Source organism: Bradyrhizobium sp. CCGE-LA001 (assembly GCF_000296215.2).
Taxonomy (GTDB): domain Bacteria; phylum Pseudomonadota; class Alphaproteobacteria; order Rhizobiales; family Xanthobacteraceae; genus Bradyrhizobium.
Genome location: NZ_CP013949.1, coordinates 1,380,512 through 1,489,117, shown reverse-complemented (window position 1 = coordinate 1,489,117; position 108,606 = coordinate 1,380,512). Strand labels below are relative to the sequence as shown.

General features: G+C 64.7%; 114 protein-coding genes, 2 tRNA genes and 1 riboswitch (2 of these 117 only partly in view). Of the genes, 55 read left to right on the top strand and 61 right to left on the bottom strand.

Translation table 11 applies throughout. From position 1 onward, the window contains the following. Together BCCGELA001_RS07185 and BCCGELA001_RS07180 are read right to left on the bottom strand one after the other, a co-directional pair. Positions 1–110, bottom strand: the 5' end (the start) of a protein-coding gene (locus tag BCCGELA001_RS07185) for a DUF2846 domain-containing protein (RefSeq protein WP_008544928.1). Its footprint begins 481 nt before the window's first position; 110 of the gene's 591 nt are visible here — the first part of the coding sequence; it begins with the start codon at positions 108–110; the stop codon falls past the left edge of the window. Between the two features lie 96 nt (positions 111–206). Then, entirely contained in the window at positions 207–551 is a 345-nt protein-coding gene (locus tag BCCGELA001_RS07180) for a hypothetical protein (RefSeq protein WP_060734936.1), read from the bottom strand. Between BCCGELA001_RS07180 and BCCGELA001_RS07175 the strand changes: the two genes are divergently transcribed. The 3 genes from BCCGELA001_RS07175 (at position 550) to BCCGELA001_RS07165 (ending at position 3,215) form a co-directional block, all read left to right on the top strand. Continuing rightward, complete coding sequence (locus tag BCCGELA001_RS07175; protein WP_060734935.1) at positions 550–1,557, top strand: RluA family pseudouridine synthase; 1,008 nt, start codon at positions 550–552, stop codon at positions 1,555–1,557. The genes BCCGELA001_RS07180 and BCCGELA001_RS07175 overlap by 2 nt on opposite strands. A gap of 217 nt (positions 1,558–1,774) precedes the next feature. Then, the gene (gene rpoH, locus BCCGELA001_RS07170; RefSeq protein ID WP_008544924.1) at positions 1,775–2,674 is read left to right on the top strand and encodes an RNA polymerase sigma factor RpoH; all 900 of its coding nucleotides are present in this window, start codon (positions 1,775–1,777) and stop codon (positions 2,672–2,674) included. Positions 2,675–2,873: 199 nt separating this feature from the next. Further along, complete coding sequence (locus BCCGELA001_RS07165; RefSeq protein ID WP_060737531.1) at positions 2,874–3,215, top strand: hypothetical protein; 342 nt, start codon at positions 2,874–2,876, stop codon at positions 3,213–3,215. 108 nt (positions 3,216–3,323) lie between these two features. Here BCCGELA001_RS07165 and BCCGELA001_RS07160 read toward each other — a convergent pair whose 3' ends face one another. From BCCGELA001_RS07160 to BCCGELA001_RS07145, 4 genes are all read right to left on the bottom strand, one after another. Further along, positions 3,324–3,947 (bottom strand): peptidoglycan recognition protein family protein, encoded by a 624-nt coding sequence (locus tag BCCGELA001_RS07160; protein WP_060737530.1) that lies wholly within the window; start codon positions 3,945–3,947, stop codon positions 3,324–3,326. Between the two features lie 36 nt (positions 3,948–3,983). After that, a complete protein-coding gene (locus BCCGELA001_RS07155) occupies positions 3,984–5,192 on the bottom strand; it encodes a GGDEF domain-containing protein (RefSeq protein WP_060734934.1) in 1,209 nt (402 codons plus the stop codon). 715 nt (positions 5,193–5,907) lie between these two features. Further along, the gene (locus BCCGELA001_RS07150; RefSeq protein WP_060734933.1) at positions 5,908–6,519 is read right to left on the bottom strand and encodes a LysE family translocator; all 612 of its coding nucleotides are present in this window, start codon (positions 6,517–6,519) and stop codon (positions 5,908–5,910) included. A gap of 50 nt (positions 6,520–6,569) precedes the next feature. Beyond that, entirely contained in the window at positions 6,570–6,944 is a 375-nt protein-coding gene (locus tag BCCGELA001_RS07145) for a response regulator (protein ID WP_060734932.1), read from the bottom strand. A gap of 120 nt (positions 6,945–7,064) precedes the next feature. On the opposite strand from BCCGELA001_RS07145, the gene BCCGELA001_RS07140 reads away from it, so the two are divergent. After that, positions 7,065–7,895, top strand: a complete 831-nt coding sequence (locus tag BCCGELA001_RS07140) for an SDR family NAD(P)-dependent oxidoreductase (RefSeq protein ID WP_060734931.1) — start codon at positions 7,065–7,067, stop codon at positions 7,893–7,895. A 239-nt stretch (positions 7,896–8,134) separates the two neighbouring features. Here the strand turns inward: BCCGELA001_RS07140 and BCCGELA001_RS07135 are convergent, their stop codons facing one another. Next, positions 8,135–8,941 carry a lytic murein transglycosylase gene (locus BCCGELA001_RS07135; protein WP_060737529.1) on the bottom strand — a complete coding sequence of 269 codons (807 nt, stop codon included), beginning with the start codon at positions 8,939–8,941 and terminating at the stop codon, positions 8,135–8,137. 62 nt (positions 8,942–9,003) lie between these two features. Beyond that, positions 9,004–9,135: a hypothetical protein gene (locus BCCGELA001_RS39250; RefSeq protein WP_257721945.1), complete on the bottom strand. Its 132-nt coding sequence runs from the start codon at positions 9,133–9,135 to the stop codon at positions 9,004–9,006. 453 nt (positions 9,136–9,588) lie between these two features. Here BCCGELA001_RS39250 and BCCGELA001_RS07130 point away from each other — a divergent pair, with 453 nt between their 5' ends. After that, the gene (locus BCCGELA001_RS07130; RefSeq protein ID WP_060734930.1) at positions 9,589–9,825 is read left to right on the top strand and encodes a hypothetical protein; all 237 of its coding nucleotides are present in this window, start codon (positions 9,589–9,591) and stop codon (positions 9,823–9,825) included. Positions 9,826–9,981: 156 nt separating this feature from the next. Here BCCGELA001_RS07130 and rpoD read toward each other — a convergent pair whose 3' ends face one another. Both rpoD and dnaG read right to left on the bottom strand, forming a co-directional pair. Next, positions 9,982–12,126 (bottom strand): RNA polymerase sigma factor RpoD, encoded by a 2,145-nt coding sequence (gene rpoD / locus BCCGELA001_RS07125; RefSeq protein ID WP_060734929.1) that lies wholly within the window; start codon positions 12,124–12,126, stop codon positions 9,982–9,984. 376 nt (positions 12,127–12,502) lie between these two features. Continuing rightward, a complete protein-coding gene (gene dnaG, locus BCCGELA001_RS07120; protein ID WP_060734928.1) occupies positions 12,503–14,524 on the bottom strand; it encodes a DNA primase in 2,022 nt (673 codons plus the stop codon). Positions 14,525–14,700: 176 nt separating this feature from the next. On the opposite strand from dnaG, the gene BCCGELA001_RS07115 reads away from it, so the two are divergent. Then, on the top strand, positions 14,701–15,264 hold the full coding sequence (locus tag BCCGELA001_RS07115) for a chlorite dismutase family protein (RefSeq protein WP_060734927.1): 564 nt from the start codon (positions 14,701–14,703) through the stop codon (positions 15,262–15,264). Between the two features lie 100 nt (positions 15,265–15,364). Here the strand turns inward: BCCGELA001_RS07115 and BCCGELA001_RS07110 are convergent, their stop codons facing one another. Next, positions 15,365–15,763: a gamma-glutamylcyclotransferase family protein gene (locus BCCGELA001_RS07110; protein WP_060734926.1), complete on the bottom strand. Its 399-nt coding sequence runs from the start codon at positions 15,761–15,763 to the stop codon at positions 15,365–15,367. Between the two features lie 75 nt (positions 15,764–15,838). Here BCCGELA001_RS07110 and BCCGELA001_RS07105 point away from each other — a divergent pair, with 75 nt between their 5' ends. Beyond that, positions 15,839–16,642, top strand: coding sequence for an N-formylglutamate amidohydrolase (locus BCCGELA001_RS07105; protein ID WP_060734925.1), 804 nt, complete (start codon positions 15,839–15,841; stop codon positions 16,640–16,642). Positions 16,643–16,646: 4 nt separating this feature from the next. Here BCCGELA001_RS07105 and BCCGELA001_RS07100 read toward each other — a convergent pair whose 3' ends face one another. Continuing rightward, complete coding sequence (locus BCCGELA001_RS07100) at positions 16,647–17,267, bottom strand: LysE family translocator (RefSeq protein ID WP_083543310.1); 621 nt, start codon at positions 17,265–17,267, stop codon at positions 16,647–16,649. Positions 17,268–17,429: 162 nt separating this feature from the next. Between BCCGELA001_RS07100 and BCCGELA001_RS07095 the strand changes: the two genes are divergently transcribed. Genes BCCGELA001_RS07095 through BCCGELA001_RS07085 form a run of 3 tightly spaced genes read left to right on the top strand, consistent with a single transcriptional unit; the run spans position 17,430 to position 18,716 of the window. Further along, complete coding sequence (locus BCCGELA001_RS07095) at positions 17,430–17,744, top strand: ArsR/SmtB family transcription factor (RefSeq protein ID WP_008544842.1); 315 nt, start codon at positions 17,430–17,432, stop codon at positions 17,742–17,744. Beyond that, positions 17,737–18,207, top strand: a complete 471-nt coding sequence (locus BCCGELA001_RS07090) for an SRPBCC family protein (RefSeq protein ID WP_008544840.1) — start codon at positions 17,737–17,739, stop codon at positions 18,205–18,207. Before BCCGELA001_RS07095 ends, BCCGELA001_RS07090 begins: the two co-directional genes overlap by 8 nt. Further along, positions 18,204–18,716: an SRPBCC family protein gene (locus tag BCCGELA001_RS07085; protein WP_060734924.1), complete on the top strand. Its 513-nt coding sequence runs from the start codon at positions 18,204–18,206 to the stop codon at positions 18,714–18,716. Before BCCGELA001_RS07090 ends, BCCGELA001_RS07085 begins: the two co-directional genes overlap by 4 nt. A 135-nt stretch (positions 18,717–18,851) precedes the next feature. Here BCCGELA001_RS07085 and BCCGELA001_RS07080 read toward each other — a convergent pair whose 3' ends face one another. The 7 genes from BCCGELA001_RS07080 to BCCGELA001_RS07050 form a co-directional block, all read right to left on the bottom strand. Beyond that, positions 18,852–19,625 (bottom strand): DUF2189 domain-containing protein, encoded by a 774-nt coding sequence (locus tag BCCGELA001_RS07080; protein WP_060737528.1) that lies wholly within the window; start codon positions 19,623–19,625, stop codon positions 18,852–18,854. A gap of 130 nt (positions 19,626–19,755) precedes the next feature. Then, on the bottom strand, positions 19,756–20,199 hold the full coding sequence (locus BCCGELA001_RS07075) for a hypothetical protein (RefSeq protein WP_060734923.1): 444 nt from the start codon (positions 20,197–20,199) through the stop codon (positions 19,756–19,758). Between the two features lie 2 nt (positions 20,200–20,201). Then, the gene (locus tag BCCGELA001_RS07070; protein WP_060734922.1) at positions 20,202–20,570 is read right to left on the bottom strand and encodes a nuclear transport factor 2 family protein; all 369 of its coding nucleotides are present in this window, start codon (positions 20,568–20,570) and stop codon (positions 20,202–20,204) included. Positions 20,571–20,651: 81 nt separating this feature from the next. Next, complete coding sequence (locus BCCGELA001_RS07065; RefSeq protein WP_060734921.1) at positions 20,652–21,119, bottom strand: MarR family winged helix-turn-helix transcriptional regulator; 468 nt, start codon at positions 21,117–21,119, stop codon at positions 20,652–20,654. 9 nt (positions 21,120–21,128) lie between these two features. After that, positions 21,129–22,739, bottom strand: a complete 1,611-nt coding sequence (locus BCCGELA001_RS07060) for an acyl-CoA synthetase (protein WP_008544825.1) — start codon at positions 22,737–22,739, stop codon at positions 21,129–21,131. Between the two features lie 131 nt (positions 22,740–22,870). Continuing rightward, a complete protein-coding gene (locus tag BCCGELA001_RS07055; RefSeq protein WP_060737527.1) occupies positions 22,871–24,007 on the bottom strand; it encodes an epoxide hydrolase family protein in 1,137 nt (378 codons plus the stop codon). A 130-nt stretch (positions 24,008–24,137) separates the two neighbouring features. Further along, entirely contained in the window at positions 24,138–24,593 is a 456-nt protein-coding gene (locus BCCGELA001_RS07050) for a GatB/YqeY domain-containing protein (protein ID WP_008544809.1), read from the bottom strand. 226 nt (positions 24,594–24,819) lie between these two features. Between BCCGELA001_RS07050 and carA the strand changes: the two genes are divergently transcribed. Continuing rightward, positions 24,820–26,010, top strand: a complete 1,191-nt coding sequence (gene carA / locus BCCGELA001_RS07045) for a glutamine-hydrolyzing carbamoyl-phosphate synthase small subunit (protein WP_008544807.1) — start codon at positions 24,820–24,822, stop codon at positions 26,008–26,010. 202 nt (positions 26,011–26,212) lie between these two features. Continuing rightward, positions 26,213–26,734, top strand: a complete 522-nt coding sequence (locus BCCGELA001_RS07040) for a cupin domain-containing protein (RefSeq protein WP_060734920.1) — start codon at positions 26,213–26,215, stop codon at positions 26,732–26,734. Positions 26,735–26,845: 111 nt separating this feature from the next. On the opposite strand, the gene BCCGELA001_RS07035 is transcribed toward BCCGELA001_RS07040, so the two are convergent. Beyond that, the gene (locus BCCGELA001_RS07035) at positions 26,846–27,370 is read right to left on the bottom strand and encodes a Dps family protein (RefSeq protein WP_008544798.1); all 525 of its coding nucleotides are present in this window, start codon (positions 27,368–27,370) and stop codon (positions 26,846–26,848) included. A gap of 105 nt (positions 27,371–27,475) precedes the next feature. Here BCCGELA001_RS07035 and BCCGELA001_RS07030 point away from each other — a divergent pair, with 105 nt between their 5' ends. The 4 genes from BCCGELA001_RS07030 (at position 27,476) to greA (ending at position 32,754) form a co-directional block, all read left to right on the top strand. Next, entirely contained in the window at positions 27,476–28,177 is a 702-nt protein-coding gene (locus BCCGELA001_RS07030; RefSeq protein WP_008544796.1) for a class I SAM-dependent methyltransferase, read from the top strand. A 55-nt stretch (positions 28,178–28,232) separates the two neighbouring features. Beyond that, positions 28,233–28,308 (top strand) — tRNA-OTHER (locus BCCGELA001_RS37790). Positions 28,309–28,603: 295 nt separating this feature from the next. Then, complete coding sequence (gene carB / locus BCCGELA001_RS07025) at positions 28,604–32,068, top strand: carbamoyl-phosphate synthase large subunit (RefSeq protein WP_060734919.1); 3,465 nt, start codon at positions 28,604–28,606, stop codon at positions 32,066–32,068. A gap of 212 nt (positions 32,069–32,280) precedes the next feature. Continuing rightward, complete coding sequence (gene greA, locus BCCGELA001_RS07020) at positions 32,281–32,754, top strand: transcription elongation factor GreA (protein WP_008544783.1); 474 nt, start codon at positions 32,281–32,283, stop codon at positions 32,752–32,754. A 362-nt stretch (positions 32,755–33,116) separates the two neighbouring features. On the opposite strand, the gene BCCGELA001_RS07015 is transcribed toward greA, so the two are convergent. Continuing rightward, entirely contained in the window at positions 33,117–33,596 is a 480-nt protein-coding gene (locus BCCGELA001_RS07015; RefSeq protein WP_008544781.1) for an Lrp/AsnC family transcriptional regulator, read from the bottom strand. Positions 33,597–33,862: 266 nt separating this feature from the next. Here BCCGELA001_RS07015 and trxB point away from each other — a divergent pair, with 266 nt between their 5' ends. From trxB to BCCGELA001_RS37865, 5 genes are all read left to right on the top strand, one after another. Then, entirely contained in the window at positions 33,863–34,828 is a 966-nt protein-coding gene (gene trxB, locus BCCGELA001_RS07010; RefSeq protein WP_008544779.1) for a thioredoxin-disulfide reductase, read from the top strand. Positions 34,829–34,832: 4 nt separating this feature from the next. After that, positions 34,833–35,756: a LysR family transcriptional regulator gene (locus BCCGELA001_RS07005; RefSeq protein ID WP_026312114.1), complete on the top strand. Its 924-nt coding sequence runs from the start codon at positions 34,833–34,835 to the stop codon at positions 35,754–35,756. A 448-nt stretch (positions 35,757–36,204) separates the two neighbouring features. Further along, positions 36,205–37,113 carry a 4-hydroxy-tetrahydrodipicolinate synthase family protein gene (locus tag BCCGELA001_RS07000; protein WP_060734918.1) on the top strand — a complete coding sequence of 303 codons (909 nt, stop codon included), beginning with the start codon at positions 36,205–36,207 and terminating at the stop codon, positions 37,111–37,113. Positions 37,114–37,366: 253 nt separating this feature from the next. Beyond that, positions 37,367–37,513, top strand: coding sequence for a hypothetical protein (locus BCCGELA001_RS38270; protein WP_193409765.1), 147 nt, complete (start codon positions 37,367–37,369; stop codon positions 37,511–37,513). Positions 37,514–37,643: 130 nt separating this feature from the next. Next, the gene (locus BCCGELA001_RS37865; RefSeq protein ID WP_158511610.1) at positions 37,644–37,790 is read left to right on the top strand and encodes a hypothetical protein; all 147 of its coding nucleotides are present in this window, start codon (positions 37,644–37,646) and stop codon (positions 37,788–37,790) included. Positions 37,791–37,865: 75 nt separating this feature from the next. Here the strand turns inward: BCCGELA001_RS37865 and BCCGELA001_RS06995 are convergent, their stop codons facing one another. Together BCCGELA001_RS06995 and BCCGELA001_RS06990 are read right to left on the bottom strand one after the other, a co-directional pair. After that, positions 37,866–38,543 carry a ParA family protein gene (locus BCCGELA001_RS06995; RefSeq protein ID WP_060734917.1) on the bottom strand — a complete coding sequence of 226 codons (678 nt, stop codon included), beginning with the start codon at positions 38,541–38,543 and terminating at the stop codon, positions 37,866–37,868. Between the two features lie 366 nt (positions 38,544–38,909). Beyond that, positions 38,910–39,260: a hypothetical protein gene (locus tag BCCGELA001_RS06990; RefSeq protein ID WP_060734916.1), complete on the bottom strand. Its 351-nt coding sequence runs from the start codon at positions 39,258–39,260 to the stop codon at positions 38,910–38,912. A gap of 355 nt (positions 39,261–39,615) precedes the next feature. On the opposite strand from BCCGELA001_RS06990, the gene BCCGELA001_RS06985 reads away from it, so the two are divergent. From BCCGELA001_RS06985 to BCCGELA001_RS06970, 4 genes are all read left to right on the top strand, one after another. Further along, positions 39,616–40,782, top strand: a complete 1,167-nt coding sequence (locus BCCGELA001_RS06985; RefSeq protein WP_008544764.1) for a CaiB/BaiF CoA transferase family protein — start codon at positions 39,616–39,618, stop codon at positions 40,780–40,782. 2 nt (positions 40,783–40,784) lie between these two features. Continuing rightward, entirely contained in the window at positions 40,785–41,708 is a 924-nt protein-coding gene (locus BCCGELA001_RS06980; RefSeq protein ID WP_060734915.1) for an HpcH/HpaI aldolase/citrate lyase family protein, read from the top strand. 226 nt (positions 41,709–41,934) lie between these two features. Beyond that, on the top strand, positions 41,935–42,873 hold the full coding sequence (locus BCCGELA001_RS06975) for an AEC family transporter (RefSeq protein WP_008544759.1): 939 nt from the start codon (positions 41,935–41,937) through the stop codon (positions 42,871–42,873). Between the two features lie 354 nt (positions 42,874–43,227). Next, positions 43,228–43,632, top strand: coding sequence for a nuclear transport factor 2 family protein (locus tag BCCGELA001_RS06970; RefSeq protein ID WP_008544757.1), 405 nt, complete (start codon positions 43,228–43,230; stop codon positions 43,630–43,632). 158 nt (positions 43,633–43,790) lie between these two features. Here BCCGELA001_RS06970 and BCCGELA001_RS06965 read toward each other — a convergent pair whose 3' ends face one another. Then, a complete protein-coding gene (locus tag BCCGELA001_RS06965; RefSeq protein ID WP_144441187.1) occupies positions 43,791–45,041 on the bottom strand; it encodes a vanadium-dependent haloperoxidase in 1,251 nt (416 codons plus the stop codon). Between the two features lie 179 nt (positions 45,042–45,220). Between BCCGELA001_RS06965 and BCCGELA001_RS06960 the strand changes: the two genes are divergently transcribed. After that, entirely contained in the window at positions 45,221–45,475 is a 255-nt protein-coding gene (locus tag BCCGELA001_RS06960; RefSeq protein ID WP_236840824.1) for a hypothetical protein, read from the top strand. A 116-nt stretch (positions 45,476–45,591) separates the two neighbouring features. Here BCCGELA001_RS06960 and tenA read toward each other — a convergent pair whose 3' ends face one another. The 4 genes from tenA to BCCGELA001_RS06945 all read right to left on the bottom strand — a co-directional run bounded on the left by tenA (position 45,592) and on the right by BCCGELA001_RS06945 (position 47,707). Then, positions 45,592–46,266 (bottom strand): thiaminase II, encoded by a 675-nt coding sequence (tenA, locus tag BCCGELA001_RS06955; protein ID WP_008544750.1) that lies wholly within the window; start codon positions 46,264–46,266, stop codon positions 45,592–45,594. 25 nt (positions 46,267–46,291) lie between these two features. Then, complete coding sequence (locus BCCGELA001_RS39420) at positions 46,292–46,366, bottom strand: hypothetical protein (RefSeq protein WP_442855174.1); 75 nt, start codon at positions 46,364–46,366, stop codon at positions 46,292–46,294. Positions 46,367–46,789: 423 nt separating this feature from the next. Next, positions 46,790–46,866 (bottom strand) — tRNA-His (locus BCCGELA001_RS06950). 406 nt (positions 46,867–47,272) lie between these two features. Further along, positions 47,273–47,707: a phasin gene (locus BCCGELA001_RS06945; RefSeq protein WP_008544748.1), complete on the bottom strand. Its 435-nt coding sequence runs from the start codon at positions 47,705–47,707 to the stop codon at positions 47,273–47,275. 653 nt (positions 47,708–48,360) lie between these two features. On the opposite strand from BCCGELA001_RS06945, the gene BCCGELA001_RS06940 reads away from it, so the two are divergent. Together BCCGELA001_RS06940 and BCCGELA001_RS06935 are read left to right on the top strand one after the other, a co-directional pair. Then, positions 48,361–51,702, top strand: coding sequence for a PAS domain-containing protein (locus tag BCCGELA001_RS06940; protein ID WP_060734914.1), 3,342 nt, complete (start codon positions 48,361–48,363; stop codon positions 51,700–51,702). Positions 51,703–51,851: 149 nt separating this feature from the next. Further along, complete coding sequence (locus BCCGELA001_RS06935; RefSeq protein WP_008544691.1) at positions 51,852–52,997, top strand: AI-2E family transporter; 1,146 nt, start codon at positions 51,852–51,854, stop codon at positions 52,995–52,997. A gap of 93 nt (positions 52,998–53,090) precedes the next feature. On the opposite strand, the gene BCCGELA001_RS06930 is transcribed toward BCCGELA001_RS06935, so the two are convergent. From BCCGELA001_RS06930 to BCCGELA001_RS38265, 11 genes are all read right to left on the bottom strand, one after another. After that, a complete protein-coding gene (locus BCCGELA001_RS06930; RefSeq protein WP_008544689.1) occupies positions 53,091–54,263 on the bottom strand; it encodes a thiolase family protein in 1,173 nt (390 codons plus the stop codon). A 286-nt stretch (positions 54,264–54,549) separates the two neighbouring features. Further along, complete coding sequence (gene serA / locus BCCGELA001_RS06925; RefSeq protein ID WP_060734913.1) at positions 54,550–56,139, bottom strand: phosphoglycerate dehydrogenase; 1,590 nt, start codon at positions 56,137–56,139, stop codon at positions 54,550–54,552. 148 nt (positions 56,140–56,287) lie between these two features. Beyond that, positions 56,288–57,460, bottom strand: a complete 1,173-nt coding sequence (locus BCCGELA001_RS06920) for a phosphoserine transaminase (RefSeq protein WP_008544679.1) — start codon at positions 57,458–57,460, stop codon at positions 56,288–56,290. Between the two features lie 79 nt (positions 57,461–57,539). Further along, a complete protein-coding gene (locus BCCGELA001_RS06915) occupies positions 57,540–57,746 on the bottom strand; it encodes a hypothetical protein (RefSeq protein ID WP_008544677.1) in 207 nt (68 codons plus the stop codon). A 159-nt stretch (positions 57,747–57,905) separates the two neighbouring features. After that, positions 57,906–58,370, bottom strand: a complete 465-nt coding sequence (locus tag BCCGELA001_RS06910) for a GNAT family N-acetyltransferase (RefSeq protein WP_060734912.1) — start codon at positions 58,368–58,370, stop codon at positions 57,906–57,908. A gap of 16 nt (positions 58,371–58,386) precedes the next feature. Further along, positions 58,387–58,977 carry a glutathione S-transferase family protein gene (locus BCCGELA001_RS06905; protein ID WP_008544665.1) on the bottom strand — a complete coding sequence of 197 codons (591 nt, stop codon included), beginning with the start codon at positions 58,975–58,977 and terminating at the stop codon, positions 58,387–58,389. A 72-nt stretch (positions 58,978–59,049) separates the two neighbouring features. Beyond that, a complete protein-coding gene (locus BCCGELA001_RS06900; protein ID WP_060734911.1) occupies positions 59,050–59,937 on the bottom strand; it encodes an outer membrane protein in 888 nt (295 codons plus the stop codon). A gap of 167 nt (positions 59,938–60,104) precedes the next feature. Then, the gene (locus tag BCCGELA001_RS06895; protein ID WP_060734910.1) at positions 60,105–60,935 is read right to left on the bottom strand and encodes an outer membrane protein; all 831 of its coding nucleotides are present in this window, start codon (positions 60,933–60,935) and stop codon (positions 60,105–60,107) included. 237 nt (positions 60,936–61,172) lie between these two features. After that, positions 61,173–62,420, bottom strand: a complete 1,248-nt coding sequence (locus tag BCCGELA001_RS06890; RefSeq protein WP_008544646.1) for an MFS transporter — start codon at positions 62,418–62,420, stop codon at positions 61,173–61,175. 262 nt (positions 62,421–62,682) lie between these two features. Continuing rightward, a complete protein-coding gene (glmM, locus tag BCCGELA001_RS06885) occupies positions 62,683–64,026 on the bottom strand; it encodes a phosphoglucosamine mutase (RefSeq protein ID WP_060734909.1) in 1,344 nt (447 codons plus the stop codon). A gap of 218 nt (positions 64,027–64,244) precedes the next feature. After that, entirely contained in the window at positions 64,245–64,412 is a 168-nt protein-coding gene (locus BCCGELA001_RS38265) for a hypothetical protein (RefSeq protein ID WP_008565472.1), read from the bottom strand. A gap of 114 nt (positions 64,413–64,526) precedes the next feature. Here BCCGELA001_RS38265 and BCCGELA001_RS06880 point away from each other — a divergent pair, with 114 nt between their 5' ends. After that, the gene (locus tag BCCGELA001_RS06880) at positions 64,527–65,663 is read left to right on the top strand and encodes an alpha-hydroxy acid oxidase (RefSeq protein ID WP_060734908.1); all 1,137 of its coding nucleotides are present in this window, start codon (positions 64,527–64,529) and stop codon (positions 65,661–65,663) included. Between the two features lie 127 nt (positions 65,664–65,790). On the opposite strand, the gene BCCGELA001_RS06875 is transcribed toward BCCGELA001_RS06880, so the two are convergent. The 7 genes from BCCGELA001_RS06875 to BCCGELA001_RS06845 form a co-directional block, all read right to left on the bottom strand. Further along, positions 65,791–66,417, bottom strand: coding sequence for a hypothetical protein (locus BCCGELA001_RS06875; RefSeq protein ID WP_060734907.1), 627 nt, complete (start codon positions 66,415–66,417; stop codon positions 65,791–65,793). 65 nt (positions 66,418–66,482) lie between these two features. Next, the gene (locus tag BCCGELA001_RS06870; RefSeq protein WP_008544633.1) at positions 66,483–67,322 is read right to left on the bottom strand and encodes a shikimate dehydrogenase; all 840 of its coding nucleotides are present in this window, start codon (positions 67,320–67,322) and stop codon (positions 66,483–66,485) included. A 62-nt stretch (positions 67,323–67,384) separates the two neighbouring features. Continuing rightward, positions 67,385–69,124, bottom strand: a complete 1,740-nt coding sequence (locus BCCGELA001_RS06865) for a SulP family inorganic anion transporter (RefSeq protein ID WP_060734906.1) — start codon at positions 69,122–69,124, stop codon at positions 67,385–67,387. A 98-nt stretch (positions 69,125–69,222) separates the two neighbouring features. After that, entirely contained in the window at positions 69,223–69,495 is a 273-nt protein-coding gene (locus BCCGELA001_RS06860; RefSeq protein WP_008566993.1) for a helix-turn-helix domain-containing protein, read from the bottom strand. A 301-nt stretch (positions 69,496–69,796) separates the two neighbouring features. Beyond that, a complete protein-coding gene (locus BCCGELA001_RS06855; RefSeq protein ID WP_060734905.1) occupies positions 69,797–71,845 on the bottom strand; it encodes an elongation factor G in 2,049 nt (682 codons plus the stop codon). Positions 71,846–72,004: 159 nt separating this feature from the next. Continuing rightward, positions 72,005–72,484 carry a DUF992 domain-containing protein gene (locus BCCGELA001_RS06850; RefSeq protein WP_060734904.1) on the bottom strand — a complete coding sequence of 160 codons (480 nt, stop codon included), beginning with the start codon at positions 72,482–72,484 and terminating at the stop codon, positions 72,005–72,007. Between the two features lie 345 nt (positions 72,485–72,829). After that, complete coding sequence (locus tag BCCGELA001_RS06845) at positions 72,830–74,032, bottom strand: pyridoxal phosphate-dependent aminotransferase (RefSeq protein WP_060737526.1); 1,203 nt, start codon at positions 74,030–74,032, stop codon at positions 72,830–72,832. A 617-nt stretch (positions 74,033–74,649) separates the two neighbouring features. Here BCCGELA001_RS06845 and BCCGELA001_RS06840 point away from each other — a divergent pair. The 6 genes from BCCGELA001_RS06840 to BCCGELA001_RS06820 all read left to right on the top strand — a co-directional run bounded on the left by BCCGELA001_RS06840 (position 74,650) and on the right by BCCGELA001_RS06820 (position 78,556). Continuing rightward, positions 74,650–75,300 (top strand): glutathione S-transferase family protein, encoded by a 651-nt coding sequence (locus tag BCCGELA001_RS06840; RefSeq protein WP_060734903.1) that lies wholly within the window; start codon positions 74,650–74,652, stop codon positions 75,298–75,300. A gap of 159 nt (positions 75,301–75,459) precedes the next feature. Continuing rightward, on the top strand, positions 75,460–75,636 hold the full coding sequence (locus BCCGELA001_RS38260; RefSeq protein WP_008544600.1) for a hypothetical protein: 177 nt from the start codon (positions 75,460–75,462) through the stop codon (positions 75,634–75,636). A 73-nt stretch (positions 75,637–75,709) separates the two neighbouring features. Beyond that, positions 75,710–75,868 (top strand): hypothetical protein, encoded by a 159-nt coding sequence (locus tag BCCGELA001_RS36850; RefSeq protein ID WP_008544598.1) that lies wholly within the window; start codon positions 75,710–75,712, stop codon positions 75,866–75,868. A 128-nt stretch (positions 75,869–75,996) separates the two neighbouring features. Continuing rightward, positions 75,997–76,818 carry a PAS-domain containing protein gene (locus BCCGELA001_RS06830; protein WP_008544596.1) on the top strand — a complete coding sequence of 274 codons (822 nt, stop codon included), beginning with the start codon at positions 75,997–75,999 and terminating at the stop codon, positions 76,816–76,818. A gap of 86 nt (positions 76,819–76,904) precedes the next feature. Continuing rightward, positions 76,905–77,360, top strand: a complete 456-nt coding sequence (locus tag BCCGELA001_RS06825) for a GNAT family N-acetyltransferase (RefSeq protein ID WP_060737525.1) — start codon at positions 76,905–76,907, stop codon at positions 77,358–77,360. 254 nt (positions 77,361–77,614) lie between these two features. After that, on the top strand, positions 77,615–78,556 hold the full coding sequence (locus BCCGELA001_RS06820; RefSeq protein ID WP_060734902.1) for an aldo/keto reductase: 942 nt from the start codon (positions 77,615–77,617) through the stop codon (positions 78,554–78,556). 27 nt (positions 78,557–78,583) lie between these two features. On the opposite strand, the gene BCCGELA001_RS06815 is transcribed toward BCCGELA001_RS06820, so the two are convergent. The 3 genes from BCCGELA001_RS06815 to BCCGELA001_RS06805 all read right to left on the bottom strand — a co-directional run bounded on the left by BCCGELA001_RS06815 (position 78,584) and on the right by BCCGELA001_RS06805 (position 81,802). Then, positions 78,584–78,907, bottom strand: coding sequence for an antibiotic biosynthesis monooxygenase family protein (locus BCCGELA001_RS06815; RefSeq protein ID WP_008544592.1), 324 nt, complete (start codon positions 78,905–78,907; stop codon positions 78,584–78,586). Positions 78,908–79,049: 142 nt separating this feature from the next. Further along, positions 79,050–80,273, bottom strand: a complete 1,224-nt coding sequence (locus tag BCCGELA001_RS06810; RefSeq protein WP_060734901.1) for a DUF1501 domain-containing protein — start codon at positions 80,271–80,273, stop codon at positions 79,050–79,052. Beyond that, positions 80,270–81,802, bottom strand: a complete 1,533-nt coding sequence (locus BCCGELA001_RS06805) for a DUF1800 domain-containing protein (protein WP_060734900.1) — start codon at positions 81,800–81,802, stop codon at positions 80,270–80,272. The genes BCCGELA001_RS06810 and BCCGELA001_RS06805 overlap by 4 nt, the downstream gene beginning before the upstream one ends. A 113-nt stretch (positions 81,803–81,915) precedes the next feature. Between BCCGELA001_RS06805 and BCCGELA001_RS38715 the strand changes: the two genes are divergently transcribed. Next, positions 81,916–82,107, top strand: coding sequence for a cysteine-rich CWC family protein (locus BCCGELA001_RS38715; RefSeq protein WP_060737524.1), 192 nt, complete (start codon positions 81,916–81,918; stop codon positions 82,105–82,107). Positions 82,108–82,124: 17 nt separating this feature from the next. Here the strand turns inward: BCCGELA001_RS38715 and BCCGELA001_RS06795 are convergent, their stop codons facing one another. The 3 genes from BCCGELA001_RS06795 to BCCGELA001_RS06785 form a co-directional block, all read right to left on the bottom strand. Further along, entirely contained in the window at positions 82,125–82,823 is a 699-nt protein-coding gene (locus tag BCCGELA001_RS06795; RefSeq protein WP_008544578.1) for a glutathione S-transferase family protein, read from the bottom strand. A gap of 112 nt (positions 82,824–82,935) precedes the next feature. Beyond that, positions 82,936–83,166, bottom strand: coding sequence for a hypothetical protein (locus BCCGELA001_RS06790; RefSeq protein ID WP_008544576.1), 231 nt, complete (start codon positions 83,164–83,166; stop codon positions 82,936–82,938). Then, positions 83,163–83,942, bottom strand: coding sequence for a sulfite exporter TauE/SafE family protein (locus tag BCCGELA001_RS06785; RefSeq protein ID WP_060734899.1), 780 nt, complete (start codon positions 83,940–83,942; stop codon positions 83,163–83,165). The genes BCCGELA001_RS06790 and BCCGELA001_RS06785 overlap by 4 nt, the downstream gene beginning before the upstream one ends. Before the next feature lie 122 nt (positions 83,943–84,064). Between BCCGELA001_RS06785 and BCCGELA001_RS06780 the strand changes: the two genes are divergently transcribed. The 4 genes from BCCGELA001_RS06780 to uvrB all read left to right on the top strand — a co-directional run bounded on the left by BCCGELA001_RS06780 (position 84,065) and on the right by uvrB (position 88,672). After that, positions 84,065–84,982 (top strand): LysR substrate-binding domain-containing protein, encoded by a 918-nt coding sequence (locus tag BCCGELA001_RS06780; protein WP_060737523.1) that lies wholly within the window; start codon positions 84,065–84,067, stop codon positions 84,980–84,982. Between the two features lie 106 nt (positions 84,983–85,088). Beyond that, positions 85,089–85,313 (top strand): hypothetical protein, encoded by a 225-nt coding sequence (locus BCCGELA001_RS06775; RefSeq protein WP_008544563.1) that lies wholly within the window; start codon positions 85,089–85,091, stop codon positions 85,311–85,313. Between the two features lie 53 nt (positions 85,314–85,366). Beyond that, positions 85,367–85,594, top strand: a complete 228-nt coding sequence (locus BCCGELA001_RS06770) for a hypothetical protein (RefSeq protein WP_008544561.1) — start codon at positions 85,367–85,369, stop codon at positions 85,592–85,594. Between the two features lie 93 nt (positions 85,595–85,687). Beyond that, complete coding sequence (uvrB, locus tag BCCGELA001_RS06765; protein ID WP_083543309.1) at positions 85,688–88,672, top strand: excinuclease ABC subunit UvrB; 2,985 nt, start codon at positions 85,688–85,690, stop codon at positions 88,670–88,672. Between the two features lie 94 nt (positions 88,673–88,766). Here uvrB and BCCGELA001_RS06760 read toward each other — a convergent pair whose 3' ends face one another. Then, entirely contained in the window at positions 88,767–89,153 is a 387-nt protein-coding gene (locus tag BCCGELA001_RS06760; RefSeq protein WP_060734898.1) for a hypothetical protein, read from the bottom strand. Positions 89,154–89,657: 504 nt separating this feature from the next. On the opposite strand from BCCGELA001_RS06760, the gene BCCGELA001_RS06755 reads away from it, so the two are divergent. From BCCGELA001_RS06755 to BCCGELA001_RS38255, 5 genes are all read left to right on the top strand, one after another. Then, positions 89,658–90,110, top strand: a complete 453-nt coding sequence (locus tag BCCGELA001_RS06755) for a nuclear transport factor 2 family protein (RefSeq protein ID WP_060734897.1) — start codon at positions 89,658–89,660, stop codon at positions 90,108–90,110. 228 nt (positions 90,111–90,338) lie between these two features. Beyond that, positions 90,339–90,779, top strand: a complete 441-nt coding sequence (locus tag BCCGELA001_RS06750; protein ID WP_008544539.1) for a nuclear transport factor 2 family protein — start codon at positions 90,339–90,341, stop codon at positions 90,777–90,779. Positions 90,780–91,131: 352 nt separating this feature from the next. Continuing rightward, a complete protein-coding gene (locus tag BCCGELA001_RS06745; RefSeq protein ID WP_060734896.1) occupies positions 91,132–92,055 on the top strand; it encodes a hypothetical protein in 924 nt (307 codons plus the stop codon). A gap of 326 nt (positions 92,056–92,381) precedes the next feature. Beyond that, positions 92,382–92,804, top strand: coding sequence for a hypothetical protein (locus tag BCCGELA001_RS06740; protein ID WP_060734895.1), 423 nt, complete (start codon positions 92,382–92,384; stop codon positions 92,802–92,804). A gap of 299 nt (positions 92,805–93,103) precedes the next feature. Further along, on the top strand, positions 93,104–93,241 hold the full coding sequence (locus BCCGELA001_RS38255; RefSeq protein WP_008544519.1) for a hypothetical protein: 138 nt from the start codon (positions 93,104–93,106) through the stop codon (positions 93,239–93,241). Between the two features lie 38 nt (positions 93,242–93,279). On the opposite strand, the gene BCCGELA001_RS38250 is transcribed toward BCCGELA001_RS38255, so the two are convergent. From BCCGELA001_RS38250 to BCCGELA001_RS06730, 3 genes are all read right to left on the bottom strand, one after another. After that, a complete protein-coding gene (locus BCCGELA001_RS38250; protein WP_008544517.1) occupies positions 93,280–93,426 on the bottom strand; it encodes a hypothetical protein in 147 nt (48 codons plus the stop codon). Positions 93,427–93,624: 198 nt separating this feature from the next. After that, the gene (locus BCCGELA001_RS06735; protein ID WP_008544515.1) at positions 93,625–94,104 is read right to left on the bottom strand and encodes a MaoC family dehydratase; all 480 of its coding nucleotides are present in this window, start codon (positions 94,102–94,104) and stop codon (positions 93,625–93,627) included. Then, positions 94,104–94,556: a MaoC family dehydratase gene (locus BCCGELA001_RS06730; protein WP_008544513.1), complete on the bottom strand. Its 453-nt coding sequence runs from the start codon at positions 94,554–94,556 to the stop codon at positions 94,104–94,106. Before BCCGELA001_RS06730 ends, BCCGELA001_RS06735 begins: the two co-directional genes overlap by 1 nt. Before the next feature lie 174 nt (positions 94,557–94,730). On the opposite strand from BCCGELA001_RS06730, the gene BCCGELA001_RS06725 reads away from it, so the two are divergent. Further along, on the top strand, positions 94,731–95,027 hold the full coding sequence (locus BCCGELA001_RS06725) for a DUF4282 domain-containing protein (protein ID WP_008544511.1): 297 nt from the start codon (positions 94,731–94,733) through the stop codon (positions 95,025–95,027). A 142-nt stretch (positions 95,028–95,169) separates the two neighbouring features. On the opposite strand, the gene ychF is transcribed toward BCCGELA001_RS06725, so the two are convergent. The 4 genes from ychF to BCCGELA001_RS06705 all read right to left on the bottom strand — a co-directional run bounded on the left by ychF (position 95,170) and on the right by BCCGELA001_RS06705 (position 98,336). Continuing rightward, positions 95,170–96,267 (bottom strand): redox-regulated ATPase YchF, encoded by a 1,098-nt coding sequence (gene ychF / locus BCCGELA001_RS06720; protein WP_060734894.1) that lies wholly within the window; start codon positions 96,265–96,267, stop codon positions 95,170–95,172. A gap of 121 nt (positions 96,268–96,388) precedes the next feature. Then, positions 96,389–96,994: an aminoacyl-tRNA hydrolase gene (gene pth, locus BCCGELA001_RS06715; protein ID WP_008544497.1), complete on the bottom strand. Its 606-nt coding sequence runs from the start codon at positions 96,992–96,994 to the stop codon at positions 96,389–96,391. Positions 96,995–97,052: 58 nt separating this feature from the next. Then, entirely contained in the window at positions 97,053–97,772 is a 720-nt protein-coding gene (locus BCCGELA001_RS06710) for a 50S ribosomal protein L25/general stress protein Ctc (protein ID WP_008544496.1), read from the bottom strand. 300 nt (positions 97,773–98,072) lie between these two features. Then, positions 98,073–98,336 carry an accessory factor UbiK family protein gene (locus tag BCCGELA001_RS06705; protein WP_008544494.1) on the bottom strand — a complete coding sequence of 88 codons (264 nt, stop codon included), beginning with the start codon at positions 98,334–98,336 and terminating at the stop codon, positions 98,073–98,075. A 223-nt stretch (positions 98,337–98,559) separates the two neighbouring features. On the opposite strand from BCCGELA001_RS06705, the gene lgt reads away from it, so the two are divergent. The 7 genes from lgt (at position 98,560) to BCCGELA001_RS06670 (ending at position 105,628) form a co-directional block, all read left to right on the top strand. Continuing rightward, the gene (gene lgt, locus BCCGELA001_RS06700; RefSeq protein ID WP_008544491.1) at positions 98,560–99,405 is read left to right on the top strand and encodes a prolipoprotein diacylglyceryl transferase; all 846 of its coding nucleotides are present in this window, start codon (positions 98,560–98,562) and stop codon (positions 99,403–99,405) included. Between the two features lie 22 nt (positions 99,406–99,427). Beyond that, entirely contained in the window at positions 99,428–100,543 is a 1,116-nt protein-coding gene (locus tag BCCGELA001_RS06695; RefSeq protein WP_008544489.1) for a class I SAM-dependent methyltransferase, read from the top strand. Beyond that, a complete protein-coding gene (gene pgeF, locus BCCGELA001_RS06690) occupies positions 100,543–101,310 on the top strand; it encodes a peptidoglycan editing factor PgeF (RefSeq protein WP_008544486.1) in 768 nt (255 codons plus the stop codon). The genes BCCGELA001_RS06695 and pgeF overlap by 1 nt, the downstream gene beginning before the upstream one ends. Positions 101,311–101,589: 279 nt before the next feature. After that, a complete protein-coding gene (locus BCCGELA001_RS06685; RefSeq protein WP_060734893.1) occupies positions 101,590–102,207 on the top strand; it encodes a hypothetical protein in 618 nt (205 codons plus the stop codon). Positions 102,208–102,401: 194 nt separating this feature from the next. Further along, positions 102,402–103,355, top strand: coding sequence for a ribose-phosphate pyrophosphokinase (locus BCCGELA001_RS06680; RefSeq protein ID WP_060737521.1), 954 nt, complete (start codon positions 102,402–102,404; stop codon positions 103,353–103,355). 213 nt (positions 103,356–103,568) lie between these two features. Continuing rightward, positions 103,569–104,597 carry a putative zinc-binding metallopeptidase gene (locus BCCGELA001_RS06675; protein ID WP_008544475.1) on the top strand — a complete coding sequence of 343 codons (1,029 nt, stop codon included), beginning with the start codon at positions 103,569–103,571 and terminating at the stop codon, positions 104,595–104,597. Beyond that, entirely contained in the window at positions 104,594–105,628 is a 1,035-nt protein-coding gene (locus tag BCCGELA001_RS06670; protein ID WP_008544473.1) for a D-alanine--D-alanine ligase family protein, read from the top strand. Before BCCGELA001_RS06675 ends, BCCGELA001_RS06670 begins: the two co-directional genes overlap by 4 nt. Before the next feature lie 168 nt (positions 105,629–105,796). On the opposite strand, the gene BCCGELA001_RS06665 is transcribed toward BCCGELA001_RS06670, so the two are convergent. Continuing rightward, a complete protein-coding gene (locus BCCGELA001_RS06665; RefSeq protein ID WP_060737520.1) occupies positions 105,797–106,399 on the bottom strand; it encodes a 6,7-dimethyl-8-ribityllumazine synthase in 603 nt (200 codons plus the stop codon). Between the two features lie 77 nt (positions 106,400–106,476). Continuing rightward, a riboswitch (FMN riboswitch) is annotated at positions 106,477–106,635 on the bottom strand. Between the two features lie 453 nt (positions 106,636–107,088). Between BCCGELA001_RS06665 and BCCGELA001_RS06660 the strand changes: the two genes are divergently transcribed. Continuing rightward, the gene (locus BCCGELA001_RS06660; protein ID WP_008544463.1) at positions 107,089–107,589 is read left to right on the top strand and encodes a YbjN domain-containing protein; all 501 of its coding nucleotides are present in this window, start codon (positions 107,089–107,091) and stop codon (positions 107,587–107,589) included. Between the two features lie 192 nt (positions 107,590–107,781). Further along, positions 107,782–108,606, top strand: partial view of a pyrroline-5-carboxylate reductase gene (gene proC / locus BCCGELA001_RS06655; RefSeq protein WP_236840823.1) — the 5' portion only. 3 nt of this gene lie beyond the right edge of the window; the window shows 825 of its 828 coding nt (coding positions 1–825); the start codon lies at positions 107,782–107,784; the stop codon falls past the right edge of the window.

The following is a 108,606-nucleotide window of genomic DNA, read 5'->3' as shown; positions in this document are numbered from 1 at the left end:
GCGGGAGGTGCCGGCTGCTTGGCCGGCTCTGCAAGCGCCGCAAATCCAGCACAGCCGAGCGATGCGACGACGAATGTCATCGCAACAACGAGTGACTTGATGCGCCCCATTCCTCGGTCCCGGCCCCAACTTTCCCTGCAAGAGCTAAATCAGAAGTTGCGCGGCAAGACAATGTGGACCGGGCACGATCCCCAGATCGCGCCGCCTCACGGCTCATTGGCGAATTTCAGCTTTCCGACTGGCTTCAACGTATGGGCGTCGAAGGTGCGGATCTCGGTGACGCCGCCGAGATCGAGCGTGATCACGAGGCGGTCGCCGGCGACCCCGGTCGCGACGATTTTGGCGCCCTTGGGCAAGGTGGCGGTGACGTCGGTCGCGGATTCAACTGCCCTTCCCTCCGACTTGAAAAGGCGGTAGCCCACCGCGATCAGCACGGCGCAAAATGCCAGCGCCGTGGTCAACCCCGCGATCAGCATCATCCGCCGTACCCGCGCGAACAGCGCGGCCTGCTCGGGGGTCGGTTCGGGAACAGCGGTATCAGACGTCGTCATGGAAAGCTCTGGGTCAGCGCAACGGTTGGAGGTCGTGGTCGGCGGCGACGAGGGCTCGGCCCGGCTCGACCGCGTGCTGGCGGCGCACCTCACCGACCTCTCGCGATCGCGGCTGAAAGCCCTGATCCTGGCGGGTGCGGTAAGCCTGAGGGCCTCCGCGGTCCGCGACCCCGCTTATCACGTCGCATCCGGCGATACGATCACAATCGACGTGCCGGAGGCCTCGCCCGCGGAACCGCAAGGCGAGGATATCGCCCTCGACATCGTGTTCGAGGACGACGACATCATCGTCATCAACAAGCCGAAGGGCCTGGTGGTGCACCCCGCGGCCGGTCACGAAACGGGCACGCTGGTGAACGCGCTGATCGCCCATTGCGGCGCTTCGCTCTCGGGTATCGGCGGGGTGCGCCGGCCCGGCATCGTGCACCGGCTCGACAAGGACACGACCGGGCTGATGGTGGTCGCCAAGAACGACCTCGCCCACGCCTCGCTGTCCGCCCAGTTCGCCGACCACGGCCGCACCGGTGAGATGCGGCGCGGCTACATGGCCTTTGCCTGGGGCGTGCCGCACCGCCATCGCGGCACGGTCGACGCGCCGATCGACCGCCATCCCCATGCGCGGGAGAAGATGGCGGTGCGCCAGGGCGGCCGCGAGGCCGTGACCCACTGGGAGATCCTGGAGAGTTTCGCGGGCCCCGACGGCAAGGGCGTCGCCGCCCTGCTCGCCTGCGAGCTCGAAACCGGGCGCACCCACCAGATCCGCGTCCACCTCGCCCATATCGGCCATCCCCTGATGGGCGACGCCGTCTATGGCCCGCATTTCAAGACCAAGGCGAACCAGCTCGGCCCCCAATCGCAGGCAGCTTTGGCGGCGCTGGGGCGGCAGGCCTTACATGCTTACCTGCTGGTATTGAAGCACCCGAGGACGGGAGAACTACTCCACTGGGAAGCCCCTCTGCCGGAGGATTTGCTTCTCCTCCAAAACTGCCTGAAAGCGGCGCAATGACGCAGCGGCCTTAAGAAAAGCGTTACATTACAAAAAGTTATAGCTGCCACACGGGGACGTGACGTCAGCAATCCTTCCCTTTTCGACCCCCCATGGGGTATATTGCGCCTGCGTTGAAATCACCAACGCGGAACATCGCAGCCCGGCCGGCTTTGACACAGCGGTCGTCTGCCTGGCCCGCCGCTATCGGGGGCCTGAACCTTTTGGAGGGCGCACTATGGCCCGTACCGCTGCTTTGCCGGTCCTCAATGGAGAATCCGGCCTTTCTCGCTACCTCGCCGAGATTCGCAAGTTTCCGATGCTGGAGCCCCAGCAGGAGTACATGCTCGCCAAGCGTTGGCGCGAGCATGACGATCGCGACGCGGCGCACCAACTCGTCACCAGCCATCTCCGCCTCGTGGCCAAAATCGCCATGGGTTATCGCGGCTACGGCCTGCCGATCTCCGAGGTCGTCTCGGAAGGCAATGTCGGCCTGATGCAGGCGGTGAAGCGATTCGAACCCGAGAAGGGGTTCCGTCTCGCCACCTACGCGATGTGGTGGATCAAGGCGTCGATTCAAGAGTACATCCTGCGTTCCTGGTCGCTCGTGAAGATGGGCACCACCGCGAACCAGAAGAAGCTGTTCTTCAACCTGCGCAAGGCGAAGAGCAAGATCAACGCGCTGGACGAAGGCGATCTCCGCCCCGACCAGGTCGCGACCATTGCCAAGCGCCTTGGCGTCACGGCGCAGGACGTGATCGACATGAACCGCCGCCTCGGCGGTGATGCCTCGCTCAACGCGCCGATCCGTGACGACGGCGAAGCCGGCGAATGGCAGGACTGGCTGGTCGACAATACGCCCAACCAGGAAGCCATGATGGCGGAGCATGAGGAGTATGATCACCGCCGTGACGCGCTGAACGGCGCCATGGGCGTGCTCAACCCGCGCGAACGCCGCATCTTCGAGGCCCGCCGCCTCGCCGATGAGCCGATGACATTGGAAGACCTTGCCGCCGAGTTCGGCGTGTCGCGCGAGCGCGTCCGCCAGATCGAGGTCCGCGCCTTCGAGAAGGTGCAGTCCGCGGTCAAGGGCACGATCGCAAGGCAGGAACAAGCTGCGCTGGAAGCCGCGCATTAAGCGGGGCGTGACGGCGCCAGGAATTGGCGGATCGAAGAGAGACAAAAGCCGGCGGCAACGCCGGCTTTTTTGTTTGTGGTGGCGCGCCACGTTTGCTCGCAGCGCTCATGGCGCAAGCGAGCTTGCCCGCCTTGAACCGACATTGCCGGCCGACCGACCCAAGATGATCGAACCGACAAGCATCGATGGGACGAACACCGTGTCGATCATCCTGCAATCCACCGTCGGCGGCTTTTCCGCCCAGTTCATGCGCAAGCTGCCGCTGGTCGAGCAGGCGATGCGCGAGCACGGGCTCGAGCCGTCGGAGTTCGTGATCTCGAAGGATTATGCGGGCACGGCAACGATCCCGCTGATGGGCCCGTTCTTCTATAGTTACAGCGTGTTCTTTGGCGAGGAGACATTCACCGTCACCGAGCCGAACGACATGGTGTTCCTGGAGTACTTCTTCAAACGCGTGCTGGCAGCAGATGAGCCGCCGGAATTGCCGCAACGGCCGGGATTGATGCGGCGATTGTTCGGCTGGATGGCGCAGCCGGTTTAGTCATTCCGGGGCGCACGTAGCGCGAGCCCGGAATCCATGGGATCGCAGAGTTGGTGGACGAGTTGATTCCGGGTTCGCGCCAAGAGGCGCGCCCCGGAATGACGCAACCTACTCCCCCCAAACCCGCGCCAGCGTCGCGAGCCAGCAGCCTTCGCAATAGCGGGCGTCCTTGTAGTCGATCCAATTGTGCGCGTAGACGCGGTCGAGCGGGATGCCGTAGCGCGCGCGCAGCACCTTGACGAGGATCTTCCAGGCGGCGACCTGCGCGTCGGTCGGACCGGCCGCGACGTCGGGAAAATTGCCGGCGAACTCGACGCCGATCGAATTGTCGCCCACGACCTGGCGATAGGTCGATCGGTTGTCGATATACTTGCTGTCGTTGCGGTTGGCACCGTCGCCATGGGTCGGCACCAGGTTCTCCGCCACCGCCCAATAGACCGTGCCGTCGGTCTCGACCCAGACCGTGACGCCACGCCGGGCCGGGTTCTTCGCCTGCGCCTGTGCGCCGCCGCGCGCCGAGCCGGCCGGCCCCTCGGTCTGGTGCACGATGATGTTGCGCCAGGGCCTTGCGCTGGCGACCTCGCCCCAAGGCGCCAGCCACACCATCTTCAGGCCGGGAATATCGGGCGTGCCGGAGGCGCGCGCGAGCTTTGCCAGCTCAGCGTCCTCGGCCATGGCGGGAGCGACCAGAAACAGTGCGGCGAGAATGGCCGCGAGCAGGCGAGATATCATGGCGAGGTGAGTCACGGCCCCTGACGTAGCACAGCTCTATGCGAAATGGCGCGCGGGCTCGCCGGGACCGATCGGCGCGGGCGAGAGCGGCGGCGCCGGATCGTAGACGGCAAAGTCGTTCTTGCCGTTCTTCTTGGCGGCGTAGAGCGCGTGGTCGGCATGCGCGATCAGGCGGTCCGGAAATTGACCGATGTCGCGATCCCACTGCGCGACGCCGATCGAGATTGCGATCGGAATGTCGCCGCCGGTACAGGTCGCGGCATCCTGGCGGCACACGTCGAGCACGCGGCGGGCGATCGCGGCAGCTTCGCGCAGCGACGACGACGGTAGCACGATGCAGAACTCGTCGCCGCCGGTGCGGGCGAGCATGTCGCCCGGCCTCAAGCGCGTCTGGGCCATCAGGGTGAAGTGCTTGAGGCAGGCATCGCCCGCGGCGTGGCCGTGGGTGTCGTTGATGGTCTTGAAGCCGTCGAGATCGATCACCAGCAGCGAGAAGGGCTCGCCGCTGCGCTCCGAGCGAGCGCATTCCTCAGTCAGGCGCTGGAGCAGATGCCGCCGGTTGGCGACGCCGGTGAGATCGTCGAGCAGCGCGAGGTCGGCGACCTCATTGCGCAAGCTGTCCATCGCCATCAGCAGGAAGCCGAAATTGAGCGTCATCGACAGGAATAGCAGGCCCAGCACCATGACGGCATGCGCCTGGCCACCGGCGCGCGCCGAGAGATCGTGGCCGAGCAGATTGCCTACCGTGCGCGCGAGCAGGATCGCGAGGATGCTGAGGATGACGATGCCGGACAGCCGGGCACCCGGACTGACGCGGCCTTCCGGCGACAACAGCAGACACAGCGCCAGGACCAGCGGCAGGGCCTGACCGAACGTGTAGCTGAGCATGCGTAGCTGCATGTGGTCGAAGCCGACCATGAACACCACGACGCCGGTAAGACTCAAGCACCCCGTCGCGATCATGAGGCGCCAGGAGACCGGGCGGTCATAGAAGCGCTGAATGCCCATGGCAGCGAGGCAGCTCGCGGCAATAACGCCGCCGGCGCCAAGCAGAAGCGGAAGAGGAGACGCAACGAACAGGCGGACAAGAGCCGTCATCGCGCCGGCTGCACCGACGAAGGACGAGGCCATCCAGAACCGCGCGGCCGCGAATTTTGGATAGGAGCGCGTCACGTAGGCCCAGATCACGCCGAGCGCCAGGAAGTTGACGACGAAGACCGTCCACAATGTCGGTACGTTCAGCATGGCGCGTGCAGCACGCGCAGCGTCCCGCCCCCCGTCCCTGGCAGCCGTCCGTCCATGACCCATCCCCGTTTTCTTGCCGGGACAATGCGCGGGTTGCGCTTAATGGAGTCTCACTGCGACTTGCGAAACTGCGCCTTTGGTTTTGGATTCCTGAACGACGCGCGGCAATTGTCGGATCGTTAAGCCTGTTGCCGGCGAAGGCGTCCCCGACGGCGATGCGGATTCGCGGCCAAAAATCACCCGAAAATGCATCTGAGCTGTGGATAACACGATGACACGGATGTGACGACGCGGGGCAGGCGCCTCCGAATCTGCTGAGTTTGTCGTCGAGGATGTTGCGAGGCTGGCCCTCCGCCGAGCATCCCTCGTGTCGCGTTCCACCATTAAACCTGAAGAGGATACTATGGCTAAGAAAGCGAAGAAGGCGGCGAAGAAGAAGGCGAAGAAGGCCAAGAAGGCGGCGAAGAAGAAGTAACGAGGCTTCTTTCTCTTTGCCCGGGTGGAGTTTCGCTCCGCCCGGGCGTCGGGCAGGATCGAGCGGAAGATGGCGGGCGCAGGCCCGCTTTTTTATTGGGTGCGTGTTGGAAGTGTAGATGGTCCGACAGCGTCATGGCCGGGCTTGTCCCGGCCATCCACGACTTATCGCGCAGCTCGAAGAACGTGGATGCCCGGGACAAGCCCGGGGCATGACGACCTTTCCAAGGGTTGAAGAGACCTACCGCTCCGCAAACGCGAGCTTGGCGCCGAGGGCGGCGAAGCCGGCGGCGAAACTTCTGCGCAGCCAGGCCATGACGGCGGGACGGGAGATGACGCGCTCGCGCACTGCGGCGGCACAGAGGCCATAGACGACGAACACCGCAAAGGTCATCGCCATGAAGGCGCCGCTCAATTCCAGCATCCGCGCCAGCACATGGGCCTCATCCAGCGCGATGAATTGCGGCAGGAAGGCGAGGAAGAAGATCGACAGTTTGGGATTGAGGATGTTGATCAGGAAGCCCGTCGCGATGACGCGGCCATTCGACCGCTCCGCGATCTTGCCCTCGACTGCGAGCGCGCCGGTCTCGCGCAGCGCCTGCCAGGACATGTAGAGCAGATACGCCACGCCGCACCATTTCAAGGCGGCGAAGGCGAGCGCGCTGGTGTGGAGCACGGCGGCAAGACCGAGCATCGCCGCGATCATGTGCGGCACGATCCCCAGCGTGCAGCCGAACGCCGCCGCGATACTGGCACGCGAGCCGCGGGTGAGCGCGGCGGCCAGCGTGTAGAGCACGCCGGTGCCGGGCGAAGCGACGACGATGAGCGAGGTGAGCAGGAAGGACCAGGTCATGGGCCGACCTTATCACCGCCCCTCGCTTCGCAAAAGCGGCCGGACAGTCGTCAGGACAGCTGCGCGATCTCGGCCTCGCGGAGCACGTCGAGCGGCGCCCAGGGCTTGGCCCAGAACTTCGCGCCGTCGGGCAAGGGCTGCTTTAACGGACGGCCCGAGGTGACGACGACGTCGAGCTTGGGGTTGCGATCCTTGGCGACGTGCGCGAGCTCGACGCCGTTCATGCGGCCGGCGAGTTGGACGTCGGTCATCATCAGGCAGAGCGCGCCGGCGTTCTTGTCGAGGACGCGTTCGGCCGCCTCGGCGCTTTCGCACTGGATCACCTGATAGCCGCTCTCTTCAAGCAGAAGACTGAGCATCTCCCGCTGCATGACGTCATCTTCGACAATCAGCGCTGTTGCACGAAATGGTTGTGCTTGTCCCATCGGCGGCTCCCAATGCTTGCTTGCGTAACGAATGTTAAGGAGCCAATCCGCTTGCGGTTCGGTTCCAATATGAAAAAATGTAAATCGAAGTTCCGCATGACGCGACTTGACGGGGGAAACATGACTGCGATTCGGGGCGCCGCCGCCATCACGGGAGCGGCCAGCGGCATCGGCCGCGCGCTCGCCATCGAGCTCGCGCAGCACGGCTGCGATCTCGCGCTGGCCGATCGCGACGAGGGCGGATTGAAAGCGCTGGCAGCCGAGATCGGAACGGGGCGCAAGATCAGCCTGCATCGCGTCGATGTCGGCGAGCCCGAGGACATCGCGCAATTCGCGAGCGAGGCGACCACTACACATCCCGCGCTCGGCATCGTCGTCAACAATGCCGGCGTGGCGCTGCTCGGCGCGTTCGAGGAGATCGACCAGGCGCAGATGGACTGGCTGTTCGACATCAATTTCTGGGGCGTGGTGCACGGCACGCGCGCCTTCCTGCCGCATCTGAAGACGAGACCCGAGGCGCACATCGTCAACCTCTCCTCGATCTTCGGCATCATCGCGCCGCCGGGGCAATCGGCCTATGCGGCGGCCAAGTTCGCGGTGCGCGGCTTTTCCGAGAGCGTGCGGCACGAGCTCAGCGTCACGGGCAGTCCGGTGAGGCTGTCGGTGGTGCACCCCGGCGGCGTCGCCACCGCGATCGCGCGCAATTCGCGGACCGGAATCGGCGTCACCGACAATGCCCGCCGCGCGCAATCGATCGAGCGGTTCGAGAACGCCGCGAAGACCACGCCGAAGAACGCCGCGCTGCGCATCATCCGGGGCATCGAGAAGAACGAGCCGCGCATCCTGATCGGCAACGACGCCCGCTTCATGGACCTCCTGCAGCGCTTCCGCCCGGGAACGTATTGGGCGCCGCTGCAACGGAAGCTGGAGAGGATGGCGAAGGGGAAATGAGTGTCAGTTCGTAGGATGGGTAGAGCGAAAGCGAAACCCATCGGGTTTCCGCAAGGAGGGCGATGGGTTTCGCTGCGCTCTACCCATCCTACAGGCTGTCATTCCCCGCGAAGGCGGGGAATCCAGTACGCCGCGGCTTCTCGGCTCAATCACTGCTGTCCCGGGTACTGGATCGCCCGGTCGAGCCGGGCGATGACACCGAATATGCAGCGCGAGGGCTCTGTCTGTCAGCAGTGTCTTCACTGCCCCATCAGCCGATCGGCGAAATAGCCGATCGTCTTCCGATACACCACCGCCCTGTTCCACTCGCGCATGGCTTCGAAATTCGGCGTGCCTTCGCCGTAGGGCTGGCCCATCCTAAAGCCGCTGACGTGGAGCAGGTTCGCGGTCGAGGCGAGCACGTCGGGGATGCTGTGGCGGAGATCGACATGGCCGTCGCCGTCGAAGTCGACGCCGTATTTGATGTAGGACGACGGCAGGAACTGGGTCTGGCCGATCTCGCCGGCGAACGCGCCGACGAGGTCGCGCAGCGGCAGGTCACCACGCTGCACGATCTTGAGCGCCGCGAGCAGCTCGCCCTGGAACAGGTCGGTGCGGCGGCAATCATGCGCGAGCGTCGCAAGGGTGCGCACCACCGGCATCTTGCCGATGTCGCCCTTGCCGAAATCGCTCTCCAGCCCCCAGATCGCGACCAGGATATAGCGCGGCACGCCGAACTTCTGCTCGACGCGCGAGAGCAGCGCGGCATGGCGCTGCAGCAGCGCGCGCCCGCCATTGATGCGGCCGGGCCCGACGCGGGTGGAGACGTATTGCTCGAAGGTCTTGTTGAAGGTGTAGCGCTGGCGGCGGTCGAAGGCGAGCACCGCAGGGTCAGGCGTCACGCCGCTGAGCGCCGCACTGGTCACGCTCGCGGAGACGCCGGCGGCCTGTGCTTCCTGCGTCATGGTGGCGACGAAAGTGTTGAAGTCGCCGCCGCAGCGCGCGGCCTGCGCCGACCCGCCGGCCAGAGAAAGGACGACGGCGGCGGCGAGTAGCGGTCTCAGCATGCGGGAATCCTCTGAAGAACGGGCGCGGAAAGCATCGATCATGCCCGGGAACCGGATTTGCGTCAAAGCGGCAAGCCGATCTTCGCCGACAGCTCATCCGGCGTGGCGCTGGTGTTGCTGCTCTCGGCTTCCTCATCACCGCTCACGCCGCGCAGGTGCACGCGTTGAGACATGCGCCCGATAGTGGAACTCAACCGGCGCACTTCCGCACGCAGGAGGAAAGATGTGCAGGCAGGCGCGCTTTCCTACAATGCGTAGCGCTGTGCGAGCAGCCATCTGAACAGACTGATTTGACTGCCCAAGCAATTGCTTCGATGCAGCATCGAAGCGACACCGCGACAGGCGCATAACTGATACGCACGCTGCGACATCAACGCCACCACGATGGGTCTTGCCATCGCAGCACACAGCCGATAGCATTCTATTCTAGGTTGTCGCCCCGCCAGCCCCGGGCGACACTGAAAACCAAGATAAACGGCGGGCTTCGCGGCCCGCCGTTTATTGAGGCAAGGGCCGCAGCAGGCGCCCCGCTTCCGCGATGAACGATTGCAGTCCTGCTGCGGGCCATTCACCGATCCGGTGCGACGTTGATGTCGACAACCGCCGAAGTCATTTGACTGCGGCGCTGCTATCGACGACAAGCCGCCATGGCCAAAAAACCCGGAACCAACCCCAAAGGCGAATTCGCCTTCTTCAACGTCGTCTACGAGGACGATTCCCAGCGCTCCAACCGCCGCGTCCCCGCCGAGCTGCTCGGCGGCCTCGACGGCGACGACCCTGCCCGCGGCTTCATCATGGAGCAGGACCGCGAGATCGCAGAGAAGAGCGGTCGGCCGCCGCTGGAGATCAAGCGGATCGAGCGGGTGGGGGCGAAGAAGAAGTAGGCCTCCAATTTCTCCGCGTCATTGCGAGCGCAGCGAAGCAATCCAGGAATCCCACCGCGGATAGACTCTGGATTGCTTCGCTGCGCTCGCAATGACGAACAGAACAAAAAACGGCGGGCAAAAGCCCGCCGTTTTGCTTTGGATCGCAGCCTACGATCAATTATCCAAGAAGCTCCGCAGCTTCCGCGACCGCGACGGATGCTTCAGCTTTCGCAGCGCCTTCGCTTCGATCTGACGGATACGCTCGCGCGTCACGCTGAACTGTTGCCCCACTTCTTCCAGCGTATGATCCGTGTTCATGCCGATGCCGAAGCGCATGCGCAGGACGCGTTCTTCGCGCGGCGTCAGGGACGCCAGCACGCGCGTGGTGGTCTCGCGCAAATTGGACTGGATCGCGGCGTCGATGGGAAGGATCGCGTTCTTGTCCTCGATGAAATCGCCGAGATGTGAATCCTCTTCGTCGCCGACGGGCGTCTCCAGCGACAGCGGCTCCTTGGCGATCTTGAGGACTTTTCGCACTTTCTCCAGCGGCATGCCGAGCTTCTCGGCGAGCTCTTCCGGGGTCGGCTCGCGGCCGATCTCGTTGAGCATCTGACGGGACGTGCGCACGATCTTGTTGATCGTCTCGATCATGTGCACGGGGATGCGGATGGTGCGGGCCTGGTCCGCAATGCTGCGGGTGATCGCCTGCCGGATCCACCAGGTCGCGTAGGTCGAGAACTTGTAGCCGCGGCGGTACTCGAACTTGTCGACCGCTTTCATCAGGCCGATGTTGCCTTCCTGGATCAGGTCGAGGAATTGCAGGCCGCGGTTGGTGTATTTCTTCGCGATCGAGATCACGAGACGGAGGTTGGCTTCCACCATCTCCTTCTTGGCCTGGCGTGCCTCGCGCTCGCCCTTCTGCACGGAGTGCACGATCTTGCGGAACTCGACGATCTCGAGGCCGGTGAGCGCCGCGAGCTGATGCACCTCGTGGCGGAGGTCCTTGATGCGGTCCTTCTCGTGATGGACGAAGTTCTTCCAGCCCTTGGCCGAGAGTTTCGAGACGCGGTTGAGCCAGCGCGGATCGAGCTCTGAGCCGGTGTAGTTGCGCAGGAAGTCTTCGCGCGCGACGCCGTGGCTGTCGGCAAGGCGCATCAGGCGACCCTCATGCGAGACGAGGCGCTTGTTGATGTCGTAGAGCTGCTCGACGAGGCTGTCGATACGCGCCTGGTTGAGGCGCAGCGACTTCACCTCGACGATGATCTCGTCCTTCAGCTTCTTGTACTTGCGCTCCTGGTGCGGCGAGAGCGACTCGTTCTGGAGCTGGTTCTGGATGTCCTGCTCCTGAAGCTTCCGCAGCTTCTTGTAGCTGTCGGCGATCTTGTCGAAGATCTCCACCACCTTCGGCTTGAGCTCGGCCTCGATTGCCGCGAGCGACATCTGGTTCTCGAACTCGTCGTCCTCGTCCATGTCGGCTTCGGCGGCGGCCTCGCCCGGATCCTTGTCCTCGCCACCCTGGGCGCCCGGAGCGGGCTGCGCAGCGCGGAACGGGGTCGGCGACGGGGGCGCGGCGGGCGGGGCCACATGCGCGGGTGCAGCAGCGGAGGCCGTGGCCTCGCCGCCCTCGGCCGGTGCTTCGCCGCCTTCGCCGTTGGGCCCTGCGATCATCGCATTGTTCATGCCGCCCTTGGCGTCGGGGCCGGCATAGGTCGCTTCGAGATCGATGATGTCGCGGAGGAAGATCTTGCCTTCGTTGAGCTCGTCGCGCCAGATGATGATGGCCTGGAACGTCAGCGGGCTTTCGCAGAGCCCTGCGATCATCGCCTCGCGGCCGGCCTCGATGCGCTTGGCGATGGCGATTTCGCCTTCGCGGGAGAGCAGCTCGACCGTGCCCATCTCGCGTAGATACATGCGCACAGGATCGTCGGTGCGCTCGCCCGGCTCGCTCTTCTTGACCTCGGTGACGGCCTTCTGGGTGACCTCGACGAGTTCGTTGTCGGTCTCGTCCTCGCCCTCGTCCTTGTCTTCCTCGCCTTCACTATCGTCGGCTTCGGTGACGTTGATGCCCATGTCCGAGAGCATCGACATGATGTCCTCGATCTGTTCGGGCGAGGTCTGGTCCGACGGCAAGACTTCGTTGAGCTGATCGAAGGTCACGAAGCCGCGCTTCTTGGCCTGCTTGATCATCTTCTTGACTGCGGCGTCGGACAGGTCGAGCAAGGGAGACGGTGCGTCCTGGGAGTCCTTCTCCGGCGCATCCGCTGCCTTGTCGTCTTTTTCCTTGTCCTTCGCCTGCAGCGTCTTTGCCTTGGTGGCCATCCATTGCTCCTAAACGCGCTTCAATGCAGACCGCGCGCCGCGCCTGCCTGAATTCACATGAACCTGTTGCTCGACGCTCTCGCTTCGGCAGCTCTCGACACAGAAAGGGCGGCGCACATGTCTCTCGCCACCCCCAACTCTCTCTCGCCGGAATTGCCTAACGCTTCGTCAGCCTCTTTGTCGCAGCGGATGCAGGTGTAGTGCCAACAGCGATTGCGCGGATTCATTCCTGACGCGTCTGTTCTGCCTGCGGCCGCCTCTGGGCCAAAGTGCTACAAGACCGTTAAGCCTCGATTAACCCTGTTTTTGCCGCCAAACCCAGGATTTGGCGAGTCTTTTAGCGGTTCCGGCCCCGGCCGTCCGCATGATTCTTTCATCACACGCTCTTCTGGAGCCGGCCCGACAGCTCGCCAAAACCCTCGATGAGGGCCTCGGTCCCGTCGACTTCGCCTATCCGAGCCTTGACGTCACGCAGCCATGCCAAATTGGCCTCGCTGGGGTCCTCCCCCAAGGCCAGCTCGGCGTCTTTCAGCTCTCTAAGTAGTGAATGCCATTGCCGATGCAAGGCAACCAGCTGATGCCAAGTGGCGAGAACGTCGTCCCTTGCCGCGCCTTCGCGGGCGCCCCACACCGCCGCGGTCGTGATGCCGCCCTCAACCCTTTGAAGGACTTGCGAAAATCCGCCCTTTTCGAGGTCAGAGCGCATCTTCTCCGCCTGCTCGCCTGGGTCCGGCGAGTGATGATGGTCGTTGGCGAAGGCGGCGATGATGCCGGCCCGGAGCTTGTGCGCCTCGGGGTGGGCCAGCTCCAGGGCGGCAACCTCTTCCAGGTGCTCGTGCAGCAGCCAGGGGTGGTTGATCAGGCTTTGCAGGATCAGGGCCTCCCGGCGGGAAATGGCGCTGCGCTGGCCCCGCATGATCGGGCTGGCCGCCAGCTGCGGGCTGGCGGCCTGATAGGGACCGGAGGGCAGCGGGATGGAACCGGGCGGGCCGCGACGCCCTCCGCCAAATCCTCCGCCAAAACTTTGGCCGCCGAATCGATTCGCGCCCCCCGCGCCACGGGGCTGGAAGGAGCGGCCGCCACCCTGGCGGAAATTGCCGCGGCCGCCAAAGCCGCCGCGCCCGCCTTCGGGGGCAAAGGTGCGCTGCAGCCGCTCGATGAACTCGTCGCGATAATAGCGCCGCACCACCTCGTCGCGGATGCCGTTGGACAGCTCCTTGATGCGGGCCTCCAGCGCGGCGCGGCGCTCGGGCGTGGCGAAATTGCCGCCTTCGAGCTCGCGCGACCAGATCATGTCGGCGAGCGGACGTGCAGCTCCAATCACCTCCTCAATCGCGCCGCGTCCACCGGAGCGGACGAGATCGTCGGGGTCCTGCCCCTCCGGCAGCAGCGCGAAGCGCAGGCTCTTTCCGGGGCTAAGGAACGGCAGCGCGAGGTCGGCGGCGCGATACGCCGCCTTCTGGCCGGCGCGGTCGCCATCGAAGCAGAGGATCGGCTCATCCGCCATCTTCCAGAGCAGCGCGAGCTGGCTCTCTGTGAGCGCGGTGCCGAGCGGCGCAACGGCGCCGGCAAAGCCCGCGGTGACCATGGCGATGACGTCGACATAGCCTTCGACCACGATCAGCGGCGCACCGTTGTGGGATGCGGCGCGCGCGGTCTGGTGGTTGTAGAGATTGTCGCCCTTGTGGAAGAGCGGCGTCTCCGGCGAGTTCAAATATTTCGCCGGAACGTCCTTCTCCAGCGCGCGCCCGCCGAATGCGATGATTCGGCCGCGCAAATCCGTGATCGGAAACATCACGCGATCGCGGAAGCGATCATAGGGCACGGGGATGTCGTCGCCGCCAATGAGCAGGCCGGTCTCGACCATGTCCTCGACGGAGACGCCGAGCTTGCCGAGATGCTCCTTCAGCGCGAAGCGATCGGGCGGGGCATAGCCGAGACGGAACTGCAATTGCGTCGCCGGCGAGATGGCACGGTCGGCGAGATAGCCGCGCGCTTTGGCGCCAAGCCGCGAGGCCAGCGTCTCCGCGAAGAACTTCGCGGCGAGATCCATGACATCGTGCAGGGTGCGGCGGCGCTGCTCATGTCGCGCGGCATCCGGCGTCACCGCCGGCAGCGGCAAGCCCGCCATGTTGGCGAGCCGCTCCACGGCCTCGGCGAACGGTACGCCGTCGGTCTCCATCACGAAGGTGATGATGTCGCCATGCTTGCCGGAGGAGAAGTCGTGGTAAAAACCCTTCTGGTCGTTGACGTAGAAGGACGGCGTCTTCTCCTGCTGGAACGGCGACAGCCCCTTCCACTCCCGCCCCGCCTTCTTCAGCTTGACGCGCTTGCCCACGACCTCGGAGACCGAAAGCCGGGCGCGAAGCTCGTCGAGGAACTGGGGCGTGAAGCGCATGGGGTGAGTTTAGCCGAGCGTTTGAGTCGGGCGAAGGATCAGGGATATAGGGACGGCCGAGCCAAAGGCTAGGTTTGTCGGGCTTATGCGCGCTGTTCACAGGCCGCAGCCACCATTTGCACTGCCGGAATAACGAGCTACTTGAACCCGGCTTGGTTCCACGCTTCCATGGCGGCATGTTCAGGACGTTTCGAGGCGGCCACAGCGGGGGTTGGCGCGTAACGTCGCTTTCGCCCGTGACGGGTGAGCCCCTGCCCTTCGTGCCGGCGCTGTCGGTGACCGACAGCGAGGCCGTCTCGTTGCCGCTCGTGCCCTCGCGCAATGCCTGGCGGCTGGCCGGCGTCGCGAGCAGCTTGCGCTACACCGAGCGCGCCGAGAAGGAGCAGCTCGTTGCCGTGCAGGCCGGCCTCGGCCGGCTCGAGGCAACCTCCGCGGCGTTGATCCCGATCCGCAAGTCGCAGGCCTGGTGGGAGCTGACGCAGGAAGAGCGCCGCAAGATCTTCGAGGACAGATCGCACCACATCGCGAGCAGCCTGCGCTATCTGCCCGCGATCGCGCGGCAACTCTACCACTGCCGCGACCTCGGCGGTCCCTTCGACTTCCTGACCTGGTTCGAATTCGCGCCGGTTCACGCCTCACTGTTCGAGGAGCTAGTTGCGATGCTAAGGCAGACCGAAGAGTGGACTTACGTCGAGCGCGAGGTTGACGTGCGCGTGGTGAAGGAAGTGCTATCTGCCTAGATCATGATCCGGACCCAAAGGGCCGCGTTAGCGCAAGTGCGCAGCGATTTTCCCTCGCGACAAACGCGGAACGCGTTTGCGCGGAGATCATGCTCGAGAACTAATGCTCCAGGAAACGGCCGGACTCGATGATCGGTAGATCGGTGACGGGCCAATTGTAGATGTAGGTCCAGGCCTTGCCAGCGGTCCCGTCCGCCAGCGTCACGTCGATGAGCCGGCGCAGATATTCGGTCGGCTCCGGAAAGCCCTCGCCGCAGGCTTCGTACATGTCGAGTTCGCGCAGGAGCTCGTCGCCCGCGCGCAGGTGGAAGAGCTCGCCATGAACGAGATCGGACGGCGCGTCCGACAGCAGCAGCCCCGGATAATGCTTCACCAGCACGAGCTTGCCGCGACAGCTGGCTTCCCCCAGGAAATCCGCATGAGAGGCAAGCAGCCGCGCCATCGGATGATCGAAGCCGCGCATCAGGGTGCCGTAGACGAAGAGACGATCGGAGGTCATGGTCTTCCAAGGTTGCGACGACGGCGCAATACCGTTACTCCGTTTACACGCGTTACTATTCCGCAGGCAATCAGGATGACTCTCGACACGAGTGAGACGACCGAGCAGATTCTCGGAGAGGGCGACGTTGCGCCGGTGCATGAGGTGAATGCGGCGGGACGATCGCCCTTCCTGCTCATCTCGGATCATTACGGGCGTGTACTGCCGCGTGCGCTCGGCGATCTCGGTATCGCCGAAAGCGAGCTCGTCAGGCACATCGGCTGGGACATCGGTATCGCCGGCGTCGCCGAGCGGCTCGCAAAGCTGCTCGACGCCCATCTGATCGCGCAACGCTATTCGCGGCTCGTGATCGACTGCAACCGCCCGCCCGCCGCGGTGAGCTCGATCCCGGTCATCTCCGAAGCCACCGCGATCCGGCGCAACGAAGGGATTTCGACAAGCGAGCGCGAGGCGCGGCGGCGCGAGATCTTTGCGCCTTATCACGATCGCATCGACGCTACGATCAGCCGCCGCCTGCGCGACGAGCGGCCGACGGTGCTGGTGTCGCTGCACAGCTTCACGCCGGTCCATGCCGGCGTGGCGCGCCCCTGGCACATCGGCGCGCTGTACAACCGCGACACCGTGTTGCCGCAGCTGCTGCTCAAACATCTGCGCAGTGAAAGCGATCTCGTCGTCGGCGACAACGAGCCCTATGCCGTGAGCGACCTCACCGACTACACCATCCCCGTGCATGGCGAGGCGCGCGGCCTCGTCAACACCGGCATCGAGGTGCGCCAGGATCTCATCGCCGACCAGTCCGGCCAGCAGCAATGGGCCGAGCGGCTGGCGCGGATCCTTGCCGAGATCGAGGTGGAGCTGAAGGCGCAGCTGTTGGTTTAAGCCTTCACTTTGCCCGTGTCAGCGCCAGCCAGATGCCGCCGCCGATCATGAAGCCCCCGGAGATGCGCGACATCATGCGCGTGCGACGCGCCGAGAAGAATTTTCGGGCGCGGCCGGCGGCAATGGCGTAGAGCGCATCGGTCACGACGGCCGTGACCATGAAGGTGGCGCCCAGCAGCGCGACTTGCGGAAAGTGCGGCTGGTTCATGTCCATGAATTGCGGGATGAAGGCGCCGAAGAACACCAGCACCTTCGGGTTCGACAGCAGCACCAGAAAGCCCTGCAGAAAGAAGCCGCCGCGCGGCGGCGGTGGCGGTGCATCGACATCGACGCCCTCGACCGGCGCCCAGACCAGCCTGATGCCGAGCCAGATAAGATAAGCGGCGCCGGCAAAGCGCACCCAGTCGAACCAGTAGCCCATCGTTGCCATCAGCGAGGTCAGGCCGACCGCGACGATGCCGATGACGATAGCAAGGCCTGCCTGCGCGCCGGCAACGTTGGTGAGGGCTGCGCGGGTGCCGTGGCGCAGACCATTGGCGATAACGAGGGTGACGATCGGTCCCGGCAGCAGCGCCAGCGCAATGCAGGCGGCGACGAAGGCGAGATAGGCTTGCATGGACATCATGGGGAGGACTCAGCTGCGGTTTGTGCGCATTAATGCATGACGGCGGCGGGAACGGAAGCTCATCTCCACTCATCGTTATTGCGGGGGAGGGCCGAGGTGCGGCTCCCTCCAAGTGACAGCGGCGGTTGACATGCAACCATTTGGTTGCCTATTATCCCGAGCATGGATGAGGTCTTCAAAGCGCTCGCCGACGCATCACGACGGTCGCTGCTGGACAGGCTTCACGCCAGGAACGGCCAGACCTTGAACGAGCTATGCGAAGGCCTGGCGATGACGCGTCAGGCCGTGACCAAGCACCTTGTCATTCTCGAAGAAGCCAACCTCGTCACCACCATCAGACATGGCCGCGAGAAGCTGCACTATCTCAACCCCGTGCCGATCCATCAGATCGGCGAACGCTGGATCAGGAAATTCGAGCGCGGCAAGCTCGCTGCGCTCAGCGAGCTGAAACGTCAGTTGGAGAAGCGCGATGAGTAAGCCGGAGTTCGTCTACGTGACCTATATCGAGACCACGCCCGAACGGCTGTGGGAGGCGCTGACCGACAGCGCGTTCAGCAAGCAATATTGGTTCGGCGCCGAGGTCCGGTCCGACTGGAAAGTCGGCTCGCCCTTCGCGCTCCTGCTCGACGGCGAGGTCACCGATTCCGGCGAGATCCTCGAGGCCGATCCGCCACGCCGACTGGCCTACAGCTTCAGGCACCACAAGTTCGAAGAGCTGCGCGGCGAGCCAACGTCACGCGTCGTCTTCACGCTCGAGCCCTTTGGCGCGCTGGTGCGTTTGACGGTAGTGCATGATGGGTTCGTCGAAGGCGGCAAATATCTTGGCGCGATCTCCAATGGCTGGCCCGCGATCCTGTCCGGGCTAAAGAGCCTGCTGGAACGAGGCCAGGTGCTCGCCATTCCGCGCGCAGCTCTCAACAAGGGATTCGACGCAAAATGAACCTCGATCAATTCAAGCCGCTGACGGTCTACACGATCTACATCGCCTCGACGCCGGAGAAGGTGTGGGAGGCGCTGACCTCGGCGGAATTCAGCCGAAAATACTTCTCCGGCTTTGCGGTGGAGATGGAGCCGAAGCTCGGCGGCAGTTTCATCGTGCGCACGCCCGACGGCTCCGAGCACATCCGCGGCGAAGTGTTCGAATACGATCCGCCCAGGAGGCTCACCATGAGCTGGAACGTCAATTGGCCCGACCTCGTGGAAAAGCTCGGCACCACCATCGTCACCTATGAGATCGAGTTAGCTGGCGAAGCCGTTCGCCTCACCTTGAGCCAACGCCACGACCGCGAGCTTAGCGAGGACATCCTTTCCGGCGGCCGCACCGGCTGGCCTGCGATCCTCTCTGGATTGAAGAGCCTGCTGGAGACAGGCAAGGCGCCCCATATCGAGATGTCTCCGCCGGTGAGGTTGTTGGAAGCGCTGAAGGCGATGGGGATCAAGGTGCCGTAAACCACGGCTGTCGTCCTGGATGATCAAAGCGCAGATCCAGGACCGATGACCACCGAAGCCGATTTGGCGAAGGCTCATCATCATCCGTCCGCGCCGAAACTCCTCCCTAATGGGTCCTGGCTTTCGCCAGGACGACTACAGTGGAGACACCACCAGCCGCCGGTACAGGTGCCAGGTCGCATGCCCCAGTACCGGCAGCGTCACGACCAGCCCGAGAAAATAAGGCAACGCCGAGACGATCAGCAGCATCACGATGACCGCGGCCCAGCCGATCATCGGCAGCGGGCTGGTCACCACCGCACGCACGCTCGTCACCATGGCCGTGACGAAATCGATGTCGCGGTCGAGCAGCAGCGGAAACGACACCACGCTGAGCGAGAACAGGATCAGCGACAGCACGGCACCGACTGCGTTGCCGATGCCGAGGAACAGCAGGCCCTCATTGGTGGTGAGCACCACCGTCATGAATTCCTGAAGGCTCGAGAACGAAGCATTGAGGCCGAGCAGCAGCGCGATCAGGAGCCGCACCTGGTACATCCAAACCACGAACACGAACAGCGTCACGAACGCCATCCAGCCGATCTCGCTGCGCGAGCGCACAGCCGACCAGACCGCGCCGAAGGACACGGGTTCGTCGCGCTCGCGGCGGCGGCTGACTTCGTAGAGACCGATCGCGACGAACGGCCCGATCAGGGCGAAACCGGCGGCCAGGGGATAGACGAGGTAGACCATGCCGAAAGCGGTGAGGCAGAGCATGATGGCGATGCCGCCGCCAGCATAGAGCGCACCGAAGCAGAGGCCGTAGAGCGGCATCGCCTGGAAATCGCGCAAGCCCTCGACCAGCGCCTCGGCGATGTCGGTCGCCGCGACGGGACGCACCACCGGATCGACCTTGCCTGAGATGGACATCAGCATCCTCCCTCACGCGATCTTCGCCGCGTGTTGTCGGGCTGATGTTAGCGCGCCCCTGCGGTCCTTGCACGCGCGAGTTGGGCGGTCGAAAAATACCGCTGCGATTTCGCTTGAAACGCGACGCGCGTCAGGCGCGTAGTGTGAGCAGAAGGGCCACAGCGAGATTGGCCGCGAACAGAGCCGCGTCGATGACGAAGATCCTGAGCATCGGGCCCTTCAGCACCGGCCAGTACGCCACGCCGACGCGCCCTCCCCGCATCAAGACCGGAACGTTGTAGACGAACTGGCTGAAATGGCAGCCGGCGAAGAACAGGAACAGCGCGAGTTGTGCCTCGATCGGCTGGAAGAAGGACGGACGCGCGACCAGCAGATAGAGCGACAACAGTCCGATCGGCAGGTTCATTCCGCCCAGGAACGCCACGCTGGCGGCCAGGGTCGGCGCGATCGGATTGCTGCGCTCTTCCCGTGGCAGCAGGATCTTCAGCGTGTTGGTTTGCGCGATGCTGAACTGGACGAAGGCGCCGACGAACCAGAGCGTGTTGAGAAGCAGAACGATATCCGAAAGGCGCATGGTCATTTTCCGTAGAAGGCTTCGCTACGCACCACACGGCCCGCATCGTCGAAGTCCATGAATTCGCTGGCGCGCGTGTCGCCCAGCTGCCACCACACCGTCAGCCGCGCGATGGTGTCGTCAAAGCTCCAGCTCAGGATCTTCAGATCAGCGCTTTCGATGTGGCCATAGGCTTTCCGCCAATAGGCACGGATGTTCTCTGCGCCGGTGACCGTGGGAGAGCCCGTCAGCGTGAGGGCGAGAGGACTGCGCATCTGCGCATCGTCGGCGAAGTGCCCGACGACCGCGTCGATATCCACCTTGCGCCAGCTCGCGCACCACGCCGCGACGAAGGGTTCCGCGGACGCGCGATTCATTGCCTGTGCAGTCATGACACGGCCCTCCCCTGGCTCGTTGGCCGGGAAAGTGGCAAAGCCCGCGCCTCATGTCAACTATATTGACTTGAGAATTCGTCAGTTGTTGTCGGCGATGGCCTCCATGACGCCCATCCAGGCCGCCGCGCCCGATGACCCGACGCGATCGAACGCCTCGCGCAGCACCTTGCGTTCGTGGTCCGACGCCCTTTGCTCGATGCGTCGTCCCGCTTCCGTGAGGCGCAGCAGTTTGGAGCGATGCTGCTCGGGCGAACGCTTCGAGGTCAGCAACTTGCGCTCCAACAGCAGGTTGAGCGGCCGGTTGAGGGCTTGCTTGGAAATGCCGAGGACCTCGATCAGCGCGCCGATCGCGATGTCGGGCCGGCGCGCCACCACGTAGAGGATGCGATGGTGCGGACGCGAGAGGCCCTGCTTGGCGAGATAGGCGTCGGCCTCCAGCGTCATGCCGCGCCAGCCGTAATACATCAGCTCCAGCGCCGTATCGAGATCGTGCAGCTTCGTCAACGAGGCGCGGTGAAGCCCTGCAGCTTGAGAGCTCTTTGCCATGGTGGGACGCTAGCCCAAGGCCCGCAGCTCGCGCCGCAGCACCTTGCCGGTCGCGGTCATCGGCAGCGTTTCCGCGAACGCGACGAAACGGGGATATTCGTGGGCGGCGAGCTGCACCTTGACGAACTCCTGGATCTCGCGCGCGAGCGCGTCGCTGCCGGTGAAGCCGGGACGCAGCACGATCCAGGCCTTGATCGATTCGGTGCGGATCGGATCGGGAATGCCGACCACCGCCGCCATCGCCACCGACGGATGCTTCATCAGCGTGTGCTCGATCTCGGACGGGCCGACGCGATAGCCGGCGGTGGTGATGACGTCGTCCTCGCGGCTCACATACCAGAAATAGCCGTCCTCGTCCTGCACGCCGAGATCGCCGGTGAGCAGAAATTCGCCGGCATATTTCTTCGCCGTTGCCTCGGGATTGCGCCAATATTCCAGCATGGTGACGGGGCACGGCTGGCGCACGCCGATGATGCCGCGCTGCCCGCGCTTCTGCTCCTCGCCCTTGTCGTCGACAATGCGGACGTCGAAGCCCGGCGTCGCCTTGCCCATCGCGCCGGGGCGGATCGGAAACAGGTTCGAGTTGCTGCCGATCACGAGATTGCACTCGGTCTGGCCGAACACTTCGTGGGCGTCGATGCCGAAGGTCTCGCGCACCCAGCCGAGCAGTTCGCCGCCGAGCGATTCACCGCCGGTGAAAATGCTTCGCAGCTTGACACCGGAATGCCTTACGCCGGCCTGCCGCATCAGCTTCAGCGCCGTCGGCGGCAGAAAGACGTTGCGCACGCCGAGATCGGCCATCATCTGCATCGCCGCCTGCGGCTCGAATTTGCGCGCGCGATGTCCGACCAGGGGAATGCCGTGATACCAGAACGCCAGCAGACCGTTGACGAGGCCGCCGATCCAGGCCCAGTCCGCCGGCGTCCACATGAGGTCGCCCGGCCGCGGCAGGAAGTTGTGACACATCTCTACATTCGGCAGGTGTCCGAGCACGACGCGGTGCGCATGCAGCGCACCCTTGGGATTGCCTGTCGTGCCCGAGGTGTAGATGATCAGCGCGGGATCGTCGGCGGAGGTGTCGACGGTCGTAAAGTCCTCGGACGCGGTTTCGATCGCTGGCCAGAACGGCTTTGCGCCGGCATGGACGGCGCCGCTCGTGACGTAGATGTCCTGCAAATAGGGCAACCGTTCGCGGATCCTGGTGAGCTTCTCCCAGCCCGCCTCATCGGTGATGATGGCCCTTGCTTGCGAATTCGACAGGCGGAATTCCAGCGCGTCCTCGCCGAACAGCGCGAACAGCGGGATCGAGATCAGCCCCGAGCGAAACGCCGCCATATGCGCGATCGGCAATTCCAGCGACTGCGACAGGAACACCGCGACGCGATCGCCACGCACAAGGCCATCCGCCTTCAGCACATTAGCGAAGCGGCGCGACATCTCGGCGATTTCGTCGAAGGACGTGCGCGTGGTCGCGCCCTTCTCGTCGACATAAACAAGCGCGAGGCGGCCCGTGCCGTCGGCATGGCGGTCGCAGCACGCCTCCGCCATGTTGAAGCGCGCGGGGATGTCCCAGCGGAAATTGCGATAGAGCTCGTCGTAGGTTGCGGCTTCGGTCAGCATGGCTGCGTCGTTTCCATGGTCTCGGCGGTCATGGCCGGACTTGTTCCGGCCATCCACGTTCTTGCTTCTTCGGCCTAGTCTAAGCTCGTGGATACCCGGGACAAGCCCGGGCATGACGGCTGAGTGCGTGGCTACCGCACTGTCGCAAAGAATTTGCGCACATCCCGCACGAACAGCTCCGGCTGCTCGAAGGCGGCGAAATGGCCGCCCTTCTCCATCTCGCTCCAATGGGTGATGTTGGGGAAGTTCGGCTCCATCCAGCGCCGCACCGGCGTGATGATCTCCTTGGGAAACGAGGCGACGCCCGTCGGCACCTTCACGACCGGCGTCGTCCGGCGCTTGCCGAAGCTTTCCCAATAGAGCCGTGCGGAGGAGGTCGCCGTCTCCGTCGCCCAATACAGCATGACGTTGTCGAGCAGCTCGTCCCTGGTGAAGATATTCTCGGGATGGCCCTCGCAATCGGTCCAGGCCCAGAACTTCTCCAGGATCCAGGCGGCCTGCCCGCTCGGCGAATCCGTCAGGCTATAACCGAGCGTCTGCGGCCGCGTCGATTGCTGCTTGGAATAGCCGGAATCGAGATCGATATAATGCTTGAGGCCGGCGAGCGCGCGCTTTTCCTCCGCCGTCGGCTCGCCTTCGATGCGCGGCGGCGAATTGAATGACAGCGTGATGTGGATGCCGGCGCAATGCGCGGCGTCCTGCGCGCCGAGCGAGGTCGTCACCGCCGAGCCCCAATCGCCGCCTTGCGCGCCGTAGCGCGCATAGCCGAGGCGCTCCATCAGCTTCGCCCAGGTCGCGGCGATGCGGTCGACGCCCCAGCCGGTGGTCTTCGGCTTGGCGGAGAAGCCAAAGCCCGGCAGTGACGGGCAGATGACGTGAAACGCATCCGCGGGATTGCCGCCATGCGCGGCGGGATCGGTGAGCGGCGCGATCACCTTCTGGAATTCGACGATCGAGCCGGGCCAGCCATGGGTGATGATCAGCGGCAGCGCGTTTGCTTCTTTCGAGCGGGCATGGATGAAATGGATGTCGAGCCCGTCGATCTCCGTGGTGAACTGCTCGAAGCGGTTGAGCTTTGCTTGGCGCGCCCGCCAGTCGTAATCACTGGCCCAGTAGCGGCAGATCTCCTGGATCCACTGCAGCGGCGCGCCCTGGCTCCAATCGTCCACCAGCTCGGCCTCCGGCCAGCGCGTACGGGCGAGGCGCGACTTGAGGTCGGCGAGGACGTCATCGCTGATGGCGATGCGGAACGGTTTGATAGCGGTCATCGGCGGCCTCCCCTTGTTCTTGTTGTCATTCCGGGGCGCGCGTAGTGCGAACCCGGAATCCATTTCGCTATGGGATCGGCGGCCCAATAGATTCCGGACTCGACGCTTCGCGTCGCCCCGGAATGACGACCTAGCCTGACAGCGCCGCCTTCACGAGACCTGACGCCTTGCCGAAATCCATCTGCCCCGCGTACTTCGCCCGCAGCACGCCAATCACCTTGCCCATGTCCTTGATGCCGGCTGCGCCGGTTTCGGCGATGGCCTCAGAGATCGCCTTCTTCACCTCATCGTCCGCCATCTGCTTCGGCAGGTACGCCGAGATCACCGCGATCTCCTCGCGCTCCTGGGCGGCGAGCTCGGCACGTCCGCCCTTGTCGTAGAGCTCGACCGCCTCCTGGCGCTGCTTGATCATCTTCTGCAGCACCGCCAGCAGGTCGGCGTCCGACAACGGCGGCTTGCCGCTGCCGCGGGCGTCGATGTCGGCATTCTTGATGGTCGAGTTGACCATGCGCAGCGTGGACAGCTTGCGCTCGTCCTTGGCCTTCATGGCCTCCTTGACCGCATTGTTGATGTCGTCACGCAGCATGTCGGGATCCTCTCGAGATATCAGGCCTGATCTAAGCCGTTCGCGGGCCAGAGGCCATACCGGAGCGGCCGCCGGTTCATTGTTTCCCTGCCGGAGGTCGAAATGGCTCAAAATTGCCGGTTCCGGCCTAAGTGGCTGGAGCCGCCCGTCAAATATGCAAAAACGCATGTGAATCGGGCCTTTCCCGCTTTGACGGCAGCGTTTGCTGGGACTATGAAACGCGCTCATGACACAACATGACAACGATATCGCTTGGCCGGACCACAAACCGACCGCGCTCCTCGTGCTTGCCGATGGCACAGTGCTCGAAGGTTTCGGTCTCGGCGCCGAAGGCCACGCCGTCGGCGAGGTCTGCTTCAACACTGCGATGACCGGCTATGAGGAAATCCTCACCGATCCGTCCTATGCCGGGCAGCTCATCACCTTCACTTTCCCGCATATCGGCAATGTCGGCACCAACGATGAAGACATCGAGACGGTGAACATGGCGGCGACGCCCGGCGCGCGTGGCGTGATCCTGCGCACCGCGATCACGGATCCCTCGAACTACCGCGCCACCAAGCATCTAGACCAGTGGCTGCGGGCGCGCGGCATCATCGGCCTCTCCGGCATCGACACCCGCGCGCTGACCGCGCTGATCCGCTCCAAGGGCATGCCCAACGCCGTGATCGCGCATTCCAGGACCGGCGAGTTCGACCTGCATGGCCTCAAGGAAGAGGCGCGGGAATGGCCGGGCCTCGAAGGCATGGACCTCGTGCCAATGGTCACCTCCGGGCAGCGCTTCACCTGGGACGAGACGCCCTGGCTGTGGGACAACGGCTTTGGCCGCCAGGAGAAGCCGGAGTTCAACGTCGTCGCCATCGACTACGGCATCAAGCGCAACATCCTGCGCCTGCTCGCCGGCGTCGGCTGCAAGGTGACGGTGGTGCCGGCAACGACGTCGTCCGAGGACATCCTGGCGATGAAGCCGGACGGCGTGTTCCTGTCGAACGGTCCGGGCGATCCGGCCGCGACCGGCAAATATGCCGTGCCCGTCATCCGGGACGTCATCAAGTCGGGCACGCCGACCTTCGGCATTTGCCTCGGTCACCAGATGCTCGGCCTCGCCGTCGGCGCCAAGACCAAGAAGATGCATCAGGGCCATCACGGCGCCAACCATCCGGTGAAGGACGAGACCACCGGCAAGGTCGAGATCACCTCGATGAACCACGGCTTTGCCGTGGACGAGACGACGCTGCCGAAGGGCGCGACGCAAACCCACATCTCGCTGTTCGACGGCTCCAATTGCGGCATTCAGCTCGACGGCAAGCCGGTGTTCTCGGTGCAGTACCACCCCGAGGCCTCGCCGGGTCCGCGCGACTCGCACTATCTGTTCCAGCGCTTTGCCGATCTGATGCGGCAGAAGAAGAGCGCGTAAGGCGCACTACAGCTCTCGTGCCCCCGGCGCAGTGCAGCGCGCCGCTCTTTGCGGCGTGATGCGCTGCTGAACCGGGGCCCATGCTGAGGTTTCTGGGTCCCGGCTCAGCGACGCACCGCTTCGCGCTGCACGAGACCGGTTCAGGAACGTCTGCTCCCGCTTCAATATTGTCTCCGCACCTTCGTGTAGCAGGAGCCCACCCATGTCCGTCGTCCGCGACAAGGCCGAGCCGCTTGCCATCGTGTTCGAGGATGACGGGCTCGTGCCGAACAACATCCTTCCGTTCCTGGTCTACCAGGCCGCGGTGATGCTCGATCCCAAGCGTCCCGAAGAGACGATCGAAAACCTGTTCGAAGCCAACGGCTGGGGCGGCACGTGGCGCAACGGCGTCTACGACTATCTGCACTATCATGCGACCGTGCACGAAGTGCTCGGCGTCGCGCGCGGAAGTGCGCGGGTCCGCTTCGGCGGCGATCAGGGCCAGGAGCTTCAGGTCAAGGCCGGCGACGTCGCGATCCTGCCCGCCGGCACCGGCCATCAATGCATCAAGGCTAGTGAGGATTTCTGCGTGGTCGGTGCCTACCCGCCGGGCGCGAAGATGGAGATCACGCGGGCGACGGCCGAGAACCACGCCAAGGCGCTGAAGACGATTCCGCAAGTCGCGCTGCCGCCAGCCGATCCCGTGACGGGAGAGGATGGGGCATTGATGCGGTTGTGGCGGTAGCTACAAGCGCGGTGCCGTAGGGTGGGCACACCAATCGCGATGAATGTAGGGATAGATGGTGGGCACGGCGCGCAAGAAGCGCGCCTTTGCCCACCCTACGGCAGCTCGGCTTTACGCCGCGTTGCTGCCTTCCTGCCGCGTTGCTTCGAACAGGAACCAGGTGCGGCGCTCGGTCTCGTCGATGAAGTTCTCGAGAATGCTGGCGCTGGCGACGTCGCCGGCCTCGTCGCACACGTCGTGCGCTTTGCGCATCGCCGCGGCGACATGCTTGTTGTCCTGCATCAGCTCGCGCAGCATCTCGCGCGGCGGGACGTAGTCCTCGTTGTTGTCCTTGATGGTCTGGAGCTTGGCGACCTGGCCGATCGATTTCAGCGTGGTGCCGCCGATCTTGCGGACGCGCTCGGCGAGTTGGTCCGTGGTGGCGAAGATCTGGTCGGACTGCTCGTCGAGCAGCAGATGGTAATCGCGGAAGTGACGGCCGCTGATGTGCCAGTGGAAATTCTTGGTCTTCAGATACAGCGCGAACGCGTCGGCCAGAAGCACGTTGAGCGCCTCCGAGACCTTCTTGACCCCATCGGGCGACAGATCGGTGGGGGTGTCGAGATCGGGCGAGACCTTGTTGTTGGTTTTGCTCACGGGAGACCTTCCTGTTAGACGCGGACATTGACGGCGGGCCGCCGCACCCCTAACGCAAGGCGGGCAGCGCCGGTTCCTAGATAGGAACCGTTGGGTCGGGATACCATGGACGATTGGATCGATTATTACGACTCCACGCATACGATCTATGTCAGCAAGCTGCATCGCGACTTGCACTTCCAGATCATCGCGCGGGACATCATCGGCTATATCCCCTCCCCCGAGGCGGTGGTGCTGGACTATGCCTGCGGCGAGGCGCTGTCGGCGAGCCAGGTGGCAGCCGCCTGCGGCAAGCTGATCCTGGCCGAGCCCGCCCCCGGGGTGCGCGGTCGCCTGATCGCGCGTTTCGCTCCGAACACCAAGATCCGCGTCCGCTCGCTCGACGACGTCCGCAAGATGCAGGACCAGTCGATCGATCTCGTCGTGATGAACTCGGTCGCGCAATACATGACGCCGGAGGAGCTAGACGGCGCCCTCCTCAACATCCGCCGGATCCTGAAGCCCTCCGGCAAATTGGTGCTCGGCGATATCCTGCAGCCCAATGTCGGCATGGTCAGGGACGTGATGGCGCTGCTCAGCTTCGGCCTGCGGCACGGCTTCCTGAAAGACGCGCTGGTCGGGCTGATCAGCACCGCGCTGTCGGATTATCGCCAGCTGCGCACGCGGATCGGGCTCCAGCGCTACAGCGAGGACGAGATCACGGCGAAGCTGACAGCGGCCGCGTTCGCGGTCCAGCGCGCCCACACCAATATCGGCCACAATCGCTGGCGTATGACCTTCATCGCACGACCACCTCTGGTTTATTAAGCATAAGTGCTAGCGGAGGTGGCCTCGCCCGCCTCCGATCGGTAATGATCGTCCCGGCCCGGTGGCGGAAGCGTCTACGCGAGGGCGGTGCAACGCTCTACATCCTGGTTCAAATCCAGGCCGGGTCTCCACGCTTCGCCCCTTCTCGGCTATGCGTGGCGCAGCCGCGCGAGGCCCGCAGGGGCGAAGCGTGTCCGGCGTAGCTGGAGCGAAGCGGAAGCGAAGACGGGCGGACCGCCCCCAAGCAGCCCACCCTCCCCAACCCGCCAAAATTGCCGGTTGATGGGCGTTTTTCGGGGTTTCGCCGCCCCAAAAACTGGTCTAAGACCCACCCGCGCGCGAGGGAAAACCCCGCGCTCTCGCACAAGGGGACGCGCGGCAAGCGCGCCCTTTTTTTGTGCCAAAATTCCACTTCGGCGAGAGTTGATGCCCAAACGTACAGACATCACCACCATCCTGATCATCGGCGCCGGCCCCATCGTGATCGGCCAGGCCTGCGAGTTCGACTATTCGGGCACCCAGGCGGTGAAGACGCTGAAGGAAGAGGGCTATCGCATCGTCCTCGTCAATTCCAACCCGGCCACCATCATGACCGATCCGGAATTGGCGGATGCGACCTATATCGAGCCGATCACGCCCGAGATCGTCGCCAAGATCATCGAGAAAGAACGTCACGTCATTCCCGGCGGCTTTGCGCTGCTGCCGACCATGGGCGGCCAGACCGCGCTGAACTGCGCGCTGTCGCTGCGCCGGCAGGGCACGCTGGAGAAGTTCGACGTCGAGATGATCGGCGCCACCGCCGATGCCATCGACAAGGCCGAAGACCGCCAGCTCTTCCGCGAGGCCATGACCAAGATCGGGCTCGAGACGCCGAAGTCGCGGCTCGCCAACGCCTCCGAGCTGAAGAAGTCTTTCCGCGACAAACACCAGGCCGAACGTGCGAAGCTGTCGGGCGCAGCTCTCGAAGAGCACGACCGGCAGTGGACTCTCGGCGAGAGCGAGCGTCGCAAGCGCTACCAGGAATATGCGTTCGGCCAGGCCATGATGGCGCTGTCCGAGATCGGACTGCCCGCGATCATCCGCCCCTCCTTCACGATGGGCGGCACCGGCGGCGGCATCGCCTACAACAAGGAAGAGTTTCTCGACATCATCGAGCGCGGTCTCGATGCGTCTCCGACCAACGAAGTGCTGATCGAAGAGTCCGTGCTCGGCTGGAAAGAGTACGAGATGGAGGTGGTACGCGACAAGAAGGACAATTGCATCATCGTCTGCTCGATCGAGAACCTCGATCCGATGGGCGTGCACACCGGCGATTCCATCACCGTGGCGCCGGCGCTGACCCTGACCGACAAGGAATACCAGATCATGCGCGACGCCTCGCTGGCGGTGCTGCGCGAGATCGGCGTCGAGACCGGCGGCTCCAACGTGCAATTCGGCGTCAATCCCGAAGACGGCCGCATGGTCGTCATCGAGATGAACCCGCGCGTGTCGCGCTCCTCCGCGCTGGCCTCGAAGGCCACCGGCTTCCCGATCGCCAAGGTCGCCGCCAAGCTCGCGGTCGGCTACACGCTCGACGAGATCGCCAACGACATCACGGGCGGCGCGACGCCGGCTTCGTTCGAGCCGACCATCGATTACGTCGTCACCAAGGTGCCGCGCTTCGCCTTCGAGAAATTCCCGGGCGCATCGACCACGCTGACGACGTCGATGAAGTCGGTCGGCGAAGTCATGGCGATCGGCCGCACCTTCCAGGAAAGCCTGCAGAAGGCGCTGCGCGGACTCGAGACCGGACTGACCGGCCTCGACGAGATCGAGATCGAGGGCCTCGGCCGCGACGACGACAAGAACGCGATCCGCGCCGCGCTCGGCACGCCGACGCCGAACCGGCTGCTCCAGGTCGCCCAGGCCATGCGGCTCGGCTGGTCGAACGAGGACATCTTCAATTCCTGCAAGATCGACCCGTGGTTCCTCGGCGAGATGCGCGGCATCGTCGATATGGAGGAGAAGGTCAGGAAGAACGGCTTGCCTGGCAATGCCTTCGGCATGCGCACGCTCAAGGCCATGGGCTTCTCCGACGCACGGCTGGCGGTGCTCGCCGAGACGACGGAAGCCGAGGTGACGGCGAAGCGCCATGCGCTCGGCGTCCGTCCCGTCTACAAGCGCATCGACACCTGCGCCGCCGAATTCGCCTCTCCCACCGCCTACATGTATTCGACCTATGAGGCGCCGTTTGCGGGCGCGCCTGCGGACGAGAGCACCCCGTCCGACAAGAAGAAGGTCATCATTCTCGGCGGCGGTCCCAACCGCATCGGCCAGGGCATCGAGTTCGACTATTGCTGCTGTCATGCCTGCTTCGCGCTGCATGACGCCGGCTACGAATCCATCATGGTCAACTGCAACCCGGAGACGGTGTCGACCGACTACGATACTGCCGACCGGCTCTATTTCGAGCCGCTCACTGGCGAGGACGTGCTGGAGATCATCGACAAGGAGCGCAGCAGGGGCACCCTGCACGGCGTGATCGTTCAGTTCGGCGGCCAGACCCCGCTGAAGCTGGCGCGCGCGCTGGAATCCGCTGAAGTGCCGATCCTCGGCACTTCGCCCGACGCCATCGACTTGGCCGAGGACCGCGACCGCTTCAAGCGCGTGCTCGACAAGCTGCGGCTGAAGCAGCCCAAGAACGGCATCGCCTATTCGGTCGAGCAGGCGCGGCTCGTCTCCGCCGATCTCGGCCTGCCGCTGGTGGTGCGCCCGTCCTACGTGCTCGGCGGCCGCGCGATGCAGATCATCCGCGAGGAGAACCAGCTCAACGACTATCTGCTCGGTACCCTGCCGGAGCTGGTGCCGGCCGACGTCAAGGCACGCTATCCGAACGACAAGACCGGCCAGATCAACACCGTGCTCGGCAAGAACCCGCTGCTGTTCGACCGCTATCTGTCGGACGCCACGGAAGTCGACGTCGACTGCCTCAGCGACGGCAAGGACACCTTCATCGTCGGCATCATGGAGCACATCGAGGAAGCCGGCATCCATTCCGGCGACAGCGCCTGCTCGCTGCCGCCGCACTCGCTCGATGCGAAGATGATCGCGGAGCTGGAGCGGCAGACCCGCGAGCTCGCGCTCGGTCTCGACGTCGTCGGATTGATGAACGTGCAGTACGCCATCAAGGACGGCGAGATCTACGTGCTCGAGGTCAATCCGCGCGCCTCGCGCACCGTGCCGTTCGTCGCCAAGGTGATCGGCACGCCGGTCGCGAAGATCGCGGCGCGCATCATGGCCGGCGAGAAGCTCGCCGACTTCAAATTGAAGAAGGCCGAGCTCAAGCATGTCGGCGTGAAGGAGTCCGTCTTCCCGTTCGCGCGCTTCCCCGGCGTCGACACCGTGCTCGGCCCCGAAATGCGCTCGACCGGCGAGGTCATGGGTATCGACGGCTCGTTTGCGGTAGCGTTCGCCAAGAGCCAGCTCGGCGGCGGCACCCGGGTGCCGCGCAAGGGCACGGTGTTCGTCTCGGTGCGCGAAAGCGACAAGACGCGTATCGCCGAGGCCGTCCGCGAATTGCATGCGCTCGGCTTCAAGGTGCTGGCGACCTCGGGCACGGCGCGCTTCCTGACCGACCAGGGCATTCCGACCGAGAAGGTGAACAAGGTGCTGGAGGGCCGGCCGCACATCGTCGACGCCATCACCAATGGCGACGTCCAGCTCGTCTTCAACACCACCGAAGGCCCGCAGGCCCTCGCCGACAGCCGTTCGCTGCGGCGCGCGGCCCTCTTGCATAAAGTGCCGTATTACACCACTCTTTCCGGGGCCGTGGCGGCCGCGCAGGGCATCCGCGCCTATTTGGGCGGGGACCTTGAGGTTCGTACCCTGCAGAGCTACTTTTCGGAAACCTGATCGCAAGCGGCGGCGAAGCCTCCGCTAAGTGATTGGCGATGAAGCCACAATGGCCAAAGGAACTGTCCGGCCATGTGGGTGTTCTGTTCCGGCGCTAAGCCCATATCTGTCAACGTCCGGCGGCCCATGTGTCGAGCCCCGGAAAGACCGACGAATCAAGGTTGGGCGCTCCTTCGTGTTCTGGAGCGCGCGACCGAAGGACGAGAGAGAAGATGGAAAAGGTTCCGATGACCCAGGCCGGCTTTGTCGCGCTCGGGGAAGAATTGAAGAAGCGCCAGTCGGAGGATCGTCCGCGCATCATCGAGCATATCGCGGAGGCGCGCTCGCACGGAGACCTGTCGGAGAACGCGGAATATCATGCCGCGAAGGAAGAGCAGTCCCACAATGAAGGCCGCATCGCCGAGCTCGAGGACAAGCTCGCGCGCGCCGACATCATCGACATCTCGAAGCTCTCTGGCGACACCATCAAATTCGGCGCCACCGTGACGCTGGTCGACGAAGACACCGAGAAGAAGACGGTGTGGCAGATCGTCGGCGAGGTCGAGGCCGACGCCAAGAAGGGCCGCATCTCCATCACTTCGCCGCTCGCCCGCGCGCTGATCGGCAAGAAGAAAGGCGCCACGGTCGAGGTCAACACGCCGGGCGGCGCCAAGGCTTATGAGATCACCAAGGTGGAGTGGCGGTAAGAGTTTGCCGCTTACGTTGAGACGCAAAAGGCCGCGCGCTGCGCGGCCTTTTATTTTGGCGTGCGCGCCAAGGGTGTGGTGAACCCATGCTCTCACCACGCGTCATTGCGAGCGTAGCGAAGCAATCCAGAATCTGTCCGCGGAGGCAGCCTGGATTGCTTCGTCGCAAGAGCTCTTCGCAATGACGGGGGCAGGAGCAGCAGCGCCCTTCACTCTTGTGTCCCGGACAAGCTGCAACGCTTCGCGTTGCGGCTCTGAGCCGGAACCCAGCGTTGCGGCGCACATCGCTGCTGCATGGGCCCCGGCTCTGCAGCGCACCGCCAAAAGGCGCTGCGCCGCGTCCGGGGCACGAGAGCGAAGATTTACCTCCGTCCCTTCACCTCGAGCGGCACGGCCGCCTCGTATTTGGAATTGTGCAGCACCAGCGAGGTGCGCACGTTGCGGACGTGGGGCGCGGCGGTGAGGTGGGTGACGAAATCCTGGAACGTCGCCATGTCGGGGGCGACGCATTTCAGGATGAAATCGACCTCGCCCGACAGCATCCAGCATTCCCGCACCAGGGGCTCGGCGCGGACGAAGGCCTCGAAGGCGCGCAAATCCGCTTCGGCCTGGCTGGACAGGTGAACGGCGGCGAACACGGTGACGTCGAAGCCGAGCTTGCGGGCGTCGAGGAGACCCCGATAGCCGTGGATGTAGCCCTCCTCCTCCAGCGCCCGGACGCGGCGCAGGCAGGGGGGCGGCGAGATGCCGACGCGCTTGGCCAGTTCGACATTCGTGATTCGACCGTCGGCCTGAATCTCGGTGAGAATCTTCAGGTCGATCTCGTCTAGGTTCCGCGACACGTGATTGGAACTCCTGGCCTTTGCGGCGGTATTGCGTGGCTTGTCGCAATCCTCATACCGACTCCGCACGCCCAGCGCAATTTTATTGCGCGTGCAGCGCAATCGACTTTTGTTCCTTGTTGGAAAAATCCGCCGATAGGGAATGCAATTCTTGCATAGCTCACGAGAAGGCTTAGATTAGCTCTGATATTTCAGCGCCTCCGCGAGGCCTCCCGGCACGTTCCGCGTCCGCGCTGCAAAATCCCCCGTGAAAGGCGTCCATCGAAATGTCCGCTCCTGTTCATGCAAAGGTCGTTGTCATTGGCTCCGGCCCCGCCGGCTACACGGCGGCGATCTACGCCGCGCGCGCGATGCTCGAGCCAATCCTGATCCAGGGCATCCAGCCGGGCGGCCAGCTCACCATTACCACCGACGTCGAGAACTATCCGGGCTTCGCCGACGTGATCCAGGGCCCCTGGCTGATGGAGCAGATGGAGAAGCAGGCGGTCCATGTCGGCACCAGGATCGTCACCGACCTGGTCACCAGGCTGGACACGTCGCAGCGGCCGTTCCGCCTCACCTGCGACTCCGGTGACGTCTACCTCGCCGACGTCGTCATCCTCGCCACCGGCGCGCAGGCGCGCTGGCTCGGGCTGCCGTCCGAGGCGAAATTCCAGGGCGGCGGCGTCTCGGCCTGCGCCACCTGCGATGGCTTCTTCTACCGCAACAAGGAAGTCGTGGTGGTCGGCGGCGGCAATACCGCGGTCGAGGAAGCGCTGTACCTCACCAACCATGCCTCGCAGGTCACCATCGTGCATCGCCGCGATCACTTCCGCGCCGAGCGCATCCTGCAGGAGCGTCTGTTCAAGCATCCAAAGATCAAGGTGATCTGGGACTCCGCCGTCGACGAGATCTGCGGCACCGAAAACCCGAACAAGGTCACTCATGTGCGCCTCAAGAACGTCAAGACCGGCGCGCTGACGGACGTGAAGACCGACGGCGTTTTCATCGCCATTGGCCACGCCCCGGCAACCGAGCTCGTCAAGGACACGGTCAAGCTCAAACGGTCGGGCTATGTCGAGGTCGCACCGAACTCGACCGCCACCTCGGTGCCCGGCCTGTTCGCCGCCGGCGACGTCGCCGACGAGACCTATCGCCAGGCCGTGACGGCCGCCGGCCTCGGCTGCATGGCCGCACTCGAAGCCGAACGTTTCTTGGCCCTTCGCGCCAGCGAGCGCGCGGCAGCGGAATAGAATCATGCCCCGAACACGCGACGGATTTACGGATATGGACTGGGACAAGCTGAAGGTGTTTCACGCAGCGGCGGAAGCGGGCAGCTTCACGCATGCCGGCGAGCAGCTCGGCCTGTCGCAATCGGCGGTGTCGCGCCAGGTCTCGGCGCTGGAGCAGGAGCTCTCGGTCTCGCTGTTCCATCGCCACGCCCGCGGCCTGATCCTGACCGAGCAGGGCGACCTGCTCTTCCGCACCGCGCATGACGTGTTCATGCAGCTGCAGGCGGCGCGCGCCAAGCTCACCGACAGCCGCGAGCGGCCGAGCGGCGACCTCAAGATCACCACGACGCCCGGCGTCGGCATCAATTGGCTGATCCCGCGGCTCGGCGAGTTCACGGCGCTCTATCCCGAGATCCGGATCTCGCTGATCGTCACCGACGAGGAGCTGGATCTGTCGATGCGCGAGGCGGATGTGGCGATCCGCACCCGCAAGCCGACGCAGCCGGATCTGATCCAGCGTAAATTGTTCGCGATGGGATTCCATGCCTATTGCTCGCCGGAATACATCAAGCGCTTCGGCACGCCGCGCACGCTGGAGGAGCTCGACTCCCACCGCATCATCACGCTCTCTGACGGCAACTTCGCGCCGCATCTGCAGAACCGCAACTGGCTGGTCGAAGCCGCGCGCAACGGCTCGGGTCCGCGCGAGGCTTACTTCAAGGTCAACAACATCCTCGGCCTCGTGCGCGCCTGCCAGCAGGGGCTCGGCATCGCAGCGCTGCCCGACTATCTCGTCGAGGAACAGAGCAAGCTGGTGCAGCTGTTCGGCGAGTCCGATTCGATCCAGCTCGACACCTACTTCGTCTATCCCGAGGAGCTGAAGACGGTCGCGCGCGTGCAAGTGTTCCGCGACTTCGTGGTGAGCAAAGCACAGCGCTGGCCGTCCTGATTTCCGCATGACTGACATGCGGCCTCGGCTGTTGCTGCAAGGCGCTCGTCAAGCCCATACTGTTTGCACGCTGAGCCTTCGCGTTGCGCATTTGTCCCCCTCCTCCAGTGGCGCGGGTGTTCAGTAATCCCTCTTGGAAGGTGATTGTGTCGGCCTCACGTGGCCATACCTAAGCCGGGCCTTCGGGTCCGGCTTTTTTTTCTGCCGATTCAGGCCTTTCGCCCTGCGCGTGTATTGACAGTTCCATGTCTACCCCGCATCATTTGCAAATGATCACGAAGTCGTGCGCACGCGTTTCGAAAAAAGGTCCCCATCCGGGGACCTCGGAATGTTGCGCGCGCTAGACCGGCTTCGTCATCGCTGCAAATCCCGAAAACCCCGCCGCCTGGACGGGGTTTTTTCATGTGCCCTCCGTCTCAGGTGTTTTTCCCGAGAAGGAGATGGAAACATGACCGGACTACGCGACCAATTGCACGGGCTGTGGCTGCCGCTGGTGACGCCGTTTCGCGACGGCCGTCTCGACGAGATCTCGCTGCGGCGGCTGACGCGGCATTATTGCGGACAGGCCGTCGACGGCTTCATCCTGGGGGCAACCTCCGGTGAAGGCATGACGCTGCGCGAGGCCGAGCTCGAGCGCCTCGTCGCCATCGTCCGCGACGAGATGGCGGCCGGCCGCAGGACGTTGCCGATCTGCCTCGGGCTCTCGGGCGCCGACACCTCGCGGCTGCAGGATCGCCTCGACGAGACCGCGGACTGGCCGATCGACGGCTACCTGATCGCGAGCCCCTATTATTTGCGCCCCTCGCAGCGCGGATTGCTCGCGCATTTCGAGGCACTGGCCGATCACGCGGCCTGGCCGATTGCGCTCTACAACATTCCCTATCGGACCTCGGTGAACATCACCAACCAGACGCTGCTGCGTCTGGCCGAGCATAGGAATATCGTCGGCCTCAAGGATTGCGGCGCGAGCCGCGAGCAGTCGATCGCGCTGCTGCGCGACAGGCCGAAGGATTTTCGCGTGCTCACCGGCGAGGACGCGAACTATTTCGAGGCGCTCACCGACGGCGCCGACGGCGGCATCGTGCTCTCGGCCCATGTCGAGACCGCGACGTTTGCGGCGGTCCATGCCGAGCTCGAGCGCGGCAACCGCGATGCGGCGCAGGCGCGCTGGCAGGAGGTCGCCGAATTGACGCGGCTGCTGTTCACTGAACCCAGTCCCGCCCCAGCAAAGTACTGGCTGTGGCGCAGCGGCCTGATAGACAGCCCCGAGGTGCGCCTGCCGATAGTGGAGGTGAGCAGCGAGCTCGCGGCTACCATCGATCGCGAGATCGAGCGACGGATGCAGGTCGCGGCGTAATCTTTCCACTCGTCATTCCGGGGCGCGCGGAGCGCGAGCCCGGAATTCATTCATTCACCAGCTCTGCCGCACGATGGATTCCGGGCTCGCGACTTCGTCGCGCCCCGGAATGACGGCGGAGGGAGCGACGCAGCTCGCCACACAGTTAACCGCTCCCAAACGGCCTTCGCTCCTGCCGCATGACGCATCCACGTCTCGTTTACGCACTGGGGCCTATCGTTCTCGCAAAGGACCTTCTGGAGGGGGAATGATCATGGGACATCGTACCCGGCCGACGGCCGCGAAAGAGTTCGCGCCGGCTGATCTGTTGCAGGGAATTCTGGTGGTGTCGTCGTTCGGGTTCTGGGCCGTGGTGCTCGGCCTGATGCCGGTGCTGCTGTTCCGGGTCTGGCTCGCCTGACCCAAACGGGAGAGTGGATGGTTAATCCGTGGTAGCGGCCGCGCTCAAATGCGCGGGCAGGCGCGAGCCGGATTTTTAAAACATCGTTGCTATCACTAACGCCATAAGCGAAGAACTCGCGGGGGCGTTTGTGAATAATCATCATGAGATGGCGTCGCATTACGACGCCGGACAGCAGAGCTTTACCACCGAAGACATTCTCTGGGCCGTCGGCATCTGGTCGGTGATCCTCACCCTGTCACCGGTCATCGTGTTCTACATGCTGATGGTGGCCTGACCGCTTCAGCACATCCCAAAAACGAAAACGCGCGGCTCGTCCGCGCGCTTGTCGTCCGGGGAATGAACAATGAAATTAGGCAGCCTGCTTGTGCATTGCGCCGGATGCCGACGCCGTGCCGCGAATGGCCTTCACTGAACGCTCGATCGCCGCCCACAGCCTCGCGATTTCCTGAGCCGCACGGCTCTCGGCCTGGTACTCGCGCGCGCCTTCGCCGTGGCTGAGCGCCATCAACAAATCGGAACGGTTGGTGATCTGGCCGCCCCACACCGGGGCGCGGAATTTCGCGAGCGCTTCGCGGGCGATGGTGACGATCGGGCTTTCGGCCTCGTCGCGCTTGGCCGGCGCACCGTTGAGCACGACCGCGTAGGGCTTGCGCGCGGCGCGGCACATCTGGATGGTCTCCTGCACCGCGTTGACGTCGAACACGCCGGGCCGCGCCGGAATGATCACCATTGTCGCGTTCCTGATCGCGTCGTCGACGACGGCCGACAGGTTCGGCGGCGTGTCGATCAACACCCATTCATAACCGTCGCGCTTGGCTGCGGAGACGATGCCGCTGACTGAGTTCACGGCCGCCTTGATCGGCGGTTCGTTGGTGCCGCGCAGCTTGTGCCACAGCGTGAGCGAGCCCTGCGGATCTGCATCCACGAGCATGACCTGCTTGCTCGCCTTGATCTGTGCGGCAAGATGTGCGGCGAGGGTACTCTTGCCCGAGCCGCCTTTACGCGATGCAAAAACAATGACGTTCATACCTTCGGCCTCCAGATTGACCCCGTGGCGCGAAAATGAATCAGCGCGCTGATTCGTGAAAGAAAAATTTATCGGCAGCTGTCTTGCCGCCACGAAATAACAGGGGGTGTTGGCTTTTGAGTCACACTGTTGCGTGGGACGGCGCGGCTTGCGCAGGTTTGTGTGCGCTTTTTGAGCAGCGGCGGGACAAAGTGGAATGCAACCTTGCCGGGCAAGCCGCTTTGCGGCTCTTTTCCATCCCGCGCGCTCGCAATAGTCACGGACGTGCGCGGGCCGGCGCGAACAAAACGAGTCCGGCGTCACACTTCGTCACTCCGCGCGAAGGAAAGCAGACGCCGGGTTTCAAGCAGGGAACGTGGCTCGCGCTCAGCTTGCCTCGGATTTCTTCTTCTTGGTCGCCTTTGCCGCCGGCTTGGTGCTCTTCCTGGCATGGGGCGTGATGTGGGTCGGCTTGCCGGCGCGGGCCGCGCCGGGCTCGGGTCCGCGGCGGAAGAACACCGCACATTGCGGCGAGAGCTGCGCCTTCTTCTTGATCATGCAGGCGGTGATGGCATCGACGTTCGGCACGAACTCGCCGCACAGCCGCATCGCATCGGGCGTGCAGGCCTGCTGCTCTTCCTGCGTATAGGCGAAGGCGGCGCCCGGCTGGATCAGGACGCCGAGGGCAATCCCGAGGGTTGCAGCGGCCAAGGATGTCTTCAAGCGAAACGCCGGCATCGATTCCCCCAAATGTCGAACAGAAAGGAATGATGGGTGAACGGGCGTTCGTTGGCAACCGAGGGGGGATGCGAAAGGTGAGAGCTGTGCGGTCTCGGCAACAGGGCGGGCGGCCGAGCGGCTCGCCCCGCGGCCGCAGCCGAAATTTCGAGTCCCTCCAAACCAAACCGCGAAAACAACCCCATGCACAGTAGGCAACCCATTGCAAACACTCAGCCTCCAAATCTTAGGATTTTTCGAAGCCGGATTTGACCCGTCGGGCAAAACAATGGCATGATGGCAGCCTCAAAAGACGCGTGGGTGGTCGGACTGTCTCCTGCGCTCGGCAGAAGCGAACGGGAGCGGAGGCGATCACATGCAGAGGAATGAGGCGGAGCTGCCGCTTTCGGGCGTGACCGTGGTCTCGCTCGAGCAGGCGATCGCGGCGCCGCTGGCCAGCCGGCATCTGGCCGATTGGGGCGCGCGGGTGATCAAGATCGAGCGGCCCGGCACTGGGGATTTCTGCCGCGACTACGATCATGTGATGAACGGCATGTCGAGCCAGTTCGTCTGGACCAATCGCTCCAAGGAGAGCCTAGCCATCGACATCAAAAGCCCCGAGGGGCGCAAGGTGCTCGACGCGCTGCTGCCGCAGGCGGACGTGTTCATCCAGAACTTGGCGCCCGGCGCGGCGGAGCGGCTCGGCCTCGATGCCGCGTCGCTGCTGCAAAAATTCCCGCGCATCATCGCCTGCGACGTCTCGGGCTATGGCAGCGGCGGCCCCTACAGCGACAAAAAGGCCTATGATTTGCTGGTGCAGTGCGAAGCCGGCGTGCTCGCCGTCAACGGCACCGAGGCGGAGCCCGCCAAGGTCGGGCTATCAGTGGTCGATATCGCGACCGGCATGTACATCCTCAACGGCGTGCTGATGGCGCTGTATCGCCGCGAGCGGACCGGCAAGGGCACCGCGTTCCAGGCCTCGCTGTTCGATTCCATCACGGACTGGATGAGCTATCCCGCCTTCTACACTGAGAGCACGGGCCGGCCGCTGCCGCGCACCGGCGCGCGGCACGCGACCATCGCGCCTTACGGCCCGTTCCGCGTCGGCGACGGCAGCACGATCTTCTTCGGCATCCAGAACGATCGCGAATGGCGTTCGCTGTGCAACATCGTGCTCGGCGACACCGGCTTCGCCGACCATCCTAACTTCCGAACCAATCCGCTGCGGATGCAGAACCGGACCGATCTGGAGGCGCATATCGAGCAGCACTTTGCCTCATTGACCGGGGACGAGGTGCTGCGGCTGCTGGATGAAGCTTCGATCGCGAATGCGCATCTGAACTCGGTCGAGGCCTTCCTGAAGCACGAGCAGCTGCATGCGCGCGGGCGCGTGCAGAGCGTGGGATCGCCGTGCGGGCCGGTGACGAGCTTCCTGCCGGCGCTCACCATTCCCGGCGTGACGCCGCGGATGGACCCGGTGCCTGATGTGGGCGAGCACAACGAGGCCATCCTGCGCGAGCTCGGCCTTGGCGGGGAGAACTGACGATGGCCCCGCTGCGGCCGAGCCGGGCCTATCTGGCTGTTCCCGCGCATCGCGCCCGTCTCGTCGCCAAGGCGGCGGCTTCAAACGCGGATGCGGTGTTCATGGATCTCGAAGACGCCGTGCCGCCCGCCGAGAAGGGCGTTGCGCTGGAGGAAGCGGTGCGCTCGCTGTCATCGCTCGACTGGGGCGAAAAGCGCGTCGCGGTCAGGCTCAATGCCGTCGACAGCCCGTTCATCGCGGATGAGATCCGCACGCTCGCGGCCCTGCCCCGGCTGGACGCGGTGATCGTGCCGAAGGCGGAGCGTGCCGGCGACATCGTCGCCATCGCCGATCGCTTCCACGCCGCCGCGCCGGACCGCGCCGCGCCCGTCGCGCTCGACCTGCTGATCGAGACCGCGCTCGGCCTCGTCAATGTCGACGCGCTCGCCGCCGCGCACAGAAGCGTCGCCGCGCTGCATCTCGGCGTCGGCGACCTCGCGGCCTCGCTCGGCGCCCGCACCTCCGACATCGGCATCTCGCCGGATGGCTACCGCCAAGTCGGCTCCGCGCAGAGCGGCTATGCCTCGGCACCGCTCGACCTGTTCGCCTATCCCATGATGCGCGTGCTGGTGGCCGCGCGCGCCTTCGGCCTGCGCGCCATCGACGGCCCCTGCGGCGCGTTCCGCGATGCCAGGCTGACCGAGGCCAGCGCGCAAAAGGCCGCCGCGATGGGTTTTGACGGCAAGCAGGTGATCCACCCTGATCAGATCGAGCCGACGCTGCTCGCCTTCACGCCGTCTGAAGACGAGCTGGCTCAGGCGCGGCGCGTGGTCGAGGCCATGGAGAGCGCGGAGGCGCAAGGCCAGGGCGCGGTGACGCTCGACGGCAAGATGATCGACTATGCCAATGTGCGGATGGCGCGGCGGATCATCGAGCTGGGATCTTAGCCAGGGCAATCGCAGCAGAGAGCTATTCCTGCGGCCATCCTTCGAGACGCCCGCTTTAGCGGGCTCCTCAGGATGAGGACGGAGTGCGTGGTTTGCAACTTATAAAGGCACCGAGGCTGATTAGCCTCATCCTGAGGAGGCGCGTCAGCGCCGTCTCGAAGGACGAGGCGTGCGCACCGGCCGCCACTACAAGTCATATGCGATAACCCTGGAGTTTCGAGCGCGCATGGCCACCTTGCTGATCGTCGCGCCGGTGTTCGCGCTGATCGCGGCCGGCTATGCATCGGTGCTGTTTCGCTTCGTCTCCGAGGGCGCGCACAAGGGCATCAGCGAATTCGCCTTCAGCATCGCGATCCCCGCGCTGCTGTTCCGCACCATCGTCGTCTCGGAATTCCCTGATGTCAGCCCCTACAGGATGTGGGGCGCCTATTACGGCGCGCTCGCGATCACCTGGCTCGCGGCGATGGCGGTCTCGGCGCTGCTGCGCCGGCAGCGCGCCAGCGGCGAGGACGGCGTCGTGTTCGCGATCGGGTCGGTCTACGGCAACATCGTGATGCTCGGCATCCCGCTCGTGCTCTCCGCGCTCGGCAACGAGGCCGCCGGACCGATGGCGCTGATCCTGTCGGTGAACACGCCGCTGCTGTGGCTGTGCGGCACGCTGCAGATGGAGTTCGTCAGCCGCAAGCACAACGGATCGATGCTTTCGATCATCTGGCCCGTGATCGCCGACCTTTCGCGCAACCCGTTGATGCTGGCGATCGGCTTCGGCGTGATCTGGCGCTTCACTGGCCTGGGCCTCACCCCCGTGGTCGACCGCACCATCGAGCTGCTGGCGCAGGCGGGCTCGCCGACCGCGCTGATCGCGCTCGGCATCAATCTGTTTCGCTTCGAGGTGAAGGGCGAGAAGCTGAGCATCCTGGTGATGTGCGCGCTCAAGCTCGCGGCCATGCCGGCAGCCGCCTTCGTGCTGGCAAGACTGTTCGACCTGCCGCCGGTCGCCGCCGGCGTCGTCGTGCTGTTCGCGGCGATGCCGACGGGCGCGAACGCCTACATCTTCGCGGTGCAATATCAGCGGCTGGTCAACCCTGTCTCAGGCGCGGTGGCGCTGGGCACGCTGCTGGCGGCGGTGACGTTGCCGGTGGTGGTGTGGGTGGTGACGCGGTGAGGCGTCCGGGGCTTTGCGGGTGACGCCCGCACGGCCTCGCCGCGCCGAATTGCCAATCAGCGCAGGCCGAAGAACGAGAGCACCGCAGCAATTACCACGATCAGCCCGATGATATAGATGATACCGTTCATAGCTCAGCTCCCTCAGCGTTATCAGTCCTGCCGCAGCTAGAAACACCCAAGGGCTTGGAAAGGTTCGCCGGTGCTGGCGGCCGTTTTCTTCCAGTAGCGGGGAACGAAAGCTGACGATCCCGCTTCGCCGGGTTGGAGCCCCTCGCAAGCACCACCTCGACGATTTTGCCTTTACACGCAAAGGTCGCTAATCTGCCCTGATACGTGTTGCAGGGAGGGTAACATGGCACAGCGCGAAGACATGCTCGCATTGGTCAGGAACGCCTACGCCGCGCGCGACGGTGATGACGCCGAGGGCCTGGTGACAGCCTTTCATCCTGAGGGCGCGTTCACCTTGATGGGCGACACGAGCGCGCTCGAACTGACAGGAAGCGTACAGGGGCACCTGGCCCTGCGAGGGGCTTTCAGTCAATTCATTAAAGACTTCGGCTTCGAAGGTCGCGAGATCCTGGCCGAGCTGGTCGACGGCGATCGCATCGCCATCCATTCCCGCCTTGTCGTCCGATATCGTCCAACCGGAAAGACGTTCAGCACCGAGCTGCTGGACCTGTTCAGAATTCAGGACGGCAAGATCATCGAGCTGATCGAGTTTGCGGATACGGCGCAGGTCAAGGCGATGATTTCCTGAAGGCCCGTGATTGCAACGTGCTTCAGAGCGGGCGAAAAATGGGCAGAGCACTGGCGGCCCTGCCCACCACGTTCGGACGTCGACGTGTCCTGCTGATGCCTCGATTTCGAGCGCTTCTCGACCTCTGTATGGTTCGCGATTTACCTTCAGGCCGGGGCTTACTGCTTCGGTTCAGCTCGCGCTTCCAGCCCGCGAAGCTGTGTCGCGACAGTCAAGTCGCCGATCTTTCTTCCCATGTCCTTTCCGACCTCGGTCGAGAAACGATAATGGAAACCGGCATAGATGCGCGCATTTGCGACCTCGTCGCTATAATCCTGGATCCTGGACCATTTGCGAGTCACCCCCGGCGCGGTGGGGCTGGTCACCGATAATTCTCCGATTTCGTCGCCGGCGATGGACCGGAGTACTGTTGAAACCGAAGCCGATACGATGCAGTGGGCGCAGGGGTATTCGGGATGCATCGGCGTTTCGCCCAAGGGCAACCAGGACGAATCGCGTGGCGTCTTCGGGTTCTGCGTGATGTCAGCGTTGCGTATGGCCGTCACTGGCCGCCAAAAATTGTAGTGATATTTCGCATCAAGGACGGCGACGATTGCGTCGTTCCCCGCGATCTCGGCGAGGGCGAAGAGACGAGCGCAGTCAACGAGGTCCATGTGCTTGGCCAATGCGACTTGCCGGACGATCGGATTGAAGCTGGGAGGCCCGACCAAAAACCAGAATCGTCCGATATTGGTCTGCTCTGCTGTCCGGGTGGTGCTGTTGCGAGCGCCGACCTCCCGGATTTCGTTGACGTCTCTGCTCCAGGTCTCTGAATCAAGCGCCGGTGGTGGCGCCGGACGGAATTGTGAGACCGACGTCATGACCCAAGGGGTCATTGATCCAACCGTTGTGCCCAGCGGCACCACGGTCGGCACATAGACCCCCGCGGCCGTAGCGGGGCGATACGTCTCCTGGGCGTTGCTGCCATCATCCCTGCGCAACGCTATCACGCCGGAAGCGGCTAACGTTCCAAGCTCAATTCCATTCGCTTTTCCGTCCGTATCCGGGATGCCGGAAAGCGATGCATGGAGTGCGGTATCAAGGGCAGATTTCTGGTCCGGATAGATCGTCAGAAGAATGTTGTAAGCCGCAGCAGCCGCCGCGGCTTCCTTGGACGTGGAGCGGTCTGCTAAGAGATCCAGCTTGTATGGAGTGTATCGCCTGTCGATCGCATTGACGGCCTCGAACATGGCAACGTGAAGCATCGACATCGTGCGGGCCTGCGGCACAGGCAGGACCTTCTTTTCAGCGGCAATCGCATCTGCTTTCGCGTTCCAGTCCATGATGACATCGGCGCGCGCAGCGCCGATGCAAACTGCAAGAGTGGCGACGATCAGGAATGGAGATTTCGTTGCAAGAAACATCTTCATCTTCATGCTCCTCGTTGCTTCAACAGAGAGCGACATCTTGTGCGGACGGGCCGCGCAAGAATGTGGAAGTGCAGAACGATCTTAAGATCGCAGCCAGCCGGCTGCTGTGAAGCAGCTTACACTCGTCATCGCTTCCCTCGTAGAAAAACCTGAAGCCGCGATCCGAAGAGTAAGATCGATTGCCTTACCTGATGCGCGAGCTAATTCGGCAATCTCGCGCGCCGATCGCATCCTTGGCGCGGGCGGGATCGACGACGGCGCTGATCGCGCGCGACATCAATCTGTTTCGCTTCGAGGTGAAGGGCGAAAAGCTGAGCCTACTGATGATGTGCGCGCTGAAGCTGGCCGCGATGCCTGCGGCCGCGTTCGTGCTGGCAGATTGCTCGACCTGCCGCCGATCGCCGTCGTGCTGTTCGATTCGTTCGATTCGGTGACAGTGCACAAAATAGGCCCTTGATCAGTGTTGCAAGCACGTGCCGGGCGTCAGTAGTTTAGTGCACTGTCACGGTAACTTGCATTGGCACCGAAATCTTTGAGACTGCCGCAAGGGCTATTGAGCGCTCTGGCCCGCGCGCCAGGACATCTCCCAGAAGTCTGCCTCGAGGCGGGTCGCTTCCTTGAAGATTGCGATCAGCTCGGCCTCACGGGCCGGCGTGGCGTAGAGATCGGCGAGATGATCCAGGTGCGCCCACGCCTTGGCAGCGACCTCCTGGTACGGCACGCCGGCGTACTCGGCGATCCAGACGCGATAAGCGTTTGTTGGAGCGTCCGCATTCGGGCGCGAGGCGAGCCGCGTCGCGATCTCCGCGTATCCGATCACGCAGGGGGCAAGTGCCACCTTGAGCGCCAGCAGATCGCCGCGCATGCCTGCATCGAGCACGTAACGCGTATAGGCCAGCATCTCGGCCGCCGGAGGAGCCTGTTCAAGGTCGGCAGGAGATAAACCCCAATCGGCACAGAGCTTCACATGCAGGTTCATCTCGACATCGAGGATGGCCGAAAGGCCGGCCGCTGCCTCACGCATGTCGGCAAGCGTGGGCGACTTGTAGACCGCGAGCGCGTAGGCGCGAGCAAACTCGATGAGGAACAGGTAGTCCTGAACGAGATAGTGACGAAACGCAGCTTCAGGGAGCGAGCCGTCCGACAATCCGTTCGTGAAGGGATGCTCGGTGTAGGCCCGCCACTCAGTGGATGCTGCTGTCTTGAGACGCTCGAAGAAACTCACGATCTTTTCCGCCTGGCTTGCTTGTTCATGAAAGTCCGTGGCTTCGAAGGTTGCCTATTTCAGAGGGCAAACGTCCTAAGCGGTTGTTCGATAGATCCAGGTGTGTGAGTTCTGGTAACGCTCATATCTCCGGCGGAACGTGGACCAAGCCAAATCTTGAAAGATCCAAACTTCTTTGCTGCCGGCGGAGCGCGTTATTTGTGATGCGACGACGCGAGAGTTTGTAGGCCTCGGCCGGATCCTCAAACTTGTATTGCCCTTGCGATATTGTGGCCTCACTCATCCCCGACCCTCATCAGCATCAACATCCCGGGTCGAGTTATGCATCTTCTGGAAGCGCGATCTACTACCCACCACCAGATTGCGGACTTGCCTAAAAAAGATCAGGGTTCGCAACCGAGACTCGAAAGCTGATGGCAACGAGGTGAGCAATAGTCACCCCTGTTTCTCGAACCGAGCGCTGAAGCCGCCCAACTCGAGAGTCGGTGCTTTCACCTTCTGGGAGCGATGTCACCATCCAAGCTGGTACAGTTGGGTGGGCTCGAACCACCGACCTCCTGTTCCACAGACAGGCGCTCTAACCAACTGAGCTACAACTGCATCCTGGCGAGCCGCGGCTTGGGACGCCCTCAGTTGAGGGCCGGTGCCAAGGGGCTGGACGGGGCGGAAACTAGGTGCAACGGGGGTTTTTGGCAAGGCCGCAGAGGGGCGAAAAACCTGCGGAAATCGCGTTTCGTGCGATGAAATCGGGCTTGATGGCGATGATGAGGGTGTTGGGCTCGCCTCTTCCGCTTGCGGCGGGGCTATCGCATGGGAGCGCTTACGCTTCCACATCGTCATGGCCGGGCTTGTCCCGGCCATCCACGCCTTTGGCCCGGCGCCCAAGAACGTGGATGCCCGGGACAAGCCCGGGCATGACGACCTTCTTTGATTGCCATCGCGGAGAGGCAAGAAAAAACCCGGGCCGTTGGGCCCGGGCTTCGTTGGTTCAAACCGGCCTCACCGCTCAGGCGGCGGAGGGATAGTACTTCGAGGCGCTGGCCTTGATCGGCTCGGCGGTCTCGGCGGCGACGCGCTGGGTGAGCTCGACCAGCTCCTTGGCCTGGGACTGGAAGGTCTCGACCTGCTTGCGGGCGTGGCCGGTCCACAGCTCCAGCGCTTCCGTCGGCGACTTGGCGCCGAACAGCTGCTGGGCGAAGTCGAGCTGGGCGCTGGAATTGGCCTTCATGAACTCCACCAGCTTGGCGGTGTACTCGCTCGCGCCCTTGCTGGCGGAGGTGAACACGGCCTCGACGGTGCCGTTATGGGTCTCGGCGGCGTCCTTGAACTTGGCGTAGTTCTCGCGGGCCTGCGCAGCGCCCTTCTCGGCGAACGCACGCATCTGCTCGGGAACCTCGAACGGGATGATCGAGGCAGAAAACGGATCAGTCGCACCTGTCATTTTGGTCCTCACGCTAATTGGAAAAAATGGAGTGAGCCTTCTGGCGCGCCCGCCGGCCCCGATCATGGGCCCTCGCATTCAGCGGGTACGAAGACTGGAAACGCGAAACGAAAAGGATGGCTCGCCCAGTGCCCAGCATTGTGGCTGCCTATCATGTCAACATTGTGCATCGCAACGCGCCACAACGGTGCAGTGCGAACTTTAATCTAGGTGAGGATGAGGTTCCCGGGCGGGGGAACCGGGGGTTGAGGTGGTGCACCTGGGTAGCGGGTGCTGTCTTACCCTCCCCTGGAGGGGGAGGGTCGATCGCGCGCAGCGCGAGCGGGGTGGGGTGATCTCTCCCCACGGGCACCGCTTCCGTCGAGAGACTGTCACCCCACCTCGGTTCGCATTTCGCTTCGCTCATGCGAACCGATCCCCCCTTCAGGGGAGGATGGGCACCGCCGTTGTGACGGCGAGCTCCGAATTCCTTGGATGAACCGGGCGGCGGCTTGCGGGTTTGGCACGATTAAGGTTATCGCGGCTTAGAGGGCTGCCTTCGGGATCCCAGCCGTGGACCTGCCCGCGGCTGCGGGCGATACTAACCCTTTCTTAAGGCTGCCATTCCCGGCAGCCGCCCAGGATGCTGAGAAGCGGGACGCAAAGCCGGTCGAATGAAGAGTTCGGATTTCCAGTTGCGAGGCGTGGACGATCCCCGGCTGGCCGTGCACGCGACCTCTCCGCTCCCCACCTGGCTATGGTCGATCGACGGCACCCGCGTGCTCTGGGCCAATCCGGTCGGCGCACAACTGTTCGGCGCGGCCCATGCCACGGCGCTGGCGGAGAAGGTTTTCGGCCCGGCGGACGGCCATCGCCGCCAGATCGTCAGGCTGGCGCGCCAACTGCCGGCGGGCGGCAGCGTGCGGCTCGAACGGCTGCGCGGCTTCGGCGCCCGGCTCGGCACACTGATGACCTGCGCCTGCGCCCGGCTCGATTTTGCCGATGGCAGCCATTTCAGCGAGAGATCTGCAGTGCTCGTCACCGCGATGGACTCGACCTTGCGGACCATGCCGCTGGTCGAGCGGCTGCATCGGCTCGTGGCCGGCGCCAAGGTGCCGATGGCCGCGTTCGCGCCGGACGGCCTGTTTGCCGGCGCCAGCGAGACCGCCCGCTCCCTGCTCGGCTTTCGCGATCTCAACGAGGCCGGCCTCGACCAGGCGCGCAGCGATGCGCTGAGAAGCGGCCGCGCCGAGACGCCGATCGGCATCGGCCAGATGGTGCTGCAACGGGTCGGCATCGGTGCCGATATCGGCCTGGTCGCGCTGATCGCGCCGGCCGCGCGCGAGGCGCGTGCGGCTGAAAGCCGGCCTGATACCGCAGCGCCTGATGAGGCCGAGCTGCGGGAGACCGACACGCCGAGCGAGCCGCCGCCTTCGCAGGATGAGCCGGCGGAAATACCTTTGTTCGATGCCTTCGCCGAACCGATCGAAGCCAGCGAGGAGACGGGGACGCCAGCGGCGGATGAGAACACCGAGGCCGCCGCCAAAACTCCGGTTGAAAACTGCGGAGAGGCCATGGTGTCGCCGCAGGCGGCGCCGATCACTCCAGGCATGGTCGAGCCGGCATCGGGCCAACAGCCGCCCGCACCGCGTCAGCATCCGCTGCGCTTTCTCTGGCAGACGGATGCAGAGGGCCGCTTTGTGCTTCTCTCCGACGAGTTCATCAGCCTGATCGGCGCGCGAACGGCGTCGGGCTTCGGCCGGCCCTGGCGCGAAATCGCCGCGGACCTTTCGCTCGATCCGGAGGGCCGCGTCACGCAGGCGCTCGACAGCCACGACACCTGGGCCGGCATCACCGTGAACTGGCCCGCTGACGGCGGCGAGCATCTGCCGGTCGAGCTTGCGGGACTTCCGGTGTTCGACAGCGAGCGCAAATTCGCCGGCTTCAAGGGCTTTGGCGTGTGCCGCGATCTCGACGGCCTCAACCGGCTGGAAGCGCTGCGGCGTTTCGAGGCACGGAGCATGCAGTCGGCGCAGCCGAGCGCAGCTGCCGATGTGGTCGAGCCTGAGCCGGAGCCCTTGGCAGAAGCATCACCGCCGCCGCCGATCGTGCCGCCCGAGCCAACGTCTGAGCCTTCGCCCGAGCCTGTCGCCGAACTGCCCGAACCCGCATCTGAGCCGACTTCACACCCAACCGAGCTGGATACGCCAGTGGAAACCCCTCCCAACGTGGTGCCGTTCCGCCCGCACGGCGATCCCCAGAGATCGCCGACGCTGACGCCGGTCGAGAACAGCGCGTTCAACGAGCTTGCCCGGCAATTGTCCGAGCGTCTCGAACGCGATCGCGAGACCATCGCGGCCGATGGCATCGAGCCGCCGGCCGGGGAGATCACGCCCGAGCCACAGACGCCGGAAGCCGAGGCGCCCGAGCCCGAGCCGCAGCAGGCTGCCGCCGAGTGGCTGACCGAGCCCGCGCCGCCGGCCCGCGCTGCGCCGACGCGCGACCGCGCGCTGCTCGATCTCATGCCGACGGGCATCCTGATCTATCGGCTCGATCGCCTGCTCTACGCCAACCCCGCCTTCCTCGCGCGCATGGGCTACGCCAATCTCGGCGCGCTTGAGGATGCCGGCGGGCTGGACGCGCTCTATGTCGAGCCGGGCGTCTCCACGGCCAGCAGCACGTCGCAAGCCGGCACGCCGGTGACGATCAGCGCGACGGTGGCGAACGGCGAAGCGCCGCTTGCGACCACCGAAGCGCATCTGCACACGATCGACTGGGACGGCGATGCCGCGCATGCGCTGATCTGCGCGCTGCCGCAGGCCGCGCCTGTCGCGGAGACCGTCGTCGCAGAATCCACCGTTGAAGAGTCCCTCCCCTTCGCGCCCGAGCTCGAGCGTGCTGCGGGCGAGGCCGAGGCCGAGGATCTCGCCGCGATCCTCGACACCACGGCCGAGGGCATCGTGATGTTCGATGCCGAAGGCAACATCCACGCCTGCAACCGCAGCGCCGAGGCGCTGTTCGGCTATGACGGGCAGGCGCTGCTCGAGCAGAACCTGGTGACGCTGTTCGCGCCCGAGAGCCAGCAGATCGTCGCCGACTATCTCGACAGCGTGAAGAGCCAGGACATTGCGAGCCTGCTCGACCACGGCCGCGAGGTGCTGGGCCGCGAGAAGAAGGGCGGCGTCATCCCGCTCGCGATGATCATGGGCCGCACCCGGCCGGACGGGCCGAATTTCTTCGCCGTGTTCCGCGATCTCTCCCACGCGAAGAAAGGCGAGAGCGAGCTGACGCAGGCCCGCCGTCTCGCCGACGGCGCGGCCAATGCCAAGGCCGACATGCTGGCGCGGATCAGCCACGAGATCCGCACCCCGCTCAACGCCATCATCGGCTTTGCCGAGGTGATGATCTCCGAACGTTTCGGCACGCTCGGCAACGAGCGCTACGGCGAATACATGAAGGACATCCGCGCCTCCGGCGAGCGTGTCATCGCCATCATCGACGATCTCCTGGAGCTGTCGCGGATCGAGACCGGCAAGCTCGACCTGAACTTTGCGAATTTGAACCTCAACGATCTCGTCGAAGCGTGCGTGACGGTGATGCAGCCGCAGGCCAATCGCGAGCGCATCATCATCCGCACCTCGCTCGCCCATGCGCTGCCGCAGGTCTCGGCCGATGCGCGCGCGATGCGGCAGATCACCATGAACCTGATCTCGAACTCGATCCGGCTCGCCAGTGCCGGCGGCCAGGTCATCGTCTCGACCGCGCTGACCGACCGCGGCGAGATCGCCCTGCGCATCCGCGACACCGGCCATGGCCTGTCCGAACGCGAAGTCGCCGCCGCGATGGAGCCGTTCCGCACTCCGCCGCCGGGCGATGCCGCCGACAGCGCAGCGCTCAGCCTGTCGCTGACCAAGGCGCTGGTCGAAGCCAACCGCGCCCAGTTCAACATCAAGAGCGCCGGCCATTCCGGCACGCTGATCGAGGTGGTGTTCGCGCCGGCGCTGGCGAAGGCGTAAGCCGCGTCTAGCGGCCCGGCTGGCGCGCGAGAGCTCCGCATTGCAACTTATTCCCGAATCGGAACCGAACGCCGCGTTGCGGCTTGATTGTCGGTGTTTCCGTTCGTCCAATTTTGCTTCCGAGTATTGCACTCATCGCGTGGCCGCAAATGTCCGACCGACTGAAATCCGGGGCATCGAAGAAAACGCCGACCAAGCGGAGCGATGCAGTATCCGAGCGAAAGCCGCTGCCATCGGGCGCCTCGGCCCGCATGAATGCCCGCGTTGTCCTCGCGCTCGTGCTGGTGGCACTCGCTCTGTGGACCGCCGCTGGATTTCTGACCGCGCTGATCTGGGCCGCGATTTTGGCAGTCGCGCTATGGCCGCTCTACATCAATTTCGCCAGCCGCTTCGGCTCAGGCCCGACCACGCTGACGGCGATCCTATTCACGCTCATCGTAGCCCTCGTCCTGATGGCTCCGATGTCGCTAGCCGTCTACCAGATTGCACAGCAGTCAGATGCGCTGATGAGCTGGCTGAAAAAGGCCGGCGAGAGCGGGATCGAGGTGCCGGAATGGGTTGCGCGGCTGCCGGTCGTCGCCGAGAGCCTACAGCAATGGTGGCGCACCAACCTCTCCGATCCAAAGGCGGCGAGCGCATTGTTGAAGTCAATCAATGCAGACAATGCTTCGGATCTGTTCCGAACGCTGGGCGGACAGCTGATCCACCGGCTCTTCATGTTGTTCTTTTCGCTGCTGACGCTGTTCGTATTGCTTCGCCACGGCCGAATGATCGCGAGCCGCTTCCTGGAGACGTCCGATCGGCTCTTCGGCGAGGCAGGCGAAGGCCTGGTCGAGAAGATGGTCATCGCGACGCGCGGCACCGTGAACGGCACGGTTCTCGTCGCCGCCGGCGAGGGCTTGCTGATCGGCGTCGCCTATCTGATCGCGGGCGTGCCGAACGCCATCGTGTTCACAATTCTCACGACGGCCTTTGCGATGATTCCGTTCGGCGCGTGGTTGGCCTTCACTGCGGCGGCGCTGGTGCTGGTGTCCGGTGGCGGCAGCGGGTTCGCCGCCGCGGGCGTGTTTTGCTGGGGCGCGATCATCATGTTCGCCGGCGATCATTTCGTCTGGCCCACTTTGGTGGGTGACTCGGCAAGGCTGCCGTTCCTCCTTGCATTCGTTGGAATCTTCGGAGGTCTTGCCGCCTTCGGTCTTCTCGGCCTGTTTCTCGGTCCCGTGATCATGGCCGCATTGTTGACTGTGTGGCGCGAGTGGATATTCCGGCCCGAAAGCCGAGAGCAGTCAGCTTGAATTGTCGGCCTCTCCGTCACCGCGTTTGCAAAAGACATGAAAAAGGCACGGCGCTTTGCGGCGCCGTGCCCTTCATAGTCGAGTCGCGTCGGATCAGCTGTAGATCTCGAACAGCCCGGCGCCGCCCTGGCCGCCGCCGATGCACATCGTCACCACGCCCCACTTGGCCTTGCGGCGCGCGCCTTCCTGGAGCAGATGGCCGGTGAGACGGGCGCCGGTCATGCCGAAGGGATGGCCGATCGCGATCGAGCCGCCATTGACGTTGTACTTGGCGGGATCGATCTCGAGCTTGTCGCGGCAGTACAGGCACTGGCTGGCGAAGGCTTCGTTGAGTTCCCACAGATCGATGTCGTCGATCTTGAGCCCGGTGCGCTTGAGCAGCTTGGGGATCGCGAACACCGGGCCGATGCCCATCTCGTCGGGCTCGCAGCCGGCGGTGGCCCAGGCGACGAAGCGGCCGAGCGGCTTGAGGCCGCGCTTCTCGGCATCCTTGGCTTCCATCAGCACGACGGCGGCGGCGCCGTCCGAGAGCTGGCTGGCATTGCCGGCCGTGACGAACTTGCCGGGGCCCTTCACCGGCTCGAGTTTCGCCAATCCTTCCATCGTGGTCTCAGGGCGATTGCACTCGTCGCGATCGACGGTGTAGTCGACGATGCTCTCGGCCTTGGTCTGCTTGTCGACGACCTTCATCTTCGTCTTCATCGGGACGATCTCGTCCTTGAACTTGCCGGCTTGCTGCGCCGATGCCATGCGGCGCTGCGATTCCAGCGAGAACTCGTCCTGGTATTCGCGGCTGAGCTTGTAGCGCTCGGCGACGATGTCGGCGGTGTCGATCATCGCCATGAAGATGTCGGGGGCGACCTTGAGCAGCTCAGGGTCGACCGATTCCTTCGGCGTGCCGCCGCCGGGGATCGAGATGCTCTCGACGCCGCCGGCGACGATGCAGTCGGCGCCGTCGGAGCGGATCGAGTTGGCGGCCATCGCGATGGTCTGGAGTCCCGAGGAGCAGAACCGGTTCACCGAGACGCCGGCCGTCGTCTTCGGCAGCCCTGCGAGCAGCGCAGCCTGGCGGCCGATGTTCGGCGCGCCATGGGCGCAATTGCCGAGATAGCAGTCCTCGACATAATCCTTGTCGACGCCGGCGCGGTTCACCGCATGCTGGATGGCGTGCGCCGCGAGCGACATCGGCGGCGTGATGTTGAACCCGCCGCGGCCGGATTTCGCAAGGCCCGTGCGCGCATAGGAAACGATGACGGCTTCACGCATTGTTTTCTCCCTTTTCGAACGATTGAACGGCGCGTGGTGACGAGGCGTTCTTGGCGCCATTGGTACACAAAGTTGGGCAGGCGCGGGGAAAATAAAAACGCCGCCTCCGGCGAGGGAGGCGGCGTTGTTCCGCGGGTCGGAATATGATGCGCGTCATTCCGGGACGTACGCATCGCCCCATCCACTCGTCATGCCCGGGCTTGTCCCGGGCATCCACGTCTTTCCATGCATGTCGTAGGCGTGGATGGCCGGGTCAAGCCCGGCCATGACGACGGTGGGAGTTCATTCAGAACGTCAGCGCCTTGGCCTGCTTGACCTGCGGCAGGGCCTGCACCTTGGCGAGCAGATCGGCCGGCACGGCACCGTCGACCTCGACGAGCGCGATGGCGTCGCTGCCCGGCGCGACGCGGCCGAGATGGAAGGTGGCGATGTTGATCTTGGCGTCACCCAGGAGGCTCGCGAACTTGCCGATGAAGCCGGGCTTGTCCTCGTTGGTGATGTAGATCATCGACTTGCCGAACTCGGCATCGATGCGGATGCCCTTGACGTCGACCAATCGCGGCTTGCCGTCATGGTACACGGTGCCGGAGACCGAGCGCTCCTGGCGCTCCGTCGCCACGGTGACAGTGATCAGGCTCTCGTAGTCGCTCTGCGCGGCGCGCACGATCTCGTCCACCACCATGCCGCGCTCCTTGGCGACGACGGGCGCGGAGACGACGTTGACCTCGCCCAGCATCGGCCGCAGCAGGCCCGACAGCACCGCCGAGGTGATCGCCTTGATCTTCATCTCGGCGACGTGGCCCTCATAGGTGATCTCGACCTTGAGGATGCCGCTTTCGGTGAGCTGTCCTGCGAACGAGCCCAGCTTCTCGGCGAGTGCGATGAACGGCTTCAGCTTCGGCGCCTCTTCAGCGGTGATCGAGGGGAAGTTGACCGCGTTCGAGATCGCGCCGGTGAGGAGATAATCCGACATCTGCTCGGCGACCTGGAGCGCGACGTTCTCCTGCGCTTCCGTGGTGGAGGCGCCGAGATGCGGCGTGCAGATCACGTTGGGATGGCCGAACAGCACGTTCTTGGTCGCGGGCTCCTCGACGAAGACGTCGAAGGCCGCGCCGGCGATGTGCTTGGAATTGAGAGCATCGACCACCGCTTGCTCGTCGACGAGGCCGCCGCGGGCGCAGTTGATCAGGCGCACGCCCTTCTTCATCTTGGCGATCGCGGCTGCATCGATGATGTTCTTGGTCTTCTCGGTGAGCGGGGTGTGCAGGGTGATGAAGTCGGCACGCTTGAGCAGATCGTCGAGATCGACCTTCTCGACCCCGATGTCCTTGGCGCGCTCCGGCGACAGGAACGGATCGAATGCGATCACCTTCATGCGCAAGCCGAGCGCACGGTCGGCGACGATGGAGCCGATATTGCCGCAACCGACGACCCCGAGCACCTTGCCGGTGATCTCGACGCCCATGAAGCGGTTCTTCTCCCACTTGCCGGCCTGGGTCGAGGCGTCGGCCTGCGGGATCTCGCGGGCGAGCGCCAGCATCAGCGTGATGGCGTGCTCGGCGGTCGTGATCGAATTGCCGAACGGCGTGTTCATCACGATGATGCCCTTGGCCGTGGCGGCGGGGATCTCGACATTGTCGACGCCGATGCCGGCGCGGCCGATCACCTTGAGGTTGGTCGCCTTGTCGAGGATCTTGGCGGTGGCCTTCGTCGCCGAGCGGATCGCGAGGCCGTCGTAATTGCCGATGATCTCGGCGAGCTTGTCCTTGTCCTTGCCGAGGTTGGGCTGGAAGTCGACCTCAACGCCGCGATCCCTGAAGATCTGCACGGCAGCGGGCGAGAGCGCGTCGGAAATGAGAACTTTGGGTTTTGTCATCTGAGCTATCCGCTGATGAGATGTGTTCAGCTCGTCACCGCGAGCAAAAGTGCGAAGCGCGTCTTCGCGCTTGAGACCCGCGGGTCCATCTTTCTTGATGGATGGATGGCCGGGTCAAGCCCGGCCATGACGAGAATGGAGTGACGAGTTACGCCGCCTTGGCGAGCGTGGCCTTGGTCTCGGCGAAGGCCCAGTCGATCCACTGTGTCAGCAGTTCGACGTCCCTGGCCTCGACGGTGGCGCCGCACCAGATGCGCAGGCCGGCCGGCGCATCGCGGTAATAGGCGAAGTCGTAGCCGGCGCCTTCCTTCTCGACCAGCGCGACCAGCTTCTTGGAGAATTCGGCCTGCGCGTCCTCGGACAGCGAGGTGATCGCGGGATCGGTGAACTTCAGGCACACCGAGGTGTTGGAGCGGATCGACGGATCCTTCGCCAGGAAATCGATCCATGGCGTCTTCGCCTTCCAGTCGGCGAGCACCTTCGTGTTGGCGTCGGCGCGCGCGATCAGCGCCTTGAGGCCGCCGATCGACTTGGCCCAGTTCAGCGCATCGAGATAATCCTCGACGCAGAGCATCGATGGCGTGTTGATGGTCTCGCCGACGAAGATGCCTTCGTTGAGCTTGCCGCCTTTGGTCATGCGGAAGATCTTCGGCAGCGGCCAGGCCGGCTTGTAGGTCTCGAGCCGCTCCACCGCACGCGGCGATAGGATCAGCATGCCGTGCGCGGCCTCGCCGCCGAGGGCCTTCTGCCAGGAGAAGGTGACGACGTCGAGCTTGGGCCAATCGAGCGCCTGCGCGAATGCTGCCGAGGTCGCATCGCAAATGGTCAGGCCTTCGCGGGTCGCGCTGATCCAGTCAGCGTTCGGCACGCGCACGCCAGAGGTGGTGCCGTTCCAGGTAAAGACGACGTCGCTCTTGGGATCGACCTTCGACAGATCGGGAATCTCACCGTAAGCCGCGTTCAGCTTGGTGACGTCCTTGAGCTTCAATTCCTTGACGATGTCGCTGACCCAGCCCTCGCCGAAGGATTCCCAGGCGAGCGTGGTGACGGGCTTTGCGCCGAGCAGCGACCACAGCGCCATCTCGACCGCGCCGGTATCGGAGGCCGGCACGATGCCGATGCGGTAGTCGGCGGGGACCTCGAGCACTTCGCGCGTCAGATCAATCGCGAGCTTGAGCTTGGTCTTGCCGACCTTCGCGCGGTGCGAGCGGCCGAGGGCAGCGTCCTTGAGATTTTGGGCGTTCCAGCCGGGGCGCTTGGCGCAGGGGCCGGAGGAAAAATGCGGCACGGTCGGCCGCGAAGCGGGCTTCGCTACAGTCATGATCTACCCTTCCAGATAGTAAGCCTCCCGTTGGGGGGAGGTGTCCCGCCGCGGCTGATACGGGAATCGGGAAGGGCCGTCAAGGAAGTTCCGGGGCCTCACGCGCGAGTGATGGCGCCTCGGGTGCGATTTCAGGGGACGGGACGGTCGCGAGCGCGTTCAACAAGTCCGTGGCTTCGCTGATCAATTGCGCGGCCTTGCGGCGGCTGCCGACTTTCAGAATGCACTTGTCATTGACCTGCACGACATAGTCGTTGCCGACCTTGACCATCGAATAACCCGTCATTGCAATCCCCGAACCGAGCCGAGCCCGGTGTCAGACGCCGCCGTAGCACCGTTCGTTCCTTCATCAAGGTGAACGAGCGACGGGTAGTTTACCGGCTCTTAACATGAACGAATGCGCGATCCGAATTCGCTGATCGCGCAACGCTTGCGTCGCGCTGCTTCAAAAGCGGACAGTCATGCCCACATGGCTCGCGGTGAAGCCGAGCCGCTTGTAGAAGCGCTGCGCATCGATTCGCGTCTCGTGCGTCAGCAGCTCGACCAGATTGCAGCCGCGCGCCTTCGCTTCCGTCACGGCCCATTGCACCAGCTGCTCGCCGATGCCGCGACTGCGACAATCGGAAGCAACGCGGACGTCTTCGAGCAGGCCGCGCGAGCCGCCTTGCGAGCTCAGCCCCGGCAAGATCGCGAGTTGCAGACAGCCGACCACCCTGCCGTCGCTCTCGGCGACGACGAGCTGGAGATTTGAATCGCGCATGATGCGCTCGAACGCTTCGTAGTAAGGCGCAGGCAACGGATCCTCGACGCGCTCGCGCGCGCGTCCCAGATGATCGTCGGCGAGCATCGCCACGATCGCCGCGACGTCGTCGCGCCGCGCGCGGCGGATGGAGACGGAATTGGCAGTCATGCAGGAAACTCCGGGCTCAGCGTGCAGCCGGCAGGCCGAGGTTGGTCTCGGCTTCGCCGACCCAGCGGCGGATCGCCGCATAGCGGCCGAGATCGAAGCCGCCTTCATGCGCAACGCGGGTATAGGCGAGCAGCGAGACATCCGCGAGCGAGATCGCCTCGCCCGCGAAGAAGCGGCTGGCGGACAGATGCTGTTCCATGCGGTCGAGCGCCGCATAGCCACGCTTGACCTTTTCGGGGTCGAGATCGGATGCATTCTTGCCAAGATAGACCATCAGGAAGCGGCACACCGCGATATAGGGCTCGTGGCTGTACTGCTCCCAGAACAGCCATTCGTCCATCTTGGCGGCAGTGAAGGCATCGTCCGGAATCAGCGCGCTGCCGCGCGCGAGGTAGCGGATGATGGCATTGGACTGCGCCAGTGTGCGGCCGTCGTCGAATGCGACGGTCGGCACCTGACCGGCACCGTTCATCGCAAGGAATTGCGGCGTGCGCGTCTCGCCCTTGCGCGTGTCGATCTCGATCCACTGATAGGGCAATGCGAGCTTGTCGCAGACCCACTTCACCTTGAGACAATTGCCGGAATTGCTGTCGCCGTAGACCTTCATCGCCGCCGCCCCATGGAGCGACAGAGCATCAGGACGGAAGGAAGCTGTCAACCACGGCGCCGCAGTCAGGCGTCAGAACTTGTAGCCGAGCCCGACACGCGCGTTGTTCAGCGTCACCGAGGTGTTCATGACGGGAGAGAATTTCACGTATTCGTACTCCACCCGCGCGAACAGCCCGTCCCATATGCAGTATTCGATCCCGAGGCCGGCGACCCAACCGGCGACGAAAGCGTTGGTCTTGTGCTGGCCTTGTGTCTGCGTCTGCGCCACGACCTGCTGCGGTACGCCGGTGATGGTGATGATGTTGCCGAAGGCGTCCGTGACGGTCGCATCCTGACGCAGCTTCACGTCGCTGCTCACGGTGCGCGACACGTCCATGCGGCCGACGGCGGCGCCGGCGAACATATACGGCATGAAATCGCCGCCGTCCCAACCGACGCGTCCGCGCAGCGTGATCATGTCCTTCACCTGCGCCGAAGCCGAGCCGGTCAAGGTCGTGAGGTAGTGGTTGGTCACGCCGACGGGCTGGACGTCACCCGGCGGATTGACGATGTCGAGCGAGTTGTAGCCGGACGACGACGTCTTCAGATTGTTGAAATAGGTGTAGGTACCTTCGAGACTGAGAATGGCATCGTACCATTGCCAGTTGCGGCCGACGAAGCCGCCGAAATTGGTGCTTTGCGCGGTGTTCTTGCTGAGAAGCGACCAGGTCGACGTCGGCCCCTGAAGTACGCTGTCGCGGAAGATGTAGTTGGTCAAGCCGACCACGCTCTGGCCGAAATCGGACGAGTCGGTGGTGTAGCCGAAATTGCCGCCGACATAGGCGCCGTCCCAATTGCGGGTCGTCTTCGACAGGCCCTCACTGACGCTGCCGCGCAGGATGGGCAGATCGGAGAGGTCGGCCGCGTGCGCGGCAGACACTGTCCCCAATATCGCCGCCACCAACATCAGCCTACGCATCGCAACGCTCCATCGGACTCGAACTGTTGCGATGATCATCGCCTGTTAACCTTAACCAATGGTTGCATCGGGCCCTTTCGTCGCTGCCCGCCATGAAAAATACGCAAAGCAAAACGGCGCGGGATGATCCCGCGCCGTTAAGAAGTCCTAAGCGATCGAAGCGACGATCAGCCCTTGGTGACGAGCGGCGGCGGCACATAGGCCGGCGGGCTGTTGAGATCCCAGCGCACGCCGAGCTTGACGTCGTGCGAGGTGATGTCCCTGATCTTGATCGAGGTCGGGCCGGAGGCGCTGTTGTCGAACAAGCGATAGTTGCCGGGCGCCCCGTCGCCGAGGTTCATGTAGCTGTACGCCAGTTCGACGGTGAACCCGGGATTGACCTTGTAGGCGAGACCGGCGTGAGCGGCCCAGGCCAGGTTCCACTTTCCGTTGTCGGCGAAGTAGGCGACGCTGTTGTTCAGGCCGGGGCTGTACGACACGCCTTCGTCGCGGAAGCCGCTGATCTTGTTGTAGGAGCCGCCAACACCGGCGCCGATGAACGGGGTGATGCACCACCAGGTGCCGAGGTCGACATAGGCGTTGGCCATCACGACCCACTCGGACTTGCTGCCGCTGTAGTTGTTGACGCCGACGAAGCCGGGCCCAACGACGTTGTCGCTGCCGTGCAGAGTGGCCTTGCCACGGTACTGGCCGATCACGTCGGCGCGGAACCAGTTGTTGAAGCGATAGCCGGCGCCGAGACCGAACAGCGGCGACGAGTCGAAGCCGAGGCCTTCCGTCGTCTTCGAATAGCCGGCCGGCAGGGCGCTCTCGATGCGCTTGGCGCTCTGGTTGGTCATGCCGATATCGCCGCGGAGATACCAGCCGCCGAAATCAGCGGGCGGAGCCGGCGGCGCGTACATGGGAGGGGGCGCCGCGATCGGCATATCGGCGGCGAACGCCATCGACGAGATCAGGGATGCCGCACCCGCGGCAAGGAGAGTCTTAACGCTACGCATTGGCTTCGTCCTTATGGCCGGTGAGGCAAAATGCAGACGCCCCACGTTCTGGAAACTCACGGGCGGACGATGCCAGCAAATGTTTAAGCGCCACTTAACCCTAATTTTTAAGGTTGATTTTTTCTGACCGCACACGCGCACGCCGCGCGAGCGTTGCACTAATGCCGCGCCGAATGCGGCGCACTCGCCGCAATTCCTAACGATGTGTGAAGCCGCAATGCGGCAAGAGAGGATGCGTTAACGCGCGTGCCGCGGCATTTTCGGCAGGAACACGGCGAGCAGCCCGATCGCCGGCAGATAAGCACAGACCTGGTAGACGAACGCGATCGAGGTGTGATCGGCGAGCTTGCCCAGCACGGCGGCGCCCAACCCTCCGATGCCGAAGGCGACGCCGAAGAACACGCCGGAGATCATGCCGAACCGATGCGGCACCAGCTCCTGCGCGAACACGATGATGGAGGACGTGGTCGAGGAGATGATCAGGCCGATGATCACGCTGAGCACGGCGCTGGCGTAGAGGCCGGCATAGGGCAGCGCCAGCGTAAACGGCAGCGCGCCGAGGATCGAGATCCAGATCACGATCTTGCGGCCGAACCGATCACCCAGGGGACCACCGAGAAATGCGCCGACAGCGTTCGCGGCGAGGAAGACGAAGAGATAGATCTGCGCGGCCTGCGTCGACACGCCGAAGCGGTCGATCAGATAGAAGATGTAGTAGCTCGACAGGCTCGAGACGTAGAGCTGCTTCGAGAACAACAGCGCCACCAGCACGAGCAGCGCGACCGCGACGCGGCGCGAGCTCGGCCCACCCGGCTGGGTGTGCGCAGGAGCCGCCTTCTTCGCGGTGATCTGCGGCGCGTACCAGCGACCGATCCGCCAGAGGATCAGGATCGCAAGAAAGGCGATCGAGGAGAACCAGGCGATGCTGCCCTGCCCGAACGGCACGACGATGAGCGCGGCGAGTACCGGGCCCATCGAGGTGCCGAAGCTGCCGCCAAGCTGGAACACCGATTGCGCGAAACCGTAACGTCCGCCGGAGGCGAGCCGCGCGATGCGCGCGGATTCGGGGTGAAACACCGCCGAGCCGAGCCCGACCAGCGCGGCGGCGACGAGAATGACGAGATATTGGTGCGCGGCGCTGAGCAGCAGAAGTCCGAAGAAGGTCGAGGCCATGCCGATCGCCAGCGAATAGGGCTGCGCCTTCTTGTCGGTGTAATGCCCGACCACCGGCTGGAGCAGCGAGGCCGTGAACTGGAAGGCCAGCGTGATCAGGCCGATCTGCGCGAAATCGAGCGCGTAAGCGTCCTTCAGGATCGGGTACACCGAGGCGATCAGCGACTGCATGGTGTCGTTGAGGAAGTGCGAAACGCTGATGCCGGCGAGGACGATGTAGGCCGGGCCCGCGGCTGCCTTGGCAGGCGTCACGTCATTGACGATGACGGGCTCGGTCAGCGTTTCCGCAGGTAGGACGACAGGCTTGTTCAATGCAGCGATCCCAGCGCGGCAGATTGCCGCGCTCGTTTGTTACGTCGCAAGGCTCAACCAGACCACCGCCAATCGCAAATAGCTGGGATGCGAGCGTCCTATTCTCCGCAAGTCCGGAATCGTAGGGTGGGCAAAGGCGCCCTTACGCCGTGCCCACGTACTTTCCGATGCGACGACAGAGGCGTGGGCACGCTTCGCTTCGCCCACCCTACGATACTGCCCGTGGGGTGAGATCATCGCCCCCCGCTCGCGCTTGAAAACCTCAGGCCGCGGCTTGCCCCAGTGCGGTGACGATGGTGTCGACGACGTCTTCGACGAGGATGCGGTCTTCGCCCTCGCCCATGACGCGGATGACGGGCTCGGTGCCGGAGGAGCGGATCAGGAGGCGGCCATGACCGTTGAGACGCTTCTCGCCGTCGGAGATCGCCGACTTGACGTCGGAATCATCGAGTGGCTTGCCGCCCTTGTGGCGGACGTTCTTGAGGATCTGCGGCAGCGGATCGAAGCGGTGGCAGACTTCGGAAACCGGCCGCCGCGACTTCTGCACCACCGCCAGCACCTGCAAGGCAGCAACGAAGCCGTCGCCGGTGGTGGCGTAGTCGGACAGGATGATGTGGCCCGATTGCTCGCCGCCGAGATTGTAGCCGCCGTTCAGCATCTGCTCGAGCACGTAGCGGTCGCCGACCGGCGTGCGCACGAGATCGAGCCCCTGCCCGTTCAGGAAGCGCTCGAGACCGAGATTGGACATCACGGTGGCGACGATGCCGGGGCGGGACAGCCGGCCGTCTTCCTTCCAGCTCTGCGCGATCACGGCGAGCAACTGGTCGCCGTCGACGATATGGCCGCGCTCGTCGACCAGGATGACACGGTCGGCATCGCCGTCGAGCGCGATTCCGATGTCGGCGCGCATCTCGCGCACCTTCTTCGACAGCGCCTCCGGCGAGGTGGAGCCGCATTCCTTGTTGATGTTGAAGCCGTCAGGCTCGACACCGATCGGCACGACATCGGCACCCAGCTCCCACAGCGCCTCCGGCACCACCTTGTAGGCGGCGCCATTGGCGCAATCGACCACGACGCGCAGGCCGTCCAGCGACAGATCACGCGGCAGCGTGCGCTTGGCGAATTCGATGTAGCGGTCATGCACGCCGTCGATGCGGCGGGCGCGGCCCAGGCTCGCACTTTGCGCGAGCCGCTTGTCGAGGGATTCGTCGAGCAGTTGCTCGATCTGCCGCTCGACGTCGTCGGAGAGCTTGAAGCCCTGCGGCCCGAACAGCTTGATGCCGTTGTCCTCGAACAGATTGTGCGAGGCCGAGATCATGACGCCGAGATCGGCGCGCATCGACTTCGTCAGCATCGCGACCGCGGGCGTCGGCATCGGGCCGACCAGCAGCACGTCCATACCGACCGAGGTGAAGCCTGCGACCATCGCATATTCGATCATGTAGCCGGACAGGCGGGTGTCCTTGCCGATCACGACCCGATGGCGGTGGTCGCCGCGCTGAAAGGCGAGGCCTGCGGCCTGGCCGACCTTGAGCGCGAGCTCCGGTGTGATCAGACCGTTGGCGCGGCCCCGAATCCCATCCGTCCCGAAATATTTGCGGCTCATATCGTCCCCCACGCAACAACCAGGGATCCCCTCTGCAACCACGGGCTGCCCGAACGGGCCCCGCATCCCTGATGTGCTGAGGTCTTATAAAGCTATCGCGGCAAACTTGGCTTCAAAAAATATGATAAATCGTTACGGAACCGGGCGTGCGGGTCGCCCGATAACGTATTGTTAACACTATATTTCCTGGAGGAACAGAGGAACAGGCTGGAACCTGCCTAGTCGCTTCGCTTGACATGGCCGTCCCCGCGGCTTGGCGCCGGCTGGGTGACGTTGACGGGATCGGAGCCCGGAAAGGTCTCTTCCAGACCCTCCTCCAGCGCTTCCTCGAGATCGCGCTTTTCCTTGAGCTCTTCCGGCGACGGTGTGGCGTGCGGCTTCGTCATGGCGCCCTCCTCTCGAACGATTTGCAAACGATTTGGCTATGCATCCAACCATGCTAGATGACCCCTCGCTCTTCCGATGCAAGACTTCCGAATTAGACGGGCCGGGAAACGTTCATGAAGCACATCACCTGTATCGACGATCTCCGCGCGCTGCATAAGCGCCGCGTGCCGAAGGCGTTCTTCGACTATTGCGACCGCGGCTCCTATGCCGAGGAAACGCTGCGCGCCAATCGCGAGGACATGCAGGCAATAAAATTCCGCCAGCGCATCCTGGTCGATGTCTCCAAGCGCGACACCTCGACCTCGATCCTCGGCGAGCCCTCGACCATGCCGCTGATCCTCGCGCCCGTCGGCCTGCTCGGCATGCAGCATGGCGACGGCGAGATCCATGCCTGCCGCGCGGCGCAGGCCGCCGGCATCCCGTTCACGCAATCGACGATGTCGATCTGCTCGATCGAGGACATCGCCGCCAATGTCGAAAAGCCGTTCTGGTTCCAGCTCTACGTGATGAAAGACCGCGGCTTCATCAAGGAGCTGATCCAGCGCGCGATGGCCGCCAAGTGCAGCGCGCTGGTGCTCACCGTCGATTTGCAGGTGATCGGTCAGCGCCATGCCGACATCAAGAACGGCATGACGGTGCCCCCGGAATGGTCGCTGTCGAAGCTTCTGGATTTCGCCAGCAAGCCGGCCTGGGTCTCCGGCGTGCTGCAAGGCAAGCGCCGCACCTTCGGCAACATCGCCGGCCATGTGAAGAACACCGAGGACCTCAACCGCCTCGCCGAATGGACGGCGTCACAGTTCGACACCTCGCTGAACTGGAAGGACGTCGAGTGGGTCCGCAGCATCTGGCCGGGCAAGCTCATCATCAAGGGCATCCTCGACGTCGAGGACGCCGAGGAAGCCGCCAAGACCGGCGCGCAGGCGCTCGTCGTCTCCAACCATGGCGGCCGCCAGCTCGACGGCGCGCCGTCCTCGATCGAAGTGCTGCCCGAGATCGCGGATGCGGTCGGCGAGAAGATGGAGATCATGTTCGACGGCGGCATCCGCTCCGGCCAGGACGTGATGCGCGCGCTCGCGCTCGGCGCAAAATCCTGCATGATCGGCCGCGCCTACGCCTATGGCCTCGGCGCCGGCGGCCAGGCCGGCGTCGCCAAGGCGATCGACATCATCCAGAAAGAGCTGCTCACCACCATGGGCCTGTGCGGCGTCAACAGGGTGGACGAGATCGACGATCATGTGATTGCGGTGTAGCCGCGGAGACGGTGTTGTAGGGTGGGCAAGCGTAAGCGTGCCCACCATTGGTCGCGCGACGCGAGAGAGAGCGTGGGCACGGCGCAAGCGCGCCTTTGCCCACCCTACGAGTCCTCCGCTTCCGCCCTCACATCGGCGGCGTCAGGCCGTCGCGGCCGACGCTGATGCGGTTCGCTTCGAAGGAGCCGTCCGGCAATTGCTTGATAAAGGCGATGACCTTGGCGCCCGGCTTCAACTCGGATTTGTCGCTGGGCACGAAGGTGACGACCGGCGTGTTGTCGGCAACGAACACTTTCTTCTCGCCGTCCTTGTACTTCACCAGCAGCGTGTGACCGTCATTGCCGACCACACTCTCGGCGACCGTCGCATTGGTCATGCTGGAATTGGGCTTGAGGTCCCAGGGCCGCGAACCCTCGCCGGTGCCGCGCATGCTCTCCGGAAAAACGTGAACCTCGACCGCGTTCTGGCCGCCGTCCGGCCCGGGCACGGTGGTCGCGCCGATGAACGAACCCGGCTTGATGTCGGCGAGCGAAATCTTGGTAATGCCTGACACGTTCACGTCAGTGGCGATGTGGAGCTTCACGTCCTCGCCGGTGCGCGACTTGACCTGCATGGTGTCGCCAGTGACGCTCTCGATGGTGCCGCGCACGCGGGTCGGCACCGGTGCCCTTTGCGCGAAGGCGCAGTAAGTCGAGAGGGCCACCATCGCGACGGCGATCAATGGACGTGCGAAAGTTACGCGTTGAATGGTCATTTCGGTCTCCGATTGCCCCCACGGGTTAGAACTCCGGAGATGGTGTGCTATTCGCCGCGGCCCTCTCAAGACTTTGTGAGATCGGCCTCGACCAAGGCGCGCAGCTCGGCCGTGACTTGCGGCCGCCGGCCGAACCACAGCTCGAAGCCGCGCACCGCCTGATGCAGCAGCATGCCGAGCCCGTCGGCGGTCTTCAGGCCGCGCGCCTGCGCTTGCGCAAGTAGCGGCGTCACCAGCGGGACATAGACGAGATCGGCGACGACGGCATCTTGCGGCACGCGCGCCACATCGACGTCGAGCGGAGGCTGGCCGTGCATGCCGAGCGAGGTCGTGTTCACGAGCAGTTTTGCGCGCGGCAGGATTTCGTTGATGCTGTCCCACGTCACGGCATGCACATGCGGCCCGAACTGTGTTGCGAGTGTCGCGGCTCGCGCGATGGTGCGATTGGCGAGATGGATGCGCTTGATGCCGCGCTCGCGCAGGCCGAATACGACCGCGCGCGCGGAGCCGCCGGCCCCGAGCACGAGCGCCTCTTCGGCCGCGTCCCAGCCAGGTGCGCTGGCATCGAGATTGCCGATGAAGCCTTCGACGTCGGTGTTAGTCGAGCACAGCTCGCCGTCCTCGATCCACAGCGTGTTGGCGGCGCCCACGGCGGTTGCGCGCGCATCGGGCTTCGACAGCGCAAGCACGCCCTCCTTGTGCGGGATGGTGACGTTGGCGCCGACGAAGCCGCGCAGCGACAGCCTGAGCACGAAGTCCCTGAGATCCTCGGGCGGAACCGCCTCGATGACATAGCCGCCCTCGATGCCGAGCGTGCGCAGCCAGTAATGATGGATCAGCGGCGAGCGCGAATGCGCCGCCGGCCATCCGATCAGACAGGCGGCAGGCGTCTTGGGCGCGGTCATCTTTCCCCCGGGTCGTTTCCGAGGCGATCCATTTCGCGTCCCGAAGGGTCTGTCAAGCGCCGCTAATCCGCGGCCTCACCGGCGGGGGAGCCCTTGATGTCGGCAATGGCGCGCGCGAGGTTTTGGCGGTAGCGGGCACGCGGCGGCGTCACGCCGTGGGTGAGCAGCGCGCGGCGAACCGTGGGCGAGGCCCCCGTGATGAACAGCTTGATGCCCTGGCGGTGGGCCTTGGCGGCGACGCGCCCGAGCACGTTGGCCGCCGTGGAATCCAGGAACGGCACCGCGGCGAAATCGACCACGAAGGCCTTGCGCCCGTCGGCGATGCCGTCGAGGACGCTGCCGATCGCCGAGGCGGCGCCGAAGAAGAACGCGCCGGTGATGCGGTAGACCAGCACGTCGCGATCGACCGCCAGGCCGGGATCGTAGGGAACGCGGTCGCCATTGCCGTCGTCGGGGCGGTCGGCGTCGACCAGCGGGGTGCGCTCCTCGATGCCCGTCATCTCCGCCATGCGATGGATGAACAGCACTGCGCCGAGCGCGAAGCCGACCAGGATGCCTTCGGTGAGGTCGCGGAAGATCGTCAGCAGGAAGGTCGCGAGCAGCACGACGGCATCGCCCCAGGAGGACCGCAGCAGCGTCGCGAATTCATGCTTCTCCGCCATGGTCCAGGCGACCACGACCAGTACCGAGGCGAGCGCGGCCAGCGGAATGTAGCTCGCCAGGGGAGCTGCGATCAGCATGAACAGCAGCAGGAACACGGAGTGCAGCATCCCTGCGAGCGGCCCGCGCGCACCAGCGCGGATGTTGGTCGCGGTGCGCGCGATCAGGCCGGTGACGCAGATGCCGCCGAACAGCGCCGAGCCGATATTGGCCGCGCCCTGCGCCACCAGCTCGCAATTGGAGCGGTGACGGCGTCCGGTCATGCCGTCGGCCACCACCGCCGACAGCAGCGATTCGATCGCAGCGAGCAACGCAAACGCGATCGCATCCGGCAGCACGGCCCTCGCCTTCTCCAGCGAGAACGCAGGGAGCGCCGGCGAGGGCAATTCACGCGGAATGCCGCCGAAGCGCGAGCCGATGGTTTCGACCGGCAGCGACAGCACGGCGCTGGCGACGGCCGCGAGTGCGACCGCGATCAGGATGCCGGGCCAGGATGGGCGCCAGACCCGCAAGGCCGCGATGATGACGATGCTGACGATGGCGACCGCGACGGCGGATGGATTGATGCTGTTGAGGCCGCCGGCGAGCGCAACCAGCTTCGGCACGAACTCGCTGGGCTCCTTCCCCGCGAGCGTGATCCCAAAGAGATCGCGCAGCTGGCTGGCGAAGATGATGACGGCGATGCCGGCGGTGAAGCCGACCGTGACGGGATAGGGAATGAACTTGATGTAGGTGCCGACCCGGAGCAGGCCCGCGGCGATCAGGAACAGTCCCGCCATCATGGTGGCGAGGATCACACCGTCGACGCCGTGCCGCTCCGCGGTCACCGCGACCAGCACGATGAAGGCGCCCGCCGGCCCGCCGATCTGGAACCGGCTGCCGCCGAGCAGCGACACGATGAAGCCGCCGACGACGGCGGTGTAGAGACCGCGGTCCGGCGTCACGCCCGATGCGATGGCGATCGCCATCGACAGCGGCAGCGCCACGATCGCGACGGTGAGACCGGCGAAGACGTCGGCGCGGAAATCCGCGGCGCCATAGCCTTCGCGCCAGACGGTGACGAGTTTCGGCAAGTAAAGTTCGGCAAAGGTCGGCCGGCGCAGCTGATGCAGCTTACCGGCCTGGTCGCTCGTGATGCTCATGCTCCGCTGCCCCACAATGCTCAACTGCATCGTGCGGCCGCGATCCCGGACGCGACGGTGCGGTTAGCTTATTTGTTTTCCGGGCACGCCCAACGCGATCATGCCCCGACGCGGCGCGGCGGCCCCGGCTCCTTGAGGCGAACGCCACGCCCGCCGCTGTCACTGCGCGCCTGCTCGCCGATCAGCTCGACGCCGGCCCGATCGAACGCCTCGACCACCTTGATCAAGGTCTCGACCACGCCGCGAACATTGCCGGTCGAGGCTTCCATCCGCTGGATGGTCGGCAGCGACACGCCGGCAAGCTCGGCCAGGGTTTTCTGGTCAATGCCGAGCAGCGCCCGGGCCGCCCGCATCTGGAACGACGTGATCACCTTGGCCTCACGTACTAGCGTTTATAAGTGATAGTTGGTGCATATACAATGATGTAAAATACATCATTGTCAGGAGAGCGCAAGCAGATTGCGGAGCTGTCTCCCCGTCATTGCGAGGAGCCCTTGCGACGAAGCAATCTAGACTGCCCCTGCGGAGACAGCCTGGATTGCTTCGCTATGCTCGCAATGACGTGGAGAGTGCGCGGCCTATGAAACGCCGCACGTGCGGAGACAGCCCCTCTCCCCGTGAAGATGTTCAGAACGGGGAGAGGGAGCGAGACGCCGTTGCCTTCCTAACCGATCACGCCGCGTGCTGATGCGCGGCGATGATCTGGTCGGCGGCGCGGCCGGTGACTTCGGCCATGTGGTCGAACTGGCGGGTGAAGCTACCGGCGCCGGCGGTGGCGGAGCGCAGCTCGACGATCAGCTCGCCGATCTCGGCTTCCGGCATCATAGCGCGAACGCAGTCCCAGCCGCTCCAGCCGTCGCGGGTGTCGAAGCCGAGGATCTGGCCGCGCCGCGCCGACAGGATCGCGTTGATCCTGGCGGTGGCGTCGGTCGGGCAGACGATCTCGACCATGTGGATCGGCTCCAGCAGCACGGGCTGGCATTGCGGCAGGCCTTCGTTGAGCCCGACCCGCGCCGCCGTGCGGAAAGCGAGATCGGAGGAGTCGACGCTGTGATAGGAGCCGTCGGTCAGCGTCACCTGCACGTCGGTGACGGGGAAGCCGAGCGGACCGCGCGCGAGGCCATCGACGACGCCTTCCTCCACCGCCGGGATGTAGTTGCGCGGCACCGCGCCGCCCACCACCTTCTCGGCGAACTTGAAGCCGTCGCCACGCGGCAGCGGCCTGATGTCGAGCACGACGTCGCCGAACTGGCCGTGGCCGCCGGACTGCTTCTTGTGGCGGCCGCGCTGGGTGATCGGCTTGCGGATGGTCTCCTGATAGCCGATGCCGGGCGGATGCGACGTGATCTTCACGCCGAAGCGGTCGCGCAAGCGCTCGCCGGCGACGCGCAGATGCATCTCGCCCTGTCCCCACAGCACGGTGTCGTGGGTCTGGGCGTTCTGCACGACGACGAGCGAGGGATCCTCCTCGTGCAGCCGGGCCATGGCCTGACCGAGCTTCACATCGTCCTTGCGATCGCTGGCTGCGATCGAGATCGCGAGCACCGGCGCAGTCGGCTCGATCGTGATCAGCGCGGCAGGCGGCGCCTTGCCGTTCGAGACCGTGTCGCCGGTCCTGATCGGATCGAGCTTGGCGAGCGCCACGGTGTCGCCGGCCTCGGCTGAGGCGCGCTTGGTGTCGTAGGCGCCGTTGACGGCGAGGATGCCGGAGATGCGGCCCGAGCCTCCGGAGGAGGATTGCAACGTGGCGCCGTCGTCGAGATGGCCGGCGAGCAGCCGCGTCAGCGACAGTTTTCCGCCATGCTGCGAATGCAGCGTCTTGAAGACGTAGCCGAGCGCATCCTTGGTGTCGGGGACGCCGAGACGTTTTGCGGTCTCCGCCACACCGGGCGATTCGTGGCGCAGCGCCTTCATCAGGCGCAGCACGCCGTTTTCGCGCGCGGCAGCTCCTAACAGCACCGGGCAGATCAGCCCTTCGCGCAGTTCGCGGGCGAGGTCGTCGAACACGGCATCGCGCGGCGGCTGGATGTCTTCGAGCAGCTGCTCCATCAGCGCGTCGTCGTGATCGGCAAGCTTCTCCAGCATCGAGAAGCGGGCCTCCTTCTCGCGATCGAGGTTGCCGCCCTCGAGCGCGATCACCTCGGAAGCCTTGTGCTCGCGATAGATGAAGGCGCGCTCGAGCGCGAGATCGACGAAGCCTTCGATCAATTCGTCCTTCCAGATCGGGATCTGACGCAGCACCAGCGGCACGCGCGAGGCGGGCTGGAGCGTTGCGAGCGTCTCGCGGATGCGCTGGCTGGCACGATCGATCTTGTTGAGGAACAGGAAACGCGGGATCTTCAACTCCTCCAGCTCGCGCAGGATGATCTGGAGCTGCGGCAGCTTCTTCTCGTCAGCCTCGCAGACCACGACCGCGGCATCGACCGCAGGCAGCACGGCGCGCATGTCGTGGGCGAATTCGACGGAACCGGGACAATCGAGGAAGGTGTAGCTGTCGCCCATGAAATTCGTGGTGGCGGCAGTGAGCCCAACGGTCATCTTGTGATGACGGGCCTCCGGCGTGGCGTCGCCGACGGACGTTCCGGCATCGACGCTGCCGGCGCGCGGGATTGCACCCGTTCGCGCCAGTATTGCTTCGAGAAGTGTCGTTTTACCGCTTTGGAAAGGGCCCACCAGCGCGATGCACCGTGGACCTCGGGGACTTCTGACGTCTTGTCCCATTCGCCGCCTCCTTCTTGTGGAGCTCGGCCCATGATTGGGTCGGCAAACGCCGATGCTCTGCCCGTCGCCGAGATTTGGCAAGCGTCAAACGTCGCTGCGGTGCGTCGTTGGTGTTCACCTCTCCCGGAGGCAGAGGTGAAGGGAACGCCGCGCCAAAACTCAGCGACCCGGACGGAGTTCCAGGCTTTCGAGGCCGGCGGCGATGTTGAGGCCGACCTGGCCCTGCACGCTGAGCGGCTGGAGCGCGATCGAATTGTTGGAGCCGCCGACCAGCACATTGCCCCCTAGGCCAACGCCGATCGACGCGCTGCCCTGCGCGCCGGCGTAATTGCCGGAGAGGTCGCCGGGACCGAGCCGGTCGACCGGCGCGAACACGCCCCAGGCGAGCGCCGTCTCCTGGGTGATGCCGATGTCGAGACCGACTTTGCGGATGGTCGCGACGTAGCGGTCATCGGGCAAGCCGTCGGCGCGCAGCACGCAGCCGAGATGGGTCACCGATCCCACGATGAAGCCGACGCTGGCGCCGCCGCGGCATTCGAGGACGCCAACCCGCGCCATCCGCTGCTGCGCGCCGGCGGCAGCGACGGAGACAACGAGGCTGGCCGCAGTGAGCCCTGCGAGGATGAACGAACGGCGCATGAAATATCTCCGGCGATGATGTGACGCGAGCAGAGAGCGCCCGACCCGTGATGCGTCATGGTCTATGCCACAACAGCCGTGGCGGTGCCAGATCCTCCGTCATTGCGGGCGCAGCGACTTGTCCGCCGAAGCCATCGGCGAAGACGGAAGCAATCAGAATCTTTCCGCGGAGGGATTCTGGATTGCTTCGCGGAGCCTGTCATCGGGCCGCGCTTCGCGCGGACCCGTTGGCTCGCAATGACTGGGATAGAGGTGCGCTTCTCGCCCGAGCAAATCTCCACCGGCCAGAACAAAAAAGGCCCGCACGAGGCGGGCCTTTCCAATTCGCACTGTCGCGACTGGGTCTCAGCGCAGATTGCCGCAGAAGCGCTGGATGCGCTTGCAGGCGTCTTCGAGGTCCGAGGTCTTGGTCGCGTAGGAGATGCGGAAGGCGGGGCCAAGGCCGAAGGCCGAACCCTGCACGACGGCGACGCCTTCGGTCTCCAGGAGCTCGGTGACGAACGTCTCGTCATTGTCGATCACCTTGCCCGACGGCGCGGTCTTGCCGATCGTGCCGGCGCAGGACGGGTAGACGTAGAAGGCGCCCTCGGGACGCGGACACTCGATGCCCTTGGCCTGGTTGAGCATGGAGACGACGAGGTCCCGCCGCTCCTTGAACACCTTGTTGTTGGCGGGGATGAAGTCCTGCGGACCGTTCAGCGCTTCCACCGCCGCCCATTGCGCGATCGACGACGGGTTCGAGGTCGACTGCGACTGGATCGTGGACATCGCCTTGATCAGCTGCGCCGGGCCGCCGGCATAGCCGATGCGCCAGCCGGTCATGCAATAGGCCTTCGACACGCCGTTCACGGTGAGCGTGCGGTCGTAGAGACCAGGCTCGACCTGCGCGACCGTGGTGAACTGGAAGTCGTCGTAGACGAGGTGCTCGTACATGTCGTCGGTCATCACCCACACATGGGGATGCTTCATCAGCACGTCCGTGAGCGCCTTCAGCTCCGACTTGGTGTAGGCGGCTCCGGTCGGGTTCGACGGCGAGCACAGGATGACCCATTTGGTCTTCGACGTGATCGCGAGCTCCAGCGCCTCGGCCTGGAGCTTGAAGCCGGTCGCGGCGGTGCAGACCACCGGCACCGGCTCGCCGCCGGCGAGCGCCACCATTTCAGGGTAGCTGACCCAATAGGGCGCGGGGATGATCACCTCGTCGCCCGGATTGATGGTCGCCATCAGCGCGTTGTAGAGCACCTGCTTGCCGCCGGTGCCGACGATGATCTGGTTCGGCTTGTAGGCGACGCCGTTCTCGCGCTGAAACTTGGCGATGATGGCGTCCTTCAGCTCGGGGATGCCGTCGACCGCGGTGTACTTGGTCTTGCCGGCTTCGATGGCGCGGATCGCCGCCAGCTTGATGTTGGCGGGCGTGTCGAAGTCGGGCTCGCCGGCCCCGAGGCCGATGACGTTGCGGCCCGCCGCTTTCAGCGCGCGTGCTTTATCCGTGACCGCGATGGTCGCGGACGGCTTCACACGGTCGAGCGCAGCGGCAAGGAAGGACATCGTCATCTCCTGACAAGCGTCGTGAAGCCCTGGGCCTCACGACTCTGATTGTGGGAATGAGACACCCTAAAACGTGTGCCGCTGCATCGCAAGAAACTTCGGCCCCATCGCGGAAAAACTTAGGGATTTGGAGCGCTTCAAACGAGACGGACCGCAATATTTCGCAACTTTGCCGCTCAAATCCCTCATATCAGGCAAGGCCTGTCCTCGGAGCAATTTTGCGTGTTGCGATCGCACTGAAGGTCGTCATGCCCGGGCTTGTCCCGCCTGCGCGGCCGAAGCCGCTTCGGCGCGGCGAAGGCCCGGGCATCCACGTTCTTGGTGCTGCCCGTGAGACGTGGATGGCCGGGTCAAGCCCGGCCATGACGACGCAGAGATTGGCGGCCAATCACTGTCTCACACAAGGGGACGTCGCCATGTGTCCTGCATATTGACGCAAGCGTGAACTGAATTGCATGGTCGCGCGGAAATGATCTTCCGTGGCGTTGCAGTGCGGTAGGGTTTTCGAGTTTTTCTATTGGGCGGCCCTTGCGGCGGATTCGCATCGGCATCATTGTTTAGCGGCGCTGGAGGGCAGCCAGCGCCGCATCTTCCCTCCTCGGAAACGAACTTCCAGAATGTACAAGCTCTATTCGATGCAGCGCTCCGGCAACAGCTACAAGGTCCGCCTTGCGCTGGCGCTGCTGAACGTGCCTTACGAAGCAATCGAAGTGGACATTCTGCGCGGCGAGAGCCGCACGCCGGACTTCCTGTCGAAGAACCCGTCAGGACAGGTGCCGCTGCTCGAGGTCGGGGAAGACCGTTTTCTCGCCGAGTCCAACGCCATCCTCTGGTACGTCGCCGTCGGCACGCCGCTGGCGCCGGAGAACCGCATCGACCGCGCCGAGGCGCTGCAATGGATGTTCTTCGAGCAGCACGCGCTCGAGCCCAACATCGGCGCCGCCTATTTCTGGCTTTCGCTGGTCAGGGGCGGTCGCGATCTCCAGACCCATTCGCTGGAGGACTGGATGGAGCGCGGCTATGGCGCGCTCCAGGTCATGGAGAATCATCTCAAGACCAACGCCTATTTCGCCGCGCGCCAGCTCACCGTCGCGGACATCGCGCTCTACGGCTACACCCACCTCGCGGACCGCTGCGATTTCGACCTGTCGACCTTCCCGGCGATCCGGGACTGGCTGAAACGCGTGGAGGCTGCGCCCGGCTTCGTGACGATGGACTGGCGCCCGGCCGACATCGATGACCCCGCCAGCATCGCCGCGGGCGCCTGACAGCCAGTCCTCCCGCTCTCGCGAATAGCGGGCATAAGGGACGATTTTGCCGCAATCTTGCCGCTTTCCGCGCGACAGCCGCCGCAATCTTGCCGGTTGAAACTGGGAAATTCCGGAAAGTCGTGGGTGATTCGCCCGCGTGTTGAGGGATTTAGACCCATGATTCGGGCGTCCGGCACGGCAGGCTTTCAGAGCCAATCCGCCACCGTCGCGTCTTCCCGGCTGACCAACGCGGTCGCGGCCTCGCTCGCCGTCGCCGCGCTTTCGCTGAGCTTGATCGTCACCCTGACGGTGTTGTCGACCAAGGCGACGATGGCGATGGGCCTGCCGCTCTGATTCCCGCTTCATCCTGGACCAACCTTCAAGGCGCCGCGCGGCCCGCGCCGACCGGCATCGCGACAGGACGTCGATGAAGTCACCCGTGGTAGTCGTTGCAATCACGCTGACTGCGGCCATCCTGGTCGCGGCGTCGCTGTTGATTTTCACCGGCATGCGCAAGAGCTCGGGCACATCGACGCTGAACGCCCCCGCGATGCAGCAGCGCCTCAAGCAGGCGCACTTGGTCTAAAATCCTCCGAAAGATTTGCGCGTTCCCGCAAGTGCCCCTTAGGCACGACGCGCGAAATCGCCTCGCATCGGTGCAACGATCGGCCAGTGTTGCGGTCTTACCTCGTTCGGGAGGAGCGAGACTGGCCCATGCGGCTCGGATGGCGTGCGATCTCCGGTCCGGTTCTGACGGCAGCGACCCTGCTGCTGACGATGCTGTTCGATCGCGTCGTCCCCACCCTCCCCACTCCCTCGCCTGGGCCGCTGCTGGTCTGCCTCGTGGCTCTTGCCGGCGCACTGTCGGGCCTTGCCTCGGCCCTGGTGACCGCGGCCGTCGCCGTGATCGGCACCGCGCTGATCTTCCTTCACCAGCACGACGTCTCCAGCCATGGCAGCGCGGATCTGGTCCGGCTCGGCCTCCTGGCGATCACGGCCGCCGGCACCGCCTGCATCATCGGTCTGATGCGCGAGCGGCTGCTCGGCACGTTCGCGGCCGAACGCCAGAGCCATGCCATCGCCGCGCGCCTGTCGGCCGCGCTCGATCAGATCGACATCGGCGTGGTGCTGCTCGATGCCGAGACCCGTGCCGAGTTCATCAATCGTGCGTTCCGCGACTACTTCGCAGTGCCGGACGAGATCGCCGACGCCAAGCCACCCTTCATCGCGCTGATGTATCACGGCCGCGACACCGGCGCGTTCGAGCTGCCCGAGGACGAGCTCGCCACCTTCATAGCGCAGCGCATGGAGATGGTACGGGTCGGCGACGCGAGGCCCATCAACATCGCCTTGCGCAATGGCGAGGTGCTCCGCTTCGTCTGCACCGTGCTGCCCGACGGCGGCCGCATGCTGAGCTACACGCCGGTGACCGACCTCGTGCGCCACACCGACGCGCCGGCACGCGCCGACTACTACCGCTCGCTGCGCGATCCCACGAGCCGCAAGCTGATCCGGTATCTGCGCGTCGCAGAGTGACGCGACGACGCGATTGATCGGCAACGCGATCATCGCGTATGAAAGACGTCTCTTCCTCGCGTAACTCCGAGATCGCGGAAATTCTCATGTCGCTCATCATTCGCGCCGTCACACGGCAGGACTACGATCAATGGCTGCCGCTGTGGGACGGCTATAACGCCTTCTACGGCCGCTCAGGTCCGACTGCGCTCGCGCCCGAGATCACGCGGATGACGTGGCAGCGCTTCTTCGACGCCTATGAGCCGGTTCATGGGCTGGTTGCAGAAAGCGACGGCAAGCTGCTCGGCATGACCAACTATCTCTTCCATCGCAGCACCACCGCGATCGAGCCGTCCTGTTATTTGCAGGACCTGTTCACGTCCGAAGCCGCGCGCGGGAAGGGCGTCGGCTCGGCGCTGATCCATGGCGTGTACGACCGGGCGAAACTGGCGGGGTCGCCACGCGTCTATTGGCAGACGCACGAGACCAATGTCACGGCACAGAGCCTGTACGACAAGGTCGCCGAGCGCTCCGGGTTCATCGTCTATCGCAAGATCTTTTGATCCGGGCAGTTCAAGGCCTGTGGATAACTCAGCGTGTCACCGCCGCGTAACACACCGGGATTAAGTTGCAGCTGCGTCTGATCAGGCCCCCCGTCACCGATCAAGCGCCCCAAGCGGTCCCCGTCAGTCGCCGCGTCTGACAGGGGCCGCATTTTTTTGTGCGCGTCGCCGGCATGGCAGCAGCGCGGCCAACGGCTAGCTGCCGGGACGCGCCGTGGTCAGAATGCCCCGTTGCTCATTCGACGGGACCTTCCATGGACATTCGTAACCTCGGCGCCTCCGGCCTGCGCGTCTCTGCCGTCGGGCTCGGCTGCAACAATTTCGGCCAGCGCACGGATCTGGAGACCTCGCGCAAGGTGATCCATCGCGCGCTCGATCTCGGCATCACGCTGTTCGACACCGCAGACATCTATGCCGGCATGGGCGGCTCGGAGACGGTGCTCGGCACCGTGCTCGGCGATCGCCGCAAGGACATCGTGCTCGCCACCAAATATGCCAAGCCGATGGCGACCGACGGCACCAAGCAGGGTGCCTCGCGCCGCTACATCATGGACGCGGTCGAAGCCAGCCTCAGGCGGCTCAAGACCGACTACATCGACCTCTATCAGCAGCATGATTACGACCCGCTGACGCCGATCGAGGAGACGTTGCGCGCGCTCGACGATCTGATCCGGCAGGGCAAGGTGCGCTACATCGGCAATTCCAATTTCCCGGCCTGGCGGATCGCGGAAGCCGAATACGTCGCACGCGCGTTGAATGTCAGCCGCTTCGTCTCCTGCCAGGATGAATATTCACTGCTGGTGCGGGACATCGAGAAGGACCTGTTGCCGGCCGCATCGGAATACAAGCTCGGCCTGTTGCCGTTCTTCCCGCTCGCCAGCGGCCTGCTCACCGGCAAGTATCAGCGCGGCGCAGCGGCGCCCGCCGACACGCGCTTTGCCAAGGCGCCGGCGCTGCGCGACCGCTACGTCACGCCGCGCAACGAGGACATGGTCGAGAAGCTCCAGGCCTTCGCTAGGGCACGCGGGCACAGCATGCTAGAGCTCGCCTTCTCCTGGCTCGCCGTGCGCCCGCAGGTGTCGAGCGTGATCGCCGGCGCGACCCGCGTCGAGCAGGTGGAGGAGAACGTCAAGGCGATCGCCTGGAAGCTCAGCGCCGAGGAGATGGCCGAGATCGACAAGATCACGCTGGGCTGAACGCTGCTAGCTGGGCCCTGCAGCGCGCTATTTCGCGCCGCGTCCGACCGTCTGCATCACCTCGAAGCCTTCGAACTGGGGATGGCCGAGATAGAGCGGCTTGTTGTCGCCTGCCTTGTGATGCGCCGCACGAAACGCTTCCGACTTGGTCCAGGCCTCGAACGCGGCATGGTTGGCCCACACCGTGTGCGAGGCGTAAAGCGTGTGGTCTTCGAGCTCCGGCCCGCGCAGCAGGTGAAATTCGACGAAGCCCGGCACCTTGTCGAGATGGGTGTCGCGCGAAAGCCAGACCTGCTCGAAGGCGGCCTCGGAGCCCTTGGCGACGCGGAAGCGGTTCATGGCGATGTACATGGGCGTGGTTCTCCTGATGCTCGGCTCATCATGTCGTCATTCCGGGACGCCCCGCAAGGCGCGGGCCCGGAATCCATTTTGCGACGGTGTCTGCGGATGAATGGATTCCGGGTTCGCGCTGACGCGCGCCCCGGAATGACACCTAGGCAACAAGCCCCTTCATCGGCCGCGCTGCGGCGCTGTCCGGAAACACCGTCTCCGCCAGCACGCGGTCGGACAGGCCGAACTGGTCCTGCAGCACGCCCTTGACGACGGAGCGCAGATCGGTGGTCGGCTTGAGGTCGCGGCCTTCATGAAGGTTGGCGAGCTTGAGGCCCGGCCAGTCCGCGATGATGCGGCCGCCCTTCACGGCGCCGCCGGCGAGCAGCGCGATCGTTCCGGTGCCGTGATCGGTGCCGTCGGTGCCGTTGATGCGCGCGGTGCGGCCGAACTCCGTGACGACCACGACGACGCTGTCGCGCCAGCGCGCGCCCAGTCCGTTCTCGAATTCGGCGAGCGCGCCGTCGAGACCGCCGAGCAGGAAGGCGAGACGCCCAACGGGACCGCCTTCGTTGGCATGCGTGTCCCAGCCGTCGAAGGCGAGCGCGGCAATGCGCGGGCCGTCATCGGCTGCCATCAGCTTGGCGGCGCCGCGCGCGACCTGGCGCATCTGCGCGGCCTGATTGCCGCCCCTCGGCTTCATGTCGTCACCACCAGCAGCCTTGTCGAGCCGAAGGCCTTGCGACAAGGCCATCGCCAGCGCGGGATCGCGATGACGGTAGAGCTCGACGAGGCGCATCGCGGTGTCCTCGTCGGCCTGCGGCAGCGCGACCGGCGCCCAGCCGACGGTCGGCGCATTGCCGCGCGGCACCAGCGGCGTGGTCGGCCCGACCGCAAGGCCGCTCGACACACGCTCGCCGCGCGGCAACGTCTCGAGCGCGCGGTTGAGCCAGCCGGACTGCACGCGCCCAGGGCCGGCATAGCCGCTTTCGAGCACGTCCTGGCCGTCGAAATGCGAGCGGTCGCGATAGGGTGTGGCCGCAGCGTGGATGACCGCGGCGTGCTTGTCGCGGTACATGCGCGCAAATTCCGGCATCGCCGGATGCAGCGCAAAGAACGAGTCGAGCATGATCGCGGGATGGGCACCATCTGCCGTGAGTGCGATCGAGCCGTGCAGGCCCGCATAATCGGGATCGCCGAGCGGCGCGACCGTCGCAAGACCGTCGAGTGCGCCGCGCAGGATCACCACGACCAGTCGCGGATCGCGCCCGTCCGCCGCGCGCGCGAATTTCGGCAAATAGGCCCAGGCCGCGAACGAGGCGCCGCCGAGCAGGAGGCCGCGCCGCGAGGTGAGGAGCCGGTTCTCGACGCAGTCGATCATCGTCATCTCCGCTGCATTTCCGGGGACATCAACAACAGCGCCAGCGCCTGCTGCCGCGATTCGGCGCGCTCCACCGTCCGCCGCGTTTCGATGGAGGCGGCATCCGCCGCCGCGAACTCCAGGAGATCGAGCGGATCGATATTGCTGCCGAGCCGGGCGCCGATTTGCGCGGCGATATCGAGCCTGAGCTTCATGCCCTCGGGCGCGGCCCAGGCGGCATTGGTGTCGGGAAAGCCGTTGGGCCCGGCCGGCGACCATAGCGGCTGCCCGAGCAAGTTGAGGCCGTTGAGATAACGGCTCGGATCCTCCGGCACCCGCGCGAGCAGCCGGCCGCTCGCGACCAGGAATTCGTAAGGCGAGCGCATCTTGGTCAACGGTGCTTTCCACGCTTCATCGGAATCGACCAGCGCGGTCGCCATTGCCTTGAGATCGCCGTCGGTCCTGACGAAGACGTCGCGCAGGCGGGCGACGAGCGAAGGCGGCGGATCGTCGGCGACGAAGTGACGAACGAATTTGGTGGCGATGAAATTCGCGGTCGAGGGATGGCGTGCGATGTCGGCGAGCGCGGCCTCTCCCTGTGCGAGGCCGGCCGGATCATAGGTCTTGCCGAGCAGGATCTGCGACCCCGGCTGGTGCGCATTGGCGTTGAACACGAAGGACCCGGGTGGGCCAAGCTGCCCCTGCCGTCCGGCAAAGGTCCAGCCGGTGATGATGCGCGCGAGCGAGGTGACGTCGTCCTGCGTGTAGCCGCCGCCGACGCCGAGCGTATGCAGCTCCATGATCTCGCGGGCGAGATTCTCGTTCAGCCCGCGCTTGCGGTTTTGTCCCGCGCGCGAGTCGGGACCGAGCGATTGCTGGTTGTCGAGGAAGAACAGCATCGCAGGATGCTGCTCCACCGCCTTCAACATGTCAGCGAAGCGGCCGAGCACATGCGGCCGGATCGCCTCGCGCTCGAATGCGCCGGCCCAGACCCGCGCCAGCTCGCCCTTGCTGGCGGAGATGCAGAAATGGTTGGACCAGAACACGACCAGCCGCTCGGTGAAGCCGCACTCGGCCAGCGTCGCGCGCTGCAGTCGCGCCAGCGCCTCGGCGCGAAAGGTCTTTTGGATGACGTTGAGCGGCTGCGGCGCGGGCCTGGCGGGCTGCATGGTCTCGGGCTTCGTTGCCATGTCTGCAGGCTTGGCATCGGCCATCTGGCCGGTGATCTCCGCCGCTGCGTTCAGCGAGAGATTGCGGCGCAAGGCGGGCTTCTGATCGACAGGCGGTGGTGCCTGCGTTTCAGCCGGCGCCGCGGCCTTCGCGGCCTCGCGCGCCTGCCTGACCTGGTCCTGATAGGCGAACACCGCCTGACCCAGCTGCGGTGTCGATTGCAGGCCGGGCGCTTCCAGCAGCACGCCGCTCGGACGCGCGAGCTCCGCCTTCACGAAACCGCGCGGATCGGAGGCCGCATTGATGAGATCGCCGGAGGCGCCGCCGCGCGCGCCCAAGCCGAAGCGGTTGAGCGCAACGAGGGCAGCTTGCGAATCGCGGGCCATCGATCTGTCCTTCGCGCGGTGGAGCCGCTTTCCTGATGCCTGCGCAGCGCCTAATATACCGCAGCGACAAATGAACCCGACATGAAAATGACGGCGAAGCTTCGGCGTAAATGATGACAATCGCGAAACAATCCTCGCTGCCGGAACCCCGCCGCCTCACCTGCTCCCGCTGCGGCACCGAATTCGGCTGCGACCTCTCGGGCACGTGCTGGTGCGCGGAGGAGACGGCAAAACTGCCGATGCCGATGAAGGGCGAGGATTGCCTGTGCCGGGACTGCTTGCGGAAGGCGGCCGCGGAGCGTTAGGCGGGAAACAGCGTGGCCTATACCTCATGCCCCGGTGATGTCCGCGCCATGCCGTCGAATGCATCGAGCAGCTTTTCGCGCCACGCATAGATCGGGTCATCCGCTTCGAGCAGCTTGAACGGGCTCACCACGCGCGCCCATTGGAAGCCGCCGAACACGATGTAGTCGGCGTAGTTCGGCGTGGCGCCGCCGAGATAGGGCTGCTTCTTCAGCGTCTGCCGCATCACTTCGAGCGACTTGCGGAACGTGACCACGCCGGTGTCGCGGCCTGCCATGGCCTGTTCCAGGCTCTTGCCGCCGAAGCGCGCCTCGCGCGACTTTCGGAAATAGGCGGCGTCGGCCTCGGCGAGATTGTTCGGGATGTCGGCCACTATGAGCGGAAAGATGCCGCCGACGATGGCGATGTCGCCGAATGCGTTGATCATGCGCGCCATGGCGCGGCCGCCCTCACCGCCGAACAGCGACGGTCGATCCGGGAAATTGTCTTCGAGATAGGCCGCGATCGTCCAGGAATCGACCACGGGCTTGTCGTGATGCAGCAGCACAGGGACTTTCTCGGAGCCGTGCGGGGCAAGCGCGCTCTTCTCGGTGAAGCGCCAGGGCAGCGATTGCGCCGACAGCCCCTTATGCGCGAGCGCCATCCGCGTGCGCCAGCAATACGGGCTGAACGGGCGCGCGGCGTCGGTGCCGACGAGTTCGTAGAGCTTGAGTGACATGGCTTTATTCCGTCATTGCGAGCGCAGCGAAGCAATCCAGTCTGCCGCCGCGGAGACATTCTGGATTGCTTCGCTGGCGCTCGCAATGACGTTGTGGAAGCAGAAGTGGATCTCACCGTCCGTTCGTGCGCAGCAGCCGTTCGCCGTCCTTCGTCACCGCGATCATCAGCCCCACCCCCGCAATCGTCTCGCGCGCAACGTAACCGCGATCCGCAGCGTCCTCCCAGATGGTGAGGCGCGGGCACGAGGTCTTCCAGGTCGCGACCACCTCGGCATAGGCGCGCGGCTCGCGCGCGACCCATTCGACGAAGTCCAGCACCAGCGGATCGGCCGTCTCGCTCATGGCAAACCTCCCTGGTCGAAGGCGGCCAGAACCGGCGCGCGAAGCAGCAGCCAGCCGCCATAGGCGATGTAGTAGCAGGCGATGGTGGTGATCAGCTTGTTCGACCAGGCCACGAATTGCTGATCGGTCATGGCTTCCAGGATGCGCCGCGCCAGCGTGGTGCCGAGCATCGAGGCTACGATCGCAACAGCAGCGAGCACGGGATCGAGGCTCGCCGCCTGGTCGATGATGCCGCCGAAATAGACGAGCTTGGTGAAATGGCTGACGAGCTGGCACATCGCCTTTGTCGCCACCTTCTCGCGCCGGCCGAAATCGCCGCCGAGGAAGAAGGTGTCGAGCAGCGGGCCGGAGACGCCGGTCATCAGCATCAGGCCCATGCAGATCGTGCCATAGACCGTACCTTGCCAGAGGCGATCAGGATCCGGCTTGATGTTGGTGGGCAGCAGCCGCGCCATGAACGGGGTGACGCCGAGCAGCAGCAGCGCCATCGGCTTGTCCGGCACGTAGCGGGTCAGAGACCACGCCGCGAGTGCGATGGCAGCGCCGACCATATAGTTCGCGACCGGTCGCCAGCGGATGTGCGCGCGCCACAGGAACGCACGCCAGCCGTTCGAGGCCATCTGCGTGATCGCATGCAGCACCATCGCGGTCGGCAGCGGCATCAGGGCCAGGAGCACGCCGATCAGGATCAGCCCGCCCGCCATGCCGAACAGTCCCGACAGGAACGCGGTGGCGACCATCAGCAATCCGAGGGCAGCAATCATGATGGGCGTCAAGACGGGATCTCCTGTCGGCGATTGTCGGAGGTGAACGTGCCTTGCTTGCTCTGCCTTCGCAAACTGAGTTATCTTGCCCTTGGCATCAGCTTTCCTGAGGGTACTGAATAGGGGACTTGCAATTGCGGCGGCTGCTGTTTCTCAACGGCATCAAGGCATTCGAGGCGGCAGCGCGGACCGGCAGCTTTGCTGCGGCGGGGCTCGAACTCAATGTGTCGGCCGCCGCGGTCAGCCGCATGGTGCATCTGCTCGAGCAGCGGCTCGGCCTCGCGCTGTTCGAGCGCAAGGCCAACCGCCTGGTGCTGACGCAGGCTGGCCGCGCCTATCAGAGCGGGCTGACGCCGATCTTCGATGCGCTGGCGAGCCTCACCGCGCAGGTGACAGCGCCCTCCAGCGTGCGCGTGCTGACCATCGGTGTCGGCCACACCTTCGCGATGCGCTGGCTGATCCCGCGCCTGTCGGAGTTTCGCAGCGAGGAGCCCGACATCGAGGTGCGTTTCACCACCGGCGGCGCCTCGGTGCCGTTCGGCGAGGACTGGAGCTGCGGCATCAAGCTCGGCACCGGCGACTGGCCCGGTCTCGTTGCCGAGCCGCTGTTCGCGGGCGATCTCACGCCGGTCTGCGTGCCGCGCCTTGCGAGCGGATTGAAGCGGCCTGCGGATCTCAGGGGACCGAGCCTGATCCGCGTCGCGCATTCGCCGGAGGACTGGCCGATCTGGCTCAAGGCCGCAAGCCTCGCCCGCATCAACGCGCGCGGGCCCGAGTTCCAGTTCTACGGCCAGGCGCTGCAGGCTGCCGCCGACGGGCTCGGCATCGCCATGGGCATCCGGCCCTACATCGACGACGATCTCGCCGCCGGCCGGCTGGTCGCGCCGTTCGATCTCTCGGTGCCCAAGGGCATGCGCTGGTACCTGCTCTATCGCGGCTTCCAGACCGAGCAGCGCGACTTTGCCGCGTTTCGCCGCTGGATCATGCGCGCGGCATCGGAACCTGCTGCCCGGCCGGTGAAGCGGATCGGCCGCACCGCCGCGCGGAACTGACCTGTCACCCGATCGGGTGAAAAAGCCGGCCACTTGTGAACCGCTTCACATGCTGAAGGCCGCAAATGTGGTCCCCTGACCCTCCGAAAACGTGGGACCGACAAGAATGACGACCATTTACGACGGCTTTGACATCGAATCCTTCGAAGCTGGCAAAGGCCTGTGGCACGCCCGCATCCGGCGTGCGGATTTCAGCCCGGTTGCCATCGACGGCGTGCTGTTTCCGGCCATGGAGGTCGGCTTCGCCTGGCCCGATCGCGACGCCGCGATTGCCGACGCCAAGCACCATATCGATCGCTTCCGCCGGCGGGCCGAGGGCGACGACGAATAGGCGAACGGTCGGTCAGCAGACCAAGACGGGGCGGCGCAAGGGGGGAACCGGTCATGTCAATCATCGAAATCGACGGAGCGCGGCCGCGGATCTATAGCGGCGCCGTGCTGTCCAACTGCCCGGAATGCGACGGCGATCTCACGGTGCTCCGTGTCATCGGCGGTCGCGCCGGATGCGAATACTGGACCATGCGCTGCACCGATTGCGGCAGCATCCATCTCGACATCCTCGAGCCGAATATGACAGCCGAGGACGGTGAGGGTCCGTCGCCGGCGGCGTGAGCTCGGGGGCTGCTGCCAACCTGCTGTCAGCAGCCTGTATGACGAGAGGCATTCGCCCTTTATTGAGGGGCGGACTCATCCCATATTCGCCTCATGGCGAAGAAACCTGCATCCTCCGAAAAATTCGGCAAATCCCCGAAGACCAAGGCTCCGAACTCGAAGGCGCATCGCCCCGACGTGCAGCCGATCGGGCCGGCGCTGGCCGAGTTGCTCAATCCCGCCATCAATCGCGGCGATGCGGGCCTGGGATCGGGCACCGGCCTGCAGCCGCCGCCGGACAATTCGCGCGATCGTCGCTCCGGGGGCGAAGCTGCCGCACACCGCGCGCGCGCCTCGACGCCGAAGGAGTTTCCGCAGGATGCCACGCGGCCGATGCCGCTGCGGCCCAATCCGCAGCCGCCGGGCGCGCGCCAATCCTCTGAGCCGACCGGATTGGAAGAGGCACCGCAGGCCAATTACGGAACTGCGGCCACAATTCCGAAGCTCGATCCTGAACTGGCGCGGCAGCTCGGGCTGCCGACCGAGGAGGACGATGCCGAAGCGCTGGCGCGGCCGCCGCGCAGCAAGATGGAGGCGCTCGGCGTCAAGGCCACCGCGGATGCGCTGGAGGCGTTGATCCGCGAGGGGCGCCCCGAGTTCCGCAAGGACGACGGCTCCACGCGGGTGTGGACGCCGCACCGGCCGCCGCGCCCGGAAAAGTCCGAAGGCGGCGTGCGCTTCGAGATCAAGTCGGCCTACGAGCCCAAGGGCGACCAGCCGACCGCGATCGCCGAGCTGGTCGAGGGTATCAATCGCAACGACCGTTCGCAGGTGCTGCTCGGCGTCACCGGCTCGGGCAAGACCTACACCATGGCCAAGGTGATCGAGGCGACGCAGCGCCCCGCTCTCATCCTCGCGCCGAACAAGACGCTGGCCGCCCAGCTCTATGGAGAGTTCAAGAACTTCTTCCCCGACAACGCGGTCGAGTATTTCGTCTCGTACTACGACTACTACCAGCCGGAAGCGTATGTCCCGCGCACGGACACGTACATCGAAAAGGATTCGTCCATCAACGAGCAGATCGACCGTATGCGCCACTCGGCGACGCGCGCGCTGCTGGAGCGCGACGACGTCATCATCGTGGCGTCCGTGTCCTGCATCTACGGTATCGGCTCGGTCGAAACCTATACCGCGATGACCTTCGCGCTGAAGAAGGGCGAGCGCATCGACCAGCGCCAGCTCATCGCCGACCTGGTCGCGCTCCAGTACAAGCGCACCCAGGCCGATTTCACCCGCGGCACCTTTCGCGTGCGCGGCGACGTCATCGACATCTTCCCGGCGCACTATGAGGACCGCGCCTGGCGCGTGAACCTGTTCGGCGACACCGTGGAGAATATCGAGGAGTTCGATCCGCTCACCGGCCACAAGCAGGACGAGCTCGAATTCATCAAGATCTACGCCAATTCGCACTATGTGACGCCGCGTCCGACCTTGGTGCAGGCGATCAAGTCGATCAAGTTTGAATTGAAGCAGCGGCTCGACCAGCTGCACAATCAGGGCCGCCTGCTCGAAGCCCAGCGGCTGGAGCAGCGCACCACCTTCGACCTCGAAATGATGGAGGCTACGGGCAGCTGCGCCGGCATCGAGAACTATTCGCGCTATCTCACCGGACGCCGCCCCGGCGAGCCGCCGCCGACGCTGTTCGAATACGTCCCCGACAACGCGCTGATCTTCGCCGACGAAAGCCACGTCACCATCCCGCAGATCGGCGCCATGTTCCGCGGCGACTTTCGCCGCAAGGCGACGCTGGCCGAATACGGCTTCCGCCTGCCCTCCTGCATGGACAACCGCCCGTTGCGCTTCGAGGAATGGGACATGATGCGGCCGCAGACCGTCGCGGTGTCGGCGACGCCGAGCGGCTGGGAGCTGAACGAGAGCGGCGGCGTGTTCGTCGAGCAGGTCATTCGCCCCACGGGACTGATCGATCCGCCCGTCGACATCCGCCCCGCCCGCACGCAAGTCGACGATCTCGTCGGCGAGGTCCGCGCCACTGCGCAGGCCGGCTATCGCTCGCTGATCACGGTGCTGACAAAACGCATGGCGGAGGACCTCACCGAATATCTGCATGAGCAGGGCATTCGCGTGCGCTACATGCACAGCGATATCGACACCATCGAGCGCATCGAGATCATCCGGGACTTGCGCCTCGGCGCCTTCGACGCGCTGGTTGGCATTAACCTCTTGCGCGAAGGCCTCGACATTCCCGAATGTGCGTTGGTTGCCATCCTCGACGCCGACAAGGAAGGTTTTCTGCGCAGCGAGACCTCGCTGATCCAGACCATCGGCCGCGCCGCGCGCAACGTCGACGGCAAGGTGATCCTCTATGCCGACCAGATGACGGGGTCGATGGAGCGCGCCATCGCCGAGACCAATCGCCGCCGCGAGAAGCAGGTGGAATACAACACCGCCAACGGCATCACGCCGGAGAGCGTGAAGAAGCAGATCGGCGACATCCTTAACTCCGTCTACGAGCGCGATCACGTGCTGATCGAGGTCGGCGGCCACGACATGACCGACGACGTCATCTCGATCGGCCACAATTTCGAGGCCGTGCTCGCCGATCTCGAAACCCGCATGCGCGAAGCCGCGGCCGATCTGAACTTCGAGGAAGCCGCGCGGCTGCGCGACGAGGTCAAGCGCCTGCGCGCCACCGAGCTCGCCGTGGTCGACGATCCCACCGCCAAGCAGCGCACCGTGCAGGGCAAGGCCGGCGCCTATGCCGGCACGAAGAAGTACGGCGACGCGGCGAATTTGCCGGTCAGCGCGATGAAGAAGAAAACCGTCAGCTCTGCGCTCAAAGCGAGCGGCAGCGGTGGCGGCGGCAGTGGCTCCAAGGTGCACAAGCCGCATCTCGACGAGATGCACGGCCCGGAATCCCTGCCCTACCGCGAGACCCGCGCGCTGCCGGCAAAGCCGTTCGGCAGCACGAGCCGCATCATCCAGCCGACGGACTCACGGCAGTCGGGCCCGGAGTTCGGGCCCGCGCCGAAGTCGACGGGCGGGGCGCCTGGGCGACGGGGTGGGTGGAAGAAGAGGTAGGGAAGCACTACCGCTTCATCACTGCCGTTCGTGGTTATGGATTCCGGGCTCGCCGCTCCGCGGCGCCCCGGAATGACGTGGAGAGAGGCCCCCTTCACCCCACGCTCGCCGTCACCACGGCCATTACCGACAGCAGCAGCACGATCGTCACCAGTTGCAGCGAGGCGGCCGGTTGGGTGCGCCAGGCCGTGATCTTGTCGGACAGCGACAGATGGGCCTCGAAGAATTTCGGCTCGTAGACGGTCTTGAAGAAGACGGGAAAGCTCGGGCCGAGGGTCACCGCGAGCAGCGCGTGGGTGAACGAGGCGACAGCGACGAAGATGGCGACGCCAGGGTCGCCGGAGAGGTCGTGGTCGCCGCAGAGCTTGAGCAGGAAGGCGGCGAGGGCGAAGGTCGGGAAGCTCTGGAGCGTCGCGGTCAGCGCGAGGCCTTCCAGCGCGTTGTGCAGGCGTGACTTTCTCGCGGTGGCGATAGCGGCCATGGCACGTCTCCCTGATGACTTCGGGATGACGTTAGCTGCGCCTGGACGGGCGTGATGTGAGATGCGTCACGCGGCGGCTTCGCCGGTCCACGCATGCAGGGACAGGCCGGAGCAGAACGCCGGGTTGAGCTCACAAGAGCTGTCCATGTGGTCATTGCGAGCGGAGCGAAGCAATCCAGACTGTCTCCGCGGGACGACTCTGGATTGCTTCGTCGCAAGGGCTCCTCGCAATGACGCGTTGCGACAGAGGCGCGAGCCAGCATATGCGGTTCCGTGCGCAGTGATTGCGCGTTCGTCGATGTGCGGTTGCGCGCCATGCCGCCGAAGACGGCATGAATTCTTGCAGCGCGACTGCGCCGCAACCCGCGATTGCATCACCATGAACCTGGCATTGCGCTCGCGCGTCAAATCCACTGCAACATCCCTGTGTTCGCGAGGATTGGCGATGCGCGGGATCGTGCGTAAGCGTTGCGCAACGCCACGGGGCCGACGAGGACGGGCGGAATGACGGTGGAGAAGCTCAATCGCCAACGTGTCGTGCATCTGCTCGATGCCTTCGCACGCGGTGACATCGAGGCGGCGCTGGCGTGCTGCACCGACGACGTCGACTTCCTCACCCATGCGCCGATCGACGTGCTGCCACATATGGTGCCGCGCCACGGCAAGGAAGAGCTACGCGAGCTATGGCAGACGATCTGGGAGCGTTATTCGGAAGTTCGCTACAAGGCGCCCGTGATCGTCGCCGAAGGCGACGAGGTCGCGACCTACATGCACACCTATTTCCGGAAGCGCAGCAACGACCGCGTCGTGCAGTTCGACATGGCGGTGTTCTACAGCTTCCGCGGCGGGTTGGTGGCGCAGATCCGCGAGATCATCGATTCCTACGATCTGGTGCAGCAGGTGCTGGAGCGCGAGATCGGACCGCTGATCGTGGGGGCGGGGATGGATGGGGGATAGGTCACGCCGCGGCCTGCGGTTCCATGCGTCCGGCCAGAACCGGGAAACTACGGGACTCTGTTGCAAATCTCACAAAATGCGCGCATTTGTGCATTGCGAAAACGTGAATTGCGTTTTGGCCGAAACCCCGTATTTATTCGTACACAAATGAGTTGAGCGCCCCGGCACCTTTCTGTGCATGGGGTTGTTTTCCGTTTTTCTTGCAAGCCAGCTTCAGGACTGCCCCAAATGACAGAGCACAGCCTCTGGCGTTTCTCGCGCGCGTTGCACCGTGCGATCAACGACCGGGAGTTCGGCGATATCGAGGCCCTGATCGACGAGGACGTCGAATGGGCGCTCTATGGCCCGATCGACATGTTTCCGTTCCTCGGCGCACGAAACGGCAAGGACGCCGTGCTCGACGTCATCCGCCAGCTGGCCGACAATTTCCACGTCCGCCGCTTCGACCGCGAGAGCATCATGCTCGGCGTCGATTCCGCCGCCTCGATGCTGCGCTATTCGCTGACGGCGCTGGATTCCAACAAGCCGATCAGCCTGCGCGTCGCGCAGTTCGCCCAGTTCAGGGCGGGCAAGCTCGTCAGCATGCGCGTGCTGATCGACACTTTCGACCTGGTCGAGCAGGCACTCGGCCGCGCCATTCATCTGCCGAAGATGACGCGCGCCGGCTAAAGCATGATCCGGAAAAGCGCGAAGCGGTTTTCCCAAAAAGATCATACGCAAACGACAACCTGAAGCGCGATGGATGATCATCGTGCTTCAGGGGGGACGCCAACGGGTCCTGCTCTCCGGGACCGATGACGACACTGACATGACGCTCCTGGCCTCCAGCCCCGCCGGATGCGGCCGTGTCAGCAGCTCGTCGTCGGGCGCGCGCTTTTCGCGCGGCCCGTTGGTTCGCCATTCGCGGCAAGCCGTCACAATTTCGCGACGATGGACACGCATGTCTCGCGACGGAATGGTGCATGGCCGGAGCTCGATATATATTGTCGATGGGCATGTGCCGGGGGTTGCGGGCAGGACGATGGAATTCTCGACAGGGTTTGGCTGGACCAGGCTGCCAGTGCTGGCGGCTGCCTTCATCTTGGGCTCGGTGCTGACGGTCTCGGCGCAGATCATTCCGCCCTTCTCCCAACCCGCGGCTGCGCCTGAGGACGAGGCCGAGACAGAGGCCGTCGCGGAGGCTCCCAGCGCTAATGACCCAGACGTGCTCAAGGGCATCGACGTCGACAAGCTCGACTGGAGCCAGCTCGCAGTCGATGCCGGGACCGGCATCGACCCCATGGCCGCCAAGAAGCGCGCCCAGGCCGCCGCCAAGGACGGCTTGGATTGGTCGTCGAACGCCAATGCCAACGGCTCCTCGGCGGTGACGGTGAAGCAGTCCGTGTTCTCGTTCTGGGATACGCGCATCGGCGCCGACATGACGGTGACGAACGAGCCGAGGACGATGTCCGAGTTGCTGGCGCAGAAGGCCAGCAATGGCGGCAGTGTGCCGCAATCCTCCGGCAGCGCCTGGGCAACGGCGACCGCGCCAGGCGCGGGCGTGATTTGGGACAAGACCGCGGTGGAAGCCCGGGTCGATCCCGGCTCCGAACAGAGCAAGATCGGGGCCTCGCTGACCAAGTCCGTGCCGCTGTCCGGCGACACGTCGCTGACGCTCCAGAACGGCTACAGCGTCAACCAGCACGGCACCACGGCGGTCCCCGGCATCGGCGGCCACATCACCCGCAACTACGAGACCGACCAGACCGCCAAGGTCACGCTCACCGACACCGGTACCAGCATCACGGCCGGCCAGACGTTGTCGACCACCGACGACAAATGGCTGCGCAAGTTCGGCGCCGAACAGAAGCTGTTCGACAACGTCACGGTCTCCGGCTCGGTCGGCGAGACCTCACAAGGCGCGATCAACAAGAGCGTGACGGCAGGTTTCAAGAAGAGCTGGTAGGGGCGAGTCCCCTGCTCTCCCCTCATCGGAGAGGGCGCTCCGCAGGAGTGCGTCTCGAAGGATAAAGGCCCCGCTGGCCGACCTGGGCGCTTCATGGTTCGAGACGCGCTTCGCGCTCCTCACCATGAGGAACCCAAAGGTCCGTCGCCGCAGACCCCGTTCACACTCTGCTAACCCTACGCCACGGCAAAACCCCCGAATGGTCCGCCCTTGCCGCATCTCGGCCCATTTGCGGTCAAAATCGGACGCACAGATGCGGTCTGCCTCACAGACGTCGTCGTGCGGGGGACACTCGCGCTGCGCTCAACGCGAACAGGGGAATAACGATGAACGCCATGCGTCCCGAAAAGGCCGAAGCCACCGAGACCGAGACGGTCGACACCAACCTTGCCGCCGTGACCGAGGTCGAAGCCGGCATCCGCGATTTCGTCCGCAACGACATCGCCTATCTGCGCCGTCCGGCCGCGACCACCACTGACGCACCGCCGCTCGACCCGAGCGCGGAAGCGACTGTCAACAACGTCAACTCGCTGATCCAGCGCGTCGCCGGCACCTCGCTCGCCGAGATCGAGAATCTGATCTCCGAGCTCGAGAGCCTCCGCGACCTGCTCCATGCCGAAGGCCAGCGCGTCCAGCGCGAGATCTCCGGCTACGCCCAGCTCAGCCAGGCCGCGATGAAGTCGACCCGCATGATCGCCGACAACGTCGCGCAGTGGAAGCGCGCCGCCGACGGCCTGCGCAACAGCTGATCGGTCAAACCGCATCACCGGCCGCCGCGTTCCGCAAGGGGCGCGGCGGTTTTGATTCTGGGAATGAGTTAGTCTCGCACCCTCGCCATTGGACGTGTCATCGCCCGACTTGATCGGGCGATCCAGTACTCCGAGACGGTAGTGATTGAGCCGAGATGCCGCGGCGTACTGGATGCCCCGGTCAAGCCGGGGCATGACAGCGGTGGGTGCGGCGCGCAAGGCTTTGAACCCTCCGTCCCTTACCAGCGACCAATGCCAAGCGCCCGTGGCCTTAGCGGCCGGGCCTTGGGGACAAGCTCATGGAAAGCATTCGGCCCGACACCTCGGACCCTATCGCACTGCGGCCCGCGCCGAATCAGCTCGGCACGATCACGCTGCGCTTTGTCGGATTGCTGGCAGTTGCGATCGCCGTCTTGGCGTTCGTCTACAGCCGCTGAGGCGGGGCCGGATGCGGCCCCGAATAGTTAACGAAATCTTACTCGGAGACTTCGACGCTAGAGGCTTCCAGGGTGTAGGCGCCATCGGCATAGCCCTTCACCACCATGCCAGCGACGAGCATCACGGCCAGCGTCGCAGTCGCGAAGATGAAACCAACGAATTTGAGTGCGCCGCGATCTGCCATGGTCCTCGTCCCCTGTCTCTGCCCAATTGGTTTCAAATAGACAGCGACAGGTTCATAATTAGTTAGCACCTCACTGGTTCCGCCAAACTGCTTCGCGGTAACCAGCTTTGCGCGGCTTATGACAGCCGCCCAGAATCGCGTCCATAGCGCGGGTGCAACACTCGCGCCTTCATTTCGACCGTCCATCTTGGAACAGATCTAACCGCCGTTCCGCATCGGCACGAAGGCCGAGGCGGTGATGGAATAGACCTCCTCGCCGCGCTGGTTGGTGCCGGTGGTGCGGGCCGTCAAAATGCCCCAGCCGGGACGCGAGGCTGACGTGCGCTTGTCGATGACGACGTTGACATAGGAGACCGTGTCGCCGGCGAGCACCGGCTTGATCCAGCGCAGGTCGCGAAAGCCCGGCGACGGGCCCCACACCGCAACCTCCTCGCCGCGCGAGGCGGCTTCGCGCGCCAGGCGCTGGCCATCGGCGACAAGCAGGCTCATGCAGGCTGAGCCGACGTGCCAGCCGGAGGCAGCTAACCCGCCGAACAGCGAGTTCTTGCCCTCCTCTTCATCGAGGTGAAAGCGCTGCGGATCGAACTTGGCGGCGAACGTCTTGATCTTTTCCGCGGTGAACGTGTAGGCGCCGATCTCGCGGCGCTGGCCGATATCGATGTCCTCGAAGAACCGCATCAGACCGCCCCCTCGCGCCGCTTGATCAGGATCGGCGAGGTCATCTCCGCGAGAGCTTCACCCCTGGCGTTGCGCACGGTGCATTTGAACTTGACGATGCCGAGCTCGGGGCGGCTCTTCGAGGTGCGCGCCTCCACGACGTCGACGTCGAGCATGAGATCGTCGCCGGGCCGGAGCGGAGACAACCAGCGCACCTCGTCGACGCCGGGCGAACCGAGCGAGGCGGCGCGAGTGATGAAGCCGTCGGCCATCATCCGCATCATCAGCGAGCACAGGTGCCAGCCCGAGCCGGACAGGCCGCGCAGCATGCTTGTTGCCGCCGCCTCCTCATCGAGGTGCATCGGTTGCGGATCGAACTCGGCGGCAAAGGCCAAGATCTCGTCGCGGGTGACGTGGCGCGGGCCGAACGTTCCGAACCGGCCGGGCGGGAAATCTTCGAAGGTCAGGGTCATCTTGGGATGGGTTGGTGGAAATGACAGATTGTGGCCGCACTTTGCGGCAATCTCAACCCGCCGGCCCGCATGGCTCGTGCTACATTCGACGCGGCGGCGTGGTCTTTGAGTCGGATCAGCCCGGGGTCGCGATCCGCGGTCCGATTTGAAATCCCGATTTGCCTGGGGAGAGCGATGTTTTCATTCAGCGATCTGTTTCAGTGGGACCGGTTCATCACCCCCACGATCATCAAGACCTTCTACTGGCTGGTGATTGCGCTGATCTGCCTGTTCGGCCTCTCCGGCGTCTTCTCCGGCCTTGCTGCGATGGCGATCAGCCCGTTCGGCGGCTTCCTGGTGCTGCTGTCATCGATCGCCAGCGTCGTCGTCGGCATCGTGTTCTCGCGCATCGTCGCGGAACTGATCCTGATCGTCTTCCGCATCAACGAACATCTCGGCGCGATCCGCGATCAGGGCGGCGGGATGCGATGAGGCTTGTCTCGTAGGGTGGGTTAGGCGAAGCGGTAACCCACCTTTTCTGTTTCTGCAGATCGAGACAATGGTGGGTTACGCCGAGCAGATGCGCTTCGCGCATATGCTCGTCTAACCCACCCTACGGCACCGATGCTGATGCTTACGTATTGAACCGGAAATGCATCACGTCGCCGTCGGCGACGACGTATTCCTTGCCTTCGAGCCGGAGCTTGCCGGCATCGCGGGCGCCGGCTTCGCCGCCGAGCGCAACGTAGTCTTCATACGCAATGGTCTCGGCGCGGATGAAGCCCTTCTCGAAATCGGTGTGGATCACACCGGCCGCGCCCGGCGCCTTGGTGCCGCGATAGATGGTCCAGGCGCGCGCTTCCTTCGGGCCCACGGTGAAATAGGTGATGAGGTCGAGCAGCGTGTAGCCGGCGCGGATCAGGCGGTCGAGGCCGGCCTCTTCAAGGCCCAGCGTCTCCAGGAAGTCGGCGCGCTCCTCGCGCGAGATGGTCGCGATCTCGGACTCGATCTTGGCGGAGATGACGACGGCGACGGCGCCTTCCTTGGCAGCCTGCTCCTGCACCGCCTGGGAGAACGCATTGCCCGTCGCAGCCGAGCCTTCCTCGACGTTGCAGACATAGAGCACCGGCTTCGACGACAGCAAGCCAAGCATGGAGAAGGCGCGCTCCTCCTCGGCCTTGCGCTCGACGAGGCGGGCGGGCTTGCCGTCACGGAGCAGCACCAGGGTGCGGTTGACGAGGTCGAGCTGCTCCTTGGCGTCCTTGTCGTTGCCCTTGGCCTTCTTGGTGAGATTGTCGACGCGCTTCTCCAGGCTATCGAGGTCGGCCAGCATCAGCTCGGTCTCGATGGTCTCGATGTCGGCGAGCGGGGCGATCTTGCCCTCGACATGGGTGATGTCGGAATCCTCGAAGCAGCGCACGACATGCGCGACGGCATCGACCTCGCGGATGTTGGCGAGGAACTGATTGCCGAGGCCCTCACCCTTGGAAGCCCCGCGCACGAGGCCGGCGATGTCGACGAAGGTCAACCGGGTCGGAATGATCTGCGCCGACTTGGCGATCGCCGAGAGCTTGTCGAGCCGCGGATCCGGCACGGCGACCTCGCCGACATTCGGCTCGATGGTGCAGAACGGATAGTTCGCGGCCTGCGCCGCGGCCGTCTCGGTCAGCGCATTGAACAAGGTCGACTTGCCGACATTGGGCAACCCGACAATCCCACATTTGAATCCCATAGATCCTGGCCTCCGCGCTCCGCGCGTAAATGTATTCCGGATTCGTCATGCGCGGGCTTGACCCGCGCATCCATCGCCTTCGAAGGATGGATCGCCGGATCAGGTCCGGCGATGACAAGTGTCATTCCTTGCCGTTCTCGTCCTTGGTCAAAAATCCCTTCGCCTGCATGGCAAGATGCACCCTGTTGGCGAAGGTCGCGTCCGTGCCCTTGGCGATCAGTGCCGCGTGCTCGGCCACCGCATCGCAGAGCGTCGCCACCCAATCATTGTCGGCCTTGGCGAAGTCCGACAGCACGTGGCCGTGCACCAGTTCCTTGACGCCGGGATGACCGATGCCGAGCCTGACACGGCGATAGTCGTTGCCGATATGGGCCGAGATCGAGCGCAGGCCGTTGTGGCCGGCGATGCCGCCGCCGATCTTCACCCGCACCTTGCCCGGCGGCAGTTCGAGCTCGTCGTGGAACGCGGTGACGTCACCGGGCGCGATCTTGAAGAAGCTTGCGGCCTCCTGCACGGCGCGGCCGGACTCGTTCATGTAGGTCGTGGGCTTGAGCAAGATCACGCGCTCAGTGCCGAGCGTGCCTTCCGCGGTCTCGCCCTGAAAACGACGGCGCCATGGTGCGAAACCATGACGCCGCGCGATCTCCTCGACGGCCATGAAGCCGATATTGTGCCGGTTACGTGCGTATTTCGCGCCGGGATTGCCGAGCCCAACAAAGAGTCGCATGACGCGGCGCGCCCCTCGCTCGGCGCGCGATCAAGGACCGCGCGCCAGCTTTGAGAGATTACTTCTTCTTGTCGCCGGCCGGAGCCTTGGCAGCCGCCGCCGGAGCAGCAGCGCCCGCAGCCGGAGCCGCCGCAGCAGGAGCTGCAGCACCCGCAGCCGGAGCCGCGCCACCAGCAGCCGCCGCAGCTGCGGCCTTCTGCTCTTCGGCGTAGCCTGAGGGCGGCACGATGGTGACGAGGGTCGCGTCCTCGCGGGTCAGCGCCTTCACGCCGGCCGGCAGCTTGACGTCCGCCAGATGCAGCGAGTGGCCGATTTCCAGCGAACCGACGTCGGCCTCGATGTATTGCGGGATGCTCTCGACACCGCATTCGAGCTCGATGGCGTGGGCGACGATGTTGACGGTGCCGCCGCGCTTCACGCCCGGGGACGTTTCCGCCTTCACCACGTGCAGGGGCACGCTGATGCGGATGGTGGCGCCTTCGCCGAGCCGCATGAAGTCGACATGGATTGGGAAGTCCTTGACCGGATCGAGGTGATAGTCGCGCGGGATCACGCGGTGCTTCTTGCCCTCGAGCTCGATGTCGACCAGCGTGGTCAGGAACCGGCCGGCGAGGATGCGCTGGCGCAGCTCACGATCCTCAATCGAGATCGTGACGGGGGGCTGGTTGTTGCCGTAGATCACTCCGGGCACTCTGCCGGCGCGACGCTCAGCCCGGGCGGCCCCCTTGCCGCTCTTCGGACGCGCGGTCGCCTTCAATTCCTTGACGGTCGTCGCCATGTCGTTAAGTCCTTGTTTTTGCAAAAGTTAATGGGCCGCAGCGCGGCCCATGGCATCATCCGCAGCAAGCCTCCAGGGGTGCGGGGGCCGCAGACGTGGCGGGCTTTTACCCGGAAGATGCGGAAATGACAAGGAGAATGGGCCCCTGTCATGCCTGGGCTTGACCCGCCTGCGCGGCCGAAGCCGCTTCGGCGAGGCGAAGGCCGGGGCATCCATCAGGCAGAACGGCACCTTTCGAAGGGGATGGATGGCCGGGGCACGCCCGACTATGACGAGTTGGCGAGACCACGCGCCCTTATGTCAGGGCGTCGGCGCGCCGCCGAGCTTCGCCTCCAGCGCGGCGATCCGCGCCTTCAGGGTTTCATTCTCCTCGCGGGCGAGGCGGGCCATGTCCTTGACCGCCTCGAACTCCTCGCGCTTAACCAGATCCATGTCGCGCAGGAATTTTTCCGCCTGGGTGCGCATCACCGTGTCGAACTCGCGCTTGACGCCCTGGGCGGCGCCGGCGGCATCGTTCATCAGGCGGCCGATCTCGTCGAAAAACCGGTTGTTGGTCTGGGTCATTTCGGTCTCCTGGCGGGCTTCGGATAAACTTTGCGCGAACGCTCGAAAAGACAATGGCAATCCGCATCGGGCGGTTCAAGAGCGAAGCGGCGGTATCCTTGTCATGCCCCGGTTTCCTTGCAATCGTATTCAACGTCCCTGCATAAGAGGAATCACAAGGCGTCGGCTGGCGCGCAATCGCCGAAATCTCGCGCCGCAATCTGGTTCAGACATAGAAGGCGCGATGCCCTTTCTTCTCATCGACTTTCCTGCCTTCAAGCCCATCGCGCTCGAGATCGGTCCTTTCGCGATCCGCTGGTACGCGCTGGCCTATATCTGCGGCATCGTGTTCGGCTGGCTCTATGCGCGCTCGCTGCTGAAGAAGGAGCGCCTCTGGGGCGGCCCCGCGCCGATGTCGCTGGTGCAGATCGACGACTTCATCCTCTGGGTCACGCTCGGCATCATCCTGGGCGGCCGCACCGGCTATGTGCTGTTCTACAACCTGCCCTTCTTCGTCGAGCATCCCGCCGCGATGTTCAAATTGTGGGAGGGCGGCATGTCGTTCCACGGCGGCTTCCTAGGCTGTGTCGTCGCGGTGATGTGGTTTGCCTATCGCAACGGCATCTCGATCCTGTCGCTGGGCGACATCACCACCGCGGTCGCGCCGATCGGGCTGCTGCTCGGCCGGATCGCCAATTTCATCAATGGCGAATTGTGGGGCCGCGCCACCGATGCGAGCCTGCCCTGGGCGATGATCTTTCCCAACGACCCCACACATTTGCCGCGCCATCCGAGCCAGCTTTACCAGGCCGGCATGGAGGGCCTCCTCCTCTTCACCGTGCTCGCGGTCATGATCCGCTTCGGTGCCTTGAAGCGGCCCGGCATGATCCTCGGCGCCTTCATCCTGGTCTATGGCCTGGCCCGCATCGCCGGCGAGCATTTCCGCGAGCCGGACGCGCAGCTCGGATTCCTCTGGGGCGGATTAACCATGGGCATGCTGTTGTCGATCCCGATGCTTATCGTAGGCCTCATACTTATTGTATGGGCTGTCAGGCGCGGTGCGCCGAAGCCAATCGAGGCCGTCAGTTAATTTCATCTCGAGAAGATAGACCGTGTCCGACCAGCCGCTACTCAACGAGATCAAGGCGCTGATCAAATCCTCAGGCCCGATGCCGGTCTGGCGGTACATGGAACTGTGCCTGATGCATCCGCGCTACGGCTATTACGTCTCGCGCGATCCGCTCGGGCGCGAGGGCGACTTCACCACCGCGCCCGAGGTCAGCCAGATGTTCGGCGAGCTCCTGGGGTTGTGGACCGCCTCGGTGTGGAAGCAGATGGGCTCGCCGCAATTCCTGCGGCTGATCGAGCTCGGTCCCGGCCGCGGCACCATGATGGCCGATGCGCTGCGCGCCTTGCGCGTGCTGCCGCCACTCTATCAGGCGCTTCACATCCACTTGGTGGAGGTCAACCCGGTGCTGCGCGAGCGGCAGAGCGCGACGCTGGCGAACGTGCGCAACATCGCCTGGCACGACAGCATCGACGAGGTGCCGGAAGGACCGAGCATCATCCTCGCCAACGAATATTTCGACGTGCTGCCGATCCACCAGATGGTTCGACTCGAGGACGGCTGGCACGAGCGCGTGATCGAGATCGATCCCAACGGCAAGCTTCAGTTCGGCACGGCGCCCGAGCCGACGCCGCGCTTCGACGTGCTGCTGCCGCCCTTGGTGCGCGCCGCCCCGATCGGCGCCGTGTTCGAATGGCGGCCCGACGGCGAGATCATGAAGCTTGCAACGCGCGTGCGTGACCAGGATGGCGCAGCGCTGATCATTGACTACGGCCATCTGCGCAGCGATGCCGGCGACACCTTCCAGGCGATCGCGCGCCACACTTTCACCGATCCGCTCAAGGCACCGGGTCAGGCCGACGTCACTGCTCATGTCGATTTTCAGGCGCTGGCGCGTGCGGCGGAGGATGTCGGCGCACGTGTGCACGGTCCGGTGACGCAAGGCGACTTCCTCAAGCGTGTCGGCATCGACACCCGCGCGGCGGCCTTGATGCAGAAGGCGACGCCTGAAGTCGCCACCGACATCTCAGTGGCGCTCAAGCGCCTGACCGATACCGGGCGCAGCGGCATGGGCTCGATGTTCAAGGTGATCGGCATCTCCGAGCCGCAGCTGACGGGTCTCGCCGGCCTCAGCGATCTCGAACAGGCCGGAGGCCAATGATGACCCTCACTTCCTCGCTGCTGTCGGCGGTGCCCGGCCTGCGCCATGCCTTCTTCACCCGCGAGGGCGGTGTCTCCAGCGGCATCTATTCGGCGCTCAACGGCGGGCTCGGCTCCAACGACGACCAGGCTCTCGTCGCGGAGAATCGCCGCCGCATGGCCGAGCATGTCGGCGTCGCGCCGGAGCGCTTCCTCAGCCTGCACCAAATCCATTCGCCCGACGTGCGCGTCGCCGAAACTCCCTGGCCGAGCGGGCCGCGGCCAAAGGGCGATGCGCTCGTGACAAGGACACCCGGCATCGCTCTCGGCGTTTCCACCGCCGATTGCGGACCGGTGCTGTTCGTCGATCCCAATGCGGGCGTGATCGGCGGCGCGCATGCCGGCTGGAAGGGCGCGCTGAGCGGCGTGCTCGAAGCAACGATCGCCGCGATGGAGAAACTCGGTGCCACCCGCGGCGGCATCATCGCCGCGATCGGCCCGCTGATCCGGCAGGAGAGCTACGAGGTCGGCAACGAGTTCGTCACGCGCTTCATCGAAGCGGATGCGGAGAATGCCGTGTTCTTCATCCCGTCGGTGCGCGAGGGCCATGCGATGTTCGATCTCGCCGGCTTCATCCGCAAGCGGCTCGAAGCCGCCGGCATCCTGATGATCGACGATCTCGGCCTCGATACTTATGCGGACGAACGCTTCTTCAGCTATCGCCGCTCGGTGCATCGCAAGGAGCCGGATTACGGCCGCCACATTCACGCGATCGCACTCGAAGCGTGAGATCTCGTGCCCCGGACGCGGCGAGCACGCAAGTGATGCGCCGTTGAGCCGGGGCCCATGTCTCTTCAATCTCGATCTCGGCGGCCATCTGGGTCCGGCTCAGCGCAGCGGCACTGCGCGCCACAGCGCGTCCGGGACACGCACCGTCGCCTTGAAGGCTGCGCGGTCGAAGCGTGAACACACGGGCAACCCCGTGTCATTCCGGGGCGGCAGGACCGTGCGTTGTGTCGCCGCCGCCCTAGACCTTAATCGATTTTAACGATATCGCTGCCCTCCATAATGAGGGACGCGTCGTTCATCTTGGGCCGTGCAGGTTCGCGCGTGCTGGCGGTCATGCTGCTGGCAGCGGCGACCGCGCTTGGCGGCTGCGCGGGAGGCGGCAGTGGTGCCGCCAACTCCTATGCGATGGCGCCGAGCGGCAGCAGCGGCGCCACCGTGGCGTTCGAATCCATCGACGGGCCGCCGCCGCAGGTATTCGACCGCATGGTCGGCGTGCTCGACAGCGAATCCAAGCTGCGCAGCCTGTCCGTGGTCTCCCGCGAGGGCTCCGCCGCCTACCGCGTGCGCAGCTACCTCTCCGCCCAAATCGTCCGTGGCAAGACCGTGATCGCCTGGGTCTGGGACGTCTACGACGCCAACCAGCAGCGGGCGCTGCGCCTGTCCGGCGAGGAACCCACCTCCGCGAAGGCCGGCCGCGACGCCTGGGGCGCTGCCGACGACCTCGTCTTGCGCAAGATCGCCCAGGCCGGATTCAGCGGACTTTCCAACATGATCAACGGGACGCCGGATGCTCCCGGCGCAGCGCCGAACCTGCGCGGACCGGCGGTGGCAAGCGTGATCAAGGAGACACCTGTGCCGGACATGCCGGCCTCGGCGCTTGGCTATGCCGCGCAATAACCACCGCTAAACCACGGCCTCAAGTCGCGGCCAAACCGTTGGCCCGACTCAGGATTTTCGAAGGGAAAACGTAGCATCCCGGGTTGCCATTGCGGCCTCTCGCCTGATATTTCCTCGCCCGTCGTAACCGTGCTGCCAGTGGGTATTTTCTGATGTTGAACGTCGTATCCAGCAAAGCGCGGGAGGAAGCGTCCATGTCGGCCAAAAACGGCTCCATCAAGCTCGTCGCCGGCAACTCCAATCCGGCTCTGGCCCAAGCCATCGCGCAGGGCCTCAACATGCCGCTGACCAAAGCGGTGGTCCGGCGCTTCGCCGACATGGAGATCTTCGTCGAGGTCCAGGAGAACATCCGCGGCTCGGATGCCTTCATCATCCAGTCGACGTCGTTTCCGGCGAACGACAATCTGATGGAGCTCTTGATCATCACCGACGCGCTGCGCCGCTCCTCGGCGCGCCGCATCACCGCAGTGATCCCCTATTTCGGCTATGCCAGGCAGGACCGCCGCTCCGGCTCGCGCACGCCGATCTCGGCCAAGCTCGTCGCCAATCTGATCAGCCATGCCGGCGTCGACCGCGTCATGACGCTCGACCTGCATGCCGGCCAGATTCAGGGCTTCTTCGACATCCCGACCGACAATTTGTTCGCCGCCCCCCTGATGGTGCGCGACATCCGCGAACGTTTCGACCTCGGCAAGGTGATGGTGGTCTCGCCCGACGTCGGCGGCGTGGCCCGCGCCCGCGGCCTCGCCAAGCGCATCAACACCCCACTCGCGATCGTCGACAAGCGCCGCGAGCGTCCCGGTGAATCCGAAGTCATGAACGTGATCGGCGACGTCTCCGGCTACAGCTGCATCCTGGTCGACGACATCGTCGATTCCGGCGGCACGCTGGTGAATGCGGCCGACGCGCTGCTCGCCAAGGGCGCCAAGGACGTCTACGCCTACATCACCCACGGCGTGCTCTCCGGCGGCGCGGCCGCACGCATCTCCGGCTCCAAGCTGAAGGAGCTCGTGATCACCGACTCGATCCTGCCGACCGAGGCGGTGACCAAGGCACCGAACATCCGCACGCTTCCGATCGCCAGCCTGATCTCCGACGCGATCGCGCGCACGGCGGCGGAAGAGTCGGTGTCGAGCCTGTTCGACTGAGACCGTCGTTCCGGGACGGCGCCCAGCGCCGAACCCGGAATCCATCTTTCAGCAATCCGCGTAGATCGCTGGGTCGGGCGCGTGCGACGCCCGCCCCGGAGTGACGACGACCTCCCCTACGCCACGGCCCCTCATAGCCCCCGCGGGTTGTTGCCGGCGCCGGCCCATGACATCATCCAGATACCGAGTCATCCCTGCCCCTCTGGACGCCTGATGCCACGCCGGAAATTTGCTTGGGAAAAGCTGTCGGATGATGCGTTGCTCAAGCAACGTCTCCGCAGCCTGAGGGTAACGGTCGAAGGCACCTGGCTGGAGGACTGCGTCGGCACGCTCTACGAGGAGCTCGAAGAGCGTGGCATCCGGCTGCGGCCGCACACATGGATTTCGAGCGAATGGTTCAGTCCGGGCGACGTGCCCGGGATCGCCATCCCCTTCTACCTCGCCCATCCGCGCCTGATGAAGCTCGAGAAGAAGATGATGTTCGACGTCGAGGGCGGAACCTGGCGCGAGTGCATGGCCATCCTCCGTCACGAAGCCGGGCACGCCTTGCAGCACGGTTACCAGTTGCAGCGGCGGCGGCGTTGGCAGCAGCTGTTCGGCCCGTCGTCGAAACACTACCCGCGCTATTACCGGCCCAATCCTGCAAGCCGGCGTTACGTCCAGCACCTTCGGCTCTGGTATGCGCAGAGCCATCCGGACGAAGATTTCGCCGAGACCTTTGCGGTGTGGCTGCGGCCGCGCTCGAACTGGCGAACGCGATATGCCGGCTGGCCGGCGCTGAAGAAGCTCGAATATGTCGACGAGCTGATGGGCGAGATCGCGGGAAAGCGGCCGCAGATCACGACGCGGGAGCGTGTCGATCCCCTGAGTCGGCTCAGCCAGACACTCGAAGAGCACTACAAGAAGAAGCAGGCGTTCTATGCGTTCTCGCCGCCGAAGACCTACGACAGGGACCTCTCCCGGCTGTTTTCAGCCGATCCGCGGCACCATCGGTCAACGCCGGCCTCGAGCCTGATCAGGCGGCACCGCGCCCAGATCAGGCAACTGGTTGCGCGCTGGACGGGTGAGAACCAGCTCACGCTCGATGCGGTGCTTGACGAGATGATCTCCCGCTGCCGCGATCTCGATTTGCGGGCCGTTGGCCCCGAACAGAAGCTCGTTCTCGATTTCATCGTCCTCGTGACCGCCAAGACGATGCACGCGCTGTTTGGCCCGTCTCGGCGCAAATGGATCGCGCTATGAGACGCCTCCGTATTCTGGTGCTGATGCATCCGGACTTCCTGCCGCCGGACTCGAGCGACGGATACAGCGCGCAGGAAATCAACACGTGGAAAACGGAATACGATGTCGTGAACACCCTGCGCGCGGCCGGCCACGAGGTTCGCGCCCTCGGCGCCCAGGACGAGATCAAGCCGGTGCGCGAGGCGATCGAGGAGTTCAAGCCGCACGTGGTGTTTACGTTGCTGGAAGAATTCCACAACAACGTCGCCTATGACCAGCACATCGCGAGCTATCTCGAACTGATGAAGGTCGCTTATACTGGGTGCAACCCGCGCGGCCTGATCCTGGCGCGCGGCAAGGATCTGTCGAAGACGCTGGTGCATCATCGCCGGATCGCGGCGCCGGCTTTCGCCGTCTTCCCGATGCGCCGCAAGGTGAAACGTCCGACGCGTCTTGCGCTGCCGCTGATCGTCAAGAGCCTGAACATGGACGGCTCGTTCGGCATCTCGCAGGCCTCGATCGTCGATACCGACGAGAAGCTCGCCGAACGCGTCGCATTCATCCACGAGCGGGTCGAATCCGCGGCCATCGCCGAGCAGTTCATCGAGGGGCGGGAGCTCTATGTCGGCGTGCTCGGCAATAACCGGCTACGTGTCCTGCCGGTTTGGGAGCTGAAATTCGGCAGCATGGGCGGACGCAGGTCTCGGCACATCGCCACGGAGAAAGCCAAGCACGACACCGATTATCAGGAGAAGGTCGGCATCGTCGACGGGCCGGCGAAGGATCTAGCGCCCGAAGTGACCGCACGCATCCAGCGCGCCGCGAAACGCATCTACCGGGCGCTTGGCCTCGACGGCTACGCGCGCATCGATTTCCGTCTCGCCGCCGATGGTACGCCGTATTTCATCGAGGCCAATCCTAACCCCGAGATCGCGAAGAGCCAGGAATTCGCCACGGCCGCCCAGCATGCCGGGCTCGAATACCCCGACCTCCTGCACCGCATCCTGACCCTCGGGATCAGCCGGGCGAAGGCCGGTGTGTCGTTGGGCTGACAACGGCCGGCACAGCGGCCGAGAGCCGCTGTCGAAGCTGCTTGACGAGTTTTGCATTGTCATTCCGGGGCGGCGCGCCAGCGCCGAACCCGGAATCCATCTTGCAGCAATCCGTGTCGACCAATGGCTTCCGGGCGCGCGCTGCGCGCGCCCCGGAACGACCATTGCCTACCCCACGATTCCCGCGGCGACCTGGCCACGCAGGCGTTCGAGGCCGAGCAATGTCTCGGCACAGGCGGCCGCGACTTCGACGCCCTTGATGGCAAAATGCCTGCGGAAGAAGTCGTAATGCACCTCGGTCTCGTGGAATTGCTGCGGCGTCAGCACGGCCGAGAACACCGGCACCTCGGTGCGCAGCTGCACGTCCATCAGCGCCTTGATCACGGTGTCGGCGACGAACTCGTGGCGGTAGATGCCGCCGTCGACGACGAGGCCGGCCGCGACGATGGCGGTGTAGCGCCGCGTCTTGGCGAGGACCTGTGCGTGCAGCGGAATCTCGAACGAGCCGGGCACCTCGAACACGTCGACATGGGTGAGGTGCCGCGCCTCGGCCTCCCTCATGAAGGCGATGCGGGCCTCTTCGACCACGTCGCGGTGCCAGCAGGCCTGCACGAAGGCCACCCGCTGCGGCTTTGCGAAGCGCGGGTGCTCGGTCGCAGGTCCTTTCGGAACCGGCGGTTGGCCTACTTCAATTTCGGCTTGGGACGTTTCGGCTTGTAAAGTTTCGGCTTGTACAGTTGCGGTTTGGGGATCTTGCAACATCTGATTCATGGCTTTCCTCGGTTTAAGGACCAGAATCAGGGCACACGGAACGACAAACAGCCGCATCTTGCGATGCGTCTGCCACCGACCGTTCTCTTTCATCCGGACTTTGACCGTCGGCTTCGGAGTTGCACCGAATCTGCTGACCCTTCCCTTCGGGATCACCCTCGCGGAAGGCGCTCGCGGGCTTAGGCCTTTCGGCCCTTACCGCCGGTGGGGACTTTCACCCCGCCCTGAGAACATCGGCCGTTCGGGATGAACGGCCTGCCTGGAAATATGCCGCTCGCGCGCCACCGCGGCAAGCGGGTTCCGCATGGGCAAATCGCATGGTCCCATGCCATGGCAGCGGTCCGGCCCTCGCGGGACGGAATTTGAGGCTTGGCGCCCTTCCGCGCGAATCCGATTCCGGTTTGTTCTCCTCCACGGGATTGCGGCCTCCTGCGTTAAGAATTGTGGCGGAGATGAGCTGTGGACGAACGAGTCCTGGCTTGTGGACGGACTCGCGACCCCGTTGCGCAGATTCCGCAAATCACATCACTTGATCCGCGACAGGCCCGCGCTGATCCAAGGGGATCGCAAGAGCGACACCGAGGAATCGCAGCAGCGCTTCCGAGGGGCTCGCTAGCGACGTTGAGGGAGTTCGCCGGGCCAGCCGCGTGCGTATCAAACACAACAAGAAGGCAAGAGGTCGAGACGGCATGTCCCTGCTCGAAGGCACTATCGATTCCAAAAGCCATCCGCTCGCGGTGGTCGAGGATATCGCTGCCAGCAACAACTGGCCGTTCGAACGCTCCGGCGAAGACGAACTCACGATTGTCTCGAAGGGACAATGGACCGACTACCAGCTCTCCTTCACCTGGATGGGCGAGATCGAGGCGCTGCATCTGGCCTGCGCCTTCGACATGAAGATTCCGCCCGCGCGACGCGGCGAGGTGCAGCGGCTCGTCGCCGCCGTGAACGAGCAGCTGTGGGTCGGCCATTTCGATTTGTGGACCAATACCGGCATGGTCATGCACCGTCAGGCCCTGGTGCTGCCGGGCGGCCTCACCGCCTCGACCGCACAATGCGAGGCCATGCTCGCCGGCGCCATCCACGCCTGCGAACGCTACTTCCCGGCGTTCCAGTTCGTCGTGTGGGCCGGCAAGACCACGGCCGAGGCGATGGACGCCGCGATGTTCGACACGGTGGGCGAGGCGTAAGGCCTGCTCTTCAGCAAAGTGAGGAGGTCCACTTCTCCCTCCTCTTCGTCGTCCCTGCGAACGCAGGACCCCATACCGCGCGATGCCCCTCGTGGCACAACGCTTGTTGCTCCGCCTTCCATCTACTAGAACCGCCTGTGGTTATGGGTCCCTGCGTTCGCAGGGACGACACCTTTTGCTCGGGTGATCACAGTGGCAGACAACAACCTCCTCCAAAACATCACCGGCACCATCCTGCTCGCCGGCGCCGGCAAGATGGGCGGCGCGATGCTGACCGGCTGGCTGGCGGGCGGGCTCGATCCGCGTCGCGTTGCGGTGATCGATCCGCAGGTCTCGCCCGAGATCACTGCGCTCGCGGCCAAGGGCGTTGCGCTTAATCCGGACGCGAAGGCGGCTGGTCCGGTCGAGACGCTGGTCGTCGCGGTGAAGCCGCAGATGTTCCGTGAGGCCGGCGCCAAGCTGAAAGCGTTCGTCTCGGACAAAACGTCGGTGGTCTCAATCATGGCGGGCACCACGATTGCTTCACTCGAAGAAGTTTGCGGCGGCGAGGTGGTGCGCGCGATGCCGAACACGCCGGCCGCGATCGGCCGCGGCATCACCGTTGCGGTCGCCGCGAAAAGTGTCAGCGCCGCGCAGCGCGCGGTGGCCGATGCGCTGCTGCGCGCCACCGGCGCGGTGGAATGGGTCGAGGATGAAGGCCTGATGGACGCGGTCACCGCCGTATCCGGCTCGGGCCCGGCCTATGTATTCCTGCTCGCCGAGGAGCTCGCCCGCGCCGGCGTCGAGGCCGGATTGCCCGAAACGCTGGCGACGAAGCTTGCGCGCGCAACGGTCGCCGGCTCCGGCGAGCTGCTGCACCAGTCCGAGCTTCCCTCCAGCACGCTGCGCCAGAACGTCACTTCGCCCGGCGGCACCACCGCTGCGGCGCTCGGTGTTCTCATGGGTGAGCCCGGCCTGCGCGAGCTGATGATCCGCGCGATCGCCGCGGCGGCGAAGCGCTCGAAGGAATTGGCGAAG

Excerpts from the sequence above, each read along its gene's own strand:
- BCCGELA001_RS06770 (WP_008544561.1), top strand. The coding sequence starts at position 85,367 with ATGTCAATCATCGAAATCGACGGAGCGCGGCCGCGGATCTATAGCGGC.
- BCCGELA001_RS06735 (WP_008544515.1), bottom strand. The coding sequence starts at position 94,104 with ATGCGGTTCTTCGAGGACATCGATATCGGCCAGCGCCGCGAGATCGGC.
- BCCGELA001_RS07145 (WP_060734932.1), bottom strand. The coding sequence starts at position 6,944 with ATGGGACAAGCACAACCATTTCGTGCAACAGCGCTGATTGTCGAAGAT.
- ychF (WP_060734894.1), bottom strand. The coding sequence starts at position 96,267 with ATGGGATTCAAATGTGGGATTGTCGGGTTGCCCAATGTCGGCAAGTCG.
- BCCGELA001_RS38255 (WP_008544519.1), top strand. The coding sequence starts at position 93,104 with ATGGAAAGCATTCGGCCCGACACCTCGGACCCTATCGCACTGCGGCCC.
- BCCGELA001_RS38250 (WP_008544517.1), bottom strand. The coding sequence starts at position 93,426 with ATGGCAGATCGCGGCGCACTCAAATTCGTTGGTTTCATCTTCGCGACT.
- serA (WP_060734913.1), bottom strand. The coding sequence starts at position 56,139 with ATGACAAAACCCAAAGTTCTCATTTCCGACGCGCTCTCGCCCGCTGCC.
- pth (WP_008544497.1), bottom strand. The coding sequence starts at position 96,994 with ATGCGACTCTTTGTTGGGCTCGGCAATCCCGGCGCGAAATACGCACGT.
- BCCGELA001_RS06855 (WP_060734905.1), bottom strand. The coding sequence starts at position 71,845 with ATGGGACAAGACGTCAGAAGTCCCCGAGGTCCACGGTGCATCGCGCTG.
- BCCGELA001_RS06845 (WP_060737526.1), bottom strand. The coding sequence starts at position 74,032 with ATGTCCTTCCTTGCCGCTGCGCTCGACCGTGTGAAGCCGTCCGCGACC.
- BCCGELA001_RS07085 (WP_060734924.1), top strand. The coding sequence starts at position 18,204 with ATGAACCTCGATCAATTCAAGCCGCTGACGGTCTACACGATCTACATC.
- greA (WP_008544783.1), top strand. The coding sequence starts at position 32,281 with ATGGAAAAGGTTCCGATGACCCAGGCCGGCTTTGTCGCGCTCGGGGAA.
- BCCGELA001_RS06865 (WP_060734906.1), bottom strand. The coding sequence starts at position 69,124 with ATGAGCATCACGAGCGACCAGGCCGGTAAGCTGCATCAGCTGCGCCGG.
- BCCGELA001_RS07180 (WP_060734936.1), bottom strand. The coding sequence starts at position 551 with ATGACGACGTCTGATACCGCTGTTCCCGAACCGACCCCCGAGCAGGCC.
- BCCGELA001_RS06810 (WP_060734901.1), bottom strand. The coding sequence starts at position 80,273 with ATGACGATGATCGACTGCGTCGAGAACCGGCTCCTCACCTCGCGGCGC.
- BCCGELA001_RS06660 (WP_008544463.1), top strand. The coding sequence starts at position 107,089 with ATGTCCCTGCTCGAAGGCACTATCGATTCCAAAAGCCATCCGCTCGCG.
- BCCGELA001_RS06905 (WP_008544665.1), bottom strand. The coding sequence starts at position 58,977 with ATGAAGGTCTACGGCGACAGCAATTCCGGCAATTGTCTCAAGGTGAAG.
- BCCGELA001_RS07100 (WP_083543310.1), bottom strand. The coding sequence starts at position 17,267 with ATGATGTCCATGCAAGCCTATCTCGCCTTCGTCGCCGCCTGCATTGCG.
- BCCGELA001_RS06795 (WP_008544578.1), bottom strand. The coding sequence starts at position 82,823 with ATGTCACTCAAGCTCTACGAACTCGTCGGCACCGACGCCGCGCGCCCG.
- BCCGELA001_RS06985 (WP_008544764.1), top strand. The coding sequence starts at position 39,616 with ATGCAGAGGAATGAGGCGGAGCTGCCGCTTTCGGGCGTGACCGTGGTC.
- BCCGELA001_RS07055 (WP_060737527.1), bottom strand. The coding sequence starts at position 24,007 with ATGACCGCTATCAAACCGTTCCGCATCGCCATCAGCGATGACGTCCTC.
- BCCGELA001_RS06875 (WP_060734907.1), bottom strand. The coding sequence starts at position 66,417 with ATGACCATTCAACGCGTAACTTTCGCACGTCCATTGATCGCCGTCGCG.
- BCCGELA001_RS07060 (WP_008544825.1), bottom strand. The coding sequence starts at position 22,739 with ATGCTGACCGAAGCCGCAACCTACGACGAGCTCTATCGCAATTTCCGC.
- BCCGELA001_RS07150 (WP_060734933.1), bottom strand. The coding sequence starts at position 6,519 with ATGACCTGGTCCTTCCTGCTCACCTCGCTCATCGTCGTCGCTTCGCCC.
- BCCGELA001_RS07000 (WP_060734918.1), top strand. The coding sequence starts at position 36,205 with ATGACCGGACTACGCGACCAATTGCACGGGCTGTGGCTGCCGCTGGTG.
- BCCGELA001_RS06920 (WP_008544679.1), bottom strand. The coding sequence starts at position 57,460 with ATGACTGTAGCGAAGCCCGCTTCGCGGCCGACCGTGCCGCATTTTTCC.
- BCCGELA001_RS06970 (WP_008544757.1), top strand. The coding sequence starts at position 43,228 with ATGGCACAGCGCGAAGACATGCTCGCATTGGTCAGGAACGCCTACGCC.
- rpoD (WP_060734929.1), bottom strand. The coding sequence starts at position 12,126 with ATGGCCACCAAGGCAAAGACGCTGCAGGCGAAGGACAAGGAAAAAGAC.
- pgeF (WP_008544486.1), top strand. The coding sequence starts at position 100,543 with ATGACCCTCACTTCCTCGCTGCTGTCGGCGGTGCCCGGCCTGCGCCAT.
- BCCGELA001_RS06945 (WP_008544748.1), bottom strand. The coding sequence starts at position 47,707 with ATGACAGGTGCGACTGATCCGTTTTCTGCCTCGATCATCCCGTTCGAG.
- BCCGELA001_RS06755 (WP_060734897.1), top strand. The coding sequence starts at position 89,658 with ATGACGGTGGAGAAGCTCAATCGCCAACGTGTCGTGCATCTGCTCGAT.
- BCCGELA001_RS07110 (WP_060734926.1), bottom strand. The coding sequence starts at position 15,763 with ATGACCTCCGATCGTCTCTTCGTCTACGGCACCCTGATGCGCGGCTTC.
- BCCGELA001_RS06680 (WP_060737521.1), top strand. The coding sequence starts at position 102,402 with ATGTCGGCCAAAAACGGCTCCATCAAGCTCGTCGCCGGCAACTCCAAT.
- BCCGELA001_RS38260 (WP_008544600.1), top strand. The coding sequence starts at position 75,460 with ATGATTCGGGCGTCCGGCACGGCAGGCTTTCAGAGCCAATCCGCCACC.
- BCCGELA001_RS06750 (WP_008544539.1), top strand. The coding sequence starts at position 90,339 with ATGACAGAGCACAGCCTCTGGCGTTTCTCGCGCGCGTTGCACCGTGCG.
- BCCGELA001_RS36850 (WP_008544598.1), top strand. The coding sequence starts at position 75,710 with ATGAAGTCACCCGTGGTAGTCGTTGCAATCACGCTGACTGCGGCCATC.
- rpoH (WP_008544924.1), top strand. The coding sequence starts at position 1,775 with ATGGCCCGTACCGCTGCTTTGCCGGTCCTCAATGGAGAATCCGGCCTT.
- BCCGELA001_RS06930 (WP_008544689.1), bottom strand. The coding sequence starts at position 54,263 with ATGCGTGAAGCCGTCATCGTTTCCTATGCGCGCACGGGCCTTGCGAAA.
- BCCGELA001_RS06895 (WP_060734910.1), bottom strand. The coding sequence starts at position 60,935 with ATGCGTAGCGTTAAGACTCTCCTTGCCGCGGGTGCGGCATCCCTGATC.
- BCCGELA001_RS38715 (WP_060737524.1), top strand. The coding sequence starts at position 81,916 with ATGACAATCGCGAAACAATCCTCGCTGCCGGAACCCCGCCGCCTCACC.
- BCCGELA001_RS06850 (WP_060734904.1), bottom strand. The coding sequence starts at position 72,484 with ATGCGCCGTTCGTTCATCCTCGCAGGGCTCACTGCGGCCAGCCTCGTT.
- BCCGELA001_RS06840 (WP_060734903.1), top strand. The coding sequence starts at position 74,650 with ATGTACAAGCTCTATTCGATGCAGCGCTCCGGCAACAGCTACAAGGTC.
- BCCGELA001_RS07160 (WP_060737530.1), bottom strand. The coding sequence starts at position 3,947 with ATGATATCTCGCCTGCTCGCGGCCATTCTCGCCGCACTGTTTCTGGTC.
- lgt (WP_008544491.1), top strand. The coding sequence starts at position 98,560 with ATGCCCTTTCTTCTCATCGACTTTCCTGCCTTCAAGCCCATCGCGCTC.
- BCCGELA001_RS06980 (WP_060734915.1), top strand. The coding sequence starts at position 40,785 with ATGGCCCCGCTGCGGCCGAGCCGGGCCTATCTGGCTGTTCCCGCGCAT.
- BCCGELA001_RS07005 (WP_026312114.1), top strand. The coding sequence starts at position 34,833 with ATGCCCCGAACACGCGACGGATTTACGGATATGGACTGGGACAAGCTG.
- BCCGELA001_RS07175 (WP_060734935.1), top strand. The coding sequence starts at position 550 with ATGGAAAGCTCTGGGTCAGCGCAACGGTTGGAGGTCGTGGTCGGCGGC.
- BCCGELA001_RS06710 (WP_008544496.1), bottom strand. The coding sequence starts at position 97,772 with ATGGCGACGACCGTCAAGGAATTGAAGGCGACCGCGCGTCCGAAGAGC.
- BCCGELA001_RS07065 (WP_060734921.1), bottom strand. The coding sequence starts at position 21,119 with ATGGCAAAGAGCTCTCAAGCTGCAGGGCTTCACCGCGCCTCGTTGACG.
- BCCGELA001_RS07040 (WP_060734920.1), top strand. The coding sequence starts at position 26,213 with ATGTCCGTCGTCCGCGACAAGGCCGAGCCGCTTGCCATCGTGTTCGAG.
- BCCGELA001_RS06915 (WP_008544677.1), bottom strand. The coding sequence starts at position 57,746 with ATGACGGGTTATTCGATGGTCAAGGTCGGCAACGACTATGTCGTGCAG.
- BCCGELA001_RS06740 (WP_060734895.1), top strand. The coding sequence starts at position 92,382 with ATGAACGCCATGCGTCCCGAAAAGGCCGAAGCCACCGAGACCGAGACG.
- BCCGELA001_RS06900 (WP_060734911.1), bottom strand. The coding sequence starts at position 59,937 with ATGCGTAGGCTGATGTTGGTGGCGGCGATATTGGGGACAGTGTCTGCC.
- BCCGELA001_RS07090 (WP_008544840.1), top strand. The coding sequence starts at position 17,737 with ATGAGTAAGCCGGAGTTCGTCTACGTGACCTATATCGAGACCACGCCC.
- BCCGELA001_RS07030 (WP_008544796.1), top strand. The coding sequence starts at position 27,476 with ATGGACGATTGGATCGATTATTACGACTCCACGCATACGATCTATGTC.
- BCCGELA001_RS06820 (WP_060734902.1), top strand. The coding sequence starts at position 77,615 with ATGGACATTCGTAACCTCGGCGCCTCCGGCCTGCGCGTCTCTGCCGTC.
- BCCGELA001_RS07075 (WP_060734923.1), bottom strand. The coding sequence starts at position 20,199 with ATGCGCCTTTCGGATATCGTTCTGCTTCTCAACACGCTCTGGTTCGTC.
- BCCGELA001_RS06675 (WP_008544475.1), top strand. The coding sequence starts at position 103,569 with ATGCCACGCCGGAAATTTGCTTGGGAAAAGCTGTCGGATGATGCGTTG.
- BCCGELA001_RS06685 (WP_060734893.1), top strand. The coding sequence starts at position 101,590 with ATGAGGGACGCGTCGTTCATCTTGGGCCGTGCAGGTTCGCGCGTGCTG.
- BCCGELA001_RS06995 (WP_060734917.1), bottom strand. The coding sequence starts at position 38,543 with ATGAACGTCATTGTTTTTGCATCGCGTAAAGGCGGCTCGGGCAAGAGT.
- BCCGELA001_RS06725 (WP_008544511.1), top strand. The coding sequence starts at position 94,731 with ATGTTTTCATTCAGCGATCTGTTTCAGTGGGACCGGTTCATCACCCCC.
- BCCGELA001_RS07115 (WP_060734927.1), top strand. The coding sequence starts at position 14,701 with ATGTTCAGGACGTTTCGAGGCGGCCACAGCGGGGGTTGGCGCGTAACG.
- carB (WP_060734919.1), top strand. The coding sequence starts at position 28,604 with ATGCCCAAACGTACAGACATCACCACCATCCTGATCATCGGCGCCGGC.
- BCCGELA001_RS06940 (WP_060734914.1), top strand. The coding sequence starts at position 48,361 with ATGAAGAGTTCGGATTTCCAGTTGCGAGGCGTGGACGATCCCCGGCTG.
- BCCGELA001_RS38270 (WP_193409765.1), top strand. The coding sequence starts at position 37,367 with ATGGGACATCGTACCCGGCCGACGGCCGCGAAAGAGTTCGCGCCGGCT.
- BCCGELA001_RS07130 (WP_060734930.1), top strand. The coding sequence starts at position 9,589 with ATGGCCAAAAAACCCGGAACCAACCCCAAAGGCGAATTCGCCTTCTTC.
- BCCGELA001_RS06965 (WP_144441187.1), bottom strand. The coding sequence starts at position 45,041 with ATGAAGATGTTTCTTGCAACGAAATCTCCATTCCTGATCGTCGCCACT.
- BCCGELA001_RS07135 (WP_060737529.1), bottom strand. The coding sequence starts at position 8,941 with ATGCTGAGACCGCTACTCGCCGCCGCCGTCGTCCTTTCTCTGGCCGGC.
- BCCGELA001_RS07105 (WP_060734925.1), top strand. The coding sequence starts at position 15,839 with ATGACTCTCGACACGAGTGAGACGACCGAGCAGATTCTCGGAGAGGGC.
- BCCGELA001_RS06830 (WP_008544596.1), top strand. The coding sequence starts at position 75,997 with ATGCGGCTCGGATGGCGTGCGATCTCCGGTCCGGTTCTGACGGCAGCG.
- BCCGELA001_RS38265 (WP_008565472.1), bottom strand. The coding sequence starts at position 64,412 with ATGACGAAGCCGCACGCCACACCGTCGCCGGAAGAGCTCAAGGAAAAG.
- BCCGELA001_RS07070 (WP_060734922.1), bottom strand. The coding sequence starts at position 20,570 with ATGACTGCACAGGCAATGAATCGCGCGTCCGCGGAACCCTTCGTCGCG.
- BCCGELA001_RS07095 (WP_008544842.1), top strand. The coding sequence starts at position 17,430 with ATGGATGAGGTCTTCAAAGCGCTCGCCGACGCATCACGACGGTCGCTG.
- BCCGELA001_RS06870 (WP_008544633.1), bottom strand. The coding sequence starts at position 67,322 with ATGACCGCGCCCAAGACGCCTGCCGCCTGTCTGATCGGATGGCCGGCG.
- trxB (WP_008544779.1), top strand. The coding sequence starts at position 33,863 with ATGTCCGCTCCTGTTCATGCAAAGGTCGTTGTCATTGGCTCCGGCCCC.
- BCCGELA001_RS06805 (WP_060734900.1), bottom strand. The coding sequence starts at position 81,802 with ATGGCCCGCGATTCGCAAGCTGCCCTCGTTGCGCTCAACCGCTTCGGC.
- BCCGELA001_RS06975 (WP_008544759.1), top strand. The coding sequence starts at position 41,935 with ATGGCCACCTTGCTGATCGTCGCGCCGGTGTTCGCGCTGATCGCGGCC.
- BCCGELA001_RS07140 (WP_060734931.1), top strand. The coding sequence starts at position 7,065 with ATGACTGCGATTCGGGGCGCCGCCGCCATCACGGGAGCGGCCAGCGGC.
- BCCGELA001_RS06880 (WP_060734908.1), top strand. The coding sequence starts at position 64,527 with ATGAAGCACATCACCTGTATCGACGATCTCCGCGCGCTGCATAAGCGC.
- BCCGELA001_RS06665 (WP_060737520.1), bottom strand. The coding sequence starts at position 106,399 with ATGAATCAGATGTTGCAAGATCCCCAAACCGCAACTGTACAAGCCGAA.
- carA (WP_008544807.1), top strand. The coding sequence starts at position 24,820 with ATGACACAACATGACAACGATATCGCTTGGCCGGACCACAAACCGACC.
- BCCGELA001_RS07155 (WP_060734934.1), bottom strand. The coding sequence starts at position 5,192 with ATGCTGAACGTACCGACATTGTGGACGGTCTTCGTCGTCAACTTCCTG.
- BCCGELA001_RS06790 (WP_008544576.1), bottom strand. The coding sequence starts at position 83,166 with ATGAGCGAGACGGCCGATCCGCTGGTGCTGGACTTCGTCGAATGGGTC.
- BCCGELA001_RS07080 (WP_060737528.1), bottom strand. The coding sequence starts at position 19,625 with ATGTCCATCTCAGGCAAGGTCGATCCGGTGGTGCGTCCCGTCGCGGCG.
- BCCGELA001_RS06910 (WP_060734912.1), bottom strand. The coding sequence starts at position 58,370 with ATGACTGCCAATTCCGTCTCCATCCGCCGCGCGCGGCGCGACGACGTC.
- BCCGELA001_RS06670 (WP_008544473.1), top strand. The coding sequence starts at position 104,594 with ATGAGACGCCTCCGTATTCTGGTGCTGATGCATCCGGACTTCCTGCCG.
- dnaG (WP_060734928.1), bottom strand. The coding sequence starts at position 14,524 with ATGCGCTTCACGCCCCAGTTCCTCGACGAGCTTCGCGCCCGGCTTTCG.
- BCCGELA001_RS06775 (WP_008544563.1), top strand. The coding sequence starts at position 85,089 with ATGACGACCATTTACGACGGCTTTGACATCGAATCCTTCGAAGCTGGC.
- BCCGELA001_RS06745 (WP_060734896.1), top strand. The coding sequence starts at position 91,132 with ATGGAATTCTCGACAGGGTTTGGCTGGACCAGGCTGCCAGTGCTGGCG.
- BCCGELA001_RS06935 (WP_008544691.1), top strand. The coding sequence starts at position 51,852 with ATGTCCGACCGACTGAAATCCGGGGCATCGAAGAAAACGCCGACCAAG.
- uvrB (WP_083543309.1), top strand. The coding sequence starts at position 85,688 with ATGGCGAAGAAACCTGCATCCTCCGAAAAATTCGGCAAATCCCCGAAG.
- BCCGELA001_RS06990 (WP_060734916.1), bottom strand. The coding sequence starts at position 39,260 with ATGCCGGCGTTTCGCTTGAAGACATCCTTGGCCGCTGCAACCCTCGGG.
- BCCGELA001_RS06825 (WP_060737525.1), top strand. The coding sequence starts at position 76,905 with ATGTCGCTCATCATTCGCGCCGTCACACGGCAGGACTACGATCAATGG.
- BCCGELA001_RS07050 (WP_008544809.1), bottom strand. The coding sequence starts at position 24,593 with ATGCTGCGTGACGACATCAACAATGCGGTCAAGGAGGCCATGAAGGCC.
- BCCGELA001_RS06705 (WP_008544494.1), bottom strand. The coding sequence starts at position 98,336 with ATGACCCAGACCAACAACCGGTTTTTCGACGAGATCGGCCGCCTGATG.
- BCCGELA001_RS06760 (WP_060734898.1), bottom strand. The coding sequence starts at position 89,153 with ATGGCCGCTATCGCCACCGCGAGAAAGTCACGCCTGCACAACGCGCTG.
- BCCGELA001_RS06815 (WP_008544592.1), bottom strand. The coding sequence starts at position 78,907 with ATGTACATCGCCATGAACCGCTTCCGCGTCGCCAAGGGCTCCGAGGCC.
- glmM (WP_060734909.1), bottom strand. The coding sequence starts at position 64,026 with ATGAGCCGCAAATATTTCGGGACGGATGGGATTCGGGGCCGCGCCAAC.
- BCCGELA001_RS06730 (WP_008544513.1), bottom strand. The coding sequence starts at position 94,556 with ATGACCCTGACCTTCGAAGATTTCCCGCCCGGCCGGTTCGGAACGTTC.